The organism is Curtobacterium sp. APC 4022, from assembly GCF_030407555.1.
In the GTDB taxonomy this organism is placed as follows: Bacteria; Actinomycetota; Actinomycetes; order Actinomycetales; family Microbacteriaceae; genus Curtobacterium.
Window position 1 is genome coordinate 1 of the sequence record NZ_JASDDD010000009.1, and the last position, 100,454, is coordinate 100,454.

Annotated in this window: 98 protein-coding genes and 1 tRNA gene; 29 read left to right on the forward strand and 70 right to left on the reverse strand. The window is 69.2% G+C overall.

The genetic code is table 11. The features are described 5' to 3' along the window. Positions 1–178: 178 nt before the first annotated feature. The 3 genes from QL987_RS04730 to QL987_RS04740 all read right to left on the reverse strand — a co-directional run bounded on the left by QL987_RS04730 (position 179) and on the right by QL987_RS04740 (position 1,920). The gene (locus QL987_RS04730) at positions 179–778 is read right to left on the reverse strand and encodes a hypothetical protein (RefSeq protein WP_253462388.1); all 600 of its coding nucleotides are present in this window, start codon (positions 776–778) and stop codon (positions 179–181) included. Positions 779–817: 39 nt separating this feature from the next. After that, the gene (locus QL987_RS04735; RefSeq protein ID WP_253462386.1) at positions 818–1,183 is read right to left on the reverse strand and encodes a hypothetical protein; all 366 of its coding nucleotides are present in this window, start codon (positions 1,181–1,183) and stop codon (positions 818–820) included. Positions 1,184–1,335: 152 nt separating this feature from the next. Further along, a complete protein-coding gene (locus QL987_RS04740) occupies positions 1,336–1,920 on the reverse strand; it encodes a TlpA disulfide reductase family protein (protein WP_253462384.1) in 585 nt (194 codons plus the stop codon). A gap of 120 nt (positions 1,921–2,040) precedes the next feature. Between QL987_RS04740 and QL987_RS04745 the strand changes: the two genes are divergently transcribed. Further along, positions 2,041–2,193, forward strand: a complete 153-nt coding sequence (locus QL987_RS04745) for a hypothetical protein (protein ID WP_290156483.1) — start codon at positions 2,041–2,043, stop codon at positions 2,191–2,193. A gap of 126 nt (positions 2,194–2,319) precedes the next feature. On the opposite strand, the gene QL987_RS04750 is transcribed toward QL987_RS04745, so the two are convergent. After that, positions 2,320–2,766: a hypothetical protein gene (locus QL987_RS04750; protein WP_290156484.1), complete on the reverse strand. Its 447-nt coding sequence runs from the start codon at positions 2,764–2,766 to the stop codon at positions 2,320–2,322. Positions 2,767–2,896: 130 nt separating this feature from the next. On the opposite strand from QL987_RS04750, the gene QL987_RS04755 reads away from it, so the two are divergent. Next, on the forward strand, positions 2,897–3,697 hold the full coding sequence (locus QL987_RS04755; RefSeq protein ID WP_290156485.1) for an alpha/beta hydrolase: 801 nt from the start codon (positions 2,897–2,899) through the stop codon (positions 3,695–3,697). A 29-nt stretch (positions 3,698–3,726) separates the two neighbouring features. Here QL987_RS04755 and QL987_RS04760 read toward each other — a convergent pair whose 3' ends face one another. Both QL987_RS04760 and QL987_RS04765 read right to left on the reverse strand, forming a co-directional pair. Next, entirely contained in the window at positions 3,727–4,659 is a 933-nt protein-coding gene (locus QL987_RS04760; RefSeq protein WP_290156486.1) for an SDR family NAD(P)-dependent oxidoreductase, read from the reverse strand. Then, a complete protein-coding gene (locus QL987_RS04765; RefSeq protein WP_290156487.1) occupies positions 4,659–5,456 on the reverse strand; it encodes an SDR family oxidoreductase in 798 nt (265 codons plus the stop codon). Before QL987_RS04765 ends, QL987_RS04760 begins: the two co-directional genes overlap by 1 nt. A 54-nt stretch (positions 5,457–5,510) precedes the next feature. On the opposite strand from QL987_RS04765, the gene QL987_RS04770 reads away from it, so the two are divergent. Together QL987_RS04770 and QL987_RS04775 are read left to right on the forward strand one after the other, a co-directional pair. Continuing rightward, positions 5,511–6,122 (forward strand): TetR/AcrR family transcriptional regulator, encoded by a 612-nt coding sequence (locus tag QL987_RS04770; RefSeq protein ID WP_290156489.1) that lies wholly within the window; start codon positions 5,511–5,513, stop codon positions 6,120–6,122. A gap of 86 nt (positions 6,123–6,208) precedes the next feature. Continuing rightward, a complete protein-coding gene (locus QL987_RS04775) occupies positions 6,209–6,739 on the forward strand; it encodes a hypothetical protein (protein WP_290156490.1) in 531 nt (176 codons plus the stop codon). 67 nt (positions 6,740–6,806) lie between these two features. Here the strand turns inward: QL987_RS04775 and QL987_RS04780 are convergent, their stop codons facing one another. From QL987_RS04780 to QL987_RS04840, 13 genes are all read right to left on the reverse strand, one after another. Beyond that, a complete protein-coding gene (locus QL987_RS04780; protein WP_356839798.1) occupies positions 6,807–7,883 on the reverse strand; it encodes an MFS transporter in 1,077 nt (358 codons plus the stop codon). Between the two features lie 295 nt (positions 7,884–8,178). Then, complete coding sequence (locus QL987_RS04785; protein ID WP_290156491.1) at positions 8,179–8,805, reverse strand: response regulator transcription factor; 627 nt, start codon at positions 8,803–8,805, stop codon at positions 8,179–8,181. Then, on the reverse strand, positions 8,795–9,904 hold the full coding sequence (locus tag QL987_RS04790) for a histidine kinase (protein ID WP_290156492.1): 1,110 nt from the start codon (positions 9,902–9,904) through the stop codon (positions 8,795–8,797). The genes QL987_RS04785 and QL987_RS04790 overlap by 11 nt, the downstream gene beginning before the upstream one ends. A 113-nt stretch (positions 9,905–10,017) precedes the next feature. After that, entirely contained in the window at positions 10,018–10,761 is a 744-nt protein-coding gene (locus tag QL987_RS04795) for an ABC transporter permease (protein WP_290156493.1), read from the reverse strand. Then, the gene (locus QL987_RS04800; RefSeq protein ID WP_356839714.1) at positions 10,761–11,819 is read right to left on the reverse strand and encodes an ABC transporter ATP-binding protein; all 1,059 of its coding nucleotides are present in this window, start codon (positions 11,817–11,819) and stop codon (positions 10,761–10,763) included. Before QL987_RS04800 ends, QL987_RS04795 begins: the two co-directional genes overlap by 1 nt. 1,000 nt (positions 11,820–12,819) lie before the next feature. Further along, complete coding sequence (locus tag QL987_RS04805; RefSeq protein WP_290156495.1) at positions 12,820–15,417, reverse strand: AAA family ATPase; 2,598 nt, start codon at positions 15,415–15,417, stop codon at positions 12,820–12,822. 226 nt (positions 15,418–15,643) lie between these two features. Beyond that, positions 15,644–17,938, reverse strand: a complete 2,295-nt coding sequence (locus QL987_RS04810; RefSeq protein ID WP_290156496.1) for a hypothetical protein — start codon at positions 17,936–17,938, stop codon at positions 15,644–15,646. A 61-nt stretch (positions 17,939–17,999) separates the two neighbouring features. Continuing rightward, on the reverse strand, positions 18,000–18,875 hold the full coding sequence (locus QL987_RS04815) for a HEPN/Toprim-associated domain-containing protein (RefSeq protein ID WP_290156498.1): 876 nt from the start codon (positions 18,873–18,875) through the stop codon (positions 18,000–18,002). A 301-nt stretch (positions 18,876–19,176) separates the two neighbouring features. Continuing rightward, the gene (locus QL987_RS04820) at positions 19,177–20,946 is read right to left on the reverse strand and encodes an AAA family ATPase (RefSeq protein ID WP_290156499.1); all 1,770 of its coding nucleotides are present in this window, start codon (positions 20,944–20,946) and stop codon (positions 19,177–19,179) included. Positions 20,947–21,085: 139 nt separating this feature from the next. Further along, positions 21,086–21,598 carry a hypothetical protein gene (locus QL987_RS04825; protein ID WP_290156500.1) on the reverse strand — a complete coding sequence of 171 codons (513 nt, stop codon included), beginning with the start codon at positions 21,596–21,598 and terminating at the stop codon, positions 21,086–21,088. A 175-nt stretch (positions 21,599–21,773) separates the two neighbouring features. Then, positions 21,774–22,178 carry a hypothetical protein gene (locus QL987_RS04830; RefSeq protein ID WP_290156502.1) on the reverse strand — a complete coding sequence of 135 codons (405 nt, stop codon included), beginning with the start codon at positions 22,176–22,178 and terminating at the stop codon, positions 21,774–21,776. A gap of 41 nt (positions 22,179–22,219) precedes the next feature. Further along, complete coding sequence (locus QL987_RS04835) at positions 22,220–22,924, reverse strand: hypothetical protein (protein WP_290156504.1); 705 nt, start codon at positions 22,922–22,924, stop codon at positions 22,220–22,222. A gap of 352 nt (positions 22,925–23,276) precedes the next feature. Beyond that, positions 23,277–23,780, reverse strand: a complete 504-nt coding sequence (locus QL987_RS04840; RefSeq protein WP_290156506.1) for a hypothetical protein — start codon at positions 23,778–23,780, stop codon at positions 23,277–23,279. A 277-nt stretch (positions 23,781–24,057) separates the two neighbouring features. On the opposite strand from QL987_RS04840, the gene QL987_RS04845 reads away from it, so the two are divergent. The 7 genes from QL987_RS04845 (at position 24,058) to QL987_RS04875 (ending at position 28,906) form a co-directional block, all read left to right on the forward strand. Then, the gene (locus QL987_RS04845) at positions 24,058–24,651 is read left to right on the forward strand and encodes a hypothetical protein (RefSeq protein WP_290156507.1); all 594 of its coding nucleotides are present in this window, start codon (positions 24,058–24,060) and stop codon (positions 24,649–24,651) included. Between the two features lie 159 nt (positions 24,652–24,810). Then, entirely contained in the window at positions 24,811–25,437 is a 627-nt protein-coding gene (locus tag QL987_RS04850; RefSeq protein ID WP_290156508.1) for a hypothetical protein, read from the forward strand. After that, entirely contained in the window at positions 25,430–26,464 is a 1,035-nt protein-coding gene (locus QL987_RS04855) for a hypothetical protein (RefSeq protein WP_290156509.1), read from the forward strand. Before QL987_RS04850 ends, QL987_RS04855 begins: the two co-directional genes overlap by 8 nt. After that, the gene (locus tag QL987_RS04860) at positions 26,464–26,739 is read left to right on the forward strand and encodes a hypothetical protein (RefSeq protein WP_290156510.1); all 276 of its coding nucleotides are present in this window, start codon (positions 26,464–26,466) and stop codon (positions 26,737–26,739) included. The genes QL987_RS04855 and QL987_RS04860 overlap by 1 nt, the downstream gene beginning before the upstream one ends. A 51-nt stretch (positions 26,740–26,790) precedes the next feature. Beyond that, entirely contained in the window at positions 26,791–27,642 is an 852-nt protein-coding gene (locus QL987_RS04865) for an antitoxin VbhA family protein (RefSeq protein WP_290156512.1), read from the forward strand. Continuing rightward, positions 27,639–27,884 carry a hypothetical protein gene (locus tag QL987_RS04870; protein ID WP_290156513.1) on the forward strand — a complete coding sequence of 82 codons (246 nt, stop codon included), beginning with the start codon at positions 27,639–27,641 and terminating at the stop codon, positions 27,882–27,884. Before QL987_RS04865 ends, QL987_RS04870 begins: the two co-directional genes overlap by 4 nt. Further along, positions 27,884–28,906, forward strand: coding sequence for a hypothetical protein (locus QL987_RS04875; RefSeq protein WP_290156515.1), 1,023 nt, complete (start codon positions 27,884–27,886; stop codon positions 28,904–28,906). Before QL987_RS04870 ends, QL987_RS04875 begins: the two co-directional genes overlap by 1 nt. A 25-nt stretch (positions 28,907–28,931) precedes the next feature. Here QL987_RS04875 and QL987_RS04880 read toward each other — a convergent pair whose 3' ends face one another. After that, positions 28,932–29,198 carry a hypothetical protein gene (locus QL987_RS04880; protein ID WP_290156516.1) on the reverse strand — a complete coding sequence of 89 codons (267 nt, stop codon included), beginning with the start codon at positions 29,196–29,198 and terminating at the stop codon, positions 28,932–28,934. Positions 29,199–29,341: 143 nt separating this feature from the next. After that, positions 29,342–30,145: a hypothetical protein gene (locus tag QL987_RS04885; RefSeq protein WP_290156517.1), complete on the reverse strand. Its 804-nt coding sequence runs from the start codon at positions 30,143–30,145 to the stop codon at positions 29,342–29,344. A gap of 233 nt (positions 30,146–30,378) precedes the next feature. Here QL987_RS04885 and QL987_RS04890 point away from each other — a divergent pair, with 233 nt between their 5' ends. Then, the gene (locus QL987_RS04890; protein ID WP_290156518.1) at positions 30,379–31,443 is read left to right on the forward strand and encodes a hypothetical protein; all 1,065 of its coding nucleotides are present in this window, start codon (positions 30,379–30,381) and stop codon (positions 31,441–31,443) included. 802 nt (positions 31,444–32,245) lie between these two features. Here QL987_RS04890 and QL987_RS04895 read toward each other — a convergent pair. Both QL987_RS04895 and QL987_RS04900 read right to left on the reverse strand, forming a co-directional pair. Then, complete coding sequence (locus QL987_RS04895; protein ID WP_290156519.1) at positions 32,246–32,848, reverse strand: GNAT family N-acetyltransferase; 603 nt, start codon at positions 32,846–32,848, stop codon at positions 32,246–32,248. Between the two features lie 199 nt (positions 32,849–33,047). Continuing rightward, positions 33,048–34,121, reverse strand: a complete 1,074-nt coding sequence (locus QL987_RS04900) for a RelA/SpoT domain-containing protein (RefSeq protein WP_290156520.1) — start codon at positions 34,119–34,121, stop codon at positions 33,048–33,050. Between the two features lie 203 nt (positions 34,122–34,324). Here QL987_RS04900 and QL987_RS04905 point away from each other — a divergent pair, with 203 nt between their 5' ends. Beyond that, positions 34,325–34,618, forward strand: coding sequence for a hypothetical protein (locus QL987_RS04905; protein ID WP_290156521.1), 294 nt, complete (start codon positions 34,325–34,327; stop codon positions 34,616–34,618). Then, entirely contained in the window at positions 34,615–35,280 is a 666-nt protein-coding gene (locus tag QL987_RS04910; protein ID WP_290156522.1) for a hypothetical protein, read from the forward strand. Before QL987_RS04905 ends, QL987_RS04910 begins: the two co-directional genes overlap by 4 nt. Before the next feature lie 101 nt (positions 35,281–35,381). Here QL987_RS04910 and QL987_RS04915 read toward each other — a convergent pair whose 3' ends face one another. After that, on the reverse strand, positions 35,382–35,951 hold the full coding sequence (locus QL987_RS04915) for a helicase associated domain-containing protein (protein WP_290156523.1): 570 nt from the start codon (positions 35,949–35,951) through the stop codon (positions 35,382–35,384). A gap of 150 nt (positions 35,952–36,101) precedes the next feature. On the opposite strand from QL987_RS04915, the gene QL987_RS04920 reads away from it, so the two are divergent. From QL987_RS04920 to QL987_RS04930, 3 genes are all read left to right on the forward strand, one after another. Then, the gene (locus QL987_RS04920; protein WP_290156525.1) at positions 36,102–36,980 is read left to right on the forward strand and encodes a hypothetical protein; all 879 of its coding nucleotides are present in this window, start codon (positions 36,102–36,104) and stop codon (positions 36,978–36,980) included. A gap of 74 nt (positions 36,981–37,054) precedes the next feature. Beyond that, positions 37,055–38,047, forward strand: coding sequence for a hypothetical protein (locus QL987_RS04925; protein WP_290156526.1), 993 nt, complete (start codon positions 37,055–37,057; stop codon positions 38,045–38,047). Beyond that, entirely contained in the window at positions 38,044–40,131 is a 2,088-nt protein-coding gene (locus QL987_RS04930; RefSeq protein WP_290156527.1) for a hypothetical protein, read from the forward strand. The genes QL987_RS04925 and QL987_RS04930 overlap by 4 nt, the downstream gene beginning before the upstream one ends. A gap of 396 nt (positions 40,132–40,527) precedes the next feature. Here QL987_RS04930 and QL987_RS04935 read toward each other — a convergent pair. The 3 genes from QL987_RS04935 to QL987_RS04945 all read right to left on the reverse strand — a co-directional run bounded on the left by QL987_RS04935 (position 40,528) and on the right by QL987_RS04945 (position 42,175). Then, positions 40,528–40,601, reverse strand: a tRNA-Pro gene (locus QL987_RS04935). 138 nt (positions 40,602–40,739) lie between these two features. After that, positions 40,740–41,342: a hypothetical protein gene (locus tag QL987_RS04940; protein WP_290156528.1), complete on the reverse strand. Its 603-nt coding sequence runs from the start codon at positions 41,340–41,342 to the stop codon at positions 40,740–40,742. Then, a complete protein-coding gene (locus QL987_RS04945) occupies positions 41,339–42,175 on the reverse strand; it encodes an endonuclease/exonuclease/phosphatase family protein (RefSeq protein ID WP_290156529.1) in 837 nt (278 codons plus the stop codon). Before QL987_RS04945 ends, QL987_RS04940 begins: the two co-directional genes overlap by 4 nt. Before the next feature lie 70 nt (positions 42,176–42,245). Between QL987_RS04945 and QL987_RS04950 the strand changes: the two genes are divergently transcribed. Both QL987_RS04950 and QL987_RS04955 read left to right on the forward strand, forming a co-directional pair. Then, positions 42,246–43,721, forward strand: a complete 1,476-nt coding sequence (locus QL987_RS04950) for a hypothetical protein (RefSeq protein ID WP_290156531.1) — start codon at positions 42,246–42,248, stop codon at positions 43,719–43,721. Positions 43,722–43,849: 128 nt separating this feature from the next. Further along, entirely contained in the window at positions 43,850–45,991 is a 2,142-nt protein-coding gene (locus QL987_RS04955; protein ID WP_290156532.1) for a RecQ family ATP-dependent DNA helicase, read from the forward strand. Positions 45,992–46,029: 38 nt separating this feature from the next. Here QL987_RS04955 and QL987_RS04960 read toward each other — a convergent pair whose 3' ends face one another. The 16 genes from QL987_RS04960 to QL987_RS05035 all read right to left on the reverse strand — a co-directional run bounded on the left by QL987_RS04960 (position 46,030) and on the right by QL987_RS05035 (position 61,301). Further along, on the reverse strand, positions 46,030–46,905 hold the full coding sequence (locus QL987_RS04960; protein WP_221850590.1) for an oxidoreductase: 876 nt from the start codon (positions 46,903–46,905) through the stop codon (positions 46,030–46,032). A gap of 40 nt (positions 46,906–46,945) precedes the next feature. Further along, the gene (locus QL987_RS04965; protein WP_221850589.1) at positions 46,946–47,473 is read right to left on the reverse strand and encodes a hypothetical protein; all 528 of its coding nucleotides are present in this window, start codon (positions 47,471–47,473) and stop codon (positions 46,946–46,948) included. A gap of 158 nt (positions 47,474–47,631) precedes the next feature. Next, the gene (locus QL987_RS04970) at positions 47,632–48,438 is read right to left on the reverse strand and encodes a hypothetical protein (RefSeq protein ID WP_290156537.1); all 807 of its coding nucleotides are present in this window, start codon (positions 48,436–48,438) and stop codon (positions 47,632–47,634) included. Between the two features lie 57 nt (positions 48,439–48,495). Continuing rightward, positions 48,496–50,016, reverse strand: coding sequence for a ribosome biogenesis GTPase Der (gene der / locus QL987_RS04975; protein ID WP_221850587.1), 1,521 nt, complete (start codon positions 50,014–50,016; stop codon positions 48,496–48,498). A gap of 72 nt (positions 50,017–50,088) precedes the next feature. After that, positions 50,089–50,784, reverse strand: coding sequence for a (d)CMP kinase (gene cmk, locus QL987_RS04980; protein WP_111075528.1), 696 nt, complete (start codon positions 50,782–50,784; stop codon positions 50,089–50,091). Positions 50,785–50,948: 164 nt separating this feature from the next. Next, entirely contained in the window at positions 50,949–52,088 is a 1,140-nt protein-coding gene (locus QL987_RS04985) for a prephenate dehydrogenase (protein ID WP_290156540.1), read from the reverse strand. Between the two features lie 118 nt (positions 52,089–52,206). Beyond that, positions 52,207–52,959, reverse strand: coding sequence for a pseudouridine synthase (locus tag QL987_RS04990; RefSeq protein ID WP_252727797.1), 753 nt, complete (start codon positions 52,957–52,959; stop codon positions 52,207–52,209). A 1,336-nt stretch (positions 52,960–54,295) separates the two neighbouring features. After that, complete coding sequence (gene scpB / locus QL987_RS04995; protein ID WP_290156542.1) at positions 54,296–55,036, reverse strand: SMC-Scp complex subunit ScpB; 741 nt, start codon at positions 55,034–55,036, stop codon at positions 54,296–54,298. Beyond that, the gene (locus QL987_RS05000) at positions 55,026–55,955 is read right to left on the reverse strand and encodes a ScpA family protein (protein ID WP_253462349.1); all 930 of its coding nucleotides are present in this window, start codon (positions 55,953–55,955) and stop codon (positions 55,026–55,028) included. The genes scpB and QL987_RS05000 overlap by 11 nt, the downstream gene beginning before the upstream one ends. Beyond that, positions 55,903–56,781: a ParA family protein gene (locus QL987_RS05005; protein ID WP_221850583.1), complete on the reverse strand. Its 879-nt coding sequence runs from the start codon at positions 56,779–56,781 to the stop codon at positions 55,903–55,905. Before QL987_RS05005 ends, QL987_RS05000 begins: the two co-directional genes overlap by 53 nt. A 127-nt stretch (positions 56,782–56,908) precedes the next feature. Further along, on the reverse strand, positions 56,909–57,730 hold the full coding sequence (locus QL987_RS05010) for an SseB family protein (protein ID WP_290156545.1): 822 nt from the start codon (positions 57,728–57,730) through the stop codon (positions 56,909–56,911). Positions 57,731–57,734: 4 nt separating this feature from the next. After that, entirely contained in the window at positions 57,735–58,481 is a 747-nt protein-coding gene (priA, locus tag QL987_RS05015) for a bifunctional 1-(5-phosphoribosyl)-5-((5-phosphoribosylamino)methylideneamino)imidazole-4-carboxamide isomerase/phosphoribosylanthranilate isomerase PriA (protein WP_111075488.1), read from the reverse strand. A 20-nt stretch (positions 58,482–58,501) separates the two neighbouring features. Then, positions 58,502–59,140: an imidazole glycerol phosphate synthase subunit HisH gene (hisH, locus tag QL987_RS05020; RefSeq protein WP_111075489.1), complete on the reverse strand. Its 639-nt coding sequence runs from the start codon at positions 59,138–59,140 to the stop codon at positions 58,502–58,504. Next, complete coding sequence (gene hisB, locus QL987_RS05025) at positions 59,137–59,739, reverse strand: imidazoleglycerol-phosphate dehydratase HisB (protein WP_290156549.1); 603 nt, start codon at positions 59,737–59,739, stop codon at positions 59,137–59,139. The genes hisH and hisB overlap by 4 nt, the downstream gene beginning before the upstream one ends. After that, positions 59,736–60,842, reverse strand: a complete 1,107-nt coding sequence (locus tag QL987_RS05030) for a histidinol-phosphate transaminase (RefSeq protein WP_253462341.1) — start codon at positions 60,840–60,842, stop codon at positions 59,736–59,738. Before QL987_RS05030 ends, hisB begins: the two co-directional genes overlap by 4 nt. 96 nt (positions 60,843–60,938) lie before the next feature. Further along, the gene (locus QL987_RS05035; protein WP_111075491.1) at positions 60,939–61,301 is read right to left on the reverse strand and encodes a LysM peptidoglycan-binding domain-containing protein; all 363 of its coding nucleotides are present in this window, start codon (positions 61,299–61,301) and stop codon (positions 60,939–60,941) included. 256 nt (positions 61,302–61,557) lie between these two features. Between QL987_RS05035 and lexA the strand changes: the two genes are divergently transcribed. Beyond that, positions 61,558–62,202 (forward strand): transcriptional repressor LexA, encoded by a 645-nt coding sequence (gene lexA / locus QL987_RS05040; RefSeq protein WP_111075492.1) that lies wholly within the window; start codon positions 61,558–61,560, stop codon positions 62,200–62,202. Positions 62,203–62,375: 173 nt separating this feature from the next. Here the strand turns inward: lexA and hflX are convergent, their stop codons facing one another. Beyond that, complete coding sequence (gene hflX, locus QL987_RS05045; RefSeq protein ID WP_111075530.1) at positions 62,376–63,920, reverse strand: GTPase HflX; 1,545 nt, start codon at positions 63,918–63,920, stop codon at positions 62,376–62,378. Positions 63,921–63,981: 61 nt separating this feature from the next. Here hflX and QL987_RS05050 point away from each other — a divergent pair, with 61 nt between their 5' ends. Continuing rightward, the gene (locus QL987_RS05050; protein WP_290156553.1) at positions 63,982–64,593 is read left to right on the forward strand and encodes a methyltransferase; all 612 of its coding nucleotides are present in this window, start codon (positions 63,982–63,984) and stop codon (positions 64,591–64,593) included. 179 nt (positions 64,594–64,772) lie between these two features. Here the strand turns inward: QL987_RS05050 and dapF are convergent, their stop codons facing one another. From dapF to QL987_RS05120, 14 genes are all read right to left on the reverse strand, one after another. Then, positions 64,773–65,663 (reverse strand): diaminopimelate epimerase, encoded by an 891-nt coding sequence (dapF, locus tag QL987_RS05055; protein ID WP_290156556.1) that lies wholly within the window; start codon positions 65,661–65,663, stop codon positions 64,773–64,775. Next, positions 65,660–66,673 carry a tRNA (adenosine(37)-N6)-dimethylallyltransferase MiaA gene (gene miaA / locus QL987_RS05060; protein WP_290156559.1) on the reverse strand — a complete coding sequence of 338 codons (1,014 nt, stop codon included), beginning with the start codon at positions 66,671–66,673 and terminating at the stop codon, positions 65,660–65,662. The genes dapF and miaA overlap by 4 nt, the downstream gene beginning before the upstream one ends. Next, the gene (gene miaB / locus QL987_RS05065) at positions 66,660–68,168 is read right to left on the reverse strand and encodes a tRNA (N6-isopentenyl adenosine(37)-C2)-methylthiotransferase MiaB (RefSeq protein ID WP_290156561.1); all 1,509 of its coding nucleotides are present in this window, start codon (positions 68,166–68,168) and stop codon (positions 66,660–66,662) included. The genes miaA and miaB overlap by 14 nt, the downstream gene beginning before the upstream one ends. Positions 68,169–68,241: 73 nt before the next feature. Further along, the gene (locus tag QL987_RS05070; RefSeq protein WP_290156564.1) at positions 68,242–68,970 is read right to left on the reverse strand and encodes a regulatory protein RecX; all 729 of its coding nucleotides are present in this window, start codon (positions 68,968–68,970) and stop codon (positions 68,242–68,244) included. 188 nt (positions 68,971–69,158) lie between these two features. Continuing rightward, positions 69,159–70,211, reverse strand: coding sequence for a recombinase RecA (gene recA, locus QL987_RS05075; protein ID WP_110904761.1), 1,053 nt, complete (start codon positions 70,209–70,211; stop codon positions 69,159–69,161). Between the two features lie 276 nt (positions 70,212–70,487). Next, positions 70,488–70,712, reverse strand: a complete 225-nt coding sequence (locus tag QL987_RS05080; protein ID WP_111075496.1) for a DUF3046 domain-containing protein — start codon at positions 70,710–70,712, stop codon at positions 70,488–70,490. A 70-nt stretch (positions 70,713–70,782) separates the two neighbouring features. Beyond that, on the reverse strand, positions 70,783–71,091 hold the full coding sequence (locus tag QL987_RS05085; protein ID WP_110823882.1) for a helix-turn-helix transcriptional regulator: 309 nt from the start codon (positions 71,089–71,091) through the stop codon (positions 70,783–70,785). 154 nt (positions 71,092–71,245) lie between these two features. Next, positions 71,246–71,761 carry a nicotinamide-nucleotide amidohydrolase family protein gene (locus QL987_RS05090; protein WP_290156570.1) on the reverse strand — a complete coding sequence of 172 codons (516 nt, stop codon included), beginning with the start codon at positions 71,759–71,761 and terminating at the stop codon, positions 71,246–71,248. After that, the gene (gene pgsA / locus QL987_RS05095) at positions 71,758–72,390 is read right to left on the reverse strand and encodes a CDP-diacylglycerol--glycerol-3-phosphate 3-phosphatidyltransferase (RefSeq protein ID WP_221850574.1); all 633 of its coding nucleotides are present in this window, start codon (positions 72,388–72,390) and stop codon (positions 71,758–71,760) included. Before pgsA ends, QL987_RS05090 begins: the two co-directional genes overlap by 4 nt. A 4-nt stretch (positions 72,391–72,394) precedes the next feature. Beyond that, a complete protein-coding gene (locus QL987_RS05100; protein ID WP_290156574.1) occupies positions 72,395–75,415 on the reverse strand; it encodes a DNA translocase FtsK in 3,021 nt (1,006 codons plus the stop codon). Between the two features lie 102 nt (positions 75,416–75,517). After that, positions 75,518–77,194 (reverse strand): ribonuclease J, encoded by a 1,677-nt coding sequence (locus QL987_RS05105; protein ID WP_111075499.1) that lies wholly within the window; start codon positions 77,192–77,194, stop codon positions 75,518–75,520. A 47-nt stretch (positions 77,195–77,241) separates the two neighbouring features. Then, positions 77,242–78,219: a 4-hydroxy-tetrahydrodipicolinate synthase gene (gene dapA, locus QL987_RS05110; protein ID WP_290156578.1), complete on the reverse strand. Its 978-nt coding sequence runs from the start codon at positions 78,217–78,219 to the stop codon at positions 77,242–77,244. Positions 78,220–78,270: 51 nt separating this feature from the next. After that, entirely contained in the window at positions 78,271–78,786 is a 516-nt protein-coding gene (locus QL987_RS05115; protein ID WP_290156581.1) for a dihydrofolate reductase, read from the reverse strand. Then, the gene (locus QL987_RS05120; RefSeq protein WP_221850570.1) at positions 78,786–79,589 is read right to left on the reverse strand and encodes a thymidylate synthase; all 804 of its coding nucleotides are present in this window, start codon (positions 79,587–79,589) and stop codon (positions 78,786–78,788) included. Before QL987_RS05120 ends, QL987_RS05115 begins: the two co-directional genes overlap by 1 nt. Before the next feature lie 62 nt (positions 79,590–79,651). Between QL987_RS05120 and QL987_RS05125 the strand changes: the two genes are divergently transcribed. Next, positions 79,652–80,554, forward strand: a complete 903-nt coding sequence (locus tag QL987_RS05125) for a TIGR01777 family oxidoreductase (RefSeq protein WP_290156585.1) — start codon at positions 79,652–79,654, stop codon at positions 80,552–80,554. A gap of 54 nt (positions 80,555–80,608) precedes the next feature. On the opposite strand, the gene QL987_RS05130 is transcribed toward QL987_RS05125, so the two are convergent. Together QL987_RS05130 and QL987_RS05135 are read right to left on the reverse strand one after the other, a co-directional pair. Continuing rightward, the gene (locus QL987_RS05130) at positions 80,609–81,016 is read right to left on the reverse strand and encodes a tetratricopeptide repeat protein (RefSeq protein WP_221850595.1); all 408 of its coding nucleotides are present in this window, start codon (positions 81,014–81,016) and stop codon (positions 80,609–80,611) included. Positions 81,017–81,064: 48 nt separating this feature from the next. Next, entirely contained in the window at positions 81,065–81,811 is a 747-nt protein-coding gene (locus QL987_RS05135; RefSeq protein WP_221850568.1) for a dihydrodipicolinate reductase C-terminal domain-containing protein, read from the reverse strand. Positions 81,812–81,833: 22 nt separating this feature from the next. On the opposite strand from QL987_RS05135, the gene QL987_RS05140 reads away from it, so the two are divergent. Beyond that, positions 81,834–82,325: a GNAT family N-acetyltransferase gene (locus QL987_RS05140; RefSeq protein WP_290156590.1), complete on the forward strand. Its 492-nt coding sequence runs from the start codon at positions 81,834–81,836 to the stop codon at positions 82,323–82,325. Between the two features lie 86 nt (positions 82,326–82,411). On the opposite strand, the gene QL987_RS05145 is transcribed toward QL987_RS05140, so the two are convergent. Together QL987_RS05145 and QL987_RS05150 are read right to left on the reverse strand one after the other, a co-directional pair. Continuing rightward, positions 82,412–83,014, reverse strand: a complete 603-nt coding sequence (locus tag QL987_RS05145; protein WP_111075506.1) for a histidine phosphatase family protein — start codon at positions 83,012–83,014, stop codon at positions 82,412–82,414. Between the two features lie 8 nt (positions 83,015–83,022). Then, positions 83,023–84,357 carry a pitrilysin family protein gene (locus tag QL987_RS05150; RefSeq protein ID WP_290156593.1) on the reverse strand — a complete coding sequence of 445 codons (1,335 nt, stop codon included), beginning with the start codon at positions 84,355–84,357 and terminating at the stop codon, positions 83,023–83,025. Positions 84,358–84,605: 248 nt separating this feature from the next. Between QL987_RS05150 and QL987_RS05155 the strand changes: the two genes are divergently transcribed. Beyond that, positions 84,606–85,277, forward strand: coding sequence for a TetR/AcrR family transcriptional regulator (locus QL987_RS05155; protein WP_290156596.1), 672 nt, complete (start codon positions 84,606–84,608; stop codon positions 85,275–85,277). A 98-nt stretch (positions 85,278–85,375) separates the two neighbouring features. After that, positions 85,376–85,903, forward strand: a complete 528-nt coding sequence (locus tag QL987_RS05160) for a YbhB/YbcL family Raf kinase inhibitor-like protein (protein WP_290156598.1) — start codon at positions 85,376–85,378, stop codon at positions 85,901–85,903. A 63-nt stretch (positions 85,904–85,966) separates the two neighbouring features. Here QL987_RS05160 and QL987_RS05165 read toward each other — a convergent pair whose 3' ends face one another. Then, positions 85,967–88,255: a polyribonucleotide nucleotidyltransferase gene (locus tag QL987_RS05165; RefSeq protein WP_290156600.1), complete on the reverse strand. Its 2,289-nt coding sequence runs from the start codon at positions 88,253–88,255 to the stop codon at positions 85,967–85,969. A gap of 281 nt (positions 88,256–88,536) precedes the next feature. On the opposite strand from QL987_RS05165, the gene QL987_RS05170 reads away from it, so the two are divergent. After that, positions 88,537–89,748 carry a hypothetical protein gene (locus tag QL987_RS05170; RefSeq protein ID WP_290156602.1) on the forward strand — a complete coding sequence of 404 codons (1,212 nt, stop codon included), beginning with the start codon at positions 88,537–88,539 and terminating at the stop codon, positions 89,746–89,748. Positions 89,749–89,766: 18 nt separating this feature from the next. Here QL987_RS05170 and QL987_RS05175 read toward each other — a convergent pair whose 3' ends face one another. From QL987_RS05175 to QL987_RS05185, 3 genes are all read right to left on the reverse strand, one after another. Continuing rightward, positions 89,767–90,393, reverse strand: coding sequence for a CE1759 family FMN reductase (locus tag QL987_RS05175; protein WP_290156604.1), 627 nt, complete (start codon positions 90,391–90,393; stop codon positions 89,767–89,769). Between the two features lie 198 nt (positions 90,394–90,591). Beyond that, complete coding sequence (rpsO, locus tag QL987_RS05180; protein WP_110823867.1) at positions 90,592–90,861, reverse strand: 30S ribosomal protein S15; 270 nt, start codon at positions 90,859–90,861, stop codon at positions 90,592–90,594. 146 nt (positions 90,862–91,007) lie between these two features. Beyond that, a complete protein-coding gene (locus QL987_RS05185; protein WP_290156606.1) occupies positions 91,008–91,460 on the reverse strand; it encodes a VanZ family protein in 453 nt (150 codons plus the stop codon). A 120-nt stretch (positions 91,461–91,580) separates the two neighbouring features. Here QL987_RS05185 and QL987_RS05190 point away from each other — a divergent pair, with 120 nt between their 5' ends. After that, a complete protein-coding gene (locus tag QL987_RS05190) occupies positions 91,581–92,603 on the forward strand; it encodes a glycoside hydrolase family 6 protein (RefSeq protein ID WP_290156608.1) in 1,023 nt (340 codons plus the stop codon). Between the two features lie 154 nt (positions 92,604–92,757). Here the strand turns inward: QL987_RS05190 and QL987_RS05195 are convergent, their stop codons facing one another. From QL987_RS05195 to QL987_RS05205, 3 genes are all read right to left on the reverse strand, one after another. Next, positions 92,758–95,016: an ATP-binding domain-containing protein gene (locus QL987_RS05195; protein ID WP_290156610.1), complete on the reverse strand. Its 2,259-nt coding sequence runs from the start codon at positions 95,014–95,016 to the stop codon at positions 92,758–92,760. 72 nt (positions 95,017–95,088) lie between these two features. After that, positions 95,089–95,931: an aldo/keto reductase gene (locus tag QL987_RS05200; RefSeq protein WP_111075515.1), complete on the reverse strand. Its 843-nt coding sequence runs from the start codon at positions 95,929–95,931 to the stop codon at positions 95,089–95,091. Further along, positions 95,931–96,302, reverse strand: a complete 372-nt coding sequence (locus QL987_RS05205) for an FKBP-type peptidyl-prolyl cis-trans isomerase (protein ID WP_111045050.1) — start codon at positions 96,300–96,302, stop codon at positions 95,931–95,933. The genes QL987_RS05200 and QL987_RS05205 overlap by 1 nt, the downstream gene beginning before the upstream one ends. A 69-nt stretch (positions 96,303–96,371) precedes the next feature. Between QL987_RS05205 and QL987_RS05210 the strand changes: the two genes are divergently transcribed. Both QL987_RS05210 and QL987_RS05215 read left to right on the forward strand, forming a co-directional pair. Then, on the forward strand, positions 96,372–97,691 hold the full coding sequence (locus tag QL987_RS05210; protein WP_290156612.1) for an MFS transporter: 1,320 nt from the start codon (positions 96,372–96,374) through the stop codon (positions 97,689–97,691). Between the two features lie 22 nt (positions 97,692–97,713). Continuing rightward, positions 97,714–98,790 carry a YihY/virulence factor BrkB family protein gene (locus QL987_RS05215; RefSeq protein WP_111075517.1) on the forward strand — a complete coding sequence of 359 codons (1,077 nt, stop codon included), beginning with the start codon at positions 97,714–97,716 and terminating at the stop codon, positions 98,788–98,790. A gap of 109 nt (positions 98,791–98,899) precedes the next feature. Here the strand turns inward: QL987_RS05215 and QL987_RS05220 are convergent, their stop codons facing one another. Then, positions 98,900–100,411, reverse strand: a complete 1,512-nt coding sequence (locus tag QL987_RS05220; RefSeq protein WP_253462260.1) for an aspartate ammonia-lyase — start codon at positions 100,409–100,411, stop codon at positions 98,900–98,902. Positions 100,412–100,454: the final 43 nt, after the last annotated feature.

Sequence of the window (100,454 nt, forward strand, 5' to 3'; positions counted from 1 at the left end):
GGTCGGGTGGTCGGCTGCGGTCCGACGCAGCCGACTGCGGTCTGCCGGGAGGCCCGTCCCGGCCGAGCCGGTCTGGTCACGCCACCCGGTGACTTCGTCCGCCATGCGGTCGGGTCCCTGGACCGCGCACCCGTGACGGGATCGACGCGACCTTCGCGCGCGATCGAGCACGCGGACGTCAGGCGGTCGTCTTCGGGCCGAGGGCCTTCTCGATCTTCATGATCGTCCGCCGCATCGCGTACTCGTCGTGGTTCTGCTGCTCATCGAGCATCCAGAGGTGCACCGTGGCGGGGCCGGCCTCTCTCGGGGTGAGGGAGACGGCGATGCCCCACCGGAAGGCGACACCTCGCGGAGTCGGTTCGTCGAACACGTCGAAGCCGGTGGCCTCCTGCCGCGTGGCGATCGGGATCGCTGGCCCGCTGCCCTCGTCCGGCCGGGCCGTGATGCCGTTCCGGTCGAAGCCGAGGTCGCACGGGAAGAACACCCGGAGCGCCGGACGCCACGCATCGAGCTCGTCGTAGGTCGTGTCCGTGGGGTGTGCGTTCACGAAGAACGTGCCCGGGCTCATGTCGCTCTTGCGCTGGAGTCGCTCCCGTCGTCGGCGGTTCGTCACCGTGATGACGAGACCGGCCGCGAACCCGACCGTGACGAGGCCGCCGAGCCGGAGCACCTGGAACAGCACCTCCATGTCCCCGGTGCCGACGAGAAGCGCCAGGACGATCGTCGCCACGCCGAAGAGGGCGGTGAGCGTGGCGAGCAGGATCGTCGACGGTCGCATCCCGCGACGATGCCAGACGGCCGTCGTGTCCGCCTCGGGTCAGCGGAGTACCAGAGCTGCGCAGCCGACGGCGAGACAACCGCACAGGACAGCCCCGATCAGGTCCATCTGCCACCCGCCCGCCGTCAGCAGCAGACCGCCGACCAACGCAGCGACGAACGCCAGGACCCCGACCACCATCGATGCCCGGCGCACCGGATGTGCCGCGAGGTGCAGATCGGCTCGGTTCCTGACGAGCACGCCGACACGGGCGACGATGGCTGCAACGGCGACTCCCACCGGGATCGCGAGCGCCGAGACGGTGACCAGCAGGTCCCAACTGAAGGAGCGGGACCGGAACAGGCCGAGGCTGTACATCCCGACCGCGGAGACTGCGCCACCGAGGACGACCACGGCGGAAAGCACAGCTCGGTGCTGAAGACCTGATCCCGCGGGCGACTCCGGTTCCGGTGCGTCCCCTGTGGCGACGGCTCCAGCGAAGCGCCTCCCGGCCTCGGGGTCTCCGTCTGATCGCCGCGGTCGAGGAGCGTCTGGAGGCTCGCTGCGGCCCGGAGACGTCACTCGTTGGCCTCGTCCACGAGTGTCTTCAGGACGCCGCGATCGACCGGACCCAGGATCCGCGCGCTGACGCGGCCCTGCTTGTCCAGCACGATGGTCGACGGCGTGGCGTTGGGCGCGTTCTCCCCCGCGAAGGCCAGCTGCACGGCGGCGTCCTCATCGATCAGCGTCGTGTAGGACACGTCGTGACTCTGGATGAACGCGCGGGCCGTCCCCGCCGAGTCACGGACGTCGACCCCGAGGAAGGTCGCGCGCGCACCCTGCTGGTGGCTCACGGCTTCGAGGTCAGCAGCCTCGAGTCGGCAGGGCGCGCAGGCGGCGAACCAGAAGTTGACGACGACGGCGTGGCCTCGGTGCTCGTCGGCCCGGACGACGTGCCCGTCGAGGTCCCGCGCCGAGAAGTCGACGGCCGGCCCGCGGTCCGCTGCCCGGAACTCGGTGACTGCGCCGTTGCCGGAGATGTAGTTCTTCGTGTCGCCGTTCCGGTACTGGCCACTGAGCCCGTCGTGCTCTCCGGTGCACCCCGCGACGCTCATCGCGATGACCACGAGCAAGGCGAGCACCGGTCCACGACGAGTCCCCATGGCAGCAACCTAGTGCGCACCGCCCGCCTGCGCTCGTGATGCCCATCACGCCCTCGCTTCGACACCGCTGCCGCCGTAGGCTGCCGCTGACCGCACGTCGGGCGACGGAGGGAGTCGACCATGCCACGAGTACTCGGCGCGATCGGACACCTCGTGCTCGTGACGCTGCGGACACTCGGCGGGGTGATCGGTGCCGTCTTCTCTGGTGGAGTCGTGCCGCCGCAGCACCCGGGTCGGCCCGCGCCGAAGCGGCGCGACGAGTACCGGCCGTGACCTCGTCGGCGGACGGGGACGCCGACTGTCCGAGCGGTAGCACCTGAGGGCAGGTCTCCGCGACCGGGGTGGCACGACAGACCCCAGCGAGGCGCTTCTGCCTCCGCCCCGTCTGTTGCCCTGGCGTCAGCGGATCAGGCCACGCCGCCGCCAGCCGTTCCCCTCGAGCACGGACCGGAGCGGCGCCTTGAGTTCCTCCTGCCGGAACCGGTGCGGCGGGGTTGCGCTTCCGGTGCGACGTTTCCGTTCCGCCCGACGGGCCAGCGCAACGATGATGGTCAGCAGGTTCACGTTGTAGTTCCGGCTGTACCCGCGGTAGGCGCGGAACGCTCCGTTGTTGTACCCCGCGTCGCGTTCCGAGCAGCGGAACGTCCCCCGCGACGGGTCGAGTGTGACGACGTACCGGAAGTTCGGTGACGCCCCTCCGTCCCCCAGCACCTCGGCGAGCGCCGGGTCGTCGAAGGCCCAGCGGCCGGTGATCGTCGTCCCGTCGATCTCGAAGACGTACGGGGCTCCCGGGGCGTTGAGCGCGGCGACTCGAGGCATCAGCTCGTGGACGGGTAGTACGGACATGGTTCCCCCTCGCGGGCCACCGATCATCGGCTGCCCGCGACAAGAGTGGGGCGGATGATGCCCGGCGCGCAACATCTGCACCAGACCGGAGCTACCCTCTGAGCCGTCACCGCAACGTTCGGAAGCAGCCATGACCCACTCCTCCACGGTCCCACTCGGTCCGGCGTCACACCACTTCGTCGAGCAGTACCCGGATCTCGTGTACGCGCAGTTCCGCGACGGACAGCTCCTGCCCGGCGGTCAGCAGCTGCACTTCGACTTCCTGAAGCCCCGGTCGTCGACACCGACGCCCCTGGTGGTGTTCATCAAGGGCGGCGGGTTCCGCAACGTGCACCGCACTCGGTACCTCCCTGCCCTGGTCCCGCTCGCCGAACGCGGCATCGCGGTCGCCAGCGTCGAGTACCGAACCAGCAACCTCGCACGGTTCCCGGCACCGGTCGACGACGTTCGAGGAGCACTCCGCTACCTCCGGAGCCATGCGGCCCAGTTCAACCTCGACCCGACCGCGGTCGCGCTCTGGGGCAACTCGGCCGGCGCGACCATCGCCACCATCACGGGCGCGTCCGCGCCGGACGAGGCGGAACCCGTCCGCGCAGTGGCCAGCTGGTACGGCATCCACGACCCGCTCCGGTCACCCGGGTTTCGAGAACCGGGCTCTCCACTCCTGACGGCGCTCGGCCCCGTGGACCAGTGGTTCACCCCGTCCGATCACATCCGCCCGGACTCCCCGCCCACGTTCCTGCTCCACGGGACGGCGGACACGACCGTCCCGGTCGAGCAGAGCATCTCCCTGGCGGAGACCCTCACCGAGCTGGGCGTCCCGCACGAGCTGATGCTCGTCGAGGGCGGCCACCACGACTTCTCGGAGATGTGCACCCGCACGGACGCGCTCCGTCGGACGTACGACTTCCTGCAGCAACACCTCCGGTAGAACCGTCTCGAGAGTCGGTCCCTCGGCGGCTACCGTGACTGTGCCAGCAGCCGTTCCGACACCTCCCACAGCCGATCTGCCGCGGCAGGATCCAGTGCGTGCGGGAGGACCCCGTGGACGCCTCCCTGGATCGTGGCCACGACCTCCGCCGGGTGGCAGTCCTCGTAGTAACCGGGAGTCCCGACCCCCAGCTCAGCCCGGGTCGCGACGTAGACGCTGGTCGCCGCACCTTGCTCGACGGTCTTGGTGGGGTACCGCCGCTGCATGTCCGCGAGCACGGCCGGGTCCCAGTGACGTTGCAGGTTGGTCCAGATGCCGCCGGGCATGACCGCTGATCCTGCGATCCCGTCGTCTTCCCACCGCCGGGTCGCCTCCAGGGCGAAGAGCACGTTGGCCGTCTTCGACTGCCCGTAGGCGAGCCCCGGGTCGTAGGGGTCGCTGTCGAAGAACAGGTCGTCGAATCGGATCCCAGAGGATGCGTGCCCACTGGAACTCAGCGACACGATCCTGGCGCCGCCCGCCGAGCGCATCGCTGCGTGCAGACCTCGTGCGAGCGCGAAGTGGCCGAGGTGGTTGACAGCGAAGTGCATCTCCCACCCATCCGGAGTGCGCTGCTCGGGCAGGTCCATGACGCCGGCGTTGTTCACCAACAGGTGGAGCGGCCCCGACCACGAGTCGGCGAAGGACCGGATGGATCCGACGTCTGCCAGGTCGACGAACGCCGCATGGACGGCATCGTTCCCGGTGCTCGCACGGATGTCCGCCGCGACACGGTTCCCCGTCGTGACATCGCGGACAGCGAGGGTGACAGCTGCGCCCGCGGCAGCCAGGGCACGGGCCGTTTCGACACCGATACCCGATCCCGCACCGGTGACGACCGCGGTCCTGTTGCGGAGGTCGATTCCGTCGACGACCTCGAGGGCGGTCGACTCGGCACCGAACGGTCCTCGCAGATCCGACATCAGCCGAGCCGCGTGGAGGCGATTCCACCGTCGACGTCGATGGTCGAGCCGTGGAGGAACGAGGCCTCGTCCGAGACAGCGAACCGGACGGAGTAGGCGACATCGACAGGACGGACCGGGCGACCGGCGACGGTCACGGCAGTCATCGCCGCCAGGACGTCCTCACTCGCAGCGTTGCCTGGAGTGCTCGTGGCTCCGGGCGCCACCGTGTTCACGTGCACCCCTCGCGGCCCGTACTCGGCTGCCCATGTGCGCGTCATCTGCTCGAGCGCCGCCTTCGACGCGGTGTACACGGCACCGAAGGGCAGGCCGACTCGGGCCATCCACGATCCGATGTTGACGATCGATCCGCGGCCGCGCTCCGCCATGGCCGGCGCGAGGGCCGCCACGAGCACGTGCGGGGCACGGATGTTGATGCTGAGGACCGCGTCGAGGTCGTCCTCGGCGAGATCGGCGGTCGCGGTCGCCGGGTAGATCCCGGCGTTGTTCACCAGGATGTCGATCTGGCCGCCGGCGAGAGCGGCGGCTTCAGCGGCGAACCGGCGGACGTCGGAGGCCGATGTGCCGAGATCAGCGACGAGCGGTGAGGCCTTGCCGCCCGCACGTTCGATCGTCGTGACGACAGCCTGCGTGCGCTCGGCATCGCGACCGTTGACGATGACGTGGGCACCGGAGGCGGCGAGCACGCGGGCGATCGCTTCCCCGATACCGCTGCTCGAGCCGGTGACGAGGGCGGTCTGACCGGAGAGTCGGTCATCGGATTGGAGAGAGGTGAGTTCTTCTTCGTTGGACTGCATGGTCCAGTCCTACCATGGACTGGACTCCTTGGTCCAGCGAGGTACGCTGAACCCATGCACGGGGCGAACATGACGGAACGCGGTCGAGCCACTCGCCAGCGCATCATCGAGGCGACCGGTCGCGAGATCCTCGCTTCCGGCATCGGCGGCACCACTCTCGACACCGTTCGTGCGGCGACGCTCACGAGCAAGAGCCAGCTCTTCCATTACTTCCCCGGCGGCAAGGCCGAACTCGTCCGTGAAGTCGCCATCTGGGAGGGCGGCGAGCTCCTCGCCGCGCAGAAGCCGTACATCGACGACCTCTCGAGCTGGGAGTCGTGGCACGCCTGGCGCGACGCCCTGGTCGACTACTACATCGGTCTCGGCCGGTGGGCCTGCCCGATCGGTTCGATGGCGACGCAGGCAGCCATGACGGATCCCGAACTGGCTCAGGTCATCACCGACAGCATGACGAGCTGGCGGCTGTCGCTCGCCTCGGGGGTCGCCAAGATGCAGAGCGCCGGCGAGGTCGAATCCGATGCCGACCCGCAACGGATCGCCGTTGCCATCCTCGCCGCCCTCCAAGGGGGGCTCATCCTGAGCCAGCCGGAGAAGTCGTCCTGGCCCCTCGAAGCCGCCATCGATGCCGCGCTCGACGTCCTGCACAAGGTCGCCCACACGAGCTGACCCCGTCACCACTCCGACAGCACAGCTCCTGCGTCAGGTTCCACCCGTCTCACCACCCGTTTCACCACCCGCCGCACCACCCTGGGATGGTGGAGCGAGGCGCAGCCAGAGACAAACATCGAAGGATGGAAAGAACACAGATCGTCGAGATCGTCGTCGCCATCGCCCTCATGGCTTTCTCCGTCTACAAGCAGACCCAGCGGAGCGAGGTGAAGAGGGGAATGGGCGTGTTCCTGATCGCGATCGTCTACGCAGCCATCGGAGCCGTGACGGGCGGTCTTGCAGTGCCGACCGGAGCCGCCGCGTGGCTGCTCCTGGGGTCCGGTGCCGTCCTCAGCTTGATCGTGGGCCTGGCGCGTGGATACCTCACCCGTGTCTGGATCGACGCGGACGGGCATCGGATGAGCCAGGGCACCGTCGTGACTGTCGGGTTGTTCATCGCATTGGTCGCATCGAAGGTGGGCCTCACCGTCTTCGCCGGGTACCACGGCTACCAGAGCGCGTCCGGCTTCGGCCAGGTGCTCGTCGTCGTCGCTGTGATGATCGCCGTGCAGGAGTACATCGTGCGCCGGCGCGCGTTCACCCTCCAGCCAGCGTCTGTGCCTGCCACGGTCTGACCCTCCGAGAGAGCGCGACTCCATCCTTCGGAGACGTTCTCCGCGTGGATGCTGCGCGCGGTCTGCACTACCGGGCGAGCTCGTCCTCCACGAGCCCCGGCCTGGCGAGGGTGATCGCCGGGACGATGGCGAGCAGGGCGATCGCGATCAGGAACAGCAGTGGCAGGGTCCACGTACCCGAGACGTCGTGGAGGAGGCCGACGAGCAGCGGGCCGAGGGCACCGAGCGCGTACGCGATGCCCTGGGCGAAGCCACTGAGTGCGACGGTGCCGGCCGCGGTGCCGGTGCGGGCGTTGATGAGGACGAGGCAGACCGGGAAGAGGATCGATCCCAGGCCGACGAGCAGCACCCAGAGCAGCGTCAGCGGTGTGGGCACGACGAGCAGGCCGAGGTAGCCGAGCACGAAGCTGACGACGCCGACCGCGATCAGCCAGCCGACGTTGCGGAACCGTGCGACGAGGAGCGGTGCGAGGAGCGCGCCGGGCACGCTGACGAGGCCGGTGACAGCGAGCAGCACCCCACCCTCGGTCGGCGTCGTGCCCGCGAGGTCCCCGAGCATGTCAGGCAGCCACGCGAAGCTGGCGTAGGTCAGGATCGTGCTGGTCGAGAACGCCAGGGTGATCGACAGGGCCACACGAGACCGCCACAAGCCGATGACGACCGATGGGGACGCGACGTCAACGGTGACCGGGTCCGCCGCCCGCTGGCGTCGTTCTCGCATGATGACGACGACCCACGGGACGAGCGCGCCGATCGAGGTCAGGGACCAGATGCCGAGTGAGAACCGCCAGCCGGACTGCTCCGCCAAGGGGGCTGCGAGGGCAGCGGGTACGGCCGTGCTCACGCCGACGACGCAGGCGTACACCGCGGTCAGCAGCGCAACCCGGTCCGGGAAGTACCGACGGACGATCGAGGGCAGGAGTACGTTCCCGATCCCCGTGCCGGCGAACGCGATGACACTGCCGATGATCAGGACCGCGATCCCCGGAGCGAACGCTCGAAGGAGGTGACCAGCGGTGATGAGCAGCGATGCAAGGACGATGCCGCGGTCGAGACCGAGTCCTCGGGCGATCCGCGGCGCGATGAACCCGGAGGCCGCGAAGAGGAGGGGCGGCAGGGTCCCGAGCCAACCGCTCAGCCAGATGGATCGCCGAACTCAGGCCTCCAGAGACTCTCGAACCTCACCCGCTCAGTGTGCTCAGCTCCCCCTCCGATCCCTGGACGATCGCGGACGCGGCGGCGACGAGCTGCGCGTTGGACACCGCCCGTGAACCATCTTCGAGCAGGAAAATGTCTTGAAGGGTGACGGCGGCCTGGAGGGACGGTGCCACCTGGCACCGGGCCTCCCGTCCGTCAGCGGCTGCGTTCCGAAGCCGCAACGGACAGCTCCACGCAGCCCGCTCGGTCACCGGATGCCGCCTCCGGCGGCGCCGTGACGCTCAGAGCCATCCGTTCTCCTGCGCGATGCCCGCAGCCTCGATGCGGGATCGCGCCCCGACCTTCGCGATCGCTGAGGACAGGTAGTTCCGCACCGTACCCGGCGCGAGGAACAGACCGTCGGCCACTTCCTTCAGTGGAGCGCCGTCCTTCGCCGCCCGGAGTGCCTCCCGCTCACGATCCGTCAGCGGGTTCGGCGGCGACATGAGTGCGGCAAGGGCGAGGGCGCTGTCGACCACCCGCTCCCCTGCCCGCACCTTGTGGATGGCATCGACGACCTCGTCCACGTCGGAGTCCTTCACGAGGAAACCGCTCACGTGGGCGGCGAGCGACTGCGTCAACAGGCCCGGCCGCGCGAACGTGGTCAGCATGACGACCTTGCACGTCGGCTGGTCACGGTGGATCTGCGCAGCCACGTCGAGACCGGAGCGGCGGGGCATCTCGACATCGAGAAGCGCCACGTCCGGCCGCTGCTCGACCACGAGCTGCCACGCCTCGTCGCCGTCGTGTCCCACTCCCACGACGTCGATGCAGGGATCCATGGCGAGCAACGACGCGAGTGCATCGGCGATCAGCGTCTGGTCGTCGGCGATGACGACCCTGATTGGCGTGCTGGTCTCAGCGGACATGGTCTGCGGCTTCCTCCGTCGTCAGTGGGATGCGAACCGTGAGCGTGAACGAGTCGTCGGACGGTTCCACCATGAGCGTTCCACCGATCCGCTCCACCCGGGTACGCATCCCGGCGATGCCGGCTCCGCCGCCAGGGACGTCCAACGAGCTTCCTGGCCGGACACCGTCGTTGACCAGGACGAACTCGACCGCACCGACGGCGGCCTTGTGCTCGCGGATCACGATGTTCGCCGACCGAGCGGAACTGTGCCGGAGGACGTTCGTCGCACCTTCACGCAGCACCCAGCCGAGGGCATCTGCGATCGGAGCATGCTCGCGGAGCACCGCCATCGCCTCGGGTTGCAGATGCAGTTGCACGCCCACGTTCGCCGCCCGCAACGTCGACGGGACCGATTCGAGCATGGTGAACACGTCGAAGGACCGATAGTCGGCGATGGTGCGTCGTACGTCCCCCGAGGCCTCGCGCACCGAGGACTCGATGGATCTCAGCGACTGGAGGAGATCAGGGATGCGATCGTCCTCGATCCCAGCGGCTTGCGCGCGGACGAGCCGGACCTGGACGAGCACCGCCATGAGCGAGTGGCCGATCGAATCGTGCAGATCACGTGCGATGCGGCTGCGCTCGGAGAGCACCGCCAGCGCCCGGAGCTCTTCCTGCTGGCGTCGCACGAGGTCGGTCAGGTCGAGGAACTCCACGAGCGCGATCATCCCAAGTCCGATGACGACCGGGATCACGAGATCGAGCAGCTTGCCACCCATCGCGCCCTCGCGGAGGACGCCCAGGAAGGAGATGCCACCGGCCGTGCCGATCACGATGAGCGCCGGTCGCCGGGAGAGCACCCACGCGGCCGCAGTCGTCGCGAACACTGCGACGACGCCCCAACCGGGTCCGAGCAGGGCGTCGATGACGATGGCCGCCACAGTGAGGGTCCCCACACCCGACCACCGCTGGACTCGGTTGAGCGAGGTCCGGAGCACGAGCACCGCCCACAGTGCGCCCATGGCGACGATCGTGATGACTTCGACGACGACGCCTCCGGTCGGACCAGAGGTGACGAACGTCAGGGGGATCAGCAGCCAGGGCAGGCCGAAGAGCACGACGCGCCGCGCGATGCGGTCGCGTCGTGCTCCCCCGGTCGGAGTGTGGTGGCGGTCGGTCCCGTCAGATGCTCCTGGATCGCTAGACCTGCGTGAACCGGCCGTCTCAGGACTCACCGCGTCGCCACCGCAGAACGCCGGTACGCGAGCAGGGCCGGCACGATGAAGGCGACCGCCCAGGCGCAGAACACGAGCACGGCCTCGACGATGTGCCCAGGCGTACCCGACACCAGGCCCGACCCGGTGTGCGCGATCTGGTACGACGGCGTCAGTTCGGTCACGGCCCCGAGCCAGTCGGGCATGGACTCTCGTGGCATCCACAGACCGCCCACGATGGCGAAGAACATCAGGCCGATCATGCTCGCGGCGTACGCGGTCTCTCCGGTCGTGATGAGACCGATGACCGTTCCGAGCGCAGCGAACGCCACCGACCCGAGGATGACGATCCCGAGCGCGGCGAGCAACAGCAGCGCGTTCACACGGACACCGTTGATGAGGACGCCCGAGGCGAAGACCGCGAGGACGGCGGGCACTCCGACGCCGATGGCTGCGAGGATCTTGCCGCCGACGATGTCGATCGGGCGCAGCGGCGTGAGCGTGAGGTACGAGAACCATCCGCTGCTGCGTTCCTGCGCCAGACGGTTCCCGGCTGTGGAGAGGCACGCCGACACGGTCGCGAACGCTGCCATGTCCATCATGTAGGTAGTGGCGAAGGTCTGCAGCTCGGCAGCCGAGTAGCGCGCCGCGTCGAGCTGGACGAAGGCGACGTTGATGAGCACCGGGAAGAGCAGCGTCATCACGAGGAACCGCGGGTTGCGCAGGGTCCGCAGCAGTTCGAACCGGGTGTACGAGAGCATCAGCGGATTCCGTTCTCCGTGGCGGCGAGCGCGCTTGCGTCGTCGTCGATGAGCGCGAGGTAGGCGCTGTCGAGCGATGCCTCCGTGACCGAGATGTCGACAGCCGACGGTACCGATCCGATGAGTTCCCGCAGCGTCCGATCGGGATGATCGGTGTGCAGGATCTGCACGTCCTCACCGGGTTCGAAGTCGAGGACGGCAGAGAGGTGCTCGAGGAAGTCCAGGTCGGGTTCACCTGACCAGCGGAACCGTACCGTCGGCGTACCCGCTCGGCGTCGGAGGTCATCAGGGGTCTCATCTGCGAGGATCCGACCGTTGCCCACCACGATGACCCGGTCAGCGGCAGCGTCCACCTCAGCCATGTGGTGGGTGGTGAAGAACACAGTTGCACCACGTTCGACCGCGGCGGCGCGGACGGTGGCCCAGAAGCTGTGCCGAGTCGCGACGTCCATCTCGTTGGTCGGCTCGTCGAGCACCAGCAGTCGCGACCGCCCGATGAGCGTGAGCGCGAACCGGACCCGCTGCCGCTCGCCGCCGGAGAGCTTCTCGACCCGACGCCGCGCCAACGATCGGAGGCCGGCGGCGGCGAGCGCTTCGTCCACCGACATGGGGTTCCGGTACTGGCGACCGATGAAGGCGACGAGGTCCCGCACGGTGACGAACTCCGCGATGCCCGACGACTGCAGCATCGTACCGATGTCCCCGTGCCGCAGGGCTTCCCGTGGAGCGCGGTCAAAGATGCGAACCGCGCCGGAGTCGGGGACGTTCAGCCCGATCAACAGGCTGACCAGCGTCGATTTCCCCGCCCCGTTGGGACCGAGAAGAGCAACGACCGTGCCGGGTTCGACGGTGAACGACACGTCGCGAAGTGCAGGCTCAGTTGCCTGGGGGTACCGGAACCCGACCCCGTCGACGGTGACCGCCGGGGTGCTCCCGACGGTTCGGGACGCGCCCGACGGCTCGGTCGCACGGTCGTCCGTCGGTGCAGGCCGAGCGCTCTTCGTGGATCGCATGATGCCTCTTCTCCCTCCGGCTCGACCGTGTCGGCCGCCGCTCATCCGATCGGGAGCGGTGCGGCGGTCTTCGAACCGTAGGGCAAGCGTAGGAATCCGCCGCAGGCCGCCCCAGTGCCGGATGTCGCCGACTCGATGTGACTGTTGTCACGAGGTCGTCGCGCGAACACGTCGGTCGAACCTGCACGACCCAGAACAACGAAGAGAGGCCCGCAGCCATCCGGCTGCGGGCCTCTCTTCGTCGTCGGGTGTGTCAGAACACCCTTCGGTGGGCTGTCTTAACAACCTCTAGATCCTTGAGGTCGCGCGGCGGACGGAGGGGTCGGACGAGGCCATATCCTCTGACCACCCCGACCGTATCCTCTGGCACGGGCAGCGTGCCCGAGAACCCCTCTCTGACCGGGTACTTTGCGGAGCAGTGTGGAAGGCGCCATGCTGCCGTGACGTCGATCCGGACGCACCGAAGGAGCCTAAACCGTGAGCGATCGCGCCCGCTCCGCATCAGTCGGAGTCTTCGAACCGCACCAGCCGGTCGCTCGTCGTCGCCTAACCACTGTCTGCGCAATACGCGCAGCACCGTGACCCACGCCATCGATGCGATCCCGGCCCCCATGATCATTGACGAGATGTCGGGACTGCTGAGGGGTCTGCTGCACGCATAGGTGACATCTGATCTGGCTTGCCCGGGACGTTGGGCCTGGAGGACGCGATCGTGCCCAACCCCCATCGGAGGAGTTCCGCGATGACGTCGTGCGTGTCGCGGAGAACCGCGAACCCAGCGTGTCGATCAAGCGCATCGCTGGCGACTTCGGAGTCCACCGAATGACCCTCGCGAAGTGGCTCGCCCACTCGCGCGCCGAGAAGACAGCCGTTGACACCGGTGCGCCGCTGCTGGTGGTCGAGATGCTGAGATCCGCGAGTTGCGTCAGTGCAACCGTCTCCTCGAGCAGGAAGTCGAGGTGCCGCGTCGTGCGGCGGCGTATCTGTCGCAAGCGCACCTGCCGGGAATCAGGGCGGACGTCCCGCTACATGAACATCAACAGGCTCACGCCGCCTTGCCTTCGTTCAGCTTCTTAAGTTCCTGAAGCTCGGCCCAGTGTTGTTCGAGTCCGGCGAGAGTGGGGCTGACACCCTGAGTGATGAGGGCTTGGGAGTGGGCGTCGATGTACCGACAGGCTTCCTCGAAGATCCCGCTGACCTTTGGGATGATCTCGCCGAGCTTGTCGACGTTGATGTTGCCGAGCGTCGTCATCTGAACGTTGGCCTGATATCGGCGGGTGACGCCCTTGAGTAGCTCGTCCTCCGTGAAGACCTCGCACCAGGAACGAAGATGGCTGTAGCCGGTGTGGACCAGTGCATCCCGGGCTTCGCCGTCTAACTGCTTGGCGGCTTGGATGGCGCTGTTGAGCCGCCCCTTGATCGCACTCAAGGAGTCGATGCGCGGTCCTGTGGCGCGGGACACCTTGCCCTTACCGCTCTCGTCAGTGATCTGGAAGTAGGCGCACCGCTTGGACTTCTCAAACAGGGCGAGGAGCGTCGTGGTGAACAGGATGTCGTGGGTAAAGACGATGACTTGGTTGTCGTCGGCCAGGCGGGCGATGCGCTGGGCAACTTCCCTGATCCGACGGTGGTCAAGGCTGGATACCGGGTCGTCGAAGATCACAGGCGCCGTGATGCCTGCGAGGCGAGCCTCGGCGAGGAAATCTGCGAGCGCTAGGACTTTCTGTTCGCCCTCGGACAGCACCTTGGACGGCTTGTGCTTACCGCTCAGCACCTTGCGGCGCTGCGCCTTGCCCTCTCGCCCGACGAACTGAACCTTGAGGGACGGGGTACGGAGGGCTTCGCACTCCTCGAGGAACAGCGCATCAAAGCTCTGGTTAATCAGCTTGTCGCTGGCGGTCTTGGCGAGCGCGGTCACGGAGCGGCCGAGGCCAGGCAGCGGGCGCTTGAGCGTCTTGAGGCGATCGGCCTCCTTGGCGCTTTTGACCTGTGTCTCGATCACCGCCCAGGACTTACCCAACTCGATGGCGTCCTTGAGTTCGAGCAGCTCTGCTTGCTTCTCAGCCAGCGCCTCGGTTCGGCCCTTCTGCAAGGCTTCCAGGTCCGTGATGCTGTTGCCCACGGTGGTCAGCGCAGTGTCGACCTCGGCGCGAGGCTCGGCCACAAGATCGGCGATTTCGATGCTAGCTGGTTGGCTGGCGGCCACTGCCGTGGTGGCGGTGCTTCGTGCGTCTTCGATCGCTTCAACCTGAGTGAAGTAGGTTGGGCGCTCGCTTGGATCGGCGTCCTTGTATTGCTGGATGAACGACGCCATCTCGTTGCCTTGGAGCGCGGCAGCTTGTTGCCTGTAGCCATCGAGCGTGGTGTCGGTGATACGGATGTCGGCGGAGATTTTGTCCTCAAGGTACGTCGAGTAGCGAGTGAGCAGATCACGCGCGGGATCGAGCAGAGGCTGGCGGCAATAGAGGCAGCGGTCTGGATCATGCGCCTCAACCTCGACAAGATGCTGGCGGTACGTCTCGCCGGCCTCGACGAAGTCGTCCCAGGTGTTGTCGGGCTCAGCAGGCAGGTCCGCGGCGGCGAAAAGCTCGCGGCGGAAGGTCTCGAAATCGGTCGTGAGCTGCGCGCGCCTTGCCAGTGCGTCGTTGTACTTGGCCTGTTCGAAGCCCAGCAGAGCTTCGGCCGTGGTCGCTGCCTCTGACAGAACTCGCTGCTCGCTCTTGAGACCGCTTATCTGGGCACCCATGGTGTTGGCGCGCAGAGCCGCAACGCCCTGGGTCAGAGCATCGAGCTCTTGATCGACGTCATCCCCGCTCTTGGCCTTGGCCTTGAGGTCGGCAAGCTCAGTGGAAGCACCGAGGGTCTCGATCAGCGGATAGATGGCCGAACCGCGTTGGAATCTGGAGAGCAATGCCGAGCCGCTCGAACCAAGCTCAGAGATCGCCGCATCAATTTGAGCTGCTACTGCCTGGATCGCAGTCGTGACGTCGTTGAACAGGGCCAGCGAGGCCGGGGTGTAGACGTAGTCAAGGTCCTCGTCGACGTGAGTACGCACGGCGGGGCTGTCGAAGATTGACATGCGTGTGAACGGCGACACCCCCAGTTCGCCCGTCCAGATCAGAGTCTGAGCGTCGTCACCGAGCCTGAACTCAAGTTTGGCGGACTGTGCTTCCGAGGTGTCGGCATCGATGTTGCCGAGGATCGTGTCGGCGGTACGGCTGTTGGCCAGAGCCTTGAAGATGCGGGAGTAGCCCGTCTTACCGGTTCCGTTCTCCCCGTAGAGGATCGTCAGGCCCTCGTGGGGCTCGATCACTACACCCGCCACCAGCGCGTTGACACCACGTACCTCGGAGAGCCGGGTCAGCGACAGGGGTGGTGCCGACTCGTCCTGGCGAGCCTCGATGTTGAGCAGTGGAACGGCTGGAAGCTCCCGCTTGTCGAGCGCCTTCTCCTGTCGGAACAGCAGGTAGGCCTTGTCGACCACGGAGGTTTCGACCGGGCGTCCGGTGGCGATCACTTCGGCTACAAGCAGGCGCACCCACTCGTCGTTGGCGTTCGCCCACTCGGCGAGTTGTGCCCGCGGGTCAATGAGCTCGGCTGGCTCAGCCGACTCTGCGACTTCGGCTTCAGTCGGTGTAGTCATCAGGCGCAGCCCTCCCGCGGCGCATCAGCAGTGATCGGTCTTGACGGCCCGCGCCGATGGTGTCCCTCATGACCTGCTCGCGATCTCCTCTGCGCCGCAGCGGGCGCTCATCCGTTGTCCCAACGCTAACCATGTGGTCCGACACGGTCGACGATGCCGCGCCCAATGCGGTTGCACACCAGACTCCAAACCACGATCAGGTGCGCCTCGGCGGCGACGCTGTCGCTCAGTGGCCGGCGGCGACGTCCTCGAATGGATCGCGCTGGCTGGAGATCTCACTGAAGGCAGGTCGAGCCGGCGCCGCCAATCCCGAGCTCTCAGCGGGCAGCTCGTCTTCGTCCTCGTCGCTGAACGCACGGTTGTTGATGTGTTCTTCTGCGCGGTCGCAAAGTGCGAGAACGTCCGGACTCTCGGGGAAGGCGCTTCGAATGGCGGCGACGTAGTCGCGTGGAGTTTGGTAAAGCTGTTCCTTGGTCAAGTCGCTGATGATCGAGTCAACATGAGTGTCGATGCGCTGCTCCAGCTCTGGCAGCACGTCTTCTTCAACTCGCCTGTGCAGGTCTGCGCGTTCTTGTGCGGTGAGGAGACCGGCGAGGGATGGGTCTGCCCAAGCCGGGTCCAGGTCGTTGATGCTGTAGTCGACGATGCGCTCGACCGCTTTGCGGCGCACCTCTTCGGGCAAGGCCGCCGCTTCATTCAATCGGCTTAGGACAGCGGGCTCCCACATTGCGTCCACCATCATCCCGAACTCGGCCATGCCGGGTAGCGCGTCCTGGTGCGCATCCGCCCACATGCGCAGGAATTCGTCGGAACACCGTGTTTGTAGGAACCACGCTCGGGGGCCTCTCGACCACTCCCGCCGTTCGGGGACAGGGATGCGCGGGACAATCAGCCGATACATGGGGGGTGGAACTTGAACCAGCGTCCCCCGCTGGTTCGGGCCGCCGCAGTCGAGTTGGGAAACGAGCTCATCGACCGTCATGCCTTCGAGATAGACCGACAGCGTGGAGATGTCACGGGCAACGGAGGCAGCGAAGCCTTCTCTGATCGTCGGGTGGTGGAGGCGCCAGACAGTGTTTCCGTCCGCTCTCACGTTTTGGGACAGGAAGGTGCCTTCAATGGCCGAGAAGGCGCGGGCTGTCTCGGCGACCGTTGCGCCCAGAGCCGTCACCGCTCCTATCAGCCGTTCGTCTGGCGCGAATGGCGCTAGGAGGTCTCCGCCCGAGAGGTAGACCGCTGCGAGTGCTGCGCGCTGCGCTGGGTCGAGGCCGTCGAGCACGTCGACCAGAAACTCATTCGGATGCTCGAAGTATGACACCAGCGCGGCCTCGCCCTTCAGCCCGGAGGCGGGTACGAAGTCCTGCAAGGACAGACGTCGCGCCACCTCCGGCTGGAATCGAGTTGCGGCCGCGATCGCGCGCAGGTGTGGTCGCCACTCGTCCAATACCCCGGCCGCCTGATCGCCTGCCTTCAAGTGGTTGTAGAGCATCTGCTCCTTCTCGGAGAGGCTCAGGGCAGTGATGTCGATGACAACCTGATGCTCTTTCAGCCGGGGGAAGGCGTACTCCTTCATCCTCGGACGCGCTTCACGGTAGATGTAGTCGCGGCTCGTCATCAGCACGCGAGCGCCGTGATCGACTGCCGCCATGACCTCGGGCATCCGTCGTACCCAGGCGTCGGTTAGGTGCGGTTCGTGTCGGATGCTGCCGAAAGCGTCGTCGACCCAGAACATCTGCCGGGGGTCGTCGGGGTTCCAGTGTGCGAGGAGCTCATCAGGGCCATCGACGCGCATCACATCGCACTGCCAGTTGTCGAGCGCAGTCATGCAGAGCATCGCTGCGATGGTCGACTTCCCGCTGGCAGGTTCGCCAAGCAGCAATACGAACCCGTGCTCGGTGATGGCGTCACTTGCGCCTCGGTACGCGCCGGTAGGGACGAAGGTTTCCAGTTCTCGGGTCAAGCTTGTGAGAAGTGCGCGAGCTTGGCGCATCCTGCGCTCGTCCAGGATGCCCGTGAGGTCGCCGAGCCCATAGACACGCGGTACGTACCGACGCAGGTTCCAGTTTATCTCGATCTGCGTGCAGATCCAGCCGCCGGGAAGAATCGCCGCAACCTTGGGGCCACGCTCGCGCACTTCCTCCGCAAACCAAGCCTGTGTCCGGCCGGTGACGCGCAGGTTAGTCAACACCATGTAGCCGTCGCAGAGCCCACGAGCGTGCAACGCTTCGATCTTGGCGAGTTCGTCTTCAAGGTCTCCCGGCGACAGCGTCCCTGACGGCTCGACGCTGAACTTGCATTGCACGACGACGGGCATCGCGGTCGTGACAAAGTCTTCGAGTTCCGTGACCGCGTGGTCTCCAGGCGCCGCCCACAGGCCATGAAAGGCCCCATCTTGACCGGCGTCGTTCGTGTCTGCGAACGCGGTGAAGGTCTGCCCCAGGGTCTCCTGGAGAACGACAGCGCAGAGGTCTTGGAAGGCTCGCCAGCCGAGCTTGTGGAGTTCGTAGTCAGGCCCGGGCATCGAGGCTGATCTAACCAGAGTCGCAGCACCCGCGAGGGGACGTTCACGACGACACGCGGTGCTAGGTGAGCCCGGGAAGCGGAGTTGGAAGGGCCATCACGACTCGCAGAAGACTCTCGACGCTGTCATGCAGATCCGCATCCGACAGCACGTTATTAGGGTTCTCCGGGTGATGGATCATGTTGCGGACCGCGGTGGGAAGGGTCGTCACCTCTGGGGTCAATGTGCCGTCCGGGTTGACCTTCACGTACGGCGTCGCCTTGGGCAATCCGTAGCCTGTGAGCCAGGAGTCGAACCCCTTCACGGTCGGTTTGGCGGCGTGGTCTTGCAGGCGCCCGTAGAACATGGTGTGGCCGATGATCAACGCTTGCCGGTCGATGTCGGTCAGGTCATCGACGGATACCCAGCCGCTCTCGACCAAGTCTTGATGGTGCCATCGGAGCGCGAGCGGGCCGTTTGCTGGGCGGTCGGCGAGCGTTCGGAGGGTGATTGCGAAGTCGAGGCTTGCGATGAATTCTTCGAGCCCTGCCTCATTCGTATCCCAAGCCGAGAGCAGGCTCCTCACGTAAACGCGGAAGTCCCAGATGATCGGCGCCAGGTCCGCTGGGGTGAGCGTGCCGAAGTCGATGCTGGTGAGAGCAGCACGGAAGTCCTCGAAGGTGAGCTGGAGGTCCGCTGTCCGATTCCATCGGCTCACCGCGGCGTCGAACTTGGTCTCCGTCTCTTGAAGGGAGTAACCGAGGTGGCGGAGTCGAAAGCCGGCCTCGTTCAGGGTGGTCTGGAAGCCGGGCTTCGTTTCAACCTCGTCGTTCGCGTATCGATACGTGATGTCGGTGAGACTCCCCGGCGGGAATAGCCAATGATGGTTCTTCCAGTAGCGGTTTTTGCCATAGTCGATGTCGACGCCGTTGAGCGACAACGTGATCTCTGTGCCCACGAACAAATCCTCGCATTTTCCGTCGATCCCCTACCCAGTTCGCGCCGCTACCGAACCCAGCGAGCTCGACGGGCCCGTATACCTCGTCGACAACGATGGTGAGTGCGTCGATGTCGAGCCGCATCGGTCGGTTCGCGCTCTCGGGACTGTTGCAGGTTCAGTTGACTCCTGACCTGAGTATCCTGTCCGCTGCTGGAGCGATGTCGATCCGCCGTCGTCAATGCGATGGGTCTTGTCGACAGGAGTGCTTGGCGTCCACGGCCCGGTTCCGGCGGCGCCGCTCCCGTCTGCCCATGCGTCGTTACAGCAAGGCTTTCTCCCGTGCGATCACCGCCGCGGCGAGCTGCGCCGCGAACGCCGATGAGGCAGGATCCTTGTGCGCGTCGGCAGCCAGCGCTGCCGGCAGCCACTCCGGCCCCTTCTTGACGCCGAGACTTGGCGCGAACCCCTCTAGTTCGCCGACGGGGACTAAGACGACGCCCTCCGACGCGAGCGCCGTCACGAGCCGGTCCGCTGCCTGACGGTCGGCGCGGAAGCCGTTCATGCCGTATCGCTTCACGTCCGCCCACGGGTCGTCGGCTGCCAAAGCGCGTGTGACCGCCCGACGCGTGGCGCCGGTGTAAGCCGCGTCGGGTGCTTCGCCGAGAACACCGTCCACAGCAAGCTGCACATCGCCCTTCGTCACCGGCTTTCGAGCTTGTCGGAACTCGGCTGTGGCTTTTTCGTAGTCCTTATCGATGTCGGTGGTCCACGTTGCACCCATCGCTTCGACAAGCGTCTTGAGAGTGCTTTTTTCCTTCAACGCATCGATGTCCAACGCGGCGAGTACCGGTACCCTCGCGGCGTGAAGGATCGAGGCGATCTCCGTCGCCCCGCCCTTGCCGTGCGCCGATACGAATAGGACGTCGTTCGGCAGCAACCCGTCGGGTAGCGGAGCGGCTTCATCGAGCGCTGCCGCGTAGAACAGGCAGTCGCGTTCGTTCTCGGCGATGACGACGGCCCGGTGGAAGAGCCCGTCGAGGATGTTGCTATGCCGAAGCAGTGGACTCGTCCACGCTTTCGCGAGTTCCGCGGGGTCGACGCGGTGCGCGGTGGTCGTGTCCCCGCTCCTGTCGAGCCGGATGACAGTTCGATCGGCACCCTGCAAGGACAGGACACCGGCGACGAAGTTTCGGTCGTGTGTGGCGACGATGAGCTGGCTGCGCCGTTCGGCAGTGATCTCCGCGACGATGCGACCGAGCTTGAATGCCTGCGGCGGATGCAGGAATGCCTCCGGCTCATCGACGAATGAGATTTGATTCCGACCAGCGATGAGTGGGACCAGCAGTCCAAGTGTTGAACCGACACCGTCACCTTGCGACTCCACCGGCGGCAGCTTGGCCATGTTTTCCCGGTACGGTGTGAGATCCTCGAAATTGGGTATCACCGTGGTTTCGCCGTATCGGAGGATGACGTTGCCGCTCAACCAGTCGAGAGTGACTCCGGTACCGAAGATGTCCTTCGTATACGTGTTGAGGGAGCGCATCAGCTCCGTCTCTTCCTCGAAGTAGTGCAGGTCGAGGTTCGGCGGGTCGCTGATGTTTGAGCGGCGCGGGACCGCACGGATCGCTTCGAAACGGGTTCGGGCGTTCGGCATCAATGCAAGCGAGGCGCCGAAGTTCGAAAGGTGCGCCCTCGGCGTGAACGTGTAGGCGAGGTTGACTTCTTGCGGAGTCACGTTGACGCTGCCGCGGACGTAGCCGGTATCGCTGGCGTATGCATCCGCGGCAAACCAGGCGTGCGCGTCCGCCTGCGTGCCGCCCAGGAGCAGCTCCTGCGAGGTCAACAGGTACGGCTGCGGCAGCACCGTCGCGCCCCACCCAGCGACCAAAGACGCATGCATCTGGCGCAGCAGCGTTGACTTGCCCGCATTGTTTCCCCCAACCACGACTGTGACACCGGTCGTGGAGATCGGGACCGATGTACCGCCTCGGACGCTGACCGACCCGATACGGAGCGAGAACAGATCCGCATTCCCGCCCCGCAGTTCGGGCTCGAGCGCAAATCGTTGTTCGTAGTCGTTTACGGCCACAGCCCCTCCTCAGTGGAATCTGCTGTGCAGGATAGCGCCTCGGAACTCCGGCCAGGACCCGTGCACCATGGGGACGTCGCACCCGCCAGAACGTCGTAAAGATCTCAAGCCCTTTGCTCACGGCGCTGCCGGGCAGGAGTCAGTACGTCGGGTGCCGCTCGGTGATGCGCAGCCAGTCGTCGAAGTCCGGGATCGATATCCGCTGCGCGGAGCGTTCACTCCAGTCGTTCTCCCACTCGCGGATCCGCGAGAGGCACAGAGCGAGGTAGTCGGCGGCGTTGCTCGACCACCGGGCGCTGTAGTCGATCGTGTCACTGAGGACGTCGTCCCCGGTATCGAGAAAAATGAGCCCGTTGCCGAGCGCTTCACCGAGGCAAGCGCGCGTCGACCGCTTGAGGTGTCGCCATTGACGTGGGAGCCGGACTTTCACCGCGTCCAGGCTGCGGTACGCGATCGGGATGTGCTCGACCCAGAACGAGGTGTCGCGACGGTCGCGCAGGCGATGCAGCTGCTCGACCATCGGCACCATCCACGCGAGGAGTTCAGCTGCCGCCGCGCGACGGCGCTGACGTTCGTCGTCTCGCCGCCGCTGGGTGCTCCCGACAGCGCCGTTGATGAGGGGGCCGAGGGTTCCGCCGATGATGTCGGTCACGAACGCAATCTGCACGGCACCTCCGACATTTGGCCCGGACAGTACGTAGGGCTTGTTGCGGCGGGCAGCTGGTGGACGGCGGCTGCCAGCTGGCAGCAGCGAAGCGATGGATAGGTGGGAACACAACGAACCCCTCCCGGTTCGGGAGGGGTTCGTCGTGTTCAGTCTGGGTCGACTACAAGGCGTTGGTTCGGAGCTGGCACCCGGTGATCCGGTGGTTCGCGCCGGAACGCAGGGGGTTCGCGCTGAGGGACTGCTTGGCCTCGTGCTGGCGCAGGCTGACCTGGTCGGGCCGCGTGACGTGGGTAGCGTCGAACGTAACGGCGAGGTCGCGGGGCAGAGCAGGCGCGTACATAGCGCCGTCTCGCTGGAGTACGGGCAGCGTTGCTGCAGCGGCGCGCTTCGGGCGTCGGGCGACGTTGTCGGCGCGGCGCCACTCGGTGAGGGTGGTCAGGATCTGCTGGCTGCTCCGCGAGCGGGCAGCTGCGTCGTGATTCTGGTTCGGCTTGCGGGAGTCCTGGGCGGCGTTCTCCGGCTTGGGGCTGCTGCTGATGGGGGTCTTGGCGTTGTCGTTGATCATGGTGGTTCCTTTGTGATCGATCTGGTGTGTGAGGGGGGCAACTAGCGGCGGGCGCCGGCGGGCGTCTTGTTGTTTCGGGCCATGGACGGGTCTCGGGGCAAGTCGAGGGCGAGGTTTCCCATTTCAACGCTGGGTCCCGGGAACCGGGAGTAGAGCGTTGACCCGGTCAAGTTGCGACGCCGTCCGGTGGACTGAGCGGCGTCGGGCTCGCGGAACGTTGCGAGGTCTTCCCAAGCGGTGGTTCCCCAGCGTCGGACGGCGAGCTGCAGCGAAGGGCCGGTGAGGAGCCCGGCGCGGAGCGCTGCGAGCGTTCGACGCTTCTCTGCTCGCTCCTTCGCGTCGCTGGTGGCGTGCCAGTGCTGATCCTGGAGAGCGTCCACGGTCACGTCGAGCTCGCGAACGGTCTCCAGTTCGTCGGCTTCGAGTGTGGCGAGCGCGGCGGCAATGTGGGCGTCCCAGATCTCGTACACCGGTTCGAGATACGTCAGGCCCCTCCCGAATGGGTGAGCTTTGACCGCGGTCGGGAACGGGCGGTAGGTCCGGACGAAGGTGAAGAGGTGCCGGAGGGTTCCGGTGTACCCCGTCGCGGCGCGGTACTGCTTGCGGGCGTCGGGCTGCTCGTGAAGCTCGATGTACTTGTCGATGAGGTTCCGCGGAACCGAGTCGGCGTACGCGTCGAGGGGGCGCAGCTCGCGGAGGGTGTGACGGTGGGCTCGGCGGTTGGTGCAAGCGGTGATGACGGTCATGGTCCTCTTCCTTCTGATTTGAGGCTGATGTGTGTCGTGCCGTGATGGTGGGCGAGCACGACTGCTGTCCCGCACTGGCGACCTCTCAACATGGATCTACTGCGGTGCGCGGATGGCAGTCGTGCTCGCCCGTTCCGTTGGGCTTGGTGTCTCTATGCCGGCGGGTTTCGGCCGGCTGGGAGTGAGTACGTTCTGGCGGGCGGCCGGGCGGGCACCTTCCCGCGTGCTGTCCGAGGACCGGGTAAGGGTGCGGTCTCGTCGTGACGTGTGCTGCAGTGTGGTGCTCGCCTGCCGTGTGGCTGGCTTCGAGGTCTCTATGCCGGCTCGTTCGGGCCAGCGGGGAGTTTTGCGTTTAGGCGTCTGCGGTGGCGTGTGCGTGGAAGGTGGTGAGGTCCGTCCAGGTGGTTCCCCACTGGTCCTCGGCGGCCCGGTACTGCTCACGGGTGGCGACGCCGGCGCGCAGGAGCGAAAGCAGCCGCCGTCCCGCCTCGACGATGTTCGGGTCGTCGCCCCAGTGCTGTCGGCGGAGCTCAGCGACACCGTTGAACCCAGCCAGCGCGGCGGCTGCGGCTTCGTCGCGGTCGTACTGGAGGAGGAAGTGCTGCTCGGCGCAGCGCTGGAAGTCCGCGTCGGTGCGGAGCTTGCGGATGGTGGCGATCTGGAACGCGAACACGTCCGGCTCGTCCAGGAACGGTTCGACGCGGTAGTGGGCCCGGAACTGCCGCTTGCCGCCCGGGCCGGCGAGGAGGTGGTCGTAGAGCTTGTCGATGCCGCGGCCGTTGAGGTCGAGCCAGTCGAGGACGATCTGCATCTCGCGGCGACGCTCGTGACGGTTGCGGTTCTGGTGGGAAGCCATGGTGTGGGCCCTTTCGTACGGGGGTGGTCGGCACCGGTTCGTGGTGCGCTCCCCCTCTGTGCGCGCTGCCGACGGCGAGCTGTGATCGCAGATCTGGGATCCCTGATCCACAGCGCTCACCCGAGGCGCTGATCAGGGCTTCCTCCTGTTCCGCGGTCAAGTGACAGACGAGCCGCAACCGATCCCCGCAACCGCAAGCGCGGCTGACGGCCTTTCGAGCCCGTCTTGGCGGTCGGCGGCGGCATAGAGGGAACTCCGTCATCGCAAGGAGTTCCTCTTGGACCACATCACTGCCACCCGTCTGGCCCGCTGCCACGCGTTCATCGCCGCTGCGGACGCTGAGCACGGCGGCCGCTACGACTACTCGCTGCTGCCCGACGAGTTCGTCAACGTCAAGACACGAGTGCGGATCATCTGCCCGGAGCACGGGGTCTTCCGGATGGCGCCGCAGGACCACAAGGCGAAAACGGTGAAGGGCCGAGTGATTTCTGGGCAGGGCTGCCACGACTGCTCCACGCGTCGCGGACCGGCCGCGCGCCGCTTGCAACTCTTCCTCGACCGAGCGCGCGAGGTTCACGGGTCCCGGTATGACTACCGGAACGTCGACTTCGTCGACCAGCGAACCAGCATCCGCATCCGCTGCTTCGAGCACGGGGCCTTCAGCGTCATGCCGAAGAACCACCTCGCTGGCGAGCAGTGTGGGAGGTGCGGGGCCAGGGCGCGAGCAGAGTCCCTCCGCCAAGTCGACAACGCCGGCCAGTTCGGTGACCCCCGCCGCATCGCCCTCGACAAGAAGCGCGCCGCTACCGAGCGACGGAACGAGAAAAAGCGTCTGAAGCGCGAGGCAGCAGCGTCGTTGCACGCTGTCTGACTTTTCCTGTTCCTGGCCTCGAGCGGCTCGAACCCCTGGCTCTCACGGTTGCTTCGTCCCTACGGTCGGGATCGTCCCCCCAACTCCAAAGCTGCTGCTGTTGGCAGCGAAGCGGCTGCCCCTGCTGAGTTCCGGAGTGGGCGAGCGAGAAGGAGCCGCATGCCGAACACCGACAACGACCCGCGCCGCCGTGCGCGGCAACCCGCCGCCATCAGCGGCATGGCCCGCATCCCGCTAGCGGACCTGCGCGACCAGAGTCCCCCGAACCTGCAGGCCCTCTACGCCGACTTGCAGGACGACCAGTCGCTGATCTCGGGCCTGAAGATGGGTCTCGGCGCTCTCACCGTTCAGCGCTGGGATCCCGCGTACGCGGCCAGCGGTTGGACGCTGTACGGCGCGGACCTCACCCTCGACATGGGTCATCCGTTCGGTTCGATGTTCTACCGCAACGACGCTGACGGCCGGGTTCTGCGGGTTGGGGTGAAGTGGCATCCGCCGGTGCAGCAGCTCGAGTTCCCGGCTCTGCATCCGTCGAAGCCGGAGCTAACGTCCGACTGCACCGCTGAGGAGGTCGCCGCGGTCGTGTTGGACGCGCGGAGTCGTATCGGGACTCTTGTCGCGGTCAACGCGCAGATCGGGTCGTTCGTCGCCACCTCGGAGTCCGAGAACGCCATCCTCGACGCATCCGGGCTCGGGCTCGAGCGGCTCGCCGAAGACGACCCGCGGCTCGCTGGCCGCGATGCGCCTCGGCCGCCATCGCCGGGCGGGGTCGGCGCTGATGAGTGATCGGCAGTGGGTGCAGAACATCCGACACCAGCAGACGATTCTGTCGTTACCGTTCGGGCTCGGGTGGACGATCGACATCACCCAGACGCTGGTCGCGCTCGCGGCGGCGGGGATGCCCGCTCGTGTGGAGGCGTTCGACCGGCTCCGGTTCGAGAACGGCCGGTCCGGGTTCCTGTCCACCCCGAACCCAACCGCGACGATCAACGACGACGGCACACCCGTCGAACGGACCGAGGACCTCATCGTCCTGCCCGGCGGGTCCGAAGGCGGCGTCCTCTCGCTCGCCCGCCGCTACCCGGACCTCGTGGTCGTGAACGGGAAACGGCAACGCGTCTGGGCGAACGGCAAGCAGGTGTACGGGTCGTCCATGGAGCGGGACGCAACCCCTGGGTGGCGGACGGTGTTCGCGATCGCCCGCAGCATCGCCCTGCATGGCGGCGGTTCCCAGTCGATCGCGGACCGCATCGGCATCCCGCTCGATGACGTGCGTGCCGCGATGCCAGCTCTCGCGGCGAACGTGTTCCACACGCCGATCGGGTGGGAAGCAGCCGACCGGGCTGCCCTGTGCGACTGGGTGTTGGCGGCGTACCCGGGTTACGGCGGAATCCGGACCTGCTGGCGCCGCGGAACCACCATCGACGAGCAAGCAGACCAGCTCATCGCGCTGGGCGGGGTGATGTCGGACCGGTGGGCGGCACACCAGTCCGGCGTCATCGTCCCACCGAACCGGCTGACGGCATTCTTCAACCACCACCCCGACATGGCGTCGCTCGGGTATGAGCCCGCCACCGCGAATGAGGCGACGGTGTCGGTCGTCATCCCGCAGGACATCACCGTTCTGACCGGCGCTGAGGGGTGCTGCACGAACGACTTCATCACCGCCCATGTCCTCTACCAAGACAGCTGGGTTACCGCGAACACGGATGCCCTGAACGGGTTGCGGCAGCTGCTGCACTTCCGATCAGACCTCGCCCATGATCTCCGCTGGCACCCTAACAGCGGCAGCGGTAAGGGCGGGGTGGGCTGATGCTGCAGCTGCTGTCGCTGACGCTGGCCTACGACGACACTCGGTTCTTCGGCTCCGTCATGTTCACCGACCCCGACCACCCAGACGACAAGCCGGCCGTTGTCCTCATCGATCACGCCGACGAAGCGCCGTGGTTCCGCCTCACCAACGTCGACCCGACAGCGCAGGACCCGACGGTTCTGGCGATGGTCGAAGCGGACCGCATCATGCGGTTCCTCCTTCGCTACACGCCGGACCGCATCAGCCGAACCGTCTCCGACTTCCCGCAGCCGTAACCCCGCTCTGCTCATACCTGCCCTTGGAGGTAGTTGCTGATGATGCGTCTGGTGTCCATGCACCTGTCGAACGACCGGATCCTTTGGGGGCACGTGCTCCTCGAGGACACCGAGGACCCGGATGCGCACCTGGCGCAGATCCTTGTCCGACCCATTGACGTCGAGCCCGGGTACGAGCTCTACGACAGGACCAACACGGTCCTGTCGGACCTGAGCGTGCCGGCGGTGCGAGAGGTGAATCGCATCGTGCAAACCCTCCTCATCCCCGCCTCCGAAATCGCGAAGCGAGAGAAGGCCGTTCGGGCGGTGATCCACTCGGGCTACTTGGAAGGGTTCCCGGGCGACATGCCGTGGCAGTCGCAGCTGTGGATGTACGCCCGAGGTGAAGTCACTCGCGAGCAGCTGTCCGCGTACGCCGACGAAGGCCGACAGATCCCCCGCCAACCCGAACACTCCGCGGTCGGTCCGGCGGACGTTCCCGAGGACTGGTGGCGGGCAACGCAAGCCCGGATCCGCCGGAACCTTCTCAACACGACCCTCACCGAGGCGGAAGTCGCTGCGGCCCTGCAGATCAGCATCGACGAGGTCGGGGAACTGTTCGAAGCGAACCGGCTGATGAGCTTCGACCTCGACGGCGAAGAACGCATCCCCGACTGGCAACTCGTCAAGCCCGCACTGCCCGAGTTCGGCGACCCTTCCTCACTGCTGCCAGGCCTCGACGTCCTCTACGCGGCAGCACCCCAACCACTTCTCGACGCGGCAGCGATGACGGAGTTCATGACCTCACCCCTGGACTTCCTCACTGTCAACGACCGGGCCCTGACCCCGTTGGACTGGATGCGAGAAGGCCGGCCGCTGACGACGATCATCGCCCTGTTCCGCGGACGACGGTGGCGGCCATGACCGGGCGGCCTGACCTGTTCCTCCTCAACGTCGCGTACGACTTCACCGGGGTGCACGGGCACGTGTTCTTCCGCGACCCCAGCAACGCCGAGCTGCGGCAGGTCATCATCCGCAGCACCGACACCGGCAACATCTGCGAACCAGCCCATGGCGACACCCGCACCGGGTGGGAACCGTTCCTTCAAGAAACTCGCTGGCTCATCGCCCTCACCCAACCCGATACCCCGGACGAGGCCAGCTGATGATGCCTGGGCTCGAATGGGTCAACGCCGCATACGCCGGCCGACCGCAAATCACGATGCCGTACGGGCTCGGCGACACCACCGACCTCACCAACACCCTCGCCGTCCTGAAACTCGCGGGGCTTCACGCAATCGTGGAGACGCACGACACGATCCGCCTCGCCGACGGCCGCCGCGCACGCCTCCCGACACTCACCCAGCGACCTCGGGACGGAGACCCGAACGACGCGGAACTGCTCCTGCTGGCGCCGCGGACAGTGACGGCGACACAGATTGCGCTTGCGGAGCAGACCGCGACGGTGCTGCTGGTCGACGTAGACCGACGCCGCGTCTGGCTCGACGGCAAACAAGCCCTTGGCACGAAGGAGCGATGGAAGGACGCCGCACCGACCTACGTCACCTTCGCCGTCGCACGGATGCTTGCGGTTAACGGCGCCACCTTCGAAGGGCTGGTGCGGGCAGGGCTGACTGCTGGACAGGTGGACGACGGGCTCGCACGCCTCGGCAAACGCGTGCACCGCACCGACATCGGGTGGGAGTCACGGCAGGTCGGTGGGCTCATCGACTTCGCCATCGCCTGCTATCCAGGACCGGGCGGCGTCAGGACCCGGTGGACGTCTGACCTGCCACTCGTCGAGCAGGCGAAACGGCTTATCAGCGTTGGCTGCCGCATCTCCGGCCGCGCCATCTCCGACCGGCCCGGCTATCCCGCCATCAGCAAACGTGAGATGCCGTACCGGCTCGTCGCGTTCACCGAACAGGAAGTCGACATGCCAGCGCTCGGCTTCGAACCCGACACGATCGGCTTCGCCGGCACCGAGCTCGTCCGACCCGCCGATCCCACGATCTCCCTCACCGCCGCTGGCTACACCGATCGAACCGACGACATCATTACCGCCAACACGCTCCTCCGTGCCGACTACCGCAACGCCGACGACGCGGCCTCGTTGCAAGAGGTGCGGGACCGGCTGCAGTTTCTCGCCGACACCGGCTACGATCTTCGGCACAACCTGCCCAGCTGACGAAGACCGACCGATCAGATCGAAGTCACACCACTTGCCGTCGGTGCTTCACCGAGCTGCGCCATACCCAGGCGGCGAGCTTGGTCTCGCCGCAGCCGGCCTCCACCCCGACGGCGTCTCGGGTCAGGCGGTACGCCTCGGCGTCACTTCGACGAATCAGGAGGTCTGGCAACTGAAACCACTCGTGCACCGGCAACGGCTCCGGCAGCTCACGCACCTCCGATCCACGAACATCCTCCTCGAGCGAGAACGGCGAGCCGGGCACCCAACGATCCGAACGACGACGACCCATGACCGCGACAGTAAGAGCCGGCACCGACGCTCGCATACGGGGCCCTCATCGAGAACACCACCGGACTAGGCGTCTGAGACAGAAGAAGTTGCTGTAAGAGCGGGCCAGGCTGGCGCGTCCGTTGAAGGACCGGCAATCGGACGTCAACGCGAAGAGCTAGAAGGCTCTTCGCAGCGACGATCGAACAGCGACCACCCTTGCCGTAGCAGCCCGTATGACGCCAGAAACGGCTCCGCCACTCGTTCCGGACTCCCCGGCGCTGTCCCTTCGCCGACCCCTGTTCGTCGATCGGCTGGTCCGAAGTCCGTCCGCTGGAAGAGTGACCACCCAAGTACGTGAGCGTCAGCGCTCATCTCGCGCCACACACGACGTGTCGCCTCGCGCTTTGCGGTTTCTGCGAACGCGTGATCGGCAGCAACTCCGATCACATCCGTGAGGTTGAGAACCGCCTTGGACGACCTGACCGAAGCGACGTCATCCTGGCGCTCGCTCAACCACAACTGCTGGTCGCCGAGGCGGACTCGATCGTCAGGCTCAAGTCGCGTGCCGCTGAGGAACTTGTAGTACTTATCCATCTGCGCGTACATCTCAGATAGGACCGTTAAGCCGCGCTCGCGACGAGCGGCCCGGTCCTCGGGCGCCAGGATCCAGACTGCCTGCGACGCGCCAACCAGCGCTCCTCGAAGCACAGTGAAATGCGACGACGGATACAGCTGCTTCGCTTTGACGGCGTCAAGGGCGAGGCGAAGATGCTCACCGGCAGCCACCAAGGACATCCGTGCGAGCTGACTGATCGGCATGGGCGGGAAGACTTCATCATCCAGCGCGAGCTCGCTTCCTCGTTCCGGCTCCTCCAGGCGTTGTGCTCTCAGCCTCCACCGATCGAGGTCCGTCGCTGTGTCAAGCATCTGCATAAGAGCTGCGCGTTGTGCCTCAGTGACCGCCACGAGCTGCACAGTAGCAACCCGAAAGCGTGAGCCAAGAGTTGTGGCGGTGCGCATCGACACGTTTTGCGCACAGGAGAATAGGTAGGCGACACGGTCAACTGGCCATCTCGACGGTTGCTGCCGCCTACACACTCAGCTGACCTGAGGAGTGCGGACGTCATCGGGCGCTGCTCCGACCTAGTTTGCGAGCGCGTATGTCGTCCAAGTTCAAGCGCGGGCGATACCGTTTGGGGGTGGAAGCGTCTGCTCGAGTTGCCAAAGCTGTTGATGAGGCGCTGTCCGCCGTGGTGAAGAACGCCCCGGCAAGTGTCGTCGTGCGGGCCGCGTTGCGGGTGGCGACGGTTCGACAAGATGTTCTCGCTGAGTTCTGGTTGCGGGTTGAGATCCATGGCATCAGCGCCGAAGATGAGATCAAGGAGCGGGGAAAGGACCTGCTCAGTCGGCTTACTGCGCTGGTAGGTGCCGAGGAAGCGACTCGCCGGTGGTCCAGTGCCTTCGAAGCGGTGGTTGCACGGCGAACCGTCACCATCGACGGGAAGCCAAGGATCATGTCGTCAGGCGTCGCTGAGCTCGAGCTCAATCTCGAAGCTCTTCGCACCATCCACGACACCCCGATCACCCCAGGCATGACACCGCTTGACACGGGTCTGGCATCGCTCGACCGCGACAAGGCAAGGACGACGTTGGGGCCAGTCCTTTTTGAGCGAGGCTCGATGCTTGAACGGATCAAGGACGCGGCTTACACCTACGTGCTCGAGGCGGAAGCGCAACTCATCGCGGGAGAGTCTGTACCCGACATCATCGCGCAGGGTCGCGCATTTGTTGAGGCTGAACTCGCTCGCCGCGCTCCAGAGGCGTTGGAAGCGATTCAAGCCGCAGAGAGCCGCCACGGCGAAAGCGAACGGGAGTCGGCGAGTCACGCAGCAACTTCATGTCGACGAGCAATCAAGGCTCTCGCCGACGCACTGTACCCGCCCGGGCCGCCGGTCACCGGGGAGGATGGCGTGGCCCGGGTCATGGACGACGATCACTACCGCAATCGGCTAACGGCTTGGGTTCTCGAGCGCCGAGGTCGTTCAACGCACGCGGATCTGATTGCCTCGAACCTCGCGTCGTTGGGGACACGATTGAAGTCTTTGGATGATCTCGCCAGCAAGGGAGTTCACGCGGACCTGTCTCGCGCCGAGGTTGAGTCGTGCGTCTCCTGGGTCTACATGCTCGCCGCGGACCTGCTACGCATCGATGTGCAAAGCGCTTCCGCAGACCTTCACGCTGAATCAGCAGACGAGGGGAACTGACGTAGACATCTGTTCCCAGCTGCCGAAACTACTCATCCGCAGCAGGGACGCTTGTGCCCTCCGCATGACTCGTGGTGCATTTCGAGTTGAAGCTCCATGTCGCTGACGGAGCTCGCCGGCACCGCGGCTTCATTGGTCGCAGAACGACGCAGGTCGTGTCACGCGTCCCGGTACCCGCAGGTAGCCGATCGACTACTGGACACGAGGTCGCTGGTCAAGGTGTCGCCCGTACCCATACGCGGAGCGTCGCTTGGGCAAGAGACGATGGAGCCATGAAGGCGAAGGCGAACGCGAGGGCGCCGCGTCCCAAGGGAAGCGGCGTAACGGGATGAGCGGCGTTGCCGCTGACGTTCGGGGAACGTCAAGAACGGGCACTGTGCGGTCGACAGCCTCATCATCGAAAAGTTCCCGACATCCGCGACAGAAAGCGTCCTCGCGATCCTCGTACCAAGACAGCCCCGCGACATGCAACCGTATCTCGTGCACGGCGCTATCGCGGGAGGCAAGGTGGAGGGAGCTTTCTTTAGCATTGTGCGCCGCCGCGGCGAAGGTTCCATAACGACGTCGGCGCAGCAGATACACGCCTACATAGTTGCTGGGAAAAGGTACCTGCGCGGCGGTGAATACCGACCCAGGCTGAAAGGGGGCGACCTATCGGTCGCCACAGGAAGGCAGGACCAGTCGTGATCGACAACCGATCCGCTATGGGACCACGCTCTCAGCGCTCCTGCAGGACACGCAGGTCCGCGGATTCATACGGATCTGCTTCAGGTCCGCCGCAGAGGGCAGCTGACTCGGCCGGCTATGACTTGGTCGCCGCGCCAGCCGCCGTCGGTTGAGCGCGCTCAATCGTCCAGGAACGGTATCCGAGACCGCGCCTGATCCCGAGATCCTCGTCGCGGTAGCTTCCGAGGTTCACTCGTCGAAGCTCAGCACCGATCGACGCCGCGAAGCTTGCGGTCATGCTTCGCGCAGCCAGATTGTCATACTGGGTCGCGAAGGCGATAGTCCGAGCAGGAGCCTGTTCTGCTGCGGCGTGCATCAGTGCGCTACCGATGCCCCGGCCGCGTGCTGCCTCCACCACTCCTACGAGCTCAATGAACAACGGGTCGGACTCGTCGGCGCCGGCCTTTGAGACGCAGAACCCGACGTGGGTCTCACCAATCAACGCCACGAGCACCAGCTGCTCCGAGATCATGTTTTCGTTGTATAGCTCTGTTTGAATCGTGATGGGTTCACACACGCCCTGCAGGTATCTCAGTAGACGAGCGTCTTTTGAACCTGCTGTCGCCTGTCGGGTCGTGAAACCGGCCGAGGGCAGGACCTCGACCGACTTGAGCCACTCGGCGAAGTCAGGGTCGAAGGCTGGATGTAACGGGTAATGGTCAGACCGACTGTCGTTCATAAGCCCACGCTACGGCTGGCTGCGATCGAGCTCAGCGCGCGCGAGCCAATCGGCGTCTGGAACGCGCTCAGTACACGGAACACTGCGAGAGCGACGACACCGAACGGAGCTGCTCGCAGACACCCGGAACCCCCGGCTTTCCGCGGGTGCCGAAGCGTGCAGTAGCCGATCGTCGAGCGGACACCCAAGGCGACAGCGGTCAACGACTGAGCCAGACCCACTCGTTGTCCTCACCGGGCCGCTTGGTGGCCATCGCGTAGTCGATGAGCGTGATGAACTGATCAAGGTCGACAAAGTAGTTGGGGTAGGCGGCCGCCAGGCCTCCGATGCCCTCGACCGCGACGAGCACCACGTCGCGGTGCTCGTCTTCGCGTGTCTCGGACTCTAGCGTGGCGTAAGCCTGGGTCGCTTCTTCGCGGTTGGAGAATCCCGTCGTCTCCAACATGCTCTCGTGGAGGTCGAGATCGAGGAGCACGAATCGGGCACCTTCGACTCCCTCGCTTACCTCGGACACGACGTGCTGGAAACCTCGCAAGCGGTCCTGGATTCCGTATCGCTGCTCCAGCTCCCACAGCTCGCGACGACGCTCCTCGTAAGTCGCTGGCGTGCCGGGTGTGAGGGGGAGACCTTCGCCGGCGGCAATCTCCGCGCTCATGAGCACAAAGAACCGCCGCCACCAGTCGAGCCCCGCCCCCGCCTTGAGCTTCTGATTCGTGAACAGGGCGACTGTTTCAAGCGCTGTAGCCCAGAGGTGCTGCGCCTTGGTTCGCAGTTGGATCTCGACGCTGTAGCCGTCCCAAGGTCCGGGGTCAGCGGTGCCGTACGCGTAGACGATGTGAATCGAGCGGTACCCGTCATCTTTCGGCGATGCGAGGTAGTCGTCATGCCTCTGCAAGGTGTGCTTATTCGGGCGGTCGAGGAGCTTCCGCTCTAGGTCGCGAACGTCGTCAAGCTTCGGCAGCACCACTCGAACGCCGCCGAGGTCCTGCATAGTGTGAAGCTGGCTGCTCCTGAATCGACGCAGCTTCTGCTCGATTGACGGGAGCCGCTTCATCCTCTGAGCGACCAGAGCCTCGGGGATGTGGCTGACGTACCGGCGGACCCGCACCTGCCACGTGTTCGTCGGGTAGGCGTGTGCTGCGCGCCACTGGCGCGCTAGCTTGCGGGCTTCCGAGCGCTCCTCGGCCGACGCCTCAGGATCGCGCAGGGTCCTGCCTGCTCGACGAATTTGGCTCATCGAGACGTCGACTCGGGGCCACTCGCGTCCACTCACGATGGAATTCTATGACAGTTCTTCGTCTTCGAGTCGAGCCCGCGGCGACGATGCAGATTACTCCCGGCAGCCGTTGACCGTCCCGGTAGCCGATCGGCTTGCGAGCATTAGCGTTCAGGCCAGCGCCGCGAGCCTTGGTTTGCGTGGTGCCGCCTTCGCGTGGGAACCAGGTTGACGCGCACAGCGAGACGTACCCTCGACCCGTGAGCGGCCCCAGAGAACCTCTCCTGCCCACGGAACAAGGCAACGCGAACTGGGCCGCGGCCACCCAGCTGGCCGAGGTGCTTGTCGGCCGAGGACCGATCGTCGTCGGTGCGTCGTTGCAAGGCGCACTCGCCGGGATGGCCCTCCTTTTCTTCGCTCTCGGCACGACCCTTTCGGCACTCGAGCCGTCGTCGTGGAAGGCGATCGTCAGCGGGGCTGGGCCTCGTAATGTCGCTTTATCGGTAGCGATCCGACAAGATGAGCAAAAGCCAACGACAAAGGTGGAACTGTGACGACGCTGACTGTGGCGGAGCATCTGGCGGAGACGCGAGCCAGCGGAGCCATGACCGATGACGGGTTCCGGGCGTACGCAGGCAGCGACGTCAGCAACTACTCCAGCTGGGCAATCTGGGGGAAGACGACGAACGACCTCAGCGTCTTCGACGTGGAGAACAAGCCGTGGGAGCGCCTTCGGTCAGACGTGTTCTTCATGGGTGGGAACACTGGGAAGCTGGGCCTGGAGGGACTGGGGAAGTTCCAGAACTTCCACGCCAAGGGCCACGGCGGAGACGGAAGCCTGCGGAACGCCTTGGCTGGCGGACCCGTGGAAGGCGCGTACCTGACCGACATCGTCAAGGACTACCCGACGACCGACTCCGGACCGCTGCTGAAAGCGATTGCTGCTGGCGACGTCGACATCCTTAAGCATGTGGTCGAGCCGCTGCAGGAGGAGCTGCGGCTCTTGAACAGCCCCGAGAAGGTCACAGTCATCCTCCTCGGCGCAAGCACTGTCGAGGTGTGGGACGCCGTCTCCCGGCACCTGCCAGACGACGTCGCCACCCGATTGACGGTCCTCAAGGGCGTTCGCCATCACTCTGCCAGCGGGAGCCCGCTGGAGACGCTGACCGCCGTGCTCGCCGCCCCGCTGAACGACAGCGTGCACGTCACCTTCTGACGATCACGGAACCATGAACGCTTCGCAGCCGGTTCGGCTGCGAAGCGTTCATGGTTCCACAGCTAAGGGGCTTTTATGGAACGGACCGCGCGCCGATTGGCTTACAGCACTCTGAACTTGACTGCCAGGAGTCGCCTGCTCCGATCAGCGGGGAGGGTGCCCCTTCGCTGCGACGCGCGCTGGTGTGCTACCCAGCGCGCAATACTCGCTTCCGCGTGGTCTGTCGCTCGTCGCCGAGGGGGCCGCTGCTCACGCTCCCAAAACGCTTGGTGCTGCTCGAGCCACGCTGCCCAACGCTCGTTCTGCGGCTCCCACTCAAAGCGTGGCAACGCCTCCAACCGTGCGCACTGGTACTCGACCATCGCCGCACGCGTGGACGGGCGCCGCTGGTACGCGAGCTGATCGACGAGACGCTGCTCCGACGTTCGAGGACGAGGCCGCTCGGCGCTGGCCAGCGGCAGTCGGCCATGTGAAGTGATGAAACCATCCAGCTCGTGGATCATGGTGATCCAGCGGCGCACGTGCGGTTCAGCACTGTCACCCTGCTGGATGTCGGCGAGGTAGAAATTCACGCCTCGCCGCTGGTCGCTCGTGAGTTCGGCTGCAGGTAGAGCGGCGATCTCGCTCCATTGGGCGTGCAGTTGCTCGAGCGCGCTGTTGTGTTCCGGCACGGGGTTCCTTCCCGAGGCCGGATGTCGGCCTCGGGACGCCTATGCGCGGACGGACTGTGATCCGTGCTGCCATCCCGTTGCGCGCTGAATCGAGGCCAGAAACAGGACGACTTGCGCTGTCGGGATCACTACCGTTCCGGAGGTCTCATCATGGAAGGCGCCACGCTCGTGACCTCTGACTCCCCCGCACCCACGACCTACACACCGCTGCTCGCGTTGCCGTGGTGGGAGACGATCGGACCGTTCCTCACCGCGTTGGTGGATGACGTGAGTGCGGAACTCGGCGTCGCCCCTCGGTCGCTGTACTCGTTCCTGACACCGTTCGTGCTCTGGTGTTGGCAGACGAAGGCGCTCGACCTGGACCGGCAGACGATGTTTCGCCGCAGCCGCATCGAGAGCTTCGTCATCAATGGCATGCCGGGACTGAGCCGAGGGACGAAGAACACGGTGCGCGGTAAGCTGCTCCGCGTCAGCGAAGTGATTGTCACCGAGTTACCGACGACGCCGCTTCATGGCATCGGCAGGTCGACTCCCACCCCGCCCTACAACGCCAAGCAGCGGGCAGAGCTGTACTCCTGGTCCAGAACCCGCGGGACAGACGCCGGCCGCCGCGATGCCGCGGTGCTTCTCGCGCTGGGGTTCGGCGCCGGACTTGCCACCCGCGAACTCCTCGCAGTGCGCCGGCGAGACGTCGCGGACGATGGCAGCACCGTTCGAGTACGCGACGCGCGACGCAGAACCGTTCCGGTGGACGATCAATGGCAGGCGGTGCTCCAGCGAGCGCTGGACGAGCACGACCCCGACGACTGGGCGTTCAGGCCGGGACGTCACTCAGCAAGCTCTGGTCAGGTGGCGGACTTCGTGCGCCGCACCGCCACGGACCTCGACATCAGGCCAGCGAGGATGCGGTCAACCTGGCTGTGCCAGCGCCTCGAGCAGGACATTGCGGTCGATGCCCTCCTTGCGCAGTCCGGGCTGCAGACCTACGCCGCACTCGACCGGTACCGGAGCTTTTTGCCCGTGTCCTAGCGGAAGTAGCCCGTGTCCTAGCGGAAGCACGCCTCTGCTCCCGCCTCACCTCGGTGGTCCGGCATAGGTCCATCGTGACCAGGACCACGAACCGCGTACAGCACGCCACCACTGGCAAGCCCCATCGACGCAAGACCCCGACCCCAGCCATCGCCGCCGAGATCGACACCGCCATCACCAACTTCCTGCCTGACAAGAACCGCGCCGCCTTCGCGGTCGTCGGACCCTTCGTTCGCGAGCTCGTGCGCGCAGCGGAACCCACCACCTTCGACAACGCCCGCCGTCTGCTGACCTTCGTGAGCCGCTTCGTCATCTGGGAGTGGATGCGCTCCGGCTGCGACTTGTCTCCGGAACGAGTACTCCGCGACAAGCTCATCAGCAAGTACGTCGCCACCGAGCTCAGCCATCTCGCTCCGTCCACGCGATTCGACGTCACGCGCATCTTGGGCATCCTCACCACGAAGCTCACGGGTGAGCCGACGCACCGGCTCACGCTCCAAGCCGGCCCCCCGAAAGCCCCCTACCGCAGCGCCGAGCTCGCGGAACTCAACAGCTGGCGAACGGGTCTTCCGACTGACCTCAGCCGTCGCAATGCCGCCGTTCTCCTGTCCCTCGGCGCAGGCGCCGGTCTGAACCCGGCAGAGCTCATCGCCGTCGAAGGTCAGGACATCACTCGCACCGCGGAAGGCGACCGCTTCGTCTCCGTGCGCGGCGAACGCGCCCGAAGCGTCCCCGTCCGTCGCGAATGGGTTTCGGTCCTCGACCTTGCCTGCGAGAGCCGCGATGGCTTGCTCTTCCACGGTTACGAGTTCGACGAGTACCCGCCCCGACCCATCACGTCGTTCATCACGGCGCACCCGGGAAAGGTTCGGCTGACCCCGCAGCGCCTCCGTTCCGGATGGATTGTGAAGCTCATCGATGAAGGTGTGCCGGACAACCTCATCGCACGCCTCGCTGGCATCAACGTGCCCACCGTCGCCCGCTACTACCACTACGCCCGTCCGACCTCCATCGAGGCAAACCTCGCTGCGATCACCGGCGCCGGCCGCCAGGCGGTGACCCGATGAGCGAGTACGGCATCTCGAACGGTGCAGCAGCCGACTACGTCAAGAAGGACGGCCGCACGAAGCAGGAACCGGTCGAGCAGTGGGACCCATACATCCTCACACGCGAGCGCCTTGCTGCCGGCATCGCGCTTCGCGGCAAGGAGATCGCGGACCCACGTTCGGGCTTCCGACGTTTCGACTTCGAGACCACCTGGATCGCCCGAGCTCGAGTCCTCGCCTCTGGTGTCCTCGACGACTACGAGGACTACGTCCGCGTCGACGGTTGGCACCCGGGACGTGGGGGCGCTCCGGCAACGATCACCCCGCTGGCCCTGCTCACCGGAATGATGCTCGCCACGATGGCCAACCAGCCCCAACTCATGGTCGAGCTGGGTTCCCTGTTCTACGGCGGCCTAGACGACGACGCGCGTGAGCTCCTCAACTTGCCGCATCCTTCGAGCAAGCCGTCCTTGATGAAGATCGAGAACTGGGAGCAGAACGTCGGCAACGCCTTCCGCCGCTTCTTGAAGACCTACGACCCCTACCCCACGTTCAAGGAGCCGACGACGCCCGACGAGATCGGGCGCACACCAACTGACCGGTACAAGTCGAAGAGCATCGAGATCAACAAGAAGATCTGGGACGAGCGTGACCTCGACCGCGAGCAGCTCGGCATGGAGCGCCTCGACCGCTTCACTACGCGCTTCCTTGAGATGACCTTCTACATGCAGCCCCGGCGAGTGCGTCGGGCACCGAAGCGCAAGAACATCGACGTCGCATTCGATGGGACCCACGTCACCTCGCCCCTGAAGAAGGGCATGACACACAACGAGACCAAGATCGAAGCGAGGATTGAAAAGGAACGTGCTCAGGCCGCAGCAGGGAAACCGCGACCGGGACCCGTAGAACCGCACGCCGGCTGGTACGTCAAGGAGACCGAAAAGCGTCTCGACGCAGCACCAGGTAAGGCACCGCAGTATGTGAAGGAGACCGAGTACTTCTGGGGTTGGAACGCGACCCTCGCGCGGCGTGTCTTCCTCGAAGAGTGCGACCGGAAGTCCGCACCGCAACTCATCATGGCCGCAACGCTGAGCATGCCGGGTATCGGCACGGCTGAAGCAGCGGCAGCCGTCCTCGCCTCGATCGTCGGTGCGGGCCACTTGCCCGGCATCGCGGATGCCGATAAGGAGTACTGGGCCAACGCCCTTCCCGAACGGCTCTACAAGCCGGCACGCAAGCTCGGCTGGGAAGCCAGCACCGAGTACCGCATCGACAACCTCGGCCCCGTCGGCGGTCACGCCGGCCTGATCTTCGTCGAAGGCGGCATCTACTGCCCCGCGATGCCCAGCGCGTACAAGTCGGCCAGCGAAGATGTGCTGAAGGGCAAGATCGACGAGGCGACCTACAACGTTCGCATCGACGCCCGGGAAGACTATGCGGCCCGTCCGAAGGCTCGACCCGATGAGCAGGGCCGCGTTCCGATGTTGTGTCCCGCGTCGGGCGACAGCCCCACGATCATCTGCCCTCTGAAGCAGATCAGCCGACGCGTTTCCGAAGCGAAGAAGCGCACGCTCGACGAAGTCGACCCCGCCGAGGACGGCTTCCCGGTCGGCGATGACCTTCCGGAGATCTGCCGCCAGCACTCCGTGCTTTTCACGCAGGACGACATGCCCCCGGTCCAGCAGGCGCTGCGCTACAAGTCGAAGGAATGGCGCAACTTCCACGGCTACGCACGCAACCTCTCCGAGGGCGGGAACTCCATGGCCAAAAGCACCAAGTACGGCAGCCTTCACGACGACTCGCGCCGCCAGGTCCGAGGCTTCGCAGCCGCCCAGATCTTCATGACATTCCTCCTGGCCGCCATGAACATCCGCATGATCTGCGACTTCGTGCGCAAACTCGAGCGAGAAGAAGCACGCGAAAAGGCCGGCAAGGCACCGCGCAACGTCCCCGTCCAGAAGCGACGGGACCGTGAATTTGCGAACACCTACACGGGGACCCTCCCCGGCGGTGCACCAGACCTCGAACTCAGACAGCAAAAAGCCGCAGAGAAGGCAGCTCGCACGGCACAACGCGCCACCCGCACGGTCAAGAAGCGGACGTAGGAGAGATCTGCCTCAACGTCCAGCCCGGAAGCTGCCGCGACGCACGCTCAACAGTTCGGCGACCTAGACCGGCCCGCCACGTCGAGCAGACGACTGATCACCGAACTTCTCTCGCTCGCCTGTTCCGCACGAACTGGTGCCACCCTGACGGCGCACGAGACGCGTCGCCTAGGCAACGGCAATGCCATAGCCGCCGACGTCGCCCTCGCCACACACACGTGGCGATCCTTGTCGCGCCTGAAACCGGGAGCGCGCTCCGCGCGGACTCGAACGAGCAACAACAGGTGCCGCGCGCACCAGCACAAGCCCAAACAAGACGAAGAAGCCCACCGAGATTCTCGGTGGGCTTCTTCGTTGTTGACAGTTCTTAAGACGATTGCTAACTCGCCCCTTCGGTCGGGCTGACAGGATTTGAACCTGCGACCCCTTGACCCCCAGTCAAGTGCGCTACCAAGCTGCGCTACAGCCCGCGAGTCCCGGAGGACCCAGACCCCGTCTCCACCAGGGAGACCGCGAGCCCTGCCCCAAACCCGACCGAGCGTGGAGCAGCCCGTCAAGCATAGCGGAAGCGCGAGCCCCACCGCGCCACGAGACCGGACCCGGGCGCGTCACCCCCGCAGGTGCATCGGCTGGACGATCCGGCGCTCCCGTGACAGCCACGGCAGCGCGAACCCGGCGAGCAGCGCCCCGAGCCCGTCCGCTGCCAGGTCCCCGATCGTGTCGTCGTAGCCGACGACGATCGTGTCGTCGACGAAGTTGTGACCGAGCCACTCGCCGATCTCCCACACGGAGCCGACCGCCATCCCCGCGGCGAGCGCCACGAAGGCGGAGAGCAGCACCCCGGCACGTGGGGCCGCGGCGACGACGCCGAGGTCCGAGGCGATGACGACGAGCAGCGCCGCGAGCAGCCCGACCAGGATGACGTGGACGACCTTGTCCCAGAGGAACACGGTCGTGTACCAGTCGAGCGCACTGCTCCACGCGGCGACCAGACAGAGCAGCACGACGGCCGTGTCGAACGTCGGTCGCAGCCCGAGCATGCGCGGGACGACGGCGCCGAGCAGCGCGAGCGACATCACGGCGAACGCCACCCCGCCCCACACGGCCGTGGCGACGGGCACGCTGACGAGCGTCAGGACCCGCAGGACGTCGGCAGCCCAGACGGCACCGTGCGGCCGACGCAGGAACGTCGTCCCCAGGGTCGCGATCACGCGGTGGTCCCGAAGGACAGCACGGCGTGCACGGCGAGGTGGTCGGACGGCCACACTCCCCCGGGTCGCCGGGTGGAGACGGCGACGCGGGACACGACGGCGTCCTCGGTGGCGAGCACGCCGTCGATGCGCGGCTTGTCGGCACGCGGCTCCCGGTAGGCGGCGTACGTGCCGAGCTCCGCCGTCTCGTGCCGGGAGGCCCGCCCCCAGGTGTCGGGGACGCCCGCCTCCGCCAGTGCTCGCCAGGGCGCCGACCCGACGGGCGCGTTCCAGTCCGCCATCACGACGGCGGGCAGGCCGGACTGGGCGACGATCCGGCCGAGCAGCTGCGCCGAGCGGAGGCGTGCCCAGGGCGATGCGACGTCGAGGTGGGTGGCGAGGGCGAGGAAGCGCCGACCGGTGGCGTGGTCGTCGAGAACCGCACCGACGGCATGCCGGGGGAACGCGGTCGCCCACGAGCGGGAGCCGGGGCGGAGCGGTGTGCGGGACATCGCCCAGGACCGGCGCTCGACGACGGAGCAGCGCTCGGTGTCGACCAGGAGCCCGACGGCCTCGCCGTCGCCGTACCGGTCCCGTCCGAGCAGCAGGGCTTCCCAGCGCGACCCGATGCCGGTGGCGAGGTCGACCGCCTGGGGGCGGAGAGCCTCCTGGACGGCGAGGACGGTGGGCTCTTCGGAGGCGACGAGCGCGACGACGGCGTCCCGGCGGTGCTCCCACGAGTCCGGGTGCCCGGCGGGTCGGGGCACGCTCCGGCGCAGGTTGAGGGTCATGCAGTGCAGGTCGGGAGCCGCCACCGGCCCGATGAGCGGTCGGTCGCCAGCCTGTCGGTGCATGCTCCCGTTCTACGAGCCGGCACGGATGCGGTTCTCAGGGTGACGACCGCTCGGCTCCTAGGGTGGGCCGATGCGTTCTCGTCCTGCCCGTTCCCTGCTCGCACTCGCTGTGGCCGGTCTCGTGCTCGGGGTGGCCGCCTGTTCGGGTGCCACGCTGGCCCCGCGCCCGACGCTGGCCCGCGCTGCGTCGGACGCCGTGACGGTGGTGGCACAGGAGTCGGCCGCAGAGCGGTCGGTCCGGGCGAGTCGTGCCCTGTTCCGGTCTGCTCCCGGGGCCGTCGTCGCACCGGCCGGGAACGCCGACGCCGTGCGCGAGGCAGCGAGCGCCGCGGTCCGCGCGCACGTGCCGGCCTTGCTCGTCGACTCCGGCTCGACGGCAGCGACGAAGTCCGTGGCCGCTGAGCTCGAGCGGCTCGGAGCGTCCTGGTACCAGGCTGTCGGGAGCGTGACCCTCGACACTCAGGTGCCGGAGCGGGACGCACCGGAGGCGGGCCGGAAGGCGGAGGCGGGGCGGGCCTCCCGGCAGACGGTGCTCGTCGCGGACCGGTCGGCCGACGCTGCCGCGGTGGCGACCGCCCGGGCTGCCGGCGCTCAGCTGGTGGAGATGCCCTCGGGCGTGTCGGACCCGGCTGCGTCGGGGTCCGTCGTGCGGGCGATGCACCGGGCGGCGGGCCATCCGACGCTGTTGCTCGGCGCGTCCTTCGCAGACCTCGGGGACCCGGAGTGGGTGGTGCGGGCGGCGCAGACGGGGTACCGGATCGGCTCGGGCGGGCAGCGGCCGTTCGACGGACACCGCTACACGGCCCTGTACGGCGCGCCCGGGGCTCCGGTGCTCGGCGTCCTCGGCGAGCAGAACCCGGCCGCGAGTGTCGAGCGGGCCCGGAAGCTGGCGGCGGAGTACCGCGGCCTGTCGGACGTGCCGGTGACGCCCGCGTTCGAGGTGATCGCGACGGTCGCGGCGGGCGAGGCCGGGGACGACGGCGACTACTCGCGGGAGCTCCCGGTGTCGACCCTCGAGCCGTACGTCGATGCCGCGCACCGGGCGGGCATGCCGACGATCATCGACCTGCAGCCCGGGCGCAGCGACTTCCTGTCGCAGGCGAAGCGGTACGAGTCGCTGCTGCAGCGTCCGGACGTGTGGCTGGCGCTCGACCCCGAGTGGCGGCTCGGCCCGGACCAGGTGCCGCTCCAGCAGATCGGCACGGTCAGCGCCGCAGAGGTGAACGGCGTGTCGGAGTGGCTCGCCGGGCTCGTCCGACGCGAGGGGCTGCCGCCGAAGGCACTCGTCCTGCACCAGTTCCGGTCCTCGATGGTGTCCGACCGTGACGCGCTGGCGTCCCACCCTGAGCTCGACCTGCTCGTGCACGTCGACGGGCAGGGGTCGCAGCCGGACAAGCAGGCGACGTGGAAGGCGCTGCACGCCGGCGGACCGGACGGACTGCACTGGGGCTGGAAGAACTTCTACGACGAGGACACCCCGATGCTCACGCCGGAACAGACCATGTCCGAGGTGCAGCCGACGCCGTCGCTGGTCACCTACCAGTGAGCGGGCGCGGGTTCTCCACAGCAGGGCGCGCCCCGCTCAGCGGCGACGCGAAGCGTTGCGCGGGGCGCGCCGACCGAGCCTGCGAGGGAGGTGCCGGGTTCGTCGGTCGGTCCTGACAGCATGGGGGCATGAGTTCACCTGCTGCCTCCCCCGTCCCGCCGTCCGCTGCCGTCGCGGCCGAGGCGCACGAGGCCCTGCAGGCACTGACTGGTCGGGTTGACGCGGTCTTCCACCCCGGACAGCTCGAAGCCATCTCCGCGCTGGTCGAGCACCGGCAGCGGGCGCTCGTCGTGCAGCGCACCGGGTGGGGCAAGTCCGCCGTGTACTTCCTCGCCACCCTGCTGCTCCGCCGTCGGGGCGGCGGTCCGACCGTCCTGGTGTCGCCGCTGCTCGCCCTGATGCGCGACCAGGTCGCCGCCGCGGCCCGGGCCGGGGTCCGAGCGGTGTCGATCAACTCCGCGAACGCCCACGAGTGGACCGAGACCCAGGCCGCCCTCGCCCGTGACGAGGTCGACGTGCTGCTGGTCTCCCCCGAGCGGCTGAACAACCCGAAGTTCCGCGACGAACAGCTACCGGCGCTGATCGGACGGATGGGCATGCTCGTCGTCGACGAAGCCCACTGCATCTCCGACTGGGGCCACGACTTCCGGCCGGACTACCGACGTCTCGCCGAGCTCATCCGGTCCCTGCCGCACGGCGTGCCCGTCCTCGCGACCACGGCCACCGCGAACGAGCGCGTGGTCGAGGACGTGGCCGAACAGCTGACCGCCGGCCCCGAGGACCCGGTGTTCACCATCCGCGGCTCGCTCGCCCGCGCCTCACTGCGGCTCGGGGTGCTGACGCTGCCCGACGCCCGCGCCCGCCTCGGTTGGTTGCTCGCCCACCTCGGCGACCTGCCCGGTAGCGGCATCATCTACACGCTCACCGTCTCGGCGGCCGAGGACATCGCCCGGCTCCTCCGCGAGTCCGGGTACGCCGTCCGTGCCTACACCGGCCGGACCGACAACGACGAACGCGAGCAGCTCGAAGGGCAGCTGAAGGACAACGAGCTGAAGGCGCTCGTGGCGACCAGCGCGCTCGGCATGGGGTTCGACAAGCCCGACCTGGGCTTCGTCGTCCACGTCGGCGCACCGTCCTCCCCGGTCGCGTACTACCAGCAGATCGGTCGCGCCGGGCGTGCCACCGACAACGCCGACGTGCTGCTGCTGCCGGGGCGTGAGGACCAGGAGATCTGGCAGTACTTCGCCAGCGCGTCGATGCCGACCGAGTCCCGCGCCTCCGCCGTGCTCGGAGCGCTCTCCACCGACAGCGCCATGTCGACCGTCGCGCTCGAAGGGCTCGTCGACATCAAGCGGTCGACGTTGGAACTGCTCCTCAAGGTGCTCGACGTCGACGGCGCCGTGCGTCGGGTCGGTGGCGGCTGGGTCGCGACCGGTCGACCATGGGAGTACGACGCCGCACGCTACGAGCGGGTCGCCGCTGCCCGCGCTGCCGAGGCCGCGTCGATGCTCACCTACGAGTCGACCAGTGCGTGCCGGATGCAGTTGCTCCAGCAGGACCTCGACGACCCGACCGCCGAACCCTGCGGGCGGTGCGACAACTGCGCCGGTGCCTGGTACCCGACGGACGTCTCGGACGCCGACCGCACGGGGGCCGCGAACGCCCTCGACCAGGTCGGCGTCGAGATCGCCCCGCGTGCGCAGTGGCCCTCGGGCATGGCGTCGCTCGGCGTCGCGGTGAAGGGCAAGATCCCGGCCGGCGAACTCGTCGCCCCGGGGCGTGCCGTCGCCCGACTGACCGACCTCGGCTGGGGTGGGCCGCTCCGCGCTCTGTTCGCGAACGCCACCCCGGACGCACCGGTGTCCCGCGAACTCGTCGACGGCTGCGTCCGCGCGCTCAAGGACTGGCCGTGGGAGACCCGCCCGACCGGGGTCGTCGCGATGTCCTCGCGCTCCCGGCCGCAGCTCGTCACGTCGCTCGCCCAGGCGCTGTCCTCGATCGGGCGGCTGCAGCACCTCGGCACCCTCGACCGCGACGGTGGGACACCGCGGGGCGACGGTGCGACGAACAGCGCCTACCGACTGTCGGGCGTCTGGGACACCTTCGTCGTCGGACCGGAACTCGCGGCCGCACTGCAGGTGCACGAGGGGCCGGTCCTGCTCGTCGACGACCTGGTCGACAGCCGGTGGACGATGACGGTGGCGGGGCGGGAACTCCGACGGGCCGGAGCCTCGGCCGTGTTGCCCTTCGCCCTCGCCACCGTCGCCTGACGCCCGGCGGCCGGCGGCCGGCGGCCGGCGTCTGAGCCTTACGCGGCGGACCCGATCGCGTCGAGTTCGGCGACGGCGTCGTCCGGCAGCGCGAACCCGGCCGATGCCACGTTGTCCCGCAGGTGGTCCACTGAGGACGTCCCCGGGATCAGCATCATGTTCGGCGACCGCTGGAGCAGCCACGACAGCGCCACCGTCAGGCGCGACACCTCCAGGCGCTCCGCGACCCGGTCGAGCGCCCCGGACTGGATCGGCGAGAACCCACCGAGCGGGAAGTACGGCACGTACGCGATCCCCTGTGACGCGGTGAGGTCGACGAGGGCGTCGTCCTCCCGGCGGGCCACGTTGTACATGTTCTGCACGCAGACGATCGGCACGTAGCTCTGCGCCTCGGCGAGCTGCTCGGCGCTGACGGTCGACAGTCCGATGTGGCGGACGAGCCCCTCCTCCTGCAGTCGGGCGAGCGCCTCCACCTGCGGGGCGATCGAGCCGGACTCCGGGGCGTCGAACCCGCCCATCCGGATGTTCACGACCTCGAGCTGCTCGAGCCCGAGCGTGCGGAGGTTCTCGTGCACCTGCGCCACCAGGTCGTCGGGCTGTCGGGTCGGCACCCAGTTGCCCTTGCCGTCCCGCACGGAGCCGACCTTCGTGACGAGGTGCACGTCGTCCCCGTAGGGCGCGAGCGCTTCGCGGATGAGCTCGTTCGTGACGTGGGGGCCGTAGAACTCGGCGGTGTCGATGTGGGTGATGCCGAGTTCGACAACGGTCCGGAGCACCCGGAGCGCCTCGTCGCGGTCGGCGGGCGGACCGAACACGTTGGGTCCGGCGAGCTGCATGGCGCCGTACCCGACGCGGGTGAGTTCGAGGTCGTCGGCGAGGCGGAACGTGCCGCCGGGGAGCGATGTCGTGGTCATGGACCCCACGATGCTCCTCGGTGCTGCATCTGCCCGGGGCCTACGGTTGCCGGCGCACCGGCTTCGGGAACGTGAGCCGCATGTGGTCGCTCGTCAGCACGTCGCCGATCCCCACCATCAGGACCGAGAACACGATCTGCTCGATGACCATCCAGAACGGGTAGAGGCCCGGGATCGCCGCGATCACCAGCGTCACGATCGGGAAGATCCGGCTGAACAGCCGCAGCCGCTGGTACGCCCAGTAGTAGCCGAGCTGCGCCCGCCACGCGAACACGTAGAGCGTCAGGGTGATGAGCAGCACCACCGTCGCCCGGAACCAGACCGCCCACGGCACCGTCTCTCCGGCGCGGGTCAGCAGCACGGCGACGACGATCGCGGTCAGGCCGACGACGGTCTCGGCGACGAGCAGCCACCGAATCCACCGGAACGAGCGGACCGTGTCGGGGTGGGCGAGCATGTCCTCGCGGATGACGTAGCCGCCCTGCCGGCCGCCGGCCAGGCGGTCCAGGCGGAGCCGGTTCCACGCCCGGTCAGCGGTCGCTGCCAGGCCGGAGGGTCGCTGCGTCACCGTCCCATGGTGCCGTATCCGGCGGCGCGGCGCTGCCACGGGCCTCCCGGACGGCTGAGAGTCCCGCCGGTTCACCAGTCCGACAACGACCCGTCTCGCCGGTCCGACGCCGGTCCGGTCGGTCTGGAGGCACGCCCTCCCCCGCCACACGTCCTCGGTCAGAAGACGGGCAGGAGCTCGGCGCCGCCGAGCAGGTCCCCGGTGTCGGCGTCGACGAGCAGCACGGAGTGCACCACGGGTGGCAGGTCCTGCGGGTCGACGATGACCAGCACGGTGTGTTCGCCGTCCGGGGTGAAGGTGCCGAAGTCGGCGGGGACGTCGTCGCCGGTCCACTGCGCCCGTTCGGTGCCGATGACATCGCTCGAGGACAGCTCGACGCGCACCGCGCCGATGTGCGGCCGTGGCGAAGCAGTCGACCCAGGCTTCACCGACCCGGTCGGATCGGGGCTCGCCGTCACCTGCACGCCGGTGAGGACGACCTGGACGACCTGCTCCCCGACGACCTCGAGCCGGACGTTCCCGCGGACCTCGCCGCGGATCGGGACGAGGTCGCCCGCGATCGGCAGGGCGCGTCGCCACCAGGGGCCTGCGGCCTGTGCCGCGTCGACCGGGAGCCCGGTTGCAGCGTCCACCACGCTCGTGGTGCCGGTCGGGTCGCTGCTCGGGCTGCCCGCGCCGTCGTTGTCGACACCGGTCGCCGGGGCGACGTCGCTCGACCGGCCGTCGTCGGGTGTTGTGCCGCCGTCGACCGCCGAGCGGCCCCGGGCCGACCTGTCAGTGGCGGGTGTCGTCGGCTCGTCGGGGATCAACCCGTGGCCGATCGACATCCCGGCGTCGTCCGCGATCCCCGTGCCGTCCGCGTCCGAGGACGGGTCAGGAGCCGACGCCGACGTCCCGCCGTCCGGGGAGGACCACTGCGCGACCGCTCCGGCCGCGACCACGACGAGCAGCACGAGCCCGGCCACGAGGGGCCATCGACGTCGTGACGTCGATCGCTCCCCTCGTGGCGCGGACATGGCCGATCAGCGCTTCCGGCGCTCGCGCACTCGCATGTTGACCACGATCGGCGTGCCGTCGAAGCCCCAGACCTCGCGGAGACGCCGGGTGATGAACCGGCGGTACTGCGGGTCGAGGAACGCCGAGGTGAAGAGCACGAACGTCGGCGGCTGGCTCGACGCCTGCGTGGCGAACAGGATGCGGGGCTGCTTGCCACCGCGGACCGGGTGCGGGTGCTCCTGGACCAGTTCGGCGACGAAGGCGTTGACCTTGCCGGTCGGGATGCGGGTGTCCCACGACTCGAGAGCGGTCTCGAGGGCGGGCACGAGCTTCTCGAGGTGACGGCCGGTGCGGGCGGAGATGTTCACGCGCGGGGCCCAGGCGACGTGCGCCAGGTCCTGCTCGATCTCGCGCTCGAGGTAGCGGCGGCGCTCGTCGTCCAACAGGTCCCACTTGTTGTAGGCCAGCACCAGCGCACGACCGGACTCGAGGACCAGGTCGATGATGCGGAGGTCCTGCACGGACACCGGCTCGGTGACGTCGAGGACGACGACCGCGACCTCGGCCTTCTCGAGTGCGGCGGTGGTGCGGAGCGAGGCGTAGAAGTCGGCACCCTGCTGCAGGTGCACGCGCTTCCGGATGCCGGCGGTGTCGACGAAGCGCCAGGTCTTGCCGCCGAGTTCGATCTGCTCGTCCACCGGGTCACGGGTCGTACCCGCGAGCTCGTTGACCACGACGCGCTCTTCGCCGGCGGCCTTGTTCAGCAGCGAGCTCTTGCCGACGTTCGGGCGGCCGAGGATGGCGACGCGACGGGGGCCGCCGATCTCCTGCTTGGCGACCGCGGACACGTCCGGCAGCGTCGAGATGATGAGGTCGAGGAGGTCCGCGACGCCACGGCCGTGCAGGGCAGAGACCGGGTGCGGCTCACCCAGACCGAGGTTCCAGAGCGAGTACGCCTCGAGGTCGCGGCGCTCGTCGTCGGACTTGTTCGCCGCGACGATGACCGGACGGTCGGTGCCGCGCAGCATCTTGACGACGTGCTCGTCGGTGGCGGTGATGCCGACCGTGACGTCGACGACGAACAGCACCGCGTCGGCGAGGTCGATCGCGACCTCGGCCTGGGCGGCGACCGAGGCGTTGATGCCCTTGGCGTCGGGCTCCCACCCACCGGTGTCGACGATGGTGAAGCGCTTGTCGTTCCACTCGGCCTTGTAGCTGACGCGGTCGCGGGTGACACCGGGGGTGTCCTGCACGACGGCTTCACGGCGACCGAGGATGCGGTTCACGAGCTGCGACTTGCCGACGTTCGGGCGGCCGACGATCGCGAGCACCGGCAGTGCCGGCAGGTACGCGACCCCGTCGACGCCGAGCTTGCCGGCTTCGAGGAGCGCGAGGTCCTCGTCGTCCAGGTCGTACTCGTCGAGACCGACGCGGAGCGCGCTTGCACGCTGGTCCGCTTCGGCGTCGTCGATGCCGGCGAGCCGCTCTCCGAGCGAGTCGTCGTACTCGGGGAAGTCGTCGTCGCTTCGGTCGTCCAGCTGCGCCATGGTGGTTTCCTTGCCGGCGGCCGGTGGGCCGCGTGTTCGTGGTTCAGGTGCGGCCGTGTGGCCGGGTTGCTGTCAGTTCGTGGCCGAGCGGGCCAGGTCGACCACCGCCTGCACGGTCTGGTCGAAGTCGAGGTCGGTGGAGTCGAGGGTGGTGACACCGTCGGCGGCGTTCATGAAGTCGACGACCTTCGCATCGGCAGCGTCCCGACGGGCGAGGGCAGCCGAGGTCTCTTCGGCCGACTGCGTCGTGACCTCTGCCGACCGACGTGCCATCCTAACGGATTCGTCGGCCGTCAACAGGATCCGGACTTCGGCGTCGGGTGCGACCACCGTGGTGATGTCGCGTCCTTCGGTGATGATGCCCTGTCCCTCGGCCATCCGCATGACCTGGCGGAACAGCGAGACGAGCTTGGCCCGGACCTCCGGCAGCTTCGCGATGTGCGCCACCGCCGCGGTGACGTCGGGGGTGCGGATGGCGTCCGTCACGTCGACCCCGCCGACCCGCACGAAGTAGTCGTCGGGGTCGGTACCGATGGCGTAGTCGAACGAGTCGAAGGCGGCGACGACCGCGGCGGGGTCGTCCAGGTCGACGTCCTGCTGCAGTGCATGCCAGGCGAGTGCGCGGTAGGCGGCACCGGTGTCCTGGTAGCCGAAGCCGAGCGCGCGGGCGGCAGCACGGGACACGCTGGACTTGCCGCTGCCGGCGGGACCGTCGACGGCGATGACGAACTTCGCCACGAAGGCGCCGGCGGGCAGACCGGCCGGCATCGGGTCGCGCGTCGAACCGAGTTCGCCGCCGCCCTGTCCGCCCGGGCCGCCGGTGACGTCGCCGCCGCCGAGGGGTCCGGGCTGGTCGGCCGGCGTCGGCAGACCGGAGTCGGGGGCGTCCGGGCCGCCGGTGACGCCGGACTCGAGCGTGGTGTCGTTGTCGTTCAGGCCCATGCTGCTGCGATCCTCCATCCGCGACCCTCGAGTTCCTCGACGAGTCGCTGTTCGTGCTCCGGGACGACCGACACCTCGACGATGCCGATCTGCGCTCCGGGCGAGTGCTCGAGGCGCAGGTCCTCGAGGTTGATGCCGAGTTCCCCGATGGTGGTGAGGAGTTCGGCGAACTGCCCGGGTCGGTCGTCGATCAGGACGACGACCTGGGCGAAACGTGCGGTGGACCCGTGCTTGCCGGGCAGTCGCTCGACGCCGCGGTTGCCCGACGCCATCGTCTCGGCGATGGCGCGCGGGGACCCGGCCGCGGCGGGGTCGGCGAGCGCGGTGAGCACCCGGTCGAGTTCGTCACGGAGGTCGGCGAGCACCGGGCGGATGTGCTCCGCGTTGGCACCGATGATCTGCACCCACAGGCCCGGGTCGCTCGCGGCGATGCGCGTGACGTCGCGGACACCACCGCCGGCCAGGCCGAGGGCTTCGCCGGGGGCGTCGCGGAGGCGCGAGGCCATCAGCGTCGCGACCAGCTGCGGCGCGTGGGAGACGACCGCGACCGCCCGGTCGTGCGACTCGGCGTCCATCGGGACGACCGTCGCCCCGAGGTCGAGCGCCAGGTGTTCGACCACGGCTGCACGCTGGTGGCTGATGTCGTCGTGGCCGGCGATGACCCAGGGACGACCGATGAACAGGTCGGCGCGGGCGGCGGTCGGACCACTGCGTTCGCGGCCGGCCATCGGGTGCGAACCGATGTACCGCGAGACGTCCGCACCGACGGCGCGGAGGCGGTCGAGCGGCCCGGACTTGACGCTGGCGACGTCGGTGACGACGGCGTTCGGGTGGTTGCGGAGTTCACGCTCGACGACGGTCGCGGTGACGTCCGGCGGCACGGCGACCACGATCAGTTCCGGTTCGTCCCCCGCTGCCGGCGGTCGTCCGGCGCCGTAGTCGACGGCGAGCGCCAACGCGGCCGGGGAGACGTCGTCGAGGACGACCTCCACCCCCTTGTCGCGCAGGGCCAGGCCGATCGAGGCACCGAGCAGTCCGGTCCCGACGATCCGCACCGGTCCGCGCACACGGCGGTCGATGTCGGCGCGCGACGGTTGTCCGTCGGTCGCGGTCGTGCTGGCGTCGGTCACCCGGCAAGCCTATCGAGCGCAGGTGCCCGGCAGCAGGACGGCGCCGGGCCTGTGGAGAAGTCCCCACCGGGCCCGGAGCCGTCCGTGTCGCGGTCGGTCCGCGACGGTCGACCGATCGTCAGTCCGTGCTCTCCGCGTCGTCGTCGCCGGTTCGGGTGTCCGCGGTCCGGGCGATGCCGAGCAGCTTGCCGAGCTCGACCGTGGTCAGCTCGCGCACCTCGCCGGGCGCCAGACTGCCGAGCTGCAGCGGTCCGAACGACCGGCGCACGAGCTCGAGGACCGGGTGTCCGACCGCTTCGAGCATGCGGCGGACGATCCGGTTGCGGCCGGAGTGCAGCGTGATCTCGACGAGCGACTCCCCACGCGAGGACTCGAGCAGCCGCGCCTTGTCGGCGGCGATCTGGCCGTCCTCCAGCTCGATGCCCTCGAGCAGCATCTGCAGCGTCGAGGGGACCATGTTGCCGTCGACCTTCGCGACGTAGGTCTTCGTCACGCCGAACGACGGGTGCGCCAGGACGTGGGCGAGCCCGCCGTCGTTGGTCAGGATGAGCAGCCCGGCGGTGTCGAAGTCGAGTCGGCCGACGTTGAACAGGCGCTCCTCGAACTGGTCGACGTACTGCGAAAGGTCGGGACGGTCGTGCTCGTCCTGCATGCTCGAGACCACACCGGTCGGCTTGTTGAGGACCACGTACCGCCGGGAGGTGTCGGTCTGCACGGGCACCCCGTCGACCGCGACCTCGTCGGTGTCCGGGTCGACGCGACGACCGAGCATGTCGGCGACCTCGCCGTTCACGGTCACGCGGCCCTCGGAGATCAGGTTCTCCGCGACTCGACGGCTCGCCACACCGGCAGCGGCGATCACCTTCTGCAGGCGCTCACCGCCTTCCTGGAGGTCCGGCTCGCCCCCGGCGGTCGTCGTCCCGTCCGCCGGGTCCCAGTCGGGGATGATCGGGCGTTCGGGCGTGCCCTCGGCGGGGCGCCCGGCGTCGTCGCGCTCCCCGGCCGGGAGGGGCGTCGTCCGCTTGCGTGCGGGGTCGTTGCGCGGGCTCGTCGTGCCACCGACGTAGCGGCGGCCGTTGTGCCACACGCTGCTCGGGGCACCGTCCGGGCTGCGACGGTCCTCGCGGCGGGGGTCGGCACCGCGCTCGGCGCCACGGTCGTCCGGACGACGGGAGGCTCCGCGGTCGTCACGCCCGCGGTACCCACCGCGCTGGTCGTCGCGGCCACCGCGGTCGTCACGGCCGCCGCGGGAGTCACGTCCCTGGTACCCACCACGCTGCTCGTCCCGGCCACCACGGGAGTCACGGGAGTCGCGTCCCTGGTAGCCACCACGGTCGTCGCGTCCACCGGTCCGGCTGTCACTGGTCCGGCGGTCGCCGGCGTCGTCGCGGCGCACGAAGCGGCCGCGGTCGTCGTCACGGCTCACGAAGCCGCCACGGTCGTCGCTGCGTCGGTCGGCGCCGCGCGTGTCGCGCTCGGGACGTCCGCGGTACCCGCCGGAGGGACGGTCGTCCCGCCCGCGGTACCCACCACTGCTGCGGTCGTCGCCGCCACGGTACCCGCCGGTCGGACGGTCACCGCCGCGCTCGTCGCGCCCACGGAACCCACCGGTCGGACGGTCACCACCACGGTCGTCACGCCCACGGAACCCACCGGTCGGACGGTCCCCACCACGGTCATCGCGGCCACGGAACCCACCGGCGGAACGGTCGTCCCGCCCGCGGTACCCACCACTGCTGCGGTCGTCGCCGCCACGGAAGCCACCGGTCGGACGGTCACCGCCGTTGCGCTCGTCGCGCCCGCGGTACCCACCGGTCGGACGGTCACCACCACGCTCGTCACGCCCACGGAACCCACCGGTCGGACGGTCGCCGCCGCGGTCATCGCGCCCACGGAACCCACCCGTGGGACGGTCGCCGCCACGCTCGTCACGCCCGCGGTACCCACCACGCTCGCTGCCACCGGCCCGGTCGTCGCGCCCGCGGTACCCGCCGGAGGAACGGTCGCCGCCACGCTCGTCACGCCCGCGGTACCCACCACGGTCGCCGCCACCGGCCCGGTCGTCGCGCCCACGGTACCCGCCGGAGCCGGCCCCGTCGCGTCCGCGGGGTGCGTCGTCGCGGCGCCCCGCGCCTCCCGGCCGGTCACCGCCCGGACGTCCGGACCCGCCGCGGCGGTCGTCGTCTCGTCGTGCACGGTCGTTCTGGTCAAACCCGGCCATCGGGGATCCTTCCGGTCTGCCCGAAACCGTCCGCGCCGTCCTCCAGGAGGGGCGAGATGAGCGGAAGCTCGTCGAGCGAGTTGATGCCGAGCTGCTGGAGCAGCAACTCGGAGGTGACGTAGTTGATCGCGCCGGTCTCGGAGTCGGTGAACGACTCCTCGATGAGGCCGCGCGCGACGAGCGTGCGGACCACGCCGTCGACGTTGACGGCCCGGATCGCGGCGATCTGGGAGCGGGTGATCGGCTGCTTGTAGGCGACCACGGCGAGGGTCTCGAGGGCCGCCTGCGACAGGCGCGCGGGACGTTCCGCCTCGACGAACTGCTCGACGACGGCGTCGAGTTCGGCACGGACGTAGAAGCGCCAACCGCCGCCGACCTCGCGCAGTTCGAAGCCGCGGCGAACGGTGCCGTCGACGCCGTCGAAGTCGGCGACCAGACGGTCGACGGCCTGCCGGACGACCGGGACCGGTGCACCGACCGCGGCGGCGAGGGCGACGAGGGACTGCGGCTGGTCGGCGATCATCAGGATCGCTTCGAGCTGCCGGTCGACGGGAACGTCGACGGGCAGGTCTGCGGGCGCGTCCGTGGCGCCTGCGGCCGGGGCGGCTGCGGCGCCGCGCAGCTCGACCTCGAGCGCACGGGCGTCCTCGATCTCGTCCGCCCCGCCCGGCTCGGCGGATCCCCCGGCGCGCGACCGAGCGCCGTGCGCGTGCACGTCATCCGTCATAGTCGGCTCCCAGGTTCGCGAGGCTCTCGTCCGTCCAGTCGAGCGCGGTCCACCGGAGGACCAGTTCCCCGAGCGGTTCGAGTTGTTCGAACGAGATGGAGGCGTTCCGGTACAGCTCCAGGATCGCGAGGAAACGAGCCACCACGATACCCGCCTGGTCGACCCCGGCGATGAGTTCCCGGAACGTGACGTCCGGCGTACCCTCGTCGGCGCGGGTGCGGAGGACCGACACCACGATGGCCGCCTGCTCCCGGATGCTGACCGCGGGGGCGTGCAGGTGGTCGAGTCCGACGGTCGGGATCTCCCGCGGTGCGAAGGCCAGCGCCGCCATCGCCGCGAAGTCCTGCACGGACAGCGTCCAGACGAGTTCCGGCGTCCGGGCGCGGAACCGCTCCTCGAGCCGGACGCTCCGCACGTGGCGTCGCGACTCGGCACCCCAGCGGTCGCCGAACCAGTCCGCCGCCTGCTTGAACGCCCGGTACTGCAGCAGTCGGGCGAACAGCAAGTCGCGGGCCTCGAGCAGGGCCACGTCCTCGGCGTCGACGAGTTCACCCTGCGGCAGCAGACCGACGATCTTCAGGTCGAGCAGGGTCGCGGCGACGACCAGGAACTCGCTCGCCTCGTCGAGTTCCTCACTCGACGAGGCCTGCCGCACGTACGCGATGAACTCGCCGGTGACGACGCTGAGGGCGACCTCGGTGATGTCCAGCTCGTGCTTCGCGATGAGCGACAGCAGCAGGTCGAACGGTCCGTCGAAGTTGCTGAGACGGACCCGGAACCCGGGTGCCGTCGTGGTGCCGACCGGCGCGTCGGTCGCGCTGTCGGCGTGTCCGGCCGGGTCGGACGGGAGGCTCGTGGCCGGGTCCTCAGGCGACGGCGCCACGCTGGACGAGCTCTCGGGCCAGCTGCCGGTAGGCATGGGCCGCAGCGTGGTCCGGAGCCGTCTGCGTGATCGGTCGCGCCGAGACGGTCGCGTCCGGGAACTTCACGGTGCGCCCGATGACGGTGTCGAGGACCCGGTCGCCGAAGGTCTCGACGACGCGCTCCATGACCTCCCGCGAGTGCAGGGTCCGCGAGTCGTACATCGTCGGCAGGATGCCGTCGAGCAGCAGCGCCGGGTTCAGCCGGTCCCGCACCTTGTCGATCGTCTCGATGAGCAGGGCGACACCGCGCAGCGCGAAGAACTCGCACTCGAGTGGGATGAGCACGCCGTGCGCCGCGGTGAGGGCGTTCACGGTGAGCAGGCCGAGCGACGGCTGGCAGTCGATGAGGATGACGTCGTAGTCGTTCGACACCTTCCGCAGCACGCTCGCCAGGATCTGCTCGCGGGCGACCTCGTTGACCAGGTGCACCTCGGCCGCGGACAGGTCGATGTTGGCGGGGATGACGTCGAGCAGCGGCACGTTCGTCGGCTGGATGACCTGGTTCGGGTCCTTCACGGCGCCCATCAGCAGGTCGTAGACCGTGGGGATGTCGTGCGTCCGGACACCGAGGCCGGCGGACAGGGCACCCTGCGGGTCGAAGTCGACGGCCAGCACACGGCGGCCGTACTCGGCGAGCGTGGCGCCGAGGTTGATGGCGGTGGTGGTCTTGCCGACCCCGCCCTTCTGGTTGCACAGGGAGATGATGCGTGCGGGACCGTGGCCGTCCAGCTCTTCCGGCACGGGGAACGCCCGCACGGGCCGACCGGTCGGACCCGTGACGATGTCGCCGGTGCCGGAGGCTGTCGTCGGGATGCTGCTCACCGGGCCATCGTACCGGCGCGCTCGCACGGGGTCGGGCCGCACCGCCGCGCGGGGTGCGGGTCGGGGCGGACGGAGGGCGCGCCTCCCGGCTGTGTCCGACCGCGCCCGGTTCCGGTCCCCGCGCCGTTCAGGCGGCGCGGAGGGCGACGCGCATGCTGTCGACCCGTTCCGCGATGACCGGGTCGCTCGCCCACCGCTGCTGCAGGCGGCCGACCAGCTCGGCGATCTGCTCGCGGTCGAGGCCGGCGATGAGTCGGAGGCCGACGGTCAGCTCGGGCCCGGCGAACCGCGACAGCGGGTCGCCCGGGGACAGCTCGATCCGGACCACGGCGGGCTCGGTCTCGATCGTGCCGGCGAAGGCCCGCGCGACCTCCGGGTCCTCGGAGCACGGCGTCCACGGCAGGTCCTGGCCGAGCGCCCACACCGCGGGACGGCGGAGGACGAACTCGGTCGCTGCCGTCGGGTCGAGCACGACGAGCTGCGTGTCCTCGCTCGCGGCGGCCATCGCGACACGGCGGGACTCGACCGGGATCGGGCGGGCGTCCGCGTCCCAGGAGCGCATCGCCTCGACCGAGGTGAAGGCGGGCATCACCGCACGACCGTCGGGACCGGCGACCGTGACGATCGAGAGTTCCTGGGTCTTGTCGACGATCCGGCCGTCGGGGGTCTCCCCGACGTCGCCGGCCTCGGCGACGAGCGGGATGAGCAGGCGGGCGGTGCGGAGGGCGTCGACGACCGCGGCGTGCGGTCCTCCGGACGCGACCGCGGTGATCGCGGCGACGACGGCGGGATCGGCCAGGCCGTCGTCCTCGGTGAAGGTCGTGTCGTGCGCATCGAACGTGCGGCCGGCCCACGGGTTGCCGGCGGAGTCGGCCGCGTGGTCGTGGGCAGGCGCTGCCTGCTCATCGGGGTCCGGGCCGGCACCCCGGCCGTTCGAGATGCCCGACACGCGGCTACTCCGACGCGATGTCGAGTGCGGCCGGCAGCGTGAACGCCCCCGTGTACAGGGCCTTGCCGATGATCGCGCCCTCGAGCCCGTGCGGCACGAGTTCGCGGAGCGCACGGAGGTCGTCGAGTGTCGAGATGCCGCCCGAGGCCACCACGGGCTGGTCGGTGCGGTCACAGACCTGGCGGAGCAGGTCGACGTTCGGGCCCTGCAGCGTGCCGTCCTTGGTCACGTCGGTGACCACGTACCGGGCACATCCGGCGTCCTCGAGCCGGTCGAGGACCTCCCAGAGGTCGCCGCCGTCCTCGGTCCACCCGCGGGCGGCCAGGGTGGTGCCGCGGACGTCGAGGCCCACGGCGATCTGCTCGCCGTACTGCCCGATCACGCGGGCCGCCCACTCGGGGTTCTCGAGCGCAGCGGTGCCGAGGTTGACCCGGGCGGCACCGGTCGCCAGCGCGGCCTCGAGCGAGGCGTCGTCGCGGATGCCACCGGAGAGTTCGACGGAGACCCCCTCGACCTCCCGGATGGCGTGCGCGATGACGCGTCGGTTGTCACCGCGACCGAAAGCGGCGTCGAGGTCGACGAGGTGGATCCACTCCGCGCCCTGGTCACGCCAGGTGCGGGCGGCGGCGACCGGGTCGCCGTACCCCGTCTCGCTGCCGGCTTCGCCCTGGGTGAGGCGCACCGCCTGGCCGTCGACGACGTCGACCGCGGGCAGGAGGACGAGGGGCTGGGTGGTGGAGAGCTCGGTCATGGTCCCGTCGGGATCGGGGGTCACAGCGACGAGACCCAGTTGCGGAGGAGGCGGATGCCGGGCTCGCCGGACTTCTCCGGGTGGAACTGCGTCGCGCTCAGCGGGCCGTTCTCGACGGCGGCGATGAAGCGTTCCCCGTGCTCGGCCCACGTCAGCTTCGGCGCGCGGAACGGACCGTAGGCGTCGAGCGGGAAGTCGGTGACCCCGTAGGAGTGCACGAAGTAGAACCGCTCGTCGCGGAGACCGTCGAAGAGCACCGAGTCCTGGGGGGCGTCGATCGTGTTCCACCCCATGTGCGGCAGAACATCGGCCTTGATCGGCTCGACGACACCCGGCCACTGCCCGAGGCCCTCGACGTCGGCGCCGCGCTCGACCCCACGGGCGAAGAGGACCTGCATTCCGACACAGATGCCGAGCACCGGGCGCCCACCGGCCAGGCGGTGGTCGACGATCTCACCGCCGCGCACCCCCTCGAGCTGGTCGACGACGGCCGCGAACGCTCCGACGCCGGGGACCAGGAGTCCGTCGGCGGCGAGGGCCGTCTGCTTGTCGTTCGAGAGCGTGACGTCGGCGCCGGCGCGTTCCAGTGCCTTCGCCGCCGAGTGGACGTTGCCGGAGCCGTAGTCGAGGACGACGACGTTCGGGCGGGTGGAGCTCACAACGTGCCCTTCGTGGACGGGATGCCGTCGACGCGCGGGTCGAGTTCGACGGCACGGCGCATCGCGCGGGCGAAGGCCTTGAACTCGGCCTCCGCGATGTGGTGGGGGTCGCGTCCGTCGAGGACGCGGAGGTGGACGGTGATGCCGGCGTTCATCGTGATCGCCTCGAACACGTGACGCACCATCGAACCGGTGAAGTGCCCACCGATCCGGTGGAACTCGAAGCCCGCCGGCTCCCCGCTGTGCACGAGGTACGGGCGGCCGGAGACGTCGACGACCGCCTGCGCCAGAGCCTCGTCGAGCGGGACCAGAGCGTCGCCGTAGCGGCCGATGCCGGCACGGTCGCCGAGTGCCTGGCGGAGCGCCTGCCCCAGGACGATGCCGGTGTCCTCCACCGTGTGGTGCACGTCGATGTCCGTGTCGCCCGAGCTCTGCACGCGCAGGTCGATCAGCGAGTGCTTGCTGAACGCGGTCAGCATGTGGTCGAAGAACGGCACGCTGGTCGAGATCTCGGACTTCCCGGTGCCGTCGAGGTCGAGCGACAGGGAGACGGTCGACTCACTCGTCGAGCGGGTGATCTCGGCGGTGCGCGCGGTCATGATCCAACCCTAACGGGCGGCTGCTCGGCGGCGACCGCACGCATGGCGTCGAGGAACGCGGTGGTCTCCTCGGTCGTGCCGGCGCTGACGCGGAGGTGGTTCGGGATGCCCAGGTCGCGGACGATCACGTCGCGCTCGAGCAGCGACTCGAACGCCGCACGCGGGTCGGCGACGCCACCGAACAGGACGAAGTTCGACCACGTCTCGTGCGGCTGGTAGCCCATCGCCCGCAGCTCCGTGACCATCCGGTCCCGCTGGCCGCGGATGTCGTCGACCATGCGGAGCATCTCCGGGGCATGCCGGAGTGCCGCGACCGCCGCCGCCTGGGTGAGCGCGGACAGGTGGTAGGGCAGGCGGACCAGGCGCAGGGCGTCGATCACCGCGGGGTCTGCTGCGAGGTAACCGACGCGGGCGCCGGCGAACGCGAAGGCCTTGCTCATCGTCCGGGAGACCACCAGGCGCGGGCGCCCCGGCAGCAGGGTCAGTGCCGTCGGCTGGCCGGCGGGCATGAACTCGGCGTAGGCCTCGTCGACCATCACGATGCCGTCGGTGGCGTCGTACACGGCCTCGATCGTGGCGAGGTCGAGCGGCGTCCCCGTCGGGTTGTTCGGGCCGCAGAGGAACACCAGGTCGGGCTGGTGCTCCTGGACCGCGGAGACGGCGGTCTCGGGAGAGATGCGGAACTCGTCGTCACGCTGAGCGGCGATCCATCGGCTGCCAGTGCTCGAGGCGATGATCGAGTGCATCGAGTAGGTGGGCGGGAAGCCGAGCACACTGCGCCCGGGGCCACCGAACGCCTGCAGCAGCTGCTGGATGACCTCGTTCGACCCGTTCGCCGCCCAGATCGACTCAGCACCCAGGCCGTGGCCGAGGTACCCGGCGAGGGACTGCCGCAACTCGGTGAACTCGCGGTCGGGGTACCGGTTCACGGTTGTCAGGGCCTGGCGGATCGAGGCGACGATGTCCTCTGCCACGTCCACCGGCACCGGATGGGTGTTCTCGTTGACGTTGAGCTGCACGCGGACGTGCTTCTGCGGGGCGCCGTAGGGGCTCTGCCCGCGCAGGTCGTCGCGGATGGGGAGGTCTTCGAGCGTGGTTGCCACCGATCCATCGTAGGCCGCGCTGCCCGCGTGGGGACCGGCCGTCCGGACGGTCACGCCAGGGGCGAACGCCGACCTGCCCGGCCCGTCGGGAGCGGGTCAGTGCTCGTACTGCGTGGGGATCGAGATCTCTTGCCCGGCCTGCACCGCGGAACCGTTGAGCGCATTGAGGCTCACGACGTCCTGGATGAAGTCACGGGGGTCGGTGTTCGGCGCGGTGTCCTCGGCGACCTGCCACAGGGTCTCCCCCGGCTGGATCGTCACGGTGTCGAAGTGCACGTTCGCCGCCCGGTCACCGGCCGAGGCCTGGCCACCGTTGAGCATCGCGATGCCGACGCAGAGCAGGACGGGCACGGCCGCGAGAGTGGTGAAGACCACTCGCCCGCGACGGGTGAGACGGAGGCGCGTGCGCGCTGCGGGTGCTGCGGTGTGCTGCATGTCCGCGATGGCGTTGGTGCTCATGTCGTTGCCTTCCTGCTTGCGATGGTGCCGGTCCGACCGTGTTGGTCGTCCGAAGCCGTGTACCGAACATACGTTCGACTCGGAGGATGCACAACCCCCAGGAGGGGATTTGTGGGGAGTTTTCTTGCGACACGCTCGAACAGGTGTTTGTCCGACATGTCACGGTCGGATACTGTTTCGATCGACTGGAGCAAGTCTCATCGGGACCACTGACATTCCCGCGGGGCTCGGTTCCACTCCGGACGAAGGGCGAGACGTGGTGGACGAACTGCGCGGACAGAAACCGTTGACGGCGAAGCAGCAGTCGATCCTCGACGCGATCCGAGCGTCGATCGCGAGCCGGGGCTACCCGCCGAGCATGCGCGAGATCGGCGACGCGGCCGGGCTCTCGTCACTGTCGAGCGTGTCCCACCAGCTCGGGCAGCTCGAGCTCGGTGGCTGGATCCGCCGCGACCCGAACCGCCCCCGTGCGCTCGAGGTCCTGGTGGACGAGCCCACGCCCGACTCCGACGGCCCCGACGTCGACGCCACGACGCTCGTGCCGCTGGTCGGCCGCATCGCCGCCGGTGTCCCGATCACCGCCGAGCAGCACGTCGACGAGATCATCCCGCTCCCCCGTCAGCTGGTCGGGACGGGTGACCTCTTCATGCTCAAGGTCGTCGGTGAGTCGATGATCGACGCCGCGATCTGCGACGGGGACTGGGTCGTCGTCCGGTCGCAGCAGACGGCGGAGAACGGTGACGTCGTCGCTGCGATGCTCGACGAGGAAGCGACCGTCAAGGTCTTCCGCCAGCGCGACGGCCACACGTGGCTGCTCCCCCGCAACACCGCCTTCGAGCCGATCCTCGGCGACGCGGCGACCGTCCTCGGCAAGGTGGTGGCGGTCCTCCGCTCCCTCTGACCCCGCAAGACGCAACGACGGCGGCTCCTCGCAACGGCACGACGTTGCGGGGAGCCGCCTTCGTTGCGTTTCGCGAACCAGCGCGGGCGCGAACCAGCGCCGGCCGGAACCAGCGAGACGACGGGAGGCGCGGTGCCAGCTGGCACCGCGCCTCCCGTCCGTCAAGCCCGCCGTCAGGCGGAGGCGACCGGCGCGACCACGTACGGGTCGAGTTCCGCGACCTCCCGCTGGAAGACGCGCACCCGGAGGCGCGTGCCCTCCTCCACGTAGTCGAGCGACTCGACCGCGCCGGAGTCGTGCAGGTGCGACACGAGGTCGCCGCGCGAGAACGGCACCACGACCGTGAGCTCGACGTCCGGCTCGGGCAGACGTGCCTCGATCGCCTCGAGCAGGTCCGGGATCCCCTCGCCCGTGCGGGCGGAGACGAACACGGCGTCCGGCGCGAGCCCGAGCAGCAGCATCCGCTGGGTGTCGTCGACCAGGTCGGCCTTGTTGAAGACGACGACCTCGGGCACGTCCCGGGCACCGACGTCACCGATGACCTCACGCACCGTGGCGAGCTGCGCTGCCGGGTCCGGATGCGAGCCGTCGACCACGTGCACGATGACGTCCGCGTCGCCGACCTCTTCGAGGGTGGAGCGGAACGCCTCGACCAGCTGGTGCGGCAGGTTGCGGACGAACCCGACGGTGTCGGTGAACGTGAACTCGCGGCCCTTCGCGGTGTTCGTGCGACGGACCGTCGAGTCCAGCGTCGCGAACAGCTGGTTCTGGACGAGCACGCCCGCGCTCGTCAGGCGGTTGAGCAGCGAGGACTTGCCGGCGTTGGTGTAGCCGGCGATCGCGACGCTGGGGACCTCGTTGCGGTTGCGCTCCGCACGCTTCGCCTCACGCGCCGGGGTGAAGCCGGCGATCTGTCGTCGGAGCTTCGCCATCCGCGTGTGGATCTTGCGGCGGTCGAGCTCCATCTTGGTCTCACCGGGGCCACGGGAGCCCATACCTGCACCGCCGGAGACCTGACCACCGGCCTGTCGGGACATCGACTCACCCCAACCACGCAGACGCGGCAGCAGGTACTGGAGCTGCGCGAGCTCGACCTGCGCCTTGCCCTCTCTGGTGGAGGCGTGCTGGCTGAAGATGTCGAGGATGACAGCCGTGCGGTCGATCACCTTGACCTTCACGACGTCCTCGAGCGCACGGCGCTGCGAGGGTGCGAGCTCGGTGTCGGCGATGACCGTGTCGGCTCCGGTGGCCTTGACGACCATCGCGAGCTCCTGGGCCTTGCCCTTGCCGAGGTAGGTCGCCGGGTCCGGGTTCGGACGGCGCTGCAGCAGCCCGTCGAGCACCACGGCGCCGGCGGTCTCGGCGAGGGCCGACAGTTCGCGGAGGGAGTTCTCGGCGTCCGTGGCGTCGCCCTGCGGGTACACGCCGATCAGGACGACCCGCTCGAGCCGGAGCTGCCGGTACTCGACCTCGGTGACGTCCTCGAGCTCGGTGGAGAGGCCGCCGACCCGGCGCAGCGCCGCGCGGTCCTCGCGGTCGTACTGTTCGCCGTCGCCGTCCCAGCCCTGCTCGTCGATCGAGCGGGTCTGGATCGCCTGTGCCGGCGCGAAGATGGAGGAGGCGGCGCGCTGGTCGGCGTTGCGCAGCACTCGTTCGACGACACCGTCGGCGCTGTCGTCGTGGATGGTCTGTTCGTCCTGCTGATGGGTATCCGTCATGCTGTCCACAGGGTACCTCCGGAGGCCTCGGGACACACGGGGTTCCCGGTACGGTTCTTCCATGGCGAACGACCACTACTTCTCGGCCACCCCGGAGAGCGCGGCACGACCGCGGCAGATCCGGGTGACCCTCGCCGGTCGGACCCTCGAACTCACCACCGCGGCGGGCGTCTTCAGTCCCGACGGCATCGACCGCGGCACGAGCGTGCTGCTGCAGAACGTGCCCGCTCCGGCTGTCGACGGTGACCTGCTCGACGTCGGCTGCGGCTGGGGTCCGCTGGCGATCACGATGGCGCTGCAGTCGCCGGACGCCCACGTCTGGGGCGTCGACGTCAACGAGCGCGTCCTCGACCTGGCGCGGACGAACGCGGCCACCGCCGGTGCGGACAACGTCACCGTCGGGCTGCCGACGGAGATCCCGGCGGACCGGACCTTCGCCACGATCTGGTCGAACCCGCCGATCCGGGTCGGCAAGGACGAACTGCACGACATCCTCCACACCTGGATCCCCCGCCTGGCGGTGGGCGGCGACGCCTGGCTGGTCGTGTCGAAGGACCTCGGTGGGGACTCCTTGCAGCGCTGGTTGCAGCAGATGCTGGGCGACGGCTTCACGGTCACGCGCGCGACGACCGACAAGGGCTTCCGCGTCATCCAGGTGCACCGCACGGCCTGACGGGGCGCGCGCCGCGCGGTCACGCGGTCACGGTCTGGAGGCGCGGATCACCGCAGCGACGTCGGCCCGGGTGATCGGGGCCTCCCGTCCGGCACCACCGCCACCCGACGTCGAGACGGCCGCGCCGCAACTCGACATCGGGACCGCGCCGCAGCCCGTCGCATCGGGTGGGACGGAACTCAGACCGTCAGGTCCCCCGAGAACACCAGCTCGGCCGGCCCGGCGAGCGACACGTGCTCGCCGTCCTCCGTCGCCGTCATGCGCACCGTGAGCACGCCACCCGGCACGCGGACCCGCCACGTGTTCGGCGCCGACGCTCCGGCCCAGTACCGCGTGGCGAGCGCCGCGGCCACCGCGCCGGTTCCGCAGGACAGCGTCTCCCCGCTGCCGCGCTCGTGCACGCGCATGGTGATCTCGCCGACGCCGTCGGTGACCAGCGGGTCGCCCGGCAGGACGAACTCGACGTTCGCCCCCGCGGCCGGTGCCGGGTCGAGGACCGGGATGTAGGTGAGGTCGATGCCGGCGAGTTCGTCCTCGCTGGCGACCGCGACGACGACGTGCGGGTTGCCGACCTCGATGCCCAGGCCGGGTCGTGCGTTCGGCAGGGCCTTGGCCCGGACCAGGACGTCGTCCGATCCCCCACCCTCGATGCCGAGGCCCCAGCGTCCGAGGTCCGCGGCGAACTCGTTCGTGGAGCGCTGGATGTCGACGACGCCCTTCCGGCTGCCGACCGTCAGCGTGCGCCCCGGTTCGAGGTCGACGAGCCCCGCTTCGGTCAGGTAGCGGGCGAAGACCCGGATGCCGTTGCCGCACATCTCCGCCACCGAGCCGTCGGCGTTGTGGTAGTCCATGAACCAGGTCGCGTCGGGGTCCTCGGCGAGGATCGCCCGCCCCTCCGGGATCGCGTCGGACCGCACTGCACGGATGACGCCGTCGGCCCCGACTCCGAACCGACGGTCGGCGATGGCGCGGATCCGGTCGGGGGTCAGGTCGACCGTGGCGTCGGGGTCGGCGAACAGGACGAAGTCGTTGCCGGTCCCGTGGCCCTTGGTGAAGTGCAGCTCGGTCACGGGACGATCCTACGGGCCAGCTCGGACAGCTCCGCCGTGCCGGCGCCGGTGACGTCGAGCGTCTCGACGTGGGTGGCGTCGCCGTCGACGTAGCGCTTGAACCAGGACACCTGCCGACGGGCGTACTTGCGGGTGGCGATGCTGGTCGCCTCGATGGCCTGTGCGACGCTCGCCTCGCCGCGGAGCACCTGCAGCGCCTGCGCGTAGCCGATCGCGGCGCGGGCCGTGGGGCCCTGCTCGAGCCCCTCGTCGCGGAGTGCGGCGACCTCGTCGACCAGTCCGTCGGCGAACATCCGCTCGGCCCGCACGCGCAGCGCGTCGACGAGCTGCTCGCGGTCACGGCGCAGGTGCAGGACGTGGGCCGGCCGCCAGGACCGCGGGGCGGACGGGAGGCTCGGGGTGACGCGGTCGGACCGGCTCGCGATCTCCACGGCGCGGATCAGGCGGCGCGGGTTCCTCGCGTCGATGAAGGCGGCGGCCTCCGGGTCGAGGGCTCGGAGCCGCTCGAGGAGGACGTTCGGCCCACGCTCGCGGTGCTCACGTTCGAGCTCTTCGCGGAGGACGGGGTCGGTGCCCGGGAACGCGAGGTCGAACAGCACCGACGAGACGTACAGCCCGCTGCCACCGACGAGGACCGCGAACCCGCCGTCGTCCGTGATGTCGGCGATGACGGCACGGGCGTCGCGTTGGTAGGCGGCGACGCTGGCCTCGTCGGTGACCCGGAGGACGTCGAACATGTGGTGCGGGATGCCCCGTCGCTCGGACTCGGGGACCTTCGCCGTCCCGATGTCCATGCCGCGGTAGAGCTGCATGGCGTCGGCGTTGACGATCTCCGCCCGTCGTCCCTGCGCTCGGTACCGTTCGGCGATGTCGAGGGCGAGCTCGGACTTCCCGGTACCGGTCGCCCCGACTACGGCGACGAGGGGGGCGACCGGGACGAGGGAGGCGCCGGGGCCGGCCGGGGTTCCGGGGACGACCGGGGCGTCGCCGCTCGGGTCAGCGGCCGACACGGAGCGTGGGGAGGCCGAGCGACACCGGGCGGGGCCCCTCGCCGGCGACGGTCGGGGTCGGGACGCCGCAGGACTCGGCCTGCGCGGTGTCCCAGGCGTCGCCGGCCCGAGTGCGCCGGATGCGGAGCGGGGCGTCCGAGTCCGCGAGGAGGAAGTGCGGCGCCGCTCGGGTGATCTCCACCGAGACGACGTCGCCGGGCCGCGGGACGTCGGACCCGGCCGGCACCGCGAAGTGCACCAGCCGGGAGTCCTCCGCGCGGCCGGACAGCCGGTGCGTGGTGTCGTCCTTCTTGCCCTCACCCGTGGCGACCAGGACCTCGACCGTCCGGCCGACCTGCCGGGCGTTCTCCTCGGCGGTGATGCGCTCCTGCAAGGCGATGAGTCGCTCGTACCGTTCCTGCACGACCTGCTTCGGCAGCTGCTCGTCCATCGTCGCCGCCGGGGTGCCGGGGCGGATCGAGTACTGGAACGTGAACGCTGTCGCGAAGCGGGCCTGCTCGACGACCCGGAGGGTGTCCTGGAAGTCGGCTTCGGTCTCGCCGGGGAAGCCGACGATGATGTCGGTCGAGATCGCGGCGTGCGGGATGGCCGCCCGCACCCGGTCGAGGATGCCGAGGAACCGCTCGCTGCGGTAGCTGCGGCGCATCGCCTTGAGCACCCGGTCAGACCCGGACTGCAGCGGCATGTGCAGCTGCGGCATCACGTTCGGGGTCTCCGCCATCGCGGCGATGACGTCGTCGGTGAACGCGGCCGGGTGCGGGCTGGTGAAGCGCACGCGCTCGAGACCGGCGATCTGCCCGGTGGCGCGGAGCAGCTTGCCGAACGCCTGGCGGTCCCCGAACTCCACCCCGTAGGAGTTCACGTTCTGCCCGAGCAGGGTGACCTCGATCGCGCCGTCGTCGACGAGGGCCTGGATCTCGGCCAGGACGTCACCCGGCCGGCGGTCCTTCTCCTTGCCGCGCAGCGAGGGCACGATGCAGAACGTGCAGGTGTTGTTGCAGCCGACGGAGATCGACACCCAGCCGCTGGAGGTCGACTCCCGCTTGGTGGGCAGCGTCGACGGGAAGACCTCGAGCGACTCGAGGATCTCGAGCTGTGCCTCGCCGTTGTGCCGGGCACGCTCGAGGAGGGTCGGCAGCGACCCCATGTTGTGCGTACCGAAGACGACGTCGACCCAGGGCGCCTTCTCGAGGATGACGTCCTTGTCCTTCTGCGCCAGACATCCCCCGACGGCGATCTGCATGCCCGGGTGGTCGCGCTTGATCGACGCCAGGCGGCCGAGGTTGCCGTAGAGGCGCTTGTCGGCGTTCTCGCGGACCGCGCAGGTGTTGATGACGACGACGTCGGCCTGCTCGTGCTCGGACCCCGAGGCCGCAGCGTCGACGTACCCGGCGGCGCGGAGGGAGCCGCTCAGTCGCTCGGAGTCGTGCACGTTCATCTGGCACCCGTACGTGCGCACTTCGTAGGTACGCGGGCGCGCGGCGACGGTGTCCATGATCGACCAGTGTAGGTCCGGGGACGACGACGGCCGGAGCGCGTCCGCCCCGGCCGTCGTCACGCGTCGCGCCCTACTCGAAGCGGACGGTCCCGCCCCCGGTCGGCGGACGCCGCGGGCCGTCGAGTGCCCGCTCGACGGCGACGCGGACGACCCCGCCGTTGTAGCCCTTGCGCATCAGGAACCCGGACAGCCGACGTTCGGCGGTCGCCCGGTCCAGTCCACGCATCTGTCCGGCACGCTTGGCGGCCAGGTCGAGCGCACGGACGAACTCGTCGTCCTCGTCGTCGGCGGCGGCTTCGAGCGCGGCGTCGATCGCCGTCTGGTCGATCCCCCGGCGCCGGAGGTCGGCGACGATCGCCTGCCGGCCCAGGCCCTTCCGCGCGTGCATCCGGTCGACCAGGTCGGTCGCCAGTGCCACGTCGTCGAGGAGCCCGACCCGCGTCAGCCGTTCGATCTCGTGCTCGATCACGTCGGCGTCGAACTCGTCCTGCTTGACGAGCATCGTCCGGAGCTCGGAGGTGCTGACCCCGCGACGACTCAGAGCTCGCATGCTGATGCGCTCGGCGTCCGCACGCTGTTCGTCGAGCGGCCGCGGTGCGTCAGCGGGGTCGATCTCCCCGCCGGTGATCGAGAAGACCGAGGCGGTCGGAGCGTCGGCTTCCTCGCCGTCGTACCCGCTCTGCTCGGCACGAGCCGTCCGCCCCGAGCCGTCGCCGACCACGGGAGACAGCCACTCGGACTGTGCCCCGCGGATCGGCAGCGGCACCGGGGTGTCCGCGTCGGCGCTGTCGACTTCCACGCCAGCGCTGACGTCAGCACCAGTGCCGGCGTCAGCACCAGCGGTCCTGTCGTATCCCGGAGACGCGTCTGCGGGGCCGGCCGAGTCCGGGCCTGCGGCGCGGGACCCGGCAGTGGACGAACCGCGACGGGACCGCGCACCGAACAGGTCGGTGACCGGTGCGAGGTCCGCGTCGTCGTTTCCGGCCGTCACGCGCCCTTCGCGACCTTCGGCGCGATGGACTCGACCGGTGCAGCTTCCTTGGCCCCGCCGACGCCGAGCTTCGCGAGGATCTTGCCCTCGATCTCAGCGGCGATCTCGGGGTTCTGGATCAGGAAGGCGCGGGAGTTCTCCTTGCCCTGCCCGAGCTGGTCGCCGTCGTACGTGTACCAGGCACCGGACTTCTTGACGATGTTGTGGTCGACACCGAAGTCGAGCAGCGAACCTTCGCGGGAGATGCCGACGCCGTACAGGATGTCGAACTCGGCCTGCTTGAAGGGCGGTGCCATCTTGTTCTTGACGACCTTGACGCGGGTCCGGTTGCCGACGGCTTCGGTACCGGTCTTCAGGGTCTCGATGCGGCGGATGTCGAGGCGGACGGAGGCGTAGAACTTCAGCGCCTTACCGCCGGAAGTGGTCTCCGGCGAACCGAAGAACACACCGATCTTCTCGCGCAGCTGGTTGATGAAGATCATCGTGGTCTGCGTCTGGTTCAGCCCACCGGCGAGCTTGCGGAGGGCCTGCGACATCAGGCGGGCCTGCAGACCGACGTGCGAGTCACCCATCTCGCCCTCGATCTCGGCACGCGGCACGAGTGCTGCGACGGAGTCGATGACGATGAGGTCGATGGAGCCCGAACGGACGAGCATGTCCGCGATCTCGAGCGCCTGCTCGGCCGTGTCCGGCTGCGACACCAGCAGTGCGTCGATGTCGACACCGAGCTTCTTGGCGTACTCCGGGTCGAGCGCGTGCTCGGCGTCGATGAACGCTGCGATGCCACCGTTGCGCTGGGCGTTGGCGATGGCGTGGATCGTCAGCGTCGTCTTGCCGGAGGACTCCGGCCCGTAGATCTCGATGATGCGGCCACGGGGAAGTCCGCCGATGCCGAGCGCGACGTCCAGCGCGACGGAGCCGGTGGGGATGACGGCGACCGGAGCGCGCTCGTCGGTACCGAGGCGCATCACGGCACCCTTGCCGAACTGACGGTCGATCTGGGCGAGTGCGGTCTCGAGGGCCTTCTCGCGGTCTACTGCTGATGGCATGGGATGCTCCTTCGTGCTGGTGACGGCCGCCTGTAGGCTGTCGCGTCCGGACCGGCCGATGGTGCAAGGCCACTCGTTCTGCGACAAGGCTTCGGACGTGTTCCGATGTCCATGAACCTACGGCCGCCCACCGACATCACTGCCGTGGCGAGCGTCGGTTGTGGATGGAGCATCCGGTCAACGTCGCTGTGCAGGAACGTAGCACCGACCGAACACGTGTTCGAGCGACACGCCGAACAGGTGTTCCCATCGGGGAGGGCCGGACAGGGCCGTTCGTCAGTCCCGCGGGTCCTGCAGACCGCGCCCGTGCCGACGCGCTTCCGGGACGTCCTGCGAGTCGCACAGCGCTTCCCAGACCGTGCGGGCGTCGATGCCCGCGGCCAGGGCGTCCGCTGCGGAGCGACCGCCGAGCTGCTCGAGCACGACGTCCCGCGCGACGACGGCACCGTAGGCATCCCCGAACACCTGGTCGACGGCTCGCCAGAACTCACTCACGCGCATCGGACCACCCTAACAACGGGGAACGCCCCCGCCGGCGGACCGGCGAGGGCGTTCGTTCGTGAGATGGGCCTCAGCGCACCGCGAGGTCGTTGTCGAACTCGGCGACGAGTTCATCGGGAAGCGTGTCCGGGACCCGGGTGAGTCCTTCGACCACCGCGAGGCGGTCGCCCACTTCGCGCATGATCGTCGAGATGGGGGTGTCGAGAGCATCCGCGACCGAGGCGAGGATCTCCGAGCTGGCTTCTTTCTGACCACGCTCGACCTCGCTGAGGTACCCGAGGGCAACGCTGGCCTTGGACGCGACCTGACGGAGGGTCCGGCCCTTCTGCAAGCGGAAGTCCCGCAGCACATCGCCGATTTCCTGACGAACGAGAACCATGAGAACTCCTCCTTCCTGTCATCTCCGCGCCCGCTCGGTCGGGATGACCGAGCTCGGGTTCGGCAACGATGAGGTTGCCGGTTGCAGCATGTTAGCCAGTGCGGCTGCCGTCCTGCTGGAGATTGCGTGAGATGTAACCTGACGGTCACGCCGCCTATTCCACGCCCTGCAGTCTGGATCGCAGTCGTGCCAGGAGTTCGGAGACGACGGCCCGACGGATTGCTCCGCGGTCCCCGTCCAGGTGCAGTTCGACCGCTTCCGCACCGGCCGCGCTGGCGATGCCGACGAACACGGTCCCGACCGGCTGACCGTCCTGGGGATCCGGTCCGGCGACACCCGTCGTGCTGATGCCCCAGGTCGCCGGGACGTCGTCGACCGCCAGCGCCATCCGGACACCCGCGGCCATCTGGCGCGCGACCTCCGGATCGACCGCACCGTGTTCGGCGAGCAGCTCGGCATCGACCCCGAGCACGGTCGCCTTCACCGGGGTCGCGTAGGCCACGACTCCCCCGCGTACGACGGCACTGGCTCCGGGGACGCCGACCAGCTCCGCGACGACGAGTCCGCCGGTCAGCGACTCCGCCACCGCGACGGTCTCACCACGAGCGGTCAGCTCCGCGACGAGCGCACGAGCGACGTCAGTGACCGCAGCGGAGGCCGGGAGGGTCACGCTGCGGTCCGGTTGTGCCGCCACGCCTGCACGAGGTAGTCCACCCCGCTGGCGACCGTCGCGACGACCGCTGCGGTCATGAAGATGCCATTGACCCAGTGCGCCAGGTCGCCGACGAGGTTCCACCACGGGAACAGCGCGAGCGTGAGCGCGACGGCCTGCAGCACCGTCTTGATCTTGCCGCCGCGGCTGGCCGGGATCACCCGGTCGGACAGCACCGCGAAGCGGAAGACCGTGATGCCGATCTCGCGCACCATGATCAGCACGGTCACGTACCAGGGCAGTTCGTCGAGGATCGACAGGGCGACGAGCGCGCCGCCGATCAGCACCTTGTCGGCGATCGGGTCGACGAGCTTGCCGAAGTCGGTCACCAGGTTCTGTCGGCGGGCGATGATGCCGTCCGCGCTGTCGGTGACGATCGCCACGACGAAGAGCACCGCGGCCCAGATGCGCACCGGGCCGTCCGCACCGGCGTCGGCCAGCAGCAGGACGAAGAACAGCGGCGCCATGAGGATGCGCACCACGGTGATGATGTTGGCGACGTTCGCGGTGGACGCGGGGCCGGGACCCTTGCGGAGGATCCGGCCACGCCACGGGAACCGGTTCGTGTTGCCGTCAGAGGCGGTCATGGTCTCACTCCCTGCCCGTCAGGCCCCAGGCGTCTTCGTCGTCGTCATCGCCTGTCACCTCATCGTACCCACGCGTCATGCCGGCGACCGGGTCGTTGCCGTACCGGTCGTCGGACTCCGTGGCCGAGGACGGCACCGCGGCGGACGACGACGGCAGGGCGGCGGTCGGTGCTGCCGCAGCAGGTGCCACCGGCGGCTCCTCACCCCGGAGCTTCGCGAGCACCGACGGCAGCTGGTCCCCGGTGACGAGGACGTCGCGCGCCTTCGACCCCTCGGACGGACCGACGATGTCGCGGGACTCCATCAGGTCCATGAGACGCCCCGCCTTCGCGAAGCCGACACGGAGCTTCCGCTGCAGCATCGATGTCGACCCGAACTGCGTCGAGACGACCTGCTCGACCGCCGCGAGCAGCAGCTCGAGGTCGTCGCCGATGTCGGCGTCGATCTCCTTGCGCTCGACCACGGCCGCGACGTCCTGGCGGTACTCGGGCTGTGCCTGCCGGGTGACGTGCTGGACGACCTCGGCGACCTCGCTCTCCTGCACCCAGGCGCCCTGCACGCGGACGGCCTTCGAGGAACCCATCGGCAGGAAGAGCGCGTCGCCCTGGCCGATGAGCTTGTCGGCGCCCGGCTGGTCGAGGATGACGCGGGAGTCGGTGACGCTCGTCACGGCGAACGCGATCCTGGACGGCACGTTCGCCTTGATGAGGCCGGTGATGACGTCGACCGACGGACGCTGCGTGGCGAGCACGAGGTGGATGCCGGCGGCGCGGGCGAGCTGGGTGATGCGGACGATCGACTCCTCGACGTCGCGCGGGGCGACGAGCATGAGGTCCGCGAGCTCGTCGACGACGACGAGCAGGTACGGGTACGGCTTGAGCTTCCGCTCGCTGCCCGCCGGCAGGACGATCTCCTCGTTCTGGACGGCCTTGTTGAAGTCGTCGACGTGGCGGAACCCGAAGGACGCCAGGTCGTCGTACCGCATGTCCATCTCCTTCACGACCCACTGCAGCGCTTCGGCCGCCTTCTTCGGGTTCGTGATGATGGGCGTGATGAGGTGCGGGACCCCGGCGTAGATCGACAGCTCGACGCGCTTCGGGTCGACCAGGACCATGCGGACCTCGGACGGCTTCGCGCGCATGAGCAGCGAGGTGATCATCGAGTTGATGAACACCGACTTGCCGGAGCCGGTGGAGCCCGCGACGAGCAGGTGTGGCATCTTCGCCAGGTTCGCGACGACGAAGCCGCCCTCGACGTCCTTGCCGACGCCGATCGTCATCGGGTGCTTGGACTTGGTGGCCGCGCTCGAGCGGAGGACGTCACCCAGGGACACGATCTCGCGGTCGCTGTTCGGGATCTCGACGCCGATCGCGCTCTTGCCGGGGATCGGCGAGAGGATGCGGACCTCGTTCGAGGCCACCGCGTACGACAGGTTCTTCGACAGGGCGGTGACGCGTTCGACCTTGACGCCGGGGCCGAGTTCGATCTCGTAGCGGGTGACCGTCGGCCCCCGGGAGAACCCGGTGACCCGCGCGTCGACCTTGAACTCGGTGAGCACACCGGTGATCGCCGCGACGATCTCGTCGTTGGCCTGGCTGCGCGCGACCGACGGCGTGCCGGGGGTCAACGTGGTCGCGGCGGGCAGACGGTACGGGTGGGCCGGGTCGTCGGTGCCGGCGACCGGCAGGCCCTCCGGCTCGTCCTCGACCCCGACCTCGCCGAGGTCGGACGCACCCGACACGACGGGCACAGACGGGACCGGCGCGACGGCCGGCGCTGCAACGGCGGCAGCGCTGGACGGGAGGCCCGTGGCCACTGCCGCCGCGACGTCGCGGTCCGGACGGAACGCCTCGGTCGGTGCGGCCGCGGCCGCGGGCGACCCGAAGTCGCGGAGCGCCTGCTCCGCACGGTCGAGGTCGTCGGCGACGTCCTGCTCGATCGAGTCGTTGAGGTTGACCGACTCGGGCTCGGCCGGCGTCAGGTCGCGGAGCCCGGCGGCAGCACCGGCAGCACCCGCACCGCGCGGACCGACACCGGCCGCAGCCGCGCCGGCCGGCGGGATGACCGGGCTGTCGAACGCCGGGTCCTCTTCGCGCCCGGACTTGTTGCGCCGCCACCAGGGCAGGTGCTCGTCTGCGCCCGGTTCGACGGGCACGCCGTCCTCGTCGAACCCGAGGTCCTCGAACAGCGGGAAGTCCTGGGACTGCCCCTTCGCGCCACGCTTCCGAGTCGGCTTCGTCGCGACCGCACCGGTCTCGGCAGCACTCGGGGTCTCGTCCGTCTCCACCGCCGGGCCGGCAGCCCCGAACAGGTAGGCGTAGAGCTCGTGCAGACGCCGGCCGAGCTGGTTCGGCGGCGTCTTGGTGATGATGAAGAGCGAGAGTGCGAGCAGCACGACCGCGACCGGGACGGCGACCCAGGCCGTGGCGACCGCGACGAGCCAGCCGATGACGACCCAACCGAGCACCCCACCGGCCGCGGCGAGGGCGGGCATGCCGTCCACCGCGCTCGGCTGCCCACCGAACACGTGACACAGCGACGCGATCGACACGAGCATCAGCCCCAGGCCGATGCCGATCCGGGTGTTGTCGTGCACGGACGCCGGGTGCCGGAAGAGCCAGCCGGCGAACACGACCATGATCACGGGCAGCGCGAACGCCAGCCGACCGAACAGCCCGCCGAACGTGTACGCGTCGAGGGCGATCGACACGGCGTTCGTCGGGTTCAACCACTCGACGACCCCGCCGGCGATGGCCAGGACGAACAGCAGGAACGGGAACCCGTCGCGGCGCTGGTCCTTCTCGAGGGACTCCTTGCCGAGCAACCGGAAGCCGGCACCGACGCCGTGCGCCATGCCGAGCCACGCCGTCACGAGCGGGTTCTGCTCGCGGAACACCGGTGTCGGTGCCGCCTGCGGCAGTTTCTTCGTCGTGGCCTGGGTACGCGACGTCCCGCGCGACCCGCCTCCACGGGTCGACGATGACGACGCGCGCGTGCGCGTGGTCGACTTGGTGCCTCCGGCCATGGGGACGACCCTAACGCCAGCCGACGACGAAGGACGAGAGGCCCGCCGCAGCGTCCGTGGCGGACGTGCGACGGGCCTCCCGTCAGTCGGATCTGCGAGGCGTCACGCCTCGATGACCACCGGCACGATCATCGGACGACGACGGTGCTTCGTGTTCACCCAGCGACCGACCGTGCGGCGGACCACCTGGCTGAACGCGTGCGCGTCCCGCGTGCCGTTGCCCGCGGCGTCGGCCAGGGCCTTCGCGATCTGCGGACGCACGTCGTCGAACACCGAGTCGTCCTCGGCGAACCCGCGCGACTGGATCTCCGGGCCGATGACGCACTGGCCGGTCGTGAAGTCGACCGCGCAGAAGACGGTGATGAAGCCCTCTTCGGCCAGGACGCGGCGGTCCTTGAGGTCGGCGTCGGTGATCTCGCCGACCGTGGAGCCGTCGACGTACACGTAGGCGATGTCGAGCTGCCCGGCGACCGTGACCTGGCCGTCCTTGAGGTCGACGACGGTGCCGTCCTCGCCCAGGATGACGTTGCGCGGCGGGACACCCGTCTGGATCGCCAGGTCGGCGTTCGCGAACAGGTGACGGTGCTCGCCGTGCACGGGCATGACGTTGCGCGGACGCAGGATGTTGTAGCAGTAGAGCAGCTCGCCGGCCGAGGCGTGTCCGGAGACGTGCACCTTGGCGTTGCCCTTGTGCACGACCTTCGCGCCGAGCTTCGTCAGACCGTCGATGACGCGGTAGACGGCGTTCTCGTTGCCCGGGATCAGCGACGAGGCGAGGATGACGGTGTCGCCCTCACCGATCTCGATCTGGTGCTCGAGGTTCGCCATCCGCGCCAGGACGGCCATCGGCTCGCCCTGGGACCCGGTCGACATGTAGACGATCTGGTCGTCGGGGACGTTCTTCGCCTTCTTCGTGTCGATGAGCACGTTCTCCGGCACGCGGAGGTACCCGAGCTCGGCGGCGATCGTCATGTTGCGGATCATCGAGCGCCCCATGAACGCGACCTTGCGGTTCGCGGCCGCGGCGGCGTCGAGGACCTGCTGCACGCGGTGCACGTGGGACGAGAAGCTCGCCACGACGACCTTCTTGCGGGCCTTCGTGATGATGCTCTCGAGCACCGGGCCGATGTCGCGCTCCGGTGCGGTGAAGCCCGGCACGTCGGCGTTCGTCGAGTCCGGCAGGAACAGGTCGACGCCGAGCTCACCGAGGCGCGCGAAGGCACGGAGGTCCGTGATCCGGTCGTCCAGCGGGAGCTGGTCCATCTTGAAGTCGCCGGTGTGCAGCACGCGGCCGGCCGGGGTGGTGATGGCGACGGCGAGGGCGTCCGGGATCGAGTGGTTCACGGCGACGAACTCGAGGTGGAACGGACCGATCTGCTCGGTCTGGTCCTCGGCCACGTTCAGCGTGTAGGGCTTGATCCGGTGTTCCTTGAGCTTCGCCTCGACGAGCGCGAGGGTCAGCGTGGAGCCGATCAGCGGGATGTCACCGCGGAGCTTCAGCAGGTACGGGACGGCGCCGATGTGGTCCTCGTGACCGTGCGTGAGCACGACACCGAGGACGTCGTCGAGCCGGTCCCGGATCGGCGCGAAGTCCGGCAGGATCAGGTCGACACCGGGCTGGTGCTCCTCGGGGAAGAGCACGCCGGCGTCGACGATGAGGATCTTGCCCTCGAACTCGTACACGGTCATGTTGCGACCGATCTCGCCGAGTCCCCCGACGGGGATGACTCGGAGGGTTCCGGGTTCGAGCGGCTGGGGAGTCGAGATCTGTGTGGGCATTCGGTCCTACGGATTCGGGCGACGCGCGCTGAGCGCGCCGCGGTTCGTCAACGGGTGGTGCCTGGCACCTTCGGTAGTGCACCGCCGGCCGCTGCGTTGCGGTCGGGGCGGAAGTTGGAGAAGTCGGCGCCCGGGACGTCGACGACGGCTTCGAGCGAGGTCTCGATGGCGTACGCCTCGGAGTCCTCCGGGCCGACGAGGGGCAGCCGGACGCGCGGGCTGCCGATGCGCCCGAGGCCGTGCAGCACGTACTTCGCCGCCACGGTGCCGGGCACGTGGGTCATGATCGCGCGGACGAGCGGTTCGAGGCGCTTGTGCTCGGCGGTCGCGCACGCCAGGTCGCCGCGGTTCACAGCGTCGACGATGGTGCGGTACGGGGCACTCGTGATGTTCGCGGTCACGCCGATGAGCCCGGTGGCGCCGATCGACAGGTGCGGGAGCACGTTCGTGTCGTCGCCGGAGAAGTACATGAGGTCGGTGTTGTTGAGCACGCGGGACACCTCGGCGAAGTCGCCCTTGGCGTCCTTCACGGCGAGGATGTTCGGGTGCTTCGACGCACGGAGGATCGTGTCGTACGTGATCGGGATGCCGGTGCGGCCGGGGATGTCGTACAGGATGACCGGCAGGTCGGTCGCGTCGGCGATCATCCGGAAGTGCGTGAGGACACCGGCCTGGGTCGGCTTGTTGTAGTACGGCGTGACGATCATGACGCCGTCGGCGCCGGCGCGCTCGCTCTGCTTGTAGAGGTGGATCGCGTGGGCGGTCTCGTTCGAGCCACCGCCGGTGATGATCTTCGCGCGGCCCGCGGCGACGGACTTGCCGACCTCGACCAGCCGGAGCTTCTCCGGGTCGGTGAGGGTGGAGGTCTCGCCGGTGGTGCCGGTGACGACGATGCCGTCGGCGCCCGCGGTGATGCAGTCGTCGATGTGCTGCTCGACGCCCGGCCAGTCCACCTCGCCGTCGGCGGTGAACGGGGTCACGAGCGCGACGAGGACCTGGCCGAAGGGATTCTCACGCGTGGACACGGAGACCAGCGTACCGGGCCGAGCGCGCACGGCGTCCGTCCACCCGGACGGTCAGCGGCGGCGCCACTCCAGGAAGCGGTAGCGGGTGCCGGTCCGGGACTCCTGCCAGGGGCCGTCCTCGACGAGCTCCCACGCGTCGTCGATGGTCGGCGCGCGGGTGTCACCGGCGACCACGACGTCGACGATCGTCTCGGCGATGCGGTCGGCACGCGCCAGGGCGTCCTGGTAGACGGCACCACCGCCGATCACCCAGACCGGTCCACCGGCCGACTGGGCCTGTCCGATCGCCGCGCCGAGGTCGTGGACGACCTCGGCGCCCTCGGCGTGGAACGCCGGGTCGCGGGTGAGCACGAGGTTGCGGCGACCGGGCAGCGGGCGGAACCGCTCCGGCAGGGACTGCCACGTCCGCCGGCCCATCAGCACGGTGCCGGTGCCGGTCACGGTGCGGAAGTGGGCTAGGTCCTCCGGGACGTGCCACGGGATCCCGCCGTCGGCGCCGATGACGCCGTCCGTGGAGCGGGCCCACACCAGACCGACGGAGCCCGGACCACCAGCCCCGTTCACCATCAGACCGCGACCTTGCCCGAGATCGCCGGGTGGTGCTCGTAGCCGACGACGGTGATGTCCTCGTACTCGTAGTCGTCGATCGAGTCGCGCGGGGCGAGCTCGAGCGTCGGCAGCGGGAACGCCGTGCGTGACAGCTGCTCCCGGACCTGCTCGACGTGGTTGTCGTAGACGTGGCAGTCGCCGCCGGTCCAGATGAAGTCGCCGACCTCGAGCCCGGTCTGCGCGGCGACCATGTGGGTGAGCAGGGCGTACGAGGCGATGTTGAACGGGACGCCGAGGAACATGTCCGCGCTCCGCTGGTACAGCTGGCACGAGAGCTTGCCGTCGTTGACGTAGAACTGGAAGAACGCGTGGCACGGGGCCAGCGCCATGCTCGGGATGTCCGCCACGTTCCAGGCCGAGACGATGAGCCGGCGGGAGTCCGGGTTGCTCCGGATCTGCTCGATCACCTGGGCGATCTGGTCGACGTGCTCGCCGGACGGGGTCGGCCACGAGCGCCACTGCACGCCGTAGACCGGTCCGAGGTCGCCGTCCTCCCCCGCCCACTCGTTCCAGATCCGGACACCGTGCTCCTGCAGCCAGCCGACGTTCGAGTCGCCGCGGAGGAACCAGAGCAGCTCGTACGCGATCGACTTCATGTGCACGCGCTTGGTGGTGATGAGCGGGAAACCCTGCGACAGGTCGTAGCGCAGCTGGGCGCCGAACAGGCTGCGGGTCCCGGTGCCGGTGCGGTCGCCCTTCGGCGAGCCCTCCTCGAGCACTCGGCGCAGCAGGTCTTCGTACGGCGTGGGGTTCTCGGTCACGACGTCGAGCCTAAGCGACACGGTCCCGGGCTCACGGTCAGCTGACTGGGTACCGTGGCGGCATGACCCAACAGCCGCTCTCGATCCTGGTCGCCGGCGCATCCGGCTTCATCGGGACGCCCCTGGTCCGTGCCTTCCGTGACGCCGGCCACCACGTCTCGACGCTGGTCCGCCGGGAACCGCGCACCCCGACCGAGTTCCGCTGGGCCCCGGGCGAGCGGCCGCTCGACCCGGCCGTCCTGGACGGCGCGGACGTCGTCGTCAACCTGGCCGGGGCGAGCCTCGGCAAGCTGCCCTGGACGGCCTCGTACCGTCGTGCGATCCGGTCCTCCCGGATCGACTCGACGACGACCCTCGTCGAGGCGATGCGCGCCGCGAGCACCCCGCCGCGGGTCTTCCTGTCCGGCTCGGCGTCCGGCGTCTACGGCGACCGTCCCGTCGACGTGCTCGGTGACGACGCGGCCGTCGGCACCGGGTTCCTCGCCGACGTCTGCCGCGCCTGGGAGGGGGCGGCCGAGCGGGCACCGGAGGGCGTCCGTGTCGTCCTGCTCCGCACCGGCATCGTCGTCGGCCAGGGCGGTGGCGCGCTCGCGCCGCTGGTCCCCCTGACGAAGGCCGGCGTCGGCAGCCGGCTGGGCACCGGTGGCCAGTACTGGCCGTGGATCGCCCTGGAGGACGAGGTCGGCGCGATCGTGCACCTCGCCACCGCCGACGACGTCTCCGGTCCGGTGAACCTGGCCGGCCCCGAGCCCGCCGTGGCCGAGCGGATCACCAGGCGCGTCGCCGAGGACCTGCACCGCCCGTACCTGTTCCGGGTGCCGGCGTTCGCGCTCCGTGCGGTCCTCAAGGACGCAGCCGACGAGATGCTGCTGTCGAACCAGCGGATGGAGCCGACGAAGCTGCTCGAGTCCGGCTACACGTTCCGGTACACCCGGGCCGAGGACGCCGTCGACGCGGCGTTCTGAGCGTCGGCGACGCTGAGAGTCGACCAAGGGGCCGGGCCCGGGGCCGGTGCGGGGTCACCGCGCGTGGGTCAGTGCCGTCCGCATCGCGGCCCGGGCCCGCTTCCGGTCCCCCGCGGCGTCGTAGACCACCCCGAGGCGGTACCAGGCGCGCCAGTCGTCGGGTGCCGCCTCGACCGCTGCCCGGTACTCGGGGAACAGCTCGTCGGCCGCCGCGCGCGCGGGGCGCCCGGAGGGCCGGACGTCCACCACGTCGTCCGGCGCACCGCCCTCGCGCTCGAGTCGGGTGCCGAGCCGGGTGATCCGCAGCCCGAAGCGGAGTTCCAGCACGAGGAGCAGCGCACCGATGACGGCGATGACGATGAGCGCGACGCCGATCCCGATGCCGACCGGGATCCCCGTCGACAGGAACGCGACCGCCCGCTGTCCGACGAGCACGATGTAGACGACGAGCAGGACGGTCATCAGCAGCACGCCCCAGAGCGGTGACCGGAGGCCTCGCACGACCGCCCCCTAGCCGATGCCGAGGACGGAACCGAGCCCGACCGTCAGGCCGCGCATCGACCCCACGGCCTGCAGCGCCGCCCGGATGCCGGGCAGGTACGCGGTGTCGTCGCCGGTGTCGTGCCGGATCGTCAGCGTCTCGCCGGGGCCGCTCAGCACGACGTCCTGCACGGCCTTCACGCCGGGCAACCGCAGCGAGTGGATCGGCACGCTCGCGACCTGCTGGCCGCGGGCCCGCTGGTCCACGTGCGGCGCATCGACCGGACCGACGTCACGACGGGCGTCGGCGATGAGTTCGGCGGTGCGGACCGCGGTGCCGGACGGGGAGTCGATCTTGCCGGCGTGGTGGCTCTCGACGATCTCGACCGAGGGGAACCACGGTGCCGCGATCGTGGCCAGGTGCGTGCCGACGACGGAACCGATCGAGAAGTTCGGGACGACGAAGGCACCCTGCTCGGGACGTGCCTCGAGCGCCGTCCGGAGCGTGCCGAGCCGCTGCCCCGACCAGCCGGACGTCCCGACGAGCACGTTCGCCCCGGTCGACAGCGCGTTCTCGACGATCGCCGGGCTGAGTGCCGGGACCGTCACGTCGACGACGATCCGCGCCCCGGCGAACACCGAGCCGTCGGCCTCGTGTGCACGGTCGGCGGACGACAGCCGGGCGACGAGCGCGAAGTCGGGCAGTTCCTCGACGACGGCCGCCACGAGGGCACCGAGCCGACCGGAGGCGCCGACGACGGCGACGGGAGTGACCATGCCCCCATCCTAGGATCGGGGCATGCCCGAGGATCGCAGCCAGGTCACCGTCCGCACCGTCAGCGCCGGTGCTCCGGAGGTCGACGTCCTGCTCGACCGGTACCTCGACGAGCGCGAGGCCACCTTCCCGAGCGCGCAGGGCACCTACACCCGGAAACGCACCCCGACGCCCGAACTCACCCCGCCGAACGGCACCTTCGTGGTCGCGTACGACGGGGACACACCGCTCGGCTGCGGCGGGCTCCGGCGCATCGCGGACGACGGCGACGACGTCCGCTTCGAGGTGAAGCACGTCTTCGTCCTGCCCGAGGGGCGCGGCCGCGGGGTCGCGACCGCCGTGATGGACGTGCTCGAGCAGGCCGCGGTGGACCTCGGCGCGACGAGCATCGTCCTCGACACCAACGACGCGCTGGTCGCGGCCGGCGCGATGTACCGCAGTCGCGGCTACGACCGGGTGCCGGCCTTCAACGACAACCCGAACGCGACCGCCTGGTACCGCAAGCCGGTCCGCTGACGCACCACGGGCCTCCCGGGAGGCACGGTGCCGGGCCGACCCGCCGGTCGCGACCCGCAGATCGCGACCCGCAGACGGGACCGGCCCTAGAGCGGCTGCGGCACCGGCAGGCCGGTGCGGAGTTCGACCGGCAGGTGCGCGAGGTCGTTGAGCGTCACGAGCTCGGCGGGCTTCGCCGAGCGGATCCGGATGATCGTCAGCGAGCTGTGGGCCACGTTGGTGCCCATCCAGCGCCACTCGGGGGCCTGGAAGACCTCGCGGACGAACCAGCCGATGACGGCGTTGTGGGTGATGAGCAGGTCGTGCCGGTCCTCCATCGCGGGGGTGAACCACTCCGCGACGGCGTCGCCCATCTGCGCCTGACCGGCGACGATCTCCTCGTCGGTGATCCCGCCGTACCAGCCCTTGTAGGCGTGCGGCATGTCGGGCGTCGGGCCGGACGGGATGCAGTCGAACAGCAGGGTGGACGGCTCGGGCTGGATCGCCGGCAGACGCTGCTGCAGGAAGGACGCGGTCTCGCTCGGCGCCTCGAGCGGGGAGTGCCAGACGCCGTCGAAGGGCACACCACCCAGGCGGTCGGCGATCAGCATGGCCTGGCGCTTGCCGCGTTCCGAGAGCTTGCCGTCACGGAGGCCGTGCTCGGCGTCCTGGTGTTCGCCGTGGCGGACGAGGTAGAGGTAGTGCGACATCGTGGAGGTCAACCGTCGATCCCGAGCGCCACTGCCAGACGCTCGCGCTGGACGTCGCCGACGACGGCGGTCACCGTCGGTCGGGTCAGGAGGTCGCGGGACAGGTCGAGCACGTCGGCGGCGGTCACGCGGTCCACCCGCTCGAGGGCGGTCGCGAGGTCGGTGAACTCCCCCGTGCCGAGCTCGGCGCGACCGAGGCGGGTCATCCGCGCGTCGGAGTCCTCGAGCGAGAGCGTCAGCGCGCCTTCGATCTGCCCCTTCGCACGTCGGAGTTCCTCGTCGGTGATGCCGTCGTCGGCCATCCGGCGGAACTCGCCGTCGATGATGTCGATGACCCCGGCGACGTTGTCCGGCGCACAGCCCGCGTAGACGCCGAAGGCGCCGTTGTCGAGGTAGGCCGGGGCGAAGGACGACACGGCGTAGGCCAGGCCGCGGCGCTCGCGCACCTCCTGGAAGAGCCGGGAGCTCATGCCACCGCCGAGCACGGCGTTGAGCACGCTGAGCACCGGGCGCCGGTCGTCGCGGAGGTCGAGGCCCTGCGACCCGCGCAGCATGCTGACCTGTTCCGTCGGCCGGTGTACGACCGCCAGCGACGACTCGACCGGGTCGGCGGTGGGACGGGCCTGACGACGAGCGAGGGGCACGGCCGGGGCCGCGTCGGCGAAGACGGCCTCGACCAGGGCGCAGAAGTCGTCGTGGTCGACGGCGCCGGCGGCGGTCACGACGATGCCGTTCGGCTCGTAGTGCTCGGCGTAGTGCGCCATCACCTCGTCCCGCTGGACTTCGCGGATGCTGTCCGGGGTGCCGCCGATCGGGCGTCCCAGGGCGTGCCCGTCGAAGGTGGCGGCGAAGAAGGCCTCGCCCGCGACGTCGGCCGGGTCGTCCGCGGCCATCGCGAGCTCTTCGAGGATGACCCCGCGCTCGATGTCGAACGCCGAGTCCTCGAGCGTGGAGTTCGTCACCATGTCACCGATCACGCCCACGGCCATCGGGACGTCGGTGTCCCGGACCCGGGCGTAGTAGCAGGTGTACTCCTTGGCGGTCGCGGCGTTGTGCTCGCCACCGACGGAGTCGAAGGCGACGGCGATGTCGAGGGCGCTGCGCTCGGTCGTGCCCTTGAAGAGGAGGTGCTCGAGGAAGTGCGTCGAGCCGAACTGTCCGGCCCGTTCGTCACGTGACCCGACACCGACCCAGTACCCGATGCTCGTGGAGTGGACGGAGGGGACGGCTTCGGTGAGCACACGGACGCCCGAGGCGAGAACGGTGCGCCGGACGAGGGCTCCACCGGACGTCACGAAGGACGTTTCCGGAGCCTCGAGCGGCAGCGGCACTGGGCGGTTCATCGTCATGACTCTACTGAAGCGCGGACACCCGTCGCCCAGTTTGACGGGCTGGCGGGGCACGCCACTCGAAGTGGGGTACAAGAATTGTGGACAGACCGACTCGTCTGTCTGTCCTCCTCGTGCTACAGTGATGTCACCGGGTCGAGAGCCCCCCTAGATCTCGACCCGGTGGCTCGGGACATCAGTCCTGCGCGGCAACGAGTCCCCCCACTCCGCCGCGGAGCCGATGACCCAAGGAGAGCCACGCTGTGACGGTCGATTCCCCCCAACCGACCGTCCAGCGTCTCCTGGGTCAGCGTCTGCAAGGACCGGCCCCGAGCACCCAGAACCTTCCGTCGCCGGACGGGTCGAGCGTCCCCCCGGCTCCCCGCTCCGGCGGCGCGAAGGTCCGGATCCTCGAGACGGCCCTACGGCTGTTCTACGAAGAGGGCATCCGCGGCGTCGGCGTCGACCGCCTCATCTCCGAGGCGAGTGTCACGAAGGCGACGTTCTACAAGCACTACGGCTCGAAGGACAACCTGATCCTCGCCTACATGCACGAGCAGCACGCCCGTGTGCAGGCCCGCATGGACCGGATCGTCGCCGGCGCGGACGCCCCGGAGTCAGCGGTCCGCGCCTGGGTCGACGCCCTGGCCGCCGAGGTCAACCAGGCCGAGTTCCGCGGCTGCGCGTTCCTCAACGCCGCCGCCGAGTACCACGACCCCCGCGACCCGGTCCGCCAGGTCGTCGCCATGCACCGCGACTGGTACACCGAACGCCTCGGCGACCTGCTGCAGGACTCCGGTCACCCGCTGCCGGGCGACGGCGCCGACGAGCTCATGCTCGCGCGCGACGGGGCGATGAGCGGTGCCTACGCGGGCGACGCGATCGCCGCGACGGCAGCACTCGGCCGCGTGGCCGAGCGCGTGCTCGCCGTCTGACCCCAGCCGCCTGAGCGCAGCCGCCTGAGCGCAGCGGCCTGAGCACTCCCCCGGGTCGTTCCCCGGTTCCGTCGGGTCGACGGGTGTTGGCTCGGAGCATGACCAACGACCCCAACTGGAACCTGCCGGACGTTCCCACCTTCGAGCTCACCAGCCCCGAGTTCACCGACGGCGGCACGCTGCCGCAGGAAGCCCGCGGCGCCGACGCCGGCGGCGCGGACCGCTCCCCCGAGCTGACGTGGTCCGGCGCACCCGAGGGCACCCAGAGCTTCGTCCTCACCGTGTACGACCCCGACGCCCCGACCGGCTCCGGCTTCTGGCACTGGACGCTGTCGGACATCCCCGCCTCGGTCAGCTCGCTGCCGCAGGGCGCCGGCACCGACGACGCCCTGCTGCCCGCCGGCGCCACACGCCGCCGCAACGAGTTCGGCACCGACACCTTCCTCGGTGCCGCTCCGCCGGCCGGCCACGGCCCGCACCGCTACGTCTTCACGCTGAGCGCGCTGGACGTCCCGACGCTCGAGGTCCCCGCCGAGGCGACCCCGGCCGTCGTCGGCTTCATGTTCCGCGAGCACCTGCTCGGTCGCGCGCAGCTCGTCGGCATCCAGGAGACGCCCGCCTCCTGACCCCACGGCAACGGCCGCCGTCCAGCAGGACGGCGGCCGTTGCGGGCTTCAGGTGATCAGGGATCAGCCTTCGGCGGGGACCTCGGTGTGGGTGCCGTGGTCGTCGCGACCCTCGGTGTCGACCTCGTCGGCCACGACCGGGGCGAGCGAGAGCTTGCCGCGGTCGTCCACCTTGGTGACCTCGACCAGGATCTTCTGGCCGACGCCCAGGACGTCCTCGACGTTCTCCACACGCTTGCCACCGGCGAGCTTGCGGACCTCGGAGACGTGCAGCAGACCGTCACGACCCGGCATCAGCGACACGAAGGCACCGAACGTCGCGATCTTGACGACCGTGCCGAGGAACTGGTCCCCGATCTCCGGGTTCGTCGGGTTCGCGATCGCGTTGACCTGCGCACGCGCGGCCTCGGCGGACGGACCGTCGACGGCACCGATGTAGACCGTGCCGTCGTCCTCGATCGAGATGTCGGCGCCCGTGGTGTCCTGGATGCCGTTGATCGTCTTGCCCTTCGGGCCGATCAGCTCACCGATCTTGTCGACCGGGATGTTGACCGAGATCACGCGCGGGGCGGTGTCGGCCATCTCGTCGGGTCCGTCGATGGCCTCGTTGAGGACACCGAGGATGGCCGAACGGGCTTCCTTGGCCTGCTTCAGCGCGGCGTCGAGCACGGACGACGGGATGCCGTCGAGCTTGGTGTCGAGCTGGATCGCGGTGACGAACTCGGAGGTACCGGCGACCTTGAAGTCCATGTCACCGAGTGCGTCCTCGGCACCGAGGATGTCGGTCAGCGCCGCGTAGCGGGTCTGGCCGTCGACGGTGTCGGAGACGAGGCCCATCGCGATGCCCGCGACCGGGGCCTTGAGGGGCACACCGGCGTTGAGGAGCGACAGGGTCGAGGCGCAGACGGAACCCATCGAGGTGGACCCGTTGGAGCTGAGCGCCTCGGAGACCTGACGGATGGCGTACGGGAACTCCTCGCGCGACGGCAGCACCGGCACGAGGGCGCGCTCGGCCAGGAAGCCGTGCCCGATCTCGCGACGCTTCGGCGAACCGACGCGACCGGTCTCACCGGTCGAGTACGGCGGGAAGTTGTAGTGGTGCAGGTAGCGCTTCTTCGTGATGGGCGACAGCGAGTCGATCTGCTGCTCCATCTTGAGCATGTTCAGCGTGGTGACGCCGAGGATCTGCGTCTCGCCGCGCTGGAACACCGCGGAACCGTGGACGCGCGGGATCACGGCGACCTCGGCGTCGAGCGGGCGGATGTCGGCCAGGCCGCGACCGTCCATGCGGATCTGCTCGGTGAGGATGCGGCCGCGGACGACCTTCTTCGTGACCGACTTGTACGCGGCACCGACCTGGCTGTTGGCGACCTCGGGCAGCGTGCCCGCGGCGACCTGCTCGGCGATGGCGGCCTTGACGCGCGACTTGAGCGCGTCGTCGGCGTCCTGGCGCTCGGTCTTGGCGGCGATCTTGTAGACGTCACCGAGCTCGGAGAGCGCGAGGGACTCGACGGCCGCGTAGACCTCGTCGGCGTAGGGCGGGAAGACCGGGAAGTCCTGGATCTCCTTGGCCGACTGCGCGGCGAGCTTCGCCTGCGCCTCGACGAGGGCCTTGAGGAACGGCTTGGCCGCTTCGAGGCCCTGCGCGACGACGGACTCGTCGGGCTTGGTGGCGCCGCCCTGGATGAGGTCCCAGCTGTGCTCGGTGGCCTCGGCTTCGACCATCATGATCGCGACGTCTTCGTTGCCCGCTTCGTCGGTGACGACACGGCCCGCGACCGTGAGGTCGAAGACGGCCTCGGCCAGCTGCGACGCCTTCGGGAACGCGACCCACTGGTCGGTGCCGTTCGCGCCCGGGATGAGCGCGAGACGCACACCGGCGATCGGGCCGGAGAACGGCAGACCGGAGATCTGCGTGGACGCGGACGCGGCGTTGATGGCCAGCGCGTCGTAGAACTCGTCCGGGGCGATGCTCAGGACGGTGATGACGATCTGGACCTCGTTGCGGAGGCCGTCGACGAACGACGGGCGCAGCGGCCGGTCGATCAGGCGGCAGACGAGGATCGCCTCGGTGCTGGGGCGGCCTTCGCGGCGGAAGAACGAGCCGGGGATCTTGCCGGCGGCGTACGAGCGCTCTTCGACGTCGACCGTCAGCGGGAAGAAGTCGAAGCCCTCACGCGGGTGCTTGCCGGCGCTGGTGGCCGACAGCAGCATGGTCTCTTCGTCGAGGTACGCGGCGACGGCACCCTGTGCCTGCTGCGCGAGACGACCGGTCTCGAACCGGACCGTCCTGGTGCCGAAGCGACCGTTGTCGATGGTCGCTTCCGCGAACTTGATCTCGGGACCCTCCATAGAGGATGCCTCCTTGCGTTTTTCGTGCAGCAGACCAGGCCTCGGGCACACTCGTGCACGTGCGCTCCACGACGCGGAACGCATGTCTGGCCAGCAGTAGAAGCACACGGGACGACAACCGGCCCGGACGCCACCACCGATGACCAGCTTCGTGCCGGTCTGCGTGCGATGTCATGGTTCGTCTCGGGGAACGGTCCCCAGACCAGCCGACCTTAGCATTCCGTGGTGGACGAGCGGCGGTGCTCCAGGAGAACGGGCGTGTCCTCACCTAGCCTGCTGGCATGCCTCGGAATCCCACCCTCGTCCGTCGGCCGCACGGGCGACACGTCCTCTTCGCCGTCACCGTGCTCGTCGGCGCCCTGGTCGTCCCGGTGGTCGGTGCCGCGCCGGCCTCCGCCACGGACTACCCGACATGGCAGGACGTGCAGCGCGCGAAGGGGAACGAGCAGGCCAAGCAGACCGAGGTCACGAGGGTCCAGGCAGCCCTGAAGTCGGTGCAGGCCGACGCCGCCGCGAAGTCGCAGGTCGCCCTCGACCGCTCCGCGGCGGCGACGCAGGCCGAGGCGGACCTGGCCCAGGCCACCCAGACGGCCACGAGCCTCCAGGCCCACGCCGACCAGGCGGCGGAGACCGCGAAGCGTGCGCAGACCCGGGCCGGGCGACTGGCCGCGGACCTGTACCGCGACGGCTCGACCGACCAGATGACGACGCGGATCGCGACCGCCGGCAACCCGGACGCGCTGCTGTACCAGCTCGGTGCGCTCGACCAGCTGTCCACGACGTGGGCCGGCGTGCTCGACGACGCCTCCGTGTCGGCGAAGACCGCGTCCTCGCTGCACGACCAGGCCGCCCGGGCCGAGGACGAGCGTGCCTCGCTCGCGGCCGCGGCCGAGGCGAAGGCGGCGACCGCGAAGGCCGCCCAGCAGCGTGCTGATGCCGCGGTCGCGTCGACCGAGTCGCACAGCGACGAGCTCTACCAGCAGCTCGCGACACTCCGGGACTCGACCGCCGAGACGCAGCGTCGCTACGAAGTCGGACAGGCGGTCGCCGCGCAGGCCGCAGCGCAGGCGGCAGCGGCGCAGGCCGCCGCCCAGGCCGCGGCGGCAGCAGCGGCCGCACCCACCCCGTCGGGCGCGGCGTCATCGGGCAACGACTACCCCAGCACGGACGGCGTCGCGGTCGACCCGGCCGCCGCTCAGGCCTACGCACGGAGCGTCCTCGGCAGCTACGGCTGGGGCGACGACCAGTTCGGCTGCCTGGTGTCCCTGTGGACGCAGGAGTCCGGCTGGCGCGCGAACGCCCTGAACGCGTCGAGCGGCGCCTACGGGATCCCGCAGGCACTGCCGGCGTCGAAGCTCGCCGCCGCCGGAGCGGACTGGCGGACGAACGCGCAAACCCAGGTCAACTGGGGTCTCGCCTACATCAAGAGCAGTTACGGGACGCCGTGCGGCGCCTGGAACCACGAGATGAGCGTCAACCCGCACTGGTACTGAGTGCCGGCAGGGGTGCGACTAGCGCTGCACCCCACCGAGGAGGGACGCGAAGTCCACGACCTCCGGCAGGGCGTCCGCCTGCTGCGGCTGCCGCCGGGAGGCCCGCATCATCCACGCCAGGTCGGCTCCGGCCCGGCGGATGCGCGCGTCGAGCGTGCCCGCGTCGTCGCTCCCCCAGTCGTCGGTCGCGGCGAAGACCCCGGTGGGGACGACCGCGGCGCGCAGGTAGGCGAAGACCGGACGGATGCCGTGCTCGAGGGCGAGCGAGTGGCGTGCGGTGCCACCGGTCGCACCGAGCAGCACGGGCATGTCGGTGAGGGCGTCCTTGTCGAGGACGTCGAGGAAGGACTTCGCCAGGCCGCTCATGCCGGCGGTGAAGACCGGGGTGACGAAGACCACGGCGTCCGCCTCGACGACCGTCGCCATCGCGGTGGTCAGGGCCGGGGCGGCGAAGCGCGTGAGCATGGCGTCGGTGATCTCGTGCGCCAGCGGGCGGAGGTCCACGTTCCGGAGTTCCACCCGGTCCCCGGCGACGGCGCTGTCGGCCGACAGGGCCTCGAGGGTCGCGGCGCCGAGGCGGTCGGCGAGCAGGCGGGTCGAGCTGGGCTCGGAGAGACCGGCGGAGACGACGGCGATGGTGGTCATGGAGACTCCCGACTTTCGATGCGTTTGCATGAACAGTAGCAGGAACCCTCGATGGCACACACGCATTCCCGCGACGGATGCACGGGGAACGGCGCGGGCCCGGGCCCGTGCCCGGGGACGACAGAAGCCCCGTCCCTCACCAGGAGGAACGGGGCTTCCGATCAGCAGGACTGCGCGGTGGCAGTGCTCCGGATCTGACTAGCGGCGCAGGCCGAGACGCTCGATGAGCGCGCGGTAGCGGGCGATGTCGACGTCGGAGAGGTACCCGAGGAGACGGCGGCGCTGACCGACCATGAGGAGCAGACCACGACGCGAGTGGTGGTCGTGCTTGTGCTCCTTGAGGTGCTCGTTCAGGTCGTTGATACGACGCGTCAGAACGGCGACCTGGACCTCGGGGGATCCGGTGTCGCCCGGGTGGGTCGCGTACTCTTCAATGATCTCCTGCTTGATCTTCGCGTCAAGTGCCATGGAGGATCCCCTTTCCTGCTCTGCGTGAGAGCTCTGTCCGTTGCGCGGTGCCCACACCTGATGCGTGAGCGCTCTTGATCCGCGGCCGTTCGACGGCAACCGAACGAGCATACCAGAGCAGGGACGCGCCGACGGGGCGCGGTCGCTCAGACCGTCCGTGCCCGCAGCGGCCGACGACGGCGTCGACGCTCGGGCAGCAGGCTCCGCACGAACCCGACGAGCGTCGCCCCGAGCAGGCCGCCCATGCCGTTCGACAGCACGTCGCGGGGGTCGGCCACCCGGGCCGGCAGGTACTCGGCCTGCGCGAACTCGATCCCGACCGACAGCCCGACCGCCACCAGGGCGCCGAGGATCCACCAGCGTCGAGGCAGCCACAGCGCGGCGATCACCCCGACCGGGACGAACATCGCGACGTTCGCCAGGAACTCGGTGCGGTCGTACGTGAACCAGGCCCCGTGCGGCAGGTGCTGCACCCAGGCGATGGCGTGCAGGACCAGCGCGTTCTCGGCCGACGTGAACACGTGCGGGGTCAGCGTCATCCGGTAGATCACCCAGGCGTAGCCGCCGGTCAGGGCCAGGAGGAGCAGTTTCCGCAACATCAGGTCAGTCTGGGGCACGCCTGCTGTGCAGCGCCCTGGCATCGCATGACGATGGGATGGGAACATGACGGCAGCAGCGGACGCGGGTCGGGGGCGTCGCGCAACAGGGAGGAACGGCCGATGCCGAGACCGGAACGCGCCTCGTCCACGCGTCAGTGGGTGTGGATCGGGATCGTCGGCGCGCTCGTCGTGGCCGTCGTCGTGGCGGTGAGCGTGGTGCTGCCGCACGGCGCTGACCGCCCGGTCGCCCACCGCAAGAGCGTTGCCCAAGCGTGGCCCGGCGGCCTCGCGCGCCAGCCGTCGACCGCGAACCAGGCACGCTGGCACGAGACGGCCGCGCGGAAGGCGGGCCGGGCCTCCACCGCGGACCGCCTCGCCGTGATCGCGGACCAGCCGGTCGCCACCTGGCTGACGAACCCGTCCGTGCCGGAGACGGTCGCGACCGTGCAGCGTGTCCTGGCGTCGGCGCGCGAGCAGCGCGCGACCCCGGTGTTCGTGCTCTACGCGATCCCCGACCGCGACTGCGGACACTGGTCGAGCGGCGGCACCGCCGAGGACGCCTACCTGCCCTGGGTCCGCGCGGTCGTCCGCGCCCTCGCCGGCTCGCACGCCGTCGTCCTGGTCGAGCCGGACTCGATCGCGCAGATCGCCGTGTGCGAGCGGCTGCGGGACACGCGCCTGCCGCTGCTCCGCAAGGCCGTGACGGCGCTCACCGGGCACGGGCTGACCGTGTACCTGGACGGCGGCAACGAGAACCGGGTGCCGGTCCGGACGATGGCCGACTGGCTGCGGCGCGCGGGCGTCGACCGGGTGCAGGGCTTCGCCACGAACGTGTCGAACTTCTACCGCGTCGACCAGGAGCGCGCCTACGCCGACGAACTCGCCGACGCGATCGGCGGCGACCCGCACTTCGTCATCGACGTCTCGCGGAACGGTCAGGGCTGGCGCGGGGACTGGTGCAACCCCGAGGGTGCCGGGCTCGGACAGCTCCCCCACGTCACCCTCGGCACGACCCGGCTCGACGCGTTGCTCTGGGTGAAGACGCCCGGCCTCAGCGACGGCAGCTGCAACGGCGGACCGGCCGCCGGGCAGTGGTGGGAGTCGTACGCGCTCGCCCTGGTCGAGAACCGCAAGCGCGACTGACGGGCGCACCACGGCCGGGAGGCCCGACACCGGTCCGCCTGTCGGCCGCCGGCTGGACGGTCCGTGGGCGACGCTCGTGGCCGAGGTGCGGGACCAGGGCGAGCCGGCCTGACGGGCGGGTGTCGGGCCTCCCGTCAGGCGACCGCGACGACCGTCAGGCGACCGCGATGACCGTCAGGCGACGGGTCGGGCGGGTCATCGCGACGTAGACCGCCGCAGCCGCGCGGGCCGCGTCGGACCCGACCCGGTCCGGGTCGACGAGCAGCACGCCGTCGAACTCCAGGCCCTTCGCGTCGGCACCCGTCAGCACCGTGACCGAGCCCGGGCGCGGCGAACCGAGCCCGCGGACGTCCGCCTCGGTGCGGGCCAGGCGCTCGCGGACGGCCGTCACGTCGGCTTCCGGCACGATCACGCCGATCGTCCCCGCGCCGATCAGGTCCCGCTCGCTGTCGACCCGGCGGACGACGGTGTCGAACAGGTCCGCCCGGTCGACGCGCAGCCGCTCGACGGGGTCACCGTCACGGACCGCCTCGTTCGCGGTCACCGTGAGTCCGGCCGAGGCAGCGAACGCCCCGGCGGCCTCGACGATCGAGCGCGGCGTGCGGTAGTTGACGGTCAGCTCTTCCAGCCGGGAGTCCAGCGGCACCTGCGGCGCACGACCACGACGGCGTCGGGAGAGCGCCCCGCGGACGTCGTCCCAGGTGCGGGCGGCACCGGGCGAGGAACCCTGCGCCATGTCGCCCACGATCGTGAAGGACCGCAGCGGGTTCCGGCGGGCGAGGATCCGCCACTGCATCGGCGAGAGCTCCTGCGCCTCGTCGACCACGATGTGCCCGTAGGTCCACTCGCGTTCCTCAGCGGCACGCTCGGCCGTGGAGCGGGGGTCGCCGCCCTCCGCGAAGGCACCGGCGACCTGTTCCGCGCTGACGATCCCCTCGACGCCCATGTTCTCGATGGCCTGGCGGGCGTTCTCGATGTCGCGGTTCCGGCTGGCCTTCGCCTGACGCTTCGCCGCACCACCCGTCGGGTCGAACTCGCCGAGGAGCTCGGCTGCCTCGTCGAGGAGCGGCACGTCCTCCACCGTGAAGGCGGCACCGCGCTCGCGTCGGAGGAGTTCGCGGCGCTCGGGGCTCCAGTTCGGGGTCAGCGACGCCAGCCAGTTCGGGCGGGCGTAGAGGTCCTCGAGGAACTTCTCGGCCGGCAGCGGCAGCCACGCGGTGTTGAGCAGGACGCGGGCGTCGTACGAGCTGCGGATGTCCTCGCGCAGCACCTTCTCGTCCGCCTCGTCGACCGTGGTGCCACGCTGCCGCAGCTGGTCGGCGAGCAGACGGGTCATGGCGTCGAGCGCGTTCTTGTTGAACGACACCCGGGCGACGTTGTGCGGCTTGCCACGGTCCTGGGCGCGACGCATCGCCTCGGCCACGAGCTGCGGCGGGACGACGAGTCGCTCACCCTCGACGTCGAGCGTCACCGACTCGGTCGGGACGACCTGGCGTGAGCGGACGGCCCGGCGCAGGAGGTCGGCCATCTCGCCCGAGCCCTTGACCGCGGCGACGTCCCGGCGGTCGTGGACCGTGGTGTGCAACCCCGGGTACAGCGAGCCGAGCGACGCCATCACGACACCGGTCTCGCCGAGGGACGGCAGCACCTGCTCGATGTAGGTCAGGAACGCCGGCGACGGGCCGACGACCAGGACCCCGGAGCCCCGGAGGCGCTCGCGGTACGAGTAGAGCAGGTACGCGGCGCGGTGCAGTGCGACGGCCGTCTTGCCGGTGCCCGGGCCGCCCTGCACGATGAGCACGCCCTCGAGCGGGGAGCGGATGATCCGGTCCTGCTCGCCCTGGATGGTGGCGACGATGTCCGTCATCCGGCCGGTGCGCTCGGCGGTGACCGCGGCGAGCAGGGCCCCTTCCCCCTGCAGGTGGGTGCGCTCGTCGTCGTAGAGCGTGGCGTCGAAGACCTCGTCCTCGACCCCGACGACCGTGCGGCCCTCGAGGGTCAGGTGCCGACGAGCGCGCATGCCCATCGGGTGCGCCGCGGTCGCCTGGTAGAACGCGCTGGCACCGGGCACACGCCAGTCGAGCAGCAGCGGACGGTGGTCGGCGTCACGGAGGCCGACGCGACCGATGTACCGGAAGGCGTCCTCGTCGGCCGGCGGGTCCTGGACCTCGAGCCGGCCGAAGACCAGCCGGTCGCCGACGCGTTCGAGCGTGGCGACGGTGTCCTCGTAGAGCCGGGCGAAGGCGTCGCGCTCGCTGCGGCTCTGGTGGTTGCCGCCGACGGTCTGTCGGCGGGTCTCGGCGAGTCGCTGGGCGGCTTCGGCCGTCAGCTCGTCGAGTCGGTGGAAGAGACCGTCGACGTAGCCGCGTTCACGGTCGATCTCGGTGGGTTCGGAAACACGCGCTTCGGACACTCGCAACCCTTCGGGACAGGGGGACCAATCGTATCCCCCTGCCCCGGTCGGGCCCGACGCGAACGCGCTCGGCTACATCTCTTCGTGCGTGTCCGGGTCGCCGTCCCAGAGCCGACCGCGCTCGAGCGCGGAGATGGCCTGGACCTCGTCGTCGCTCAGCGTGAAGCCGAACACGTCGAGGTTCTCGCGCTGGCGGTCCGCGTCGCCCGACTTCGGCACCGGGACGGCACCGAGCTGGACGTGCCAACGGAGCACGACCTGGCCGGCTGACACCCCGTGCGCGGCGGCCGCGGCGGTGACGGGCTGCTCGGTGAGGAGCTCCGACTGCTTCGCGAGCGGGCTCCAGCTCTCGGTGACGATGCCGAGCCGCTGGTGCACGGCGCGGAGCTCGGCCTGCGGGAAGTACGGGTGCAGTTCGACCTGGTTGACGGCCGGGGCGACCCCGGTGGCGTCGATGATCCGGTCGAGGTGCTCCGGCGTGAAGTTCGAGACACCGATCGAGCGGACCTTGCCGCTGTCGCGGAGGTCGACGAACGCCTTCCAGGTCTCGACGAACTTGCCGACCGACGGGTTCGGCCAGTGGATCAGGTACAGGTCCAGGTGGTCGAGCCCCAGGTTCGCCAGGGTCTCGTCCACCGAACGGTGCGCCTCGTCGTAGCCGTGGTGGCGTCCCGGCAGCTTCGACGTCACGACGAACTCGTCGCGCGGTACGTCGGCGCGGCGGACCGCTTCGCCGACCGCGTCCTCGTTGCCGTAGTTCAGTGCGGTGTCGAGCAGGCGGTACCCGCTCGTGATCGCCGCACCGACCGCCTGGATCCCCTCGTCCCCGTCGAGCGAGTACGTGCCGAGGCCGAGCGCCGGGATCCGGTGCCCGTCGTTCAGCTCGAGGGTCGGGACCGCCGGGACGCCCGCCATCAGCGGACGCCGAGCAGGTCGATGACGAAGATCAGGGTCTTGCCGGACAGGAAGTGTCCGCCGCCGGCCGGGCCGTAGGCGAGCTCCGGCGGAACGACGAGCTTGCGGCGCCCGCCGACCTTCATGCCGGGGATGCCCTCCTGCCAGCCGCGGACGAGCGCCGCGAGGGGGAAGTCGATCGGTTCGCCACGGCCCCAGGAGCTGTCGAACTCCTCGCCGGACTCGTACTCGACGCCGGCGTAGTGGACCTTGACGGTCGAGCCGGACTCGGCGACGGCGCCGTCGCCCTCGACGATGTCGGTGATGACGAGGTCGGTGGGGGCAGGGCCCTCGGGAGCGTCGAACTCGGGCTTGCTGTTCAGGTCAGTCATGTCCGTCAGTCAACCAGAGAACGAAACGGGGCTCCGCAGGCGGCCTCCAGGCCACAGAATGGTTCCACCGTGACACCAGATGCCCCCGCGAAGCCCCGCCGCTCCCTGTTCGCCGACCTGACCCCGCTCCGCCGCTCCCCCGCCTTCGCGCGACTCTGGATCGGCAGCTCGATCGCCGGCATCGGCACGATGATGACGAGCGTCACCGTCGGGCTCGAGGTGTACGAGATCACCCGCTCGACCTTCATGGTGTCGCTGGTCGGCGTGATCTCCCTGGTGCCGATGATCCTGGCCGGTCTGTACGGCGGGATGCTCGCCGACGCGTTCGATCGCCGCACCGTGGCCCTCGTGTCGGCCGTCCTGGCGTGGGTGTCGACCGCGATGATCGCCGCGCACGCCTGGCTCGGCCTCGACAGCGTCGCACTGCTCTACGTGCTGGTCACGGTGAACGCCGTCGCCGGCACCGTCATCGGGGCCTCCCGCGCCGCGATCGTGCCACGCCTGGTCGGCATCGAGCTGCTGCCCGCGGCGAGCGCCCTGAACAGCATCAGCGCCGGCTTCTCGGTGACGGTCGGCCCGGCGGTCGGTGGCGTGCTCGTCGCCGCGTTCGGCTTCGCGCCGACGTACACGGTCGACGTCGTCCTGTTCAGTGCGGCGTTCCTCGGGGTGATCACGCTGCCCCGGATGGCCCCGGAGCACGACGCCCTGCGCCCCGGACTGTCGTCGCTGATCGAGGGGGCGAGGTTCCTCCGGCGCTCCCGCAACATCACGATGACCTTCGTGCTCGACATCATCGCGATGACGTTCGGGCAGCCCCGCGTGCTGTTCCCGGCGATCGGCGCGCTGGTCGTCGGCGGCGGGTCGATCACCGTCGGGGCGCTCACCGCGGCGTACGCGATCGGTGCACTGCTCTCCGGGATCTTCTCCGGGCCGCTCGGCCACGTGCGACGCCAGGGCGAGGCCGTCGGCTGGGCGATCACGGTCTACGGCGGAGCGATCGCGGCGTTCGGTGTCGTCGTCGCCTGCGCGCACCTCCTCGGCGGGCGGCCGTCCGAGACCTTCTCGACCGGGATCCTGCCGGCACTGGTGCTCTGCGCGCTGTTCCTCGCGGTGGCCGGCGGTGCGGACAACGTGAGCAGCGTGTTCCGAGGGACGATCCTCCAGGCCGCCGCACCGGACGGCATGCGCGGTCGACTGCAGGGCATCTTCATCGTCGTCGTGACCGGCGGCCCGCGCGTCGGCGACCTCTACGCCGGCCTGGTCGTCGCGGCCGGGTTCGCCTACCCGCCGGAGATCGGCGGTGTCCTCATCATCGCGCTGGTCGCCCTGCTGCTCCGGCTGGTTCCCTCGTTCCGCCGGTACGACGCCCTGCACCCGAACGCGAACTGACGGAGCCGGTACGGTCGATCCCATGCCGGCGAGCCGCGAACGCGACCTGCGCCGCTCGGGTGTCCGGGCGGTGGTGCGTCGGACGTACCACTCGGTCATCCGGCACCGGGTCGTCGACTCGGCTGCGTCGCTGACGTTCTTCGCGCTGCTCACCGTGTTCCCGACGGCCCTGACCGTGGTGTCGCTGCTGGCCGTCGTCGACCAGGGCGGGGACAGCGTCGCGGACGTGATCGGGATCCTCGGCGTCATCGTGCGGCCCGAGACGGCCGAGCACCTCGAGACCCCGCTCCGGCAGCTGCTCACCCTCGACAACCCGTGGCTCGGCGCGACCGTCGGACTCGTCCTGACGCTGTGGTCGTTGTCCGGGTACGCGACCGCGTTCGGCCGGGCGATGAACACCGCCTACGAGGTCGAGGAGGGCCGGCGGATCTGGAAGTTCCGCAGCATGATGCTCCTCGTCACGCTGCTGATCATGGTCGGCGGCGCCGTCGCCCTCGTCATCCTGCTCGGCACCCCGGTGATCTCCGCCGCGATCGTGCAGCAGGTCGGCTGGCCGTCCTGGGTCGACGACGTCTGGAACGTCGCGAAGTGGCCGGTCCTCGCCGCGGACCTGGTCGTCATGGTCGCCGTGCTCTACACCGCCACCCCCAACGTCAGGACGCCGCAGCTGCGGTGGGTCTCCGCCGGCGCCGGCTTCGCGATCGGGACGTGGGCGATCGCCACGGTCGGCTTCGCGGTCTACGTCGAGACGATCGGCGGCGGCAACCGCGCCTACGGCTGGCTCGGCGGGGCGCTGCTGCTGCTCGTGTACCTGTACATCTCGAACTTCGTGCTCGTCGTCGGCGGGGAGCTCGACTCCGAGGTGATCCGGATGCGCCAGTTGCTCGCCGGCATCGAGGCCGACGAGACCATCCGGCTGCCGCTCCGCGACGTCACCCGGAACTTCACGCTGGCCCGGTGGCGGGACCAGGACATCGCGGCGGCGGCACAGGTGCGGGCCGCGGCGGCGGAGCTCCCCGACGACGAGGCCTCACCTGAGGACGACGAGCTCCGGCGGGTGGCGGGGCAGGTGCGCGCGGGCGAGCGGCCGATGCCCTGAGCGGCACTGCGCTCGTTGCGTGAGCCGCGGACGGACGGGAGGCGCGTGGCGGGGCCGCCACGGGCCTCCCGTCCGTCAGGGGGTCCAGCTGGTTCGCCTGCGGGTCGGGTCAGGCCTGCGGCGGACGCGGGGCCGCGTCGCGGGCGTGCTGCTGGAGCATCGCCTCGGTGATCACCGGGATCGCCCCCGTGGCCATCTCGATGCCGGACAGGCGCGCCGGGCTGAGGACACGGTGCACCTGGTGCTCGTCCATCAGGCCCGCCGCGATCACCAGCGTGGAGATCGGCGTCGACGTCGTCAACGCCGTGTGCGCGATCGACGCCGCCGCCGCGTAGCCGATGTACGGCGTCAGCGCGGTGACGACTCCCACGTTCGTGTCGACCTGGGCCGCGAGCTTGGCCTCGTTCGCCTCGATGCCGACGACGCAGTGCTCGCGGAGGGTCGCGCAGCCGCGGGCCATCCACTGCAGCGACTGCAGGATCGAGTGCGCGATGATCGGCTCGAAGGCGTTGAGCTGCAGCTGCCCGCCCTCGGCCGCCATCGTCACCGTGGTGTCCGCCCCGGCGACGGCGAAGGCGATCTGGTTCACCACCTCCGGGATCACCGGGTTCACCTTGCCCGGCATGATCGAGGACCCGGCCTGCCGCGGCGGCAGCGTGATCTCACCGAGGCCCGCCTGCGGCCCCGACGCCAGCAGGCGCAGGTCGTTGCAGATCTTCGACAGCTTCATCGCACTGCGCTTCACCGTCCCGGACAGCGTCATGAACGAGCCGGCGTCACTCGTCGCCTCGATGAGGTCCGGCGCGGTGACGACGTCGACGCCCGACGCCTCGGCGAGTTGTCTGCGGACCTCGTCGCGGTAGAGCGGATCCGCGGTGATGCCGGTGCCGATCGCGGTCGCGCCGAGGTTCATCTCACCGAGCAGCGGCACCACGCGGCGGAGCTGGACGACGTCCTCCTGGATGGTGTGCGCGAAGCCGGTGAACTCCTGCCCGAGCGTCATCGGCACGGCGTCCTGCAGCTGCGTACGCCCGACCTTGAGGACGTCCGCGAAGGCGCGGCCCCGCTCGGCGAACGCGTCCGACAGCTGCTCCAGCTGGTCGGCCAGGCGGCGCACCCCGTAGATCATCGCGATCTTGATGCTCGTCGGGTACGTGTCGTTCGTCGACTGGCTGCGGTTCACGTGGTCGATGGGGTGCAGGTACGCGTAGTCGCCACGCTCTCGACCGAGGAGCTCGAGGGCCCGGTTCGCCAGGACCTCGTTCGTGTTCATGTTCGTGCTCGTGCCGGCGCCACCCTGGACCACGTCGACGACGAACTGGTCGCGGAGGGCACCGTCACGCACCTCCTGCGCGGCACGGTCGATGGCGTCGGCGCGCTCGTCGTCGAGGACCCCGATCGCCCGGTTCGCCCGGGCCGCCGCCTGCTTCACGGTCACCAGAGCGGCGACGAGGTCCGGGTACACCGCGATCGGCACGGAGGCGATCGGGAAGTTCTCCATCGCCCGGAGGGTGTTGATGCCCCAGTACGAATCGACGGGCACCTCCCTCGAGCCCAGGGAATCGGTCTCGGTGCGGGTGGCAGCGCTCGTCACGTGGTGTTCCTCTCCGTCGCGGGTCACGTGTCGAGGGTAGTCCGCGACCGTCCGGCCGGTGTGGGAGGTG

Excerpts from the sequence above, each read along its gene's own strand:
- QL987_RS04755 (WP_290156485.1), top strand. The coding sequence starts at position 2,897 with ATGACCCACTCCTCCACGGTCCCACTCGGTCCGGCGTCACACCACTTC.
- QL987_RS04800 (WP_356839714.1), bottom strand. The coding sequence starts at position 11,819 with ATGAGCGGCGGCCGACACGGTCGAGCCGGAGGGAGAAGAGGCATCATG.
- QL987_RS04930 (WP_290156527.1), top strand. The coding sequence starts at position 38,044 with ATGAGCGAGTACGGCATCTCGAACGGTGCAGCAGCCGACTACGTCAAG.
- QL987_RS04895 (WP_290156519.1), bottom strand. The coding sequence starts at position 32,848 with ATGAACGACAGTCGGTCTGACCATTACCCGTTACATCCAGCCTTCGAC.
- QL987_RS04805 (WP_290156495.1), bottom strand. The coding sequence starts at position 15,417 with ATGACTACACCGACTGAAGCCGAAGTCGCAGAGTCGGCTGAGCCAGCC.
- QL987_RS05205 (WP_111045050.1), bottom strand. The coding sequence starts at position 96,302 with ATGACTGACCTGAACAGCAAGCCCGAGTTCGACGCTCCCGAGGGCCCT.
- QL987_RS05100 (WP_290156574.1), bottom strand. The coding sequence starts at position 75,415 with ATGGCCGGAGGCACCAAGTCGACCACGCGCACGCGCGCGTCGTCATCG.
- QL987_RS04840 (WP_290156506.1), bottom strand. The coding sequence starts at position 23,780 with ATGGCTTCCCACCAGAACCGCAACCGTCACGAGCGTCGCCGCGAGATG.
- QL987_RS04875 (WP_290156515.1), top strand. The coding sequence starts at position 27,884 with ATGATGCCTGGGCTCGAATGGGTCAACGCCGCATACGCCGGCCGACCG.
- QL987_RS05050 (WP_290156553.1), top strand. The coding sequence starts at position 63,982 with ATGGCGAACGACCACTACTTCTCGGCCACCCCGGAGAGCGCGGCACGA.
- QL987_RS05135 (WP_221850568.1), bottom strand. The coding sequence starts at position 81,811 with ATGGTCACTCCCGTCGCCGTCGTCGGCGCCTCCGGTCGGCTCGGTGCC.
- QL987_RS05150 (WP_290156593.1), bottom strand. The coding sequence starts at position 84,357 with ATGAACCGCCCAGTGCCGCTGCCGCTCGAGGCTCCGGAAACGTCCTTC.
- QL987_RS04785 (WP_290156491.1), bottom strand. The coding sequence starts at position 8,805 with ATGTCCGCTGAGACCAGCACGCCAATCAGGGTCGTCATCGCCGACGAC.
- QL987_RS05085 (WP_110823882.1), bottom strand. The coding sequence starts at position 71,091 with ATGGTTCTCGTTCGTCAGGAAATCGGCGATGTGCTGCGGGACTTCCGC.
- pgsA (WP_221850574.1), bottom strand. The coding sequence starts at position 72,390 with ATGACCGCCTCTGACGGCAACACGAACCGGTTCCCGTGGCGTGGCCGG.
- QL987_RS04775 (WP_290156490.1), top strand. The coding sequence starts at position 6,209 with ATGGTGGAGCGAGGCGCAGCCAGAGACAAACATCGAAGGATGGAAAGA.
- QL987_RS04920 (WP_290156525.1), top strand. The coding sequence starts at position 36,102 with ATGGAAGGCGCCACGCTCGTGACCTCTGACTCCCCCGCACCCACGACC.
- QL987_RS05140 (WP_290156590.1), top strand. The coding sequence starts at position 81,834 with ATGCCCGAGGATCGCAGCCAGGTCACCGTCCGCACCGTCAGCGCCGGT.
- scpB (WP_290156542.1), bottom strand. The coding sequence starts at position 55,036 with ATGACGGATGACGTGCACGCGCACGGCGCTCGGTCGCGCGCCGGGGGA.
- QL987_RS04850 (WP_290156508.1), top strand. The coding sequence starts at position 24,811 with ATGCCGAACACCGACAACGACCCGCGCCGCCGTGCGCGGCAACCCGCC.
- QL987_RS04810 (WP_290156496.1), bottom strand. The coding sequence starts at position 17,938 with ATGCCCGGGCCTGACTACGAACTCCACAAGCTCGGCTGGCGAGCCTTC.
- miaB (WP_290156561.1), bottom strand. The coding sequence starts at position 68,168 with ATGGACACCGTCGCCGCGCGCCCGCGTACCTACGAAGTGCGCACGTAC.
- QL987_RS04860 (WP_290156510.1), top strand. The coding sequence starts at position 26,464 with ATGCTGCAGCTGCTGTCGCTGACGCTGGCCTACGACGACACTCGGTTC.
- QL987_RS05170 (WP_290156602.1), top strand. The coding sequence starts at position 88,537 with ATGCCTCGGAATCCCACCCTCGTCCGTCGGCCGCACGGGCGACACGTC.
- QL987_RS05115 (WP_290156581.1), bottom strand. The coding sequence starts at position 78,786 with ATGGTGAACGGGGCTGGTGGTCCGGGCTCCGTCGGTCTGGTGTGGGCC.
- recA (WP_110904761.1), bottom strand. The coding sequence starts at position 70,211 with ATGCCATCAGCAGTAGACCGCGAGAAGGCCCTCGAGACCGCACTCGCC.
- QL987_RS05185 (WP_290156606.1), bottom strand. The coding sequence starts at position 91,460 with ATGTTGCGGAAACTGCTCCTCCTGGCCCTGACCGGCGGCTACGCCTGG.
- QL987_RS05145 (WP_111075506.1), bottom strand. The coding sequence starts at position 83,014 with ATGTCGCACTACCTCTACCTCGTCCGCCACGGCGAACACCAGGACGCC.
- QL987_RS04880 (WP_290156516.1), bottom strand. The coding sequence starts at position 29,198 with ATGGGTCGTCGTCGTTCGGATCGTTGGGTGCCCGGCTCGCCGTTCTCG.
- QL987_RS05105 (WP_111075499.1), bottom strand. The coding sequence starts at position 77,194 with ATGCCCACACAGATCTCGACTCCCCAGCCGCTCGAACCCGGAACCCTC.
- QL987_RS05165 (WP_290156600.1), bottom strand. The coding sequence starts at position 88,255 with ATGGAGGGTCCCGAGATCAAGTTCGCGGAAGCGACCATCGACAACGGT.
- QL987_RS04770 (WP_290156489.1), top strand. The coding sequence starts at position 5,511 with ATGCACGGGGCGAACATGACGGAACGCGGTCGAGCCACTCGCCAGCGC.
- QL987_RS05080 (WP_111075496.1), bottom strand. The coding sequence starts at position 70,712 with ATGCGCGTGAGTGAGTTCTGGCGAGCCGTCGACCAGGTGTTCGGGGAT.
- rpsO (WP_110823867.1), bottom strand. The coding sequence starts at position 90,861 with ATGGCACTTGACGCGAAGATCAAGCAGGAGATCATTGAAGAGTACGCG.
- QL987_RS04760 (WP_290156486.1), bottom strand. The coding sequence starts at position 4,659 with ATGTCGGATCTGCGAGGACCGTTCGGTGCCGAGTCGACCGCCCTCGAG.
- QL987_RS05190 (WP_290156608.1), top strand. The coding sequence starts at position 91,581 with ATGCCGAGACCGGAACGCGCCTCGTCCACGCGTCAGTGGGTGTGGATC.
- QL987_RS04745 (WP_290156483.1), top strand. The coding sequence starts at position 2,041 with ATGCCACGAGTACTCGGCGCGATCGGACACCTCGTGCTCGTGACGCTG.
- QL987_RS05200 (WP_111075515.1), bottom strand. The coding sequence starts at position 95,931 with ATGGCGGGCGTCCCGGCGGTCCCGACCCTCGAGCTGAACGACGGGCAC.
- QL987_RS04730 (WP_253462388.1), bottom strand. The coding sequence starts at position 778 with ATGCGACCGTCGACGATCCTGCTCGCCACGCTCACCGCCCTCTTCGGC.
- QL987_RS04765 (WP_290156487.1), bottom strand. The coding sequence starts at position 5,456 with ATGCAGTCCAACGAAGAAGAACTCACCTCTCTCCAATCCGATGACCGA.
- der (WP_221850587.1), bottom strand. The coding sequence starts at position 50,016 with ATGGCGCAGCTGGACGACCGAAGCGACGACGACTTCCCCGAGTACGAC.
- QL987_RS05035 (WP_111075491.1), bottom strand. The coding sequence starts at position 61,301 with ATGAGCACCAACGCCATCGCGGACATGCAGCACACCGCAGCACCCGCA.
- hisB (WP_290156549.1), bottom strand. The coding sequence starts at position 59,739 with ATGACCGCGCGCACCGCCGAGATCACCCGCTCGACGAGTGAGTCGACC.
- QL987_RS05175 (WP_290156604.1), bottom strand. The coding sequence starts at position 90,393 with ATGACCACCATCGCCGTCGTCTCCGCCGGTCTCTCCGAGCCCAGCTCG.
- hflX (WP_111075530.1), bottom strand. The coding sequence starts at position 63,920 with ATGACGGATACCCATCAGCAGGACGAACAGACCATCCACGACGACAGC.
- QL987_RS04870 (WP_290156513.1), top strand. The coding sequence starts at position 27,639 with ATGACCGGGCGGCCTGACCTGTTCCTCCTCAACGTCGCGTACGACTTC.
- priA (WP_111075488.1), bottom strand. The coding sequence starts at position 58,481 with ATGACCGAGCTCTCCACCACCCAGCCCCTCGTCCTCCTGCCCGCGGTC.
- QL987_RS04945 (WP_290156529.1), bottom strand. The coding sequence starts at position 42,175 with ATGCACCGACAGGCTGGCGACCGACCGCTCATCGGGCCGGTGGCGGCT.
- QL987_RS04835 (WP_290156504.1), bottom strand. The coding sequence starts at position 22,924 with ATGACCGTCATCACCGCTTGCACCAACCGCCGAGCCCACCGTCACACC.
- QL987_RS05215 (WP_111075517.1), top strand. The coding sequence starts at position 97,714 with ATGCCGGCGAGCCGCGAACGCGACCTGCGCCGCTCGGGTGTCCGGGCG.
- cmk (WP_111075528.1), bottom strand. The coding sequence starts at position 50,784 with ATGCCGGCCGGTCTGCCCGCCGGCGCCTTCGTGGCGAAGTTCGTCATC.
- QL987_RS04795 (WP_290156493.1), bottom strand. The coding sequence starts at position 10,761 with ATGCTCTCGTACACCCGGTTCGAACTGCTGCGGACCCTGCGCAACCCG.
- QL987_RS04955 (WP_290156532.1), top strand. The coding sequence starts at position 43,850 with ATGAGTTCACCTGCTGCCTCCCCCGTCCCGCCGTCCGCTGCCGTCGCG.
- QL987_RS04855 (WP_290156509.1), top strand. The coding sequence starts at position 25,430 with ATGAGTGATCGGCAGTGGGTGCAGAACATCCGACACCAGCAGACGATT.
- QL987_RS04740 (WP_253462384.1), bottom strand. The coding sequence starts at position 1,920 with ATGGGGACTCGTCGTGGACCGGTGCTCGCCTTGCTCGTGGTCATCGCG.
- QL987_RS05000 (WP_253462349.1), bottom strand. The coding sequence starts at position 55,955 with ATGCCTACCGGCAGCTGGCCCGAGAGCTCGTCCAGCGTGGCGCCGTCG.
- QL987_RS04750 (WP_290156484.1), bottom strand. The coding sequence starts at position 2,766 with ATGTCCGTACTACCCGTCCACGAGCTGATGCCTCGAGTCGCCGCGCTC.
- QL987_RS05160 (WP_290156598.1), top strand. The coding sequence starts at position 85,376 with ATGACCAACGACCCCAACTGGAACCTGCCGGACGTTCCCACCTTCGAG.
- QL987_RS04950 (WP_290156531.1), top strand. The coding sequence starts at position 42,246 with ATGCGTTCTCGTCCTGCCCGTTCCCTGCTCGCACTCGCTGTGGCCGGT.
- QL987_RS05130 (WP_221850595.1), bottom strand. The coding sequence starts at position 81,016 with ATGACCGTCCTGCTCGTCGTCTACATCGTGCTCGTCGGACAGCGGGCG.
- QL987_RS04830 (WP_290156502.1), bottom strand. The coding sequence starts at position 22,178 with ATGATCAACGACAACGCCAAGACCCCCATCAGCAGCAGCCCCAAGCCG.
- QL987_RS04960 (WP_221850590.1), bottom strand. The coding sequence starts at position 46,905 with ATGACCACGACATCGCTCCCCGGCGGCACGTTCCGCCTCGCCGACGAC.
- QL987_RS05125 (WP_290156585.1), top strand. The coding sequence starts at position 79,652 with ATGACCCAACAGCCGCTCTCGATCCTGGTCGCCGGCGCATCCGGCTTC.